Source organism: Affinundibacterium baiyunense (assembly GCF_018139645.1).
In the GTDB taxonomy this organism is placed as follows: Bacteria; Pseudomonadota; Gammaproteobacteria; order Burkholderiales; family Burkholderiaceae_D; genus Undibacterium; species Undibacterium baiyunense.
The window spans coordinates 1-115,343 of sequence record NZ_JAGSPM010000008.1; the positions used below are offsets into that span (position 1 = coordinate 1).

The 115,343-nt window shown below is 45.6% G+C and carries 100 protein-coding genes, 1 tRNA gene, 3 pseudogenes and 1 riboswitch (1 of these 105 running past the window's edge); of the genes and pseudogenes, 70 read left to right on the forward strand and 34 right to left on the reverse strand.

Annotation, left to right across the window (positions count from 1 at the left end; genetic code table 11):
- The 17 genes from KDM92_RS13215 to KDM92_RS13295 form a co-directional block, all read left to right on the forward strand.
- Positions 1–124: EF-Tu C-terminal domain-related protein (locus tag KDM92_RS13215; protein ID WP_456243385.1), on the forward strand; the 124-nt coding region annotated here is incomplete at its 5' end.
- Positions 125–194: 70 nt separating this feature from the next.
- Positions 195–270, forward strand: a tRNA-Trp gene (locus KDM92_RS13220).
- 36 nt (positions 271–306) lie between these two features.
- Positions 307–687 carry a preprotein translocase subunit SecE gene (gene secE, locus KDM92_RS13225; protein ID WP_189347194.1) on the forward strand — a complete coding sequence of 127 codons (381 nt, stop codon included), beginning with the start codon at positions 307–309 and terminating at the stop codon, positions 685–687.
- Complete coding sequence (gene nusG, locus KDM92_RS13230) at positions 687–1,292, forward strand: transcription termination/antitermination protein NusG (RefSeq protein ID WP_212684945.1); 606 nt, start codon at positions 687–689, stop codon at positions 1,290–1,292. Before secE ends, nusG begins: the two co-directional genes overlap by 1 nt.
- 124 nt (positions 1,293–1,416) lie before the next feature.
- Entirely contained in the window at positions 1,417–1,848 is a 432-nt protein-coding gene (gene rplK / locus KDM92_RS13235; protein ID WP_186891709.1) for a 50S ribosomal protein L11, read from the forward strand.
- Entirely contained in the window at positions 1,848–2,543 is a 696-nt protein-coding gene (gene rplA / locus KDM92_RS13240; protein ID WP_212684946.1) for a 50S ribosomal protein L1, read from the forward strand. The genes rplK and rplA overlap by 1 nt, the downstream gene beginning before the upstream one ends.
- A 306-nt stretch (positions 2,544–2,849) precedes the next feature.
- A complete protein-coding gene (rplJ, locus tag KDM92_RS13245) occupies positions 2,850–3,347 on the forward strand; it encodes a 50S ribosomal protein L10 (protein ID WP_189347197.1) in 498 nt (165 codons plus the stop codon).
- 73 nt (positions 3,348–3,420) lie between these two features.
- The gene (rplL, locus tag KDM92_RS13250) at positions 3,421–3,795 is read left to right on the forward strand and encodes a 50S ribosomal protein L7/L12 (RefSeq protein ID WP_189347198.1); all 375 of its coding nucleotides are present in this window, start codon (positions 3,421–3,423) and stop codon (positions 3,793–3,795) included.
- Between the two features lie 267 nt (positions 3,796–4,062).
- Positions 4,063–8,169 carry a DNA-directed RNA polymerase subunit beta gene (rpoB, locus tag KDM92_RS13255; protein WP_212684947.1) on the forward strand — a complete coding sequence of 1,369 codons (4,107 nt, stop codon included), beginning with the start codon at positions 4,063–4,065 and terminating at the stop codon, positions 8,167–8,169.
- A 254-nt stretch (positions 8,170–8,423) separates the two neighbouring features.
- Entirely contained in the window at positions 8,424–12,656 is a 4,233-nt protein-coding gene (gene rpoC, locus KDM92_RS13260) for a DNA-directed RNA polymerase subunit beta' (protein WP_189347200.1), read from the forward strand.
- Between the two features lie 122 nt (positions 12,657–12,778).
- Positions 12,779–13,585, forward strand: coding sequence for a biotin--[acetyl-CoA-carboxylase] ligase (locus KDM92_RS13265; protein WP_329603159.1), 807 nt, complete (start codon positions 12,779–12,781; stop codon positions 13,583–13,585).
- A 60-nt stretch (positions 13,586–13,645) separates the two neighbouring features.
- Positions 13,646–14,443 carry a type III pantothenate kinase gene (locus tag KDM92_RS13270; protein WP_212684948.1) on the forward strand — a complete coding sequence of 266 codons (798 nt, stop codon included), beginning with the start codon at positions 13,646–13,648 and terminating at the stop codon, positions 14,441–14,443.
- Positions 14,444–14,476: 33 nt separating this feature from the next.
- Complete coding sequence (locus KDM92_RS13275; RefSeq protein WP_212684949.1) at positions 14,477–15,148, forward strand: SPOR domain-containing protein; 672 nt, start codon at positions 14,477–14,479, stop codon at positions 15,146–15,148.
- 51 nt (positions 15,149–15,199) lie between these two features.
- Positions 15,200–16,012 (forward strand): N-formylglutamate deformylase, encoded by an 813-nt coding sequence (gene hutG, locus KDM92_RS13280; protein WP_438947469.1) that lies wholly within the window; start codon positions 15,200–15,202, stop codon positions 16,010–16,012.
- 4 nt (positions 16,013–16,016) lie between these two features.
- Positions 16,017–17,381: a formimidoylglutamate deiminase gene (locus KDM92_RS13285; protein ID WP_212684951.1), complete on the forward strand. Its 1,365-nt coding sequence runs from the start codon at positions 16,017–16,019 to the stop codon at positions 17,379–17,381.
- Between the two features lie 171 nt (positions 17,382–17,552).
- A complete protein-coding gene (locus KDM92_RS13290; RefSeq protein ID WP_230408350.1) occupies positions 17,553–19,391 on the forward strand; it encodes a DUF885 domain-containing protein in 1,839 nt (612 codons plus the stop codon).
- Between the two features lie 256 nt (positions 19,392–19,647).
- Entirely contained in the window at positions 19,648–19,923 is a 276-nt protein-coding gene (locus KDM92_RS13295) for a hypothetical protein (protein ID WP_189347208.1), read from the forward strand.
- Here the strand turns inward: KDM92_RS13295 and KDM92_RS13300 are convergent, their stop codons facing one another.
- Positions 19,924–20,568, reverse strand: coding sequence for a YcbK family protein (locus KDM92_RS13300; protein WP_212684952.1), 645 nt, complete (start codon positions 20,566–20,568; stop codon positions 19,924–19,926). It lies immediately after the preceding gene.
- A gap of 186 nt (positions 20,569–20,754) precedes the next feature.
- On the opposite strand from KDM92_RS13300, the gene KDM92_RS13305 reads away from it, so the two are divergent.
- Positions 20,755–21,507: a phytanoyl-CoA dioxygenase family protein gene (locus KDM92_RS13305; protein ID WP_230408351.1), complete on the forward strand. Its 753-nt coding sequence runs from the start codon at positions 20,755–20,757 to the stop codon at positions 21,505–21,507.
- 133 nt (positions 21,508–21,640) lie between these two features.
- On the opposite strand, the gene KDM92_RS13310 is transcribed toward KDM92_RS13305, so the two are convergent.
- The 3 genes from KDM92_RS13310 to KDM92_RS13320 form a co-directional block, all read right to left on the reverse strand.
- Positions 21,641–22,447 carry a MipA/OmpV family protein gene (locus tag KDM92_RS13310; protein ID WP_212684954.1) on the reverse strand — a complete coding sequence of 269 codons (807 nt, stop codon included), beginning with the start codon at positions 22,445–22,447 and terminating at the stop codon, positions 21,641–21,643.
- Between the two features lie 357 nt (positions 22,448–22,804).
- Positions 22,805–23,122, reverse strand: a complete 318-nt coding sequence (locus tag KDM92_RS13315) for a hypothetical protein (protein WP_212684955.1) — start codon at positions 23,120–23,122, stop codon at positions 22,805–22,807.
- Position 23,123: 1 nt separating this feature from the next.
- Positions 23,124–23,459 carry a RebB family R body protein gene (locus KDM92_RS13320; protein WP_212684956.1) on the reverse strand — a complete coding sequence of 112 codons (336 nt, stop codon included), beginning with the start codon at positions 23,457–23,459 and terminating at the stop codon, positions 23,124–23,126.
- A gap of 239 nt (positions 23,460–23,698) precedes the next feature.
- On the opposite strand from KDM92_RS13320, the gene KDM92_RS13325 reads away from it, so the two are divergent.
- Entirely contained in the window at positions 23,699–24,229 is a 531-nt protein-coding gene (locus KDM92_RS13325; RefSeq protein ID WP_212684957.1) for a hypothetical protein, read from the forward strand.
- A 188-nt stretch (positions 24,230–24,417) separates the two neighbouring features.
- Here KDM92_RS13325 and lysA read toward each other — a convergent pair whose 3' ends face one another.
- Complete coding sequence (gene lysA / locus KDM92_RS13330) at positions 24,418–25,674, reverse strand: diaminopimelate decarboxylase (RefSeq protein ID WP_212684958.1); 1,257 nt, start codon at positions 25,672–25,674, stop codon at positions 24,418–24,420.
- Positions 25,675–25,803: 129 nt separating this feature from the next.
- Here lysA and KDM92_RS13335 point away from each other — a divergent pair, with 129 nt between their 5' ends.
- The 10 genes from KDM92_RS13335 (at position 25,804) to pssA (ending at position 37,194) form a co-directional block, all read left to right on the forward strand.
- On the forward strand, positions 25,804–26,253 hold the full coding sequence (locus KDM92_RS13335; protein ID WP_212684959.1) for an Lrp/AsnC family transcriptional regulator: 450 nt from the start codon (positions 25,804–25,806) through the stop codon (positions 26,251–26,253).
- 258 nt (positions 26,254–26,511) lie between these two features.
- Positions 26,512–27,780 (forward strand): efflux RND transporter periplasmic adaptor subunit, encoded by a 1,269-nt coding sequence (locus KDM92_RS13340; protein WP_212684960.1) that lies wholly within the window; start codon positions 26,512–26,514, stop codon positions 27,778–27,780.
- 88 nt (positions 27,781–27,868) lie between these two features.
- The gene (locus KDM92_RS13345) at positions 27,869–28,597 is read left to right on the forward strand and encodes an ABC transporter ATP-binding protein (protein WP_189347228.1); all 729 of its coding nucleotides are present in this window, start codon (positions 27,869–27,871) and stop codon (positions 28,595–28,597) included.
- Between the two features lie 15 nt (positions 28,598–28,612).
- Positions 28,613–29,926: an ABC transporter permease gene (locus KDM92_RS13350; protein WP_212684961.1), complete on the forward strand. Its 1,314-nt coding sequence runs from the start codon at positions 28,613–28,615 to the stop codon at positions 29,924–29,926.
- 17 nt (positions 29,927–29,943) lie between these two features.
- On the forward strand, positions 29,944–31,191 hold the full coding sequence (locus KDM92_RS13355) for an ABC transporter permease (RefSeq protein WP_212684962.1): 1,248 nt from the start codon (positions 29,944–29,946) through the stop codon (positions 31,189–31,191).
- Between the two features lie 200 nt (positions 31,192–31,391).
- Positions 31,392–32,729, forward strand: a complete 1,338-nt coding sequence (locus KDM92_RS13360) for a sigma-54-dependent transcriptional regulator (protein ID WP_212684963.1) — start codon at positions 31,392–31,394, stop codon at positions 32,727–32,729.
- A 138-nt stretch (positions 32,730–32,867) separates the two neighbouring features.
- Positions 32,868–34,277, forward strand: a complete 1,410-nt coding sequence (locus KDM92_RS13365) for a sensor histidine kinase (protein ID WP_212684964.1) — start codon at positions 32,868–32,870, stop codon at positions 34,275–34,277.
- Between the two features lie 163 nt (positions 34,278–34,440).
- The gene (locus KDM92_RS13370; RefSeq protein ID WP_212684965.1) at positions 34,441–34,992 is read left to right on the forward strand and encodes a cob(I)yrinic acid a,c-diamide adenosyltransferase; all 552 of its coding nucleotides are present in this window, start codon (positions 34,441–34,443) and stop codon (positions 34,990–34,992) included.
- A 76-nt stretch (positions 34,993–35,068) separates the two neighbouring features.
- A complete protein-coding gene (locus KDM92_RS13375) occupies positions 35,069–35,647 on the forward strand; it encodes a DUF5946 family protein (protein ID WP_212684966.1) in 579 nt (192 codons plus the stop codon).
- A gap of 185 nt (positions 35,648–35,832) precedes the next feature.
- The gene (gene pssA, locus KDM92_RS13380; protein ID WP_212684967.1) at positions 35,833–37,194 is read left to right on the forward strand and encodes a CDP-diacylglycerol--serine O-phosphatidyltransferase; all 1,362 of its coding nucleotides are present in this window, start codon (positions 35,833–35,835) and stop codon (positions 37,192–37,194) included.
- Positions 37,195–37,323: 129 nt separating this feature from the next.
- On the opposite strand, the gene KDM92_RS13385 is transcribed toward pssA, so the two are convergent.
- The gene (locus KDM92_RS13385) at positions 37,324–38,226 is read right to left on the reverse strand and encodes a dienelactone hydrolase family protein (RefSeq protein ID WP_212684968.1); all 903 of its coding nucleotides are present in this window, start codon (positions 38,224–38,226) and stop codon (positions 37,324–37,326) included.
- Positions 38,227–38,621: 395 nt separating this feature from the next.
- Between KDM92_RS13385 and KDM92_RS13390 the strand changes: the two genes are divergently transcribed.
- On the forward strand, positions 38,622–39,008 hold the full coding sequence (locus KDM92_RS13390; protein ID WP_212684969.1) for a VOC family protein: 387 nt from the start codon (positions 38,622–38,624) through the stop codon (positions 39,006–39,008).
- Positions 39,009–39,142: 134 nt separating this feature from the next.
- Here the strand turns inward: KDM92_RS13390 and KDM92_RS13395 are convergent, their stop codons facing one another.
- Complete coding sequence (locus KDM92_RS13395) at positions 39,143–41,053, reverse strand: phytase (RefSeq protein WP_230408352.1); 1,911 nt, start codon at positions 41,051–41,053, stop codon at positions 39,143–39,145.
- A gap of 83 nt (positions 41,054–41,136) precedes the next feature.
- Positions 41,137–43,722 carry a TonB-dependent receptor gene (locus tag KDM92_RS13400; RefSeq protein WP_212684970.1) on the reverse strand — a complete coding sequence of 862 codons (2,586 nt, stop codon included), beginning with the start codon at positions 43,720–43,722 and terminating at the stop codon, positions 41,137–41,139.
- A gap of 455 nt (positions 43,723–44,177) precedes the next feature.
- Between KDM92_RS13400 and KDM92_RS13405 the strand changes: the two genes are divergently transcribed.
- The 8 genes and pseudogenes from KDM92_RS13405 to KDM92_RS13440 all read left to right on the forward strand — a co-directional run.
- Positions 44,178–45,101, forward strand: a complete 924-nt coding sequence (locus KDM92_RS13405) for a GGDEF domain-containing protein (RefSeq protein ID WP_212684971.1) — start codon at positions 44,178–44,180, stop codon at positions 45,099–45,101.
- Positions 45,102–45,146: 45 nt separating this feature from the next.
- Positions 45,147–46,136, forward strand: a complete 990-nt coding sequence (locus KDM92_RS13410) for an AraC family transcriptional regulator (RefSeq protein ID WP_230408353.1) — start codon at positions 45,147–45,149, stop codon at positions 46,134–46,136.
- A gap of 117 nt (positions 46,137–46,253) precedes the next feature.
- Positions 46,254–47,269 (forward strand): annotated as a pseudogene (locus KDM92_RS13415) (sulfate ABC transporter substrate-binding protein).
- Positions 47,270–47,683: 414 nt separating this feature from the next.
- Positions 47,684–48,553, forward strand: a complete 870-nt coding sequence (locus tag KDM92_RS13420) for an EAL domain-containing protein (RefSeq protein WP_212684973.1) — start codon at positions 47,684–47,686, stop codon at positions 48,551–48,553.
- A 140-nt stretch (positions 48,554–48,693) separates the two neighbouring features.
- Complete coding sequence (gene cysT, locus KDM92_RS13425; protein ID WP_212684974.1) at positions 48,694–49,548, forward strand: sulfate ABC transporter permease subunit CysT; 855 nt, start codon at positions 48,694–48,696, stop codon at positions 49,546–49,548.
- On the forward strand, positions 49,548–50,447 hold the full coding sequence (gene cysW, locus KDM92_RS13430; RefSeq protein WP_212684975.1) for a sulfate ABC transporter permease subunit CysW: 900 nt from the start codon (positions 49,548–49,550) through the stop codon (positions 50,445–50,447). Before cysT ends, cysW begins: the two co-directional genes overlap by 1 nt.
- Before the next feature lie 234 nt (positions 50,448–50,681).
- A pseudogene (locus KDM92_RS13435) lies at positions 50,682–51,080 on the forward strand (sulfate/molybdate ABC transporter ATP-binding protein); the annotation flags it as partial.
- Positions 51,079–51,363: pseudogene (locus KDM92_RS13440) on the forward strand (transcriptional regulator); the annotation flags it as partial. The pseudogenes KDM92_RS13435 and KDM92_RS13440, both read left to right, overlap by 2 nt.
- A 126-nt stretch (positions 51,364–51,489) precedes the next feature.
- On the opposite strand, the gene dxs reads toward KDM92_RS13440, so the two are convergent.
- The 3 genes from dxs to KDM92_RS13455 are packed head-to-tail and all read right to left on the reverse strand — an operon-like array spanning position 51,490 to position 54,496.
- On the reverse strand, positions 51,490–53,328 hold the full coding sequence (gene dxs, locus KDM92_RS13445; protein WP_212684976.1) for a 1-deoxy-D-xylulose-5-phosphate synthase: 1,839 nt from the start codon (positions 53,326–53,328) through the stop codon (positions 51,490–51,492).
- A 2-nt stretch (positions 53,329–53,330) separates the two neighbouring features.
- The gene (locus tag KDM92_RS13450; protein ID WP_212684977.1) at positions 53,331–54,218 is read right to left on the reverse strand and encodes a polyprenyl synthetase family protein; all 888 of its coding nucleotides are present in this window, start codon (positions 54,216–54,218) and stop codon (positions 53,331–53,333) included.
- On the reverse strand, positions 54,215–54,496 hold the full coding sequence (locus KDM92_RS13455) for an exodeoxyribonuclease VII small subunit (RefSeq protein ID WP_189347258.1): 282 nt from the start codon (positions 54,494–54,496) through the stop codon (positions 54,215–54,217). Before KDM92_RS13455 ends, KDM92_RS13450 begins: the two co-directional genes overlap by 4 nt.
- Positions 54,497–54,923: 427 nt before the next feature.
- On the opposite strand from KDM92_RS13455, the gene KDM92_RS13460 reads away from it, so the two are divergent.
- From KDM92_RS13460 to KDM92_RS13485, 6 genes are all read left to right on the forward strand, one after another.
- Entirely contained in the window at positions 54,924–57,353 is a 2,430-nt protein-coding gene (locus KDM92_RS13460) for a DUF1631 family protein (protein ID WP_212684978.1), read from the forward strand.
- A gap of 637 nt (positions 57,354–57,990) precedes the next feature.
- A complete protein-coding gene (locus KDM92_RS13465) occupies positions 57,991–59,277 on the forward strand; it encodes a Glu/Leu/Phe/Val family dehydrogenase (protein ID WP_212684979.1) in 1,287 nt (428 codons plus the stop codon).
- 336 nt (positions 59,278–59,613) lie between these two features.
- Entirely contained in the window at positions 59,614–60,492 is an 879-nt protein-coding gene (locus KDM92_RS13470) for an amino acid ABC transporter substrate-binding protein (protein ID WP_212684980.1), read from the forward strand.
- Between the two features lie 96 nt (positions 60,493–60,588).
- Positions 60,589–61,419, forward strand: coding sequence for a hypothetical protein (locus tag KDM92_RS13475; RefSeq protein ID WP_212684981.1), 831 nt, complete (start codon positions 60,589–60,591; stop codon positions 61,417–61,419).
- A 163-nt stretch (positions 61,420–61,582) separates the two neighbouring features.
- Complete coding sequence (gene pyrC / locus KDM92_RS13480) at positions 61,583–62,632, forward strand: dihydroorotase (RefSeq protein ID WP_212684982.1); 1,050 nt, start codon at positions 61,583–61,585, stop codon at positions 62,630–62,632.
- 6 nt (positions 62,633–62,638) lie between these two features.
- Positions 62,639–63,445, forward strand: a complete 807-nt coding sequence (locus tag KDM92_RS13485; RefSeq protein ID WP_212684983.1) for a DUF3025 domain-containing protein — start codon at positions 62,639–62,641, stop codon at positions 63,443–63,445.
- A 201-nt stretch (positions 63,446–63,646) separates the two neighbouring features.
- Here the strand turns inward: KDM92_RS13485 and KDM92_RS13490 are convergent, their stop codons facing one another.
- From KDM92_RS13490 to KDM92_RS13510, 5 genes are all read right to left on the reverse strand, one after another.
- Entirely contained in the window at positions 63,647–63,892 is a 246-nt protein-coding gene (locus KDM92_RS13490) for a YdcH family protein (RefSeq protein WP_212684984.1), read from the reverse strand.
- 82 nt (positions 63,893–63,974) lie between these two features.
- Positions 63,975–64,853 carry a MurR/RpiR family transcriptional regulator gene (locus KDM92_RS13495; RefSeq protein ID WP_212684985.1) on the reverse strand — a complete coding sequence of 293 codons (879 nt, stop codon included), beginning with the start codon at positions 64,851–64,853 and terminating at the stop codon, positions 63,975–63,977.
- Positions 64,854–65,489: 636 nt separating this feature from the next.
- The gene (locus KDM92_RS13500) at positions 65,490–65,942 is read right to left on the reverse strand and encodes a DUF2147 domain-containing protein (protein WP_212684986.1); all 453 of its coding nucleotides are present in this window, start codon (positions 65,940–65,942) and stop codon (positions 65,490–65,492) included.
- A gap of 429 nt (positions 65,943–66,371) precedes the next feature.
- The gene (locus tag KDM92_RS13505) at positions 66,372–67,373 is read right to left on the reverse strand and encodes an SRPBCC family protein (RefSeq protein ID WP_212684987.1); all 1,002 of its coding nucleotides are present in this window, start codon (positions 67,371–67,373) and stop codon (positions 66,372–66,374) included.
- A complete protein-coding gene (locus KDM92_RS13510; RefSeq protein WP_212684988.1) occupies positions 67,321–67,716 on the reverse strand; it encodes an ArsR/SmtB family transcription factor in 396 nt (131 codons plus the stop codon). Before KDM92_RS13510 ends, KDM92_RS13505 begins: the two co-directional genes overlap by 53 nt.
- A 219-nt stretch (positions 67,717–67,935) precedes the next feature.
- Here KDM92_RS13510 and KDM92_RS13515 point away from each other — a divergent pair, with 219 nt between their 5' ends.
- Both KDM92_RS13515 and KDM92_RS13520 read left to right on the forward strand, forming a co-directional pair.
- Entirely contained in the window at positions 67,936–68,403 is a 468-nt protein-coding gene (locus KDM92_RS13515; RefSeq protein ID WP_212684989.1) for a VOC family protein, read from the forward strand.
- Positions 68,404–68,813: 410 nt separating this feature from the next.
- Complete coding sequence (locus tag KDM92_RS13520) at positions 68,814–69,893, forward strand: potassium channel family protein (protein ID WP_212684990.1); 1,080 nt, start codon at positions 68,814–68,816, stop codon at positions 69,891–69,893.
- A 222-nt stretch (positions 69,894–70,115) separates the two neighbouring features.
- Here the strand turns inward: KDM92_RS13520 and KDM92_RS13525 are convergent, their stop codons facing one another.
- Positions 70,116–70,652, reverse strand: a complete 537-nt coding sequence (locus KDM92_RS13525) for a DUF2058 domain-containing protein (protein ID WP_212684991.1) — start codon at positions 70,650–70,652, stop codon at positions 70,116–70,118.
- Positions 70,653–70,916: 264 nt separating this feature from the next.
- Here KDM92_RS13525 and KDM92_RS13530 point away from each other — a divergent pair, with 264 nt between their 5' ends.
- The 4 genes from KDM92_RS13530 to KDM92_RS13545 all read left to right on the forward strand — a co-directional run bounded on the left by KDM92_RS13530 (position 70,917) and on the right by KDM92_RS13545 (position 73,061).
- A complete protein-coding gene (locus KDM92_RS13530; RefSeq protein ID WP_329603160.1) occupies positions 70,917–71,162 on the forward strand; it encodes a type II toxin-antitoxin system Phd/YefM family antitoxin in 246 nt (81 codons plus the stop codon).
- The gene (locus KDM92_RS13535; RefSeq protein WP_212684992.1) at positions 71,162–71,539 is read left to right on the forward strand and encodes a type II toxin-antitoxin system VapC family toxin; all 378 of its coding nucleotides are present in this window, start codon (positions 71,162–71,164) and stop codon (positions 71,537–71,539) included. The genes KDM92_RS13530 and KDM92_RS13535 overlap by 1 nt, the downstream gene beginning before the upstream one ends.
- Positions 71,540–71,666: 127 nt before the next feature.
- Positions 71,667–72,539 (forward strand): restriction endonuclease, encoded by an 873-nt coding sequence (locus tag KDM92_RS13540; protein WP_212684993.1) that lies wholly within the window; start codon positions 71,667–71,669, stop codon positions 72,537–72,539.
- Positions 72,540–72,689: 150 nt separating this feature from the next.
- Positions 72,690–73,061 (forward strand): hypothetical protein, encoded by a 372-nt coding sequence (locus tag KDM92_RS13545; RefSeq protein WP_212684994.1) that lies wholly within the window; start codon positions 72,690–72,692, stop codon positions 73,059–73,061.
- A 116-nt stretch (positions 73,062–73,177) separates the two neighbouring features.
- On the opposite strand, the gene KDM92_RS13550 is transcribed toward KDM92_RS13545, so the two are convergent.
- A complete protein-coding gene (locus tag KDM92_RS13550) occupies positions 73,178–75,997 on the reverse strand; it encodes a valine--tRNA ligase (protein ID WP_212684995.1) in 2,820 nt (939 codons plus the stop codon).
- A 635-nt stretch (positions 75,998–76,632) separates the two neighbouring features.
- On the opposite strand from KDM92_RS13550, the gene KDM92_RS13555 reads away from it, so the two are divergent.
- The 10 genes from KDM92_RS13555 (at position 76,633) to KDM92_RS13600 (ending at position 88,391) form a co-directional block, all read left to right on the forward strand.
- Positions 76,633–78,786 carry a tetratricopeptide repeat-containing diguanylate cyclase gene (locus KDM92_RS13555; protein WP_212684996.1) on the forward strand — a complete coding sequence of 718 codons (2,154 nt, stop codon included), beginning with the start codon at positions 76,633–76,635 and terminating at the stop codon, positions 78,784–78,786.
- A 68-nt stretch (positions 78,787–78,854) separates the two neighbouring features.
- Positions 78,855–78,956: riboswitch (TPP riboswitch) on the forward strand.
- A gap of 83 nt (positions 78,957–79,039) precedes the next feature.
- Positions 79,040–80,953 (forward strand): phosphomethylpyrimidine synthase ThiC, encoded by a 1,914-nt coding sequence (gene thiC / locus KDM92_RS13560; protein WP_212684997.1) that lies wholly within the window; start codon positions 79,040–79,042, stop codon positions 80,951–80,953.
- 20 nt (positions 80,954–80,973) lie between these two features.
- Positions 80,974–81,174, forward strand: a complete 201-nt coding sequence (gene thiS, locus KDM92_RS13565) for a sulfur carrier protein ThiS (RefSeq protein ID WP_212684998.1) — start codon at positions 80,974–80,976, stop codon at positions 81,172–81,174.
- Positions 81,175–81,476: 302 nt separating this feature from the next.
- Positions 81,477–82,271: a thiazole synthase gene (locus tag KDM92_RS13570; protein ID WP_212684999.1), complete on the forward strand. Its 795-nt coding sequence runs from the start codon at positions 81,477–81,479 to the stop codon at positions 82,269–82,271.
- Between the two features lie 70 nt (positions 82,272–82,341).
- Positions 82,342–83,211, forward strand: a complete 870-nt coding sequence (thiD, locus tag KDM92_RS13575; RefSeq protein WP_212685000.1) for a bifunctional hydroxymethylpyrimidine kinase/phosphomethylpyrimidine kinase — start codon at positions 82,342–82,344, stop codon at positions 83,209–83,211.
- Between the two features lie 3 nt (positions 83,212–83,214).
- Positions 83,215–83,865: a thiamine phosphate synthase gene (gene thiE, locus KDM92_RS13580; protein ID WP_212685001.1), complete on the forward strand. Its 651-nt coding sequence runs from the start codon at positions 83,215–83,217 to the stop codon at positions 83,863–83,865.
- 231 nt (positions 83,866–84,096) lie between these two features.
- Positions 84,097–84,972 carry a response regulator gene (locus KDM92_RS13585; protein ID WP_212685002.1) on the forward strand — a complete coding sequence of 292 codons (876 nt, stop codon included), beginning with the start codon at positions 84,097–84,099 and terminating at the stop codon, positions 84,970–84,972.
- Positions 84,973–85,353: 381 nt separating this feature from the next.
- Entirely contained in the window at positions 85,354–86,469 is a 1,116-nt protein-coding gene (locus KDM92_RS13590; protein WP_212685003.1) for an aromatic ring-hydroxylating oxygenase subunit alpha, read from the forward strand.
- 92 nt (positions 86,470–86,561) lie between these two features.
- A complete protein-coding gene (locus tag KDM92_RS13595) occupies positions 86,562–87,506 on the forward strand; it encodes a DMT family transporter (RefSeq protein WP_212685004.1) in 945 nt (314 codons plus the stop codon).
- A gap of 9 nt (positions 87,507–87,515) precedes the next feature.
- Positions 87,516–88,391: a sulfurtransferase gene (locus tag KDM92_RS13600; RefSeq protein WP_212685005.1), complete on the forward strand. Its 876-nt coding sequence runs from the start codon at positions 87,516–87,518 to the stop codon at positions 88,389–88,391.
- A 4-nt stretch (positions 88,392–88,395) separates the two neighbouring features.
- On the opposite strand, the gene KDM92_RS13605 is transcribed toward KDM92_RS13600, so the two are convergent.
- A complete protein-coding gene (locus KDM92_RS13605) occupies positions 88,396–89,124 on the reverse strand; it encodes a ZIP family metal transporter (RefSeq protein WP_329603161.1) in 729 nt (242 codons plus the stop codon).
- 156 nt (positions 89,125–89,280) lie between these two features.
- Complete coding sequence (locus tag KDM92_RS13610; RefSeq protein WP_212685006.1) at positions 89,281–89,754, reverse strand: DUF4124 domain-containing protein; 474 nt, start codon at positions 89,752–89,754, stop codon at positions 89,281–89,283.
- Between the two features lie 211 nt (positions 89,755–89,965).
- On the opposite strand from KDM92_RS13610, the gene KDM92_RS13615 reads away from it, so the two are divergent.
- Positions 89,966–90,472, forward strand: a complete 507-nt coding sequence (locus KDM92_RS13615; protein ID WP_212685007.1) for a hypothetical protein — start codon at positions 89,966–89,968, stop codon at positions 90,470–90,472.
- Positions 90,473–90,561: 89 nt separating this feature from the next.
- Here the strand turns inward: KDM92_RS13615 and KDM92_RS13620 are convergent, their stop codons facing one another.
- Genes KDM92_RS13620 through KDM92_RS13630 form a run of 3 tightly spaced genes read right to left on the reverse strand, consistent with a single transcriptional unit; the run spans position 90,562 to position 93,278 of the window.
- Complete coding sequence (locus tag KDM92_RS13620; RefSeq protein ID WP_212685008.1) at positions 90,562–91,044, reverse strand: glutathione peroxidase; 483 nt, start codon at positions 91,042–91,044, stop codon at positions 90,562–90,564.
- Positions 91,041–92,177, reverse strand: coding sequence for a PilT/PilU family type 4a pilus ATPase (locus tag KDM92_RS13625; protein ID WP_189347316.1), 1,137 nt, complete (start codon positions 92,175–92,177; stop codon positions 91,041–91,043). The genes KDM92_RS13620 and KDM92_RS13625 overlap by 4 nt, the downstream gene beginning before the upstream one ends.
- Positions 92,178–92,234: 57 nt before the next feature.
- The gene (locus KDM92_RS13630; protein ID WP_189347318.1) at positions 92,235–93,278 is read right to left on the reverse strand and encodes a type IV pilus twitching motility protein PilT; all 1,044 of its coding nucleotides are present in this window, start codon (positions 93,276–93,278) and stop codon (positions 92,235–92,237) included.
- Between the two features lie 155 nt (positions 93,279–93,433).
- Between KDM92_RS13630 and KDM92_RS13635 the strand changes: the two genes are divergently transcribed.
- The 3 genes from KDM92_RS13635 to KDM92_RS13645 all read left to right on the forward strand — a co-directional run bounded on the left by KDM92_RS13635 (position 93,434) and on the right by KDM92_RS13645 (position 95,900).
- On the forward strand, positions 93,434–94,150 hold the full coding sequence (locus tag KDM92_RS13635; RefSeq protein WP_212685009.1) for a YggS family pyridoxal phosphate-dependent enzyme: 717 nt from the start codon (positions 93,434–93,436) through the stop codon (positions 94,148–94,150).
- Entirely contained in the window at positions 94,140–94,973 is an 834-nt protein-coding gene (gene proC / locus KDM92_RS13640) for a pyrroline-5-carboxylate reductase (protein ID WP_212685010.1), read from the forward strand. The genes KDM92_RS13635 and proC overlap by 11 nt, the downstream gene beginning before the upstream one ends.
- A gap of 75 nt (positions 94,974–95,048) precedes the next feature.
- Positions 95,049–95,900 carry a PA4780 family RIO1-like protein kinase gene (locus tag KDM92_RS13645; protein ID WP_212685011.1) on the forward strand — a complete coding sequence of 284 codons (852 nt, stop codon included), beginning with the start codon at positions 95,049–95,051 and terminating at the stop codon, positions 95,898–95,900.
- A gap of 78 nt (positions 95,901–95,978) precedes the next feature.
- Here KDM92_RS13645 and KDM92_RS13650 read toward each other — a convergent pair whose 3' ends face one another.
- The 7 genes from KDM92_RS13650 to KDM92_RS13680 form a co-directional block, all read right to left on the reverse strand.
- A complete protein-coding gene (locus tag KDM92_RS13650) occupies positions 95,979–96,401 on the reverse strand; it encodes a YqjK family protein (protein WP_212685012.1) in 423 nt (140 codons plus the stop codon).
- A 1-nt stretch (position 96,402) separates the two neighbouring features.
- The gene (locus KDM92_RS13655) at positions 96,403–96,849 is read right to left on the reverse strand and encodes a phage holin family protein (protein WP_212685013.1); all 447 of its coding nucleotides are present in this window, start codon (positions 96,847–96,849) and stop codon (positions 96,403–96,405) included.
- A gap of 5 nt (positions 96,850–96,854) precedes the next feature.
- Complete coding sequence (locus KDM92_RS13660; protein WP_212685014.1) at positions 96,855–97,166, reverse strand: ElaB/YgaM/YqjD family protein; 312 nt, start codon at positions 97,164–97,166, stop codon at positions 96,855–96,857.
- A gap of 153 nt (positions 97,167–97,319) precedes the next feature.
- Positions 97,320–98,183, reverse strand: coding sequence for a 4-hydroxybenzoate octaprenyltransferase (gene ubiA / locus KDM92_RS13665; protein WP_212685015.1), 864 nt, complete (start codon positions 98,181–98,183; stop codon positions 97,320–97,322).
- A 171-nt stretch (positions 98,184–98,354) separates the two neighbouring features.
- Positions 98,355–99,299, reverse strand: coding sequence for a hydrogen peroxide-inducible genes activator (locus KDM92_RS13670; RefSeq protein WP_212685016.1), 945 nt, complete (start codon positions 99,297–99,299; stop codon positions 98,355–98,357).
- A 205-nt stretch (positions 99,300–99,504) separates the two neighbouring features.
- The gene (locus KDM92_RS13675) at positions 99,505–100,263 is read right to left on the reverse strand and encodes a LytR/AlgR family response regulator transcription factor (RefSeq protein WP_212685017.1); all 759 of its coding nucleotides are present in this window, start codon (positions 100,261–100,263) and stop codon (positions 99,505–99,507) included.
- Positions 100,264–100,352: 89 nt separating this feature from the next.
- Positions 100,353–101,693: a sensor histidine kinase gene (locus KDM92_RS13680; protein WP_212685018.1), complete on the reverse strand. Its 1,341-nt coding sequence runs from the start codon at positions 101,691–101,693 to the stop codon at positions 100,353–100,355.
- A 362-nt stretch (positions 101,694–102,055) separates the two neighbouring features.
- Here KDM92_RS13680 and KDM92_RS13685 point away from each other — a divergent pair, with 362 nt between their 5' ends.
- Together KDM92_RS13685 and KDM92_RS13690 are read left to right on the forward strand one after the other, a co-directional pair.
- Positions 102,056–102,949, forward strand: coding sequence for an ABC transporter ATP-binding protein (locus KDM92_RS13685; RefSeq protein ID WP_212685019.1), 894 nt, complete (start codon positions 102,056–102,058; stop codon positions 102,947–102,949).
- Positions 102,950–102,959: 10 nt separating this feature from the next.
- On the forward strand, positions 102,960–106,550 hold the full coding sequence (locus KDM92_RS13690) for an ABC transporter permease/M1 family aminopeptidase (RefSeq protein WP_212685020.1): 3,591 nt from the start codon (positions 102,960–102,962) through the stop codon (positions 106,548–106,550).
- A gap of 73 nt (positions 106,551–106,623) precedes the next feature.
- Here the strand turns inward: KDM92_RS13690 and KDM92_RS13695 are convergent, their stop codons facing one another.
- Together KDM92_RS13695 and KDM92_RS13700 are read right to left on the reverse strand one after the other, a co-directional pair.
- Positions 106,624–107,115 carry a GNAT family N-acetyltransferase gene (locus KDM92_RS13695; RefSeq protein ID WP_212685021.1) on the reverse strand — a complete coding sequence of 164 codons (492 nt, stop codon included), beginning with the start codon at positions 107,113–107,115 and terminating at the stop codon, positions 106,624–106,626.
- Between the two features lie 107 nt (positions 107,116–107,222).
- Entirely contained in the window at positions 107,223–107,735 is a 513-nt protein-coding gene (locus tag KDM92_RS13700) for a peptidylprolyl isomerase (RefSeq protein ID WP_212685022.1), read from the reverse strand.
- Positions 107,736–108,247: 512 nt separating this feature from the next.
- Between KDM92_RS13700 and KDM92_RS13705 the strand changes: the two genes are divergently transcribed.
- The 3 genes from KDM92_RS13705 (at position 108,248) to KDM92_RS13715 (ending at position 113,515) form a co-directional block, all read left to right on the forward strand.
- Positions 108,248–109,600, forward strand: coding sequence for a DUF3422 family protein (locus tag KDM92_RS13705; protein ID WP_212685023.1), 1,353 nt, complete (start codon positions 108,248–108,250; stop codon positions 109,598–109,600).
- A 188-nt stretch (positions 109,601–109,788) separates the two neighbouring features.
- Positions 109,789–110,724: a histone deacetylase family protein gene (locus KDM92_RS13710; RefSeq protein ID WP_212685024.1), complete on the forward strand. Its 936-nt coding sequence runs from the start codon at positions 109,789–109,791 to the stop codon at positions 110,722–110,724.
- A gap of 115 nt (positions 110,725–110,839) precedes the next feature.
- A complete protein-coding gene (locus tag KDM92_RS13715) occupies positions 110,840–113,515 on the forward strand; it encodes a bifunctional acetate--CoA ligase family protein/GNAT family N-acetyltransferase (RefSeq protein ID WP_212685025.1) in 2,676 nt (891 codons plus the stop codon).
- A gap of 12 nt (positions 113,516–113,527) precedes the next feature.
- Here KDM92_RS13715 and KDM92_RS13720 read toward each other — a convergent pair whose 3' ends face one another.
- Positions 113,528–114,298, reverse strand: coding sequence for a helix-turn-helix domain-containing protein (locus tag KDM92_RS13720; protein ID WP_189347351.1), 771 nt, complete (start codon positions 114,296–114,298; stop codon positions 113,528–113,530).
- Between the two features lie 235 nt (positions 114,299–114,533).
- Here KDM92_RS13720 and msrA point away from each other — a divergent pair, with 235 nt between their 5' ends.
- Positions 114,534–115,064, forward strand: coding sequence for a peptide-methionine (S)-S-oxide reductase MsrA (msrA, locus tag KDM92_RS13725; protein ID WP_212685026.1), 531 nt, complete (start codon positions 114,534–114,536; stop codon positions 115,062–115,064).
- Between the two features lie 111 nt (positions 115,065–115,175).
- On the opposite strand, the gene pdxH is transcribed toward msrA, so the two are convergent.
- On the reverse strand, positions 115,176–115,343 hold the end of the coding sequence (gene pdxH / locus KDM92_RS13730) for a pyridoxamine 5'-phosphate oxidase (RefSeq protein WP_189347355.1). The gene runs 468 nt beyond the window's last position; 168 of the gene's 636 nt are visible here — the last part of the coding sequence; its start codon lies off the right edge, out of view; its stop codon occupies positions 115,176–115,178.

The window sequence follows — 115,343 nt, forward strand, 5'->3', positions numbered from 1 at the left end:
TGATAACGTATCTATCACTGTTAAGTTGATCAACCCGATCGCGATGGAAGAAGGCTTGCGCTTCGCTATCCGTGAAGGTGGTCGTACTGTTGGTGCTGGTGTTGTTGCTAAAATCATCGAGTAATATCGCAGTTCTCAAGTAAAAATGGCGATCCGAATGGATCGCTGTTTTTGCTTACCAAGTTCTTAGTTGTAGGGGTGTAGCTCAATTGGCAGAGCGACGGTCTCCAAAACCGTAGGCTGGGGGTTCGATTCCCTCCGCCCCTGCCACCATCAAGGCCAAAAGGCATCGAAAGCAAATTAAGCATGTCTAACCAAACCGTTCAAACTGTAAGTACATCTAGTGATAAGTACAAAATCGTTTTGGCGATTATTGCTGCGATCGCTGGTGTGGTCGCATTTTATGTTCTTGCGGGTCAGCCGAAATATGTTCGTCTAGGTGCCTTATTTGGTGGTATCGCATTGGCTGTTGTTTTGGTATTTATTTCTGAAACAGGTCGTGAATTGGTGTCCTTTGCGAAGGAGTCAATTCGTGAGGCGAAGAAAGTGGTTTGGCCTACTCGAAAAGAAGCAGGGCAAATGACAGCAGTAGTGTTTGGGTTTGTTTTAATTATGGCGATATTCCTGTTTACTACTGATAAAGTTCTTGAATATTTGATTATGAATGTAATTCTTGGGCTTAAATAATGAGCGAACAAACCTCAGAAAAAAATGTGGAGAATACACCAGAGCTGGACTCTGGTGTTTCTGTCCCTAAAAGCGCAAAAAAATGGTATGCGGTTCACGCCTATTCCGGTATGGAAAAGAGTGTTCAACGTGCATTGATAGAGCGCATTGAGCGCGCTGAAATGCAAGATATGTTTGGACAGATTTTAGTTCCAACCGAAGAAGTTATTGAAGTAAAGAATGGTAAGAAAAGTGTTACTGAGCGTCGTTTGTTTCCAAGCTATGTTTTTGTAGAAATGGAAATGACAGATGATACTTGGCACTTGGTTAAGAATACTAGTAAGGTAACTGGATTTATCGGCGGTAAATCGAATAAGCCCGCTCCTATTCCACGTCACGAAATCGAAAAAGTTCTGCAGCAAGTTCAAGATGGTGTTGAAAAGCCAAGGCCAAAAGTGCTGTATGAGGTTGGTGAAGTTGTTCGAATCAAAGAAGGTCCATTTACTGATTTCAACGGCAATGTTGAAGAAGTTAATTACGGTAAATCGAAAGTGCGCGTTAATGTAACAATTTTTGGTCGCGCAACACCAGTTGACTTGGAATTTGCCCAGGTTGAGAAAGTTTAAGTAGTTCGATGTTGTAAGCGGGGCTAGCGCCGTGTAGAAATACAAAGCTAGTGAAAAAGCGAGGAGCCTGTTGCTCGGTTATCTGAACAAAAGGCGCTACCACTCAATCATAGAAGGAGCCATCATGGCAAAGAAAATTATTGGTTTTATCAAGCTGCAAGTGCCAGCTGGTAAAGCAAATCCATCCCCACCAATCGGTCCAGCATTGGGTCAACGTGGTTTGAATATCATGGAATTCTGCAAAGCGTTTAACGCGCAGACTCAAGGTATGGAACCAGGTATGCCAATTCCAGTTGTGATCACCGCATTTGCTGATAAGTCTTTCACATTCGTGATGAAGACGCCGCCAGCAACATACATGATCAAAAAAGCAGCTGGTATTACTAAAGGTTCTGCTAAACCACATACAGACAAGGTTGGCAAAATCACTCGTGCACAAGCCGAAGAAATCGCAACAGTTAAGCAAAAAGATTTGACTGCAGCTGATATGGAAGCAGCCGTGCGTACAATCGCAGGTTCCGCTCGTTCCATGGGCATCACGGTGGAGGGTCTGTAATGGCTAAGTTATCTAAAAGAGCAAAATTGCTGAAAACAAAAGTAGATCGTTTGAAAGTGTATCCATTTGATAACGCTATTGCGTTGATCAAAGAATGCGCAACTGCAAAATTCAACGAATCTATCGACGTTTCCGTTCAACTCGGTGTTGATCCTAAGAAATCTGACCAAGTTGTTCGTGGCGCGGTTGTATTGCCAGCTGGTACAGGTAAAACAGTTCGCGTAGCGGTATTCGCACAAGGCGCAAAAGCTGAAGAAGCGAAAGCAGCTGGTGCAGATATCGTTGGTATGGAAGATTTGGCAGAGCGCGTTAAAGCTGGCGATATGCCATTTGACGTTGTGATTGCTTCTCCAGACACAATGCGTATCGTTGGTACTTTGGGTCAAGTTTTGGGTCCACGCGGTTTGATGCCGAATCCAAAAGTTGGCACAGTAACGCCTGACGTTGCTACAGCGGTTAAAAATGCTAAAGCTGGTCAAGTTCAATACCGTACAGACAAAGCAGGTATTATCCATACAACAATTGGTCGTAAATCTTTCGCTGATGGCGATTTGAAAGCGAACTTGTTGGCTTTGATCGACGCTTTGAATAAAGCTAAGCCAGCGACAAGTAAAGGTGTTTATCTGCGTAAAGTTTCTATCTCATCCACGATGGGTGCAGGTGTGCGCGTAGATCACGTGAATTTGTCTGCGTAATAAATAGTAAAAATTAAGTCCACTCATCATTGGTGAGTGGCGCATCTTTGGGCTGTTTGTGATTAATTGCTTTGGTAATAAAGCAAACAGAGTGTCAAAGACCGTTGGGCTTTTTAAATATGTTTAAAAAGTTAATTGTTGAGAAGCGATTCTCGATGCCCAGCGCAGATGGTGTACCCGAACAAGTTTTGTAGTGACCACTGCTAACCCAGTGAAGCTCCTAACTTCGGACGCCGTGTTCGAAACGATATGAGGGAAATGCATCATTGTGGTGTATCGACTGAATATCATTAATGGAGGTTGACCGTGAGTCTCAATCTGAATGACAAAAAGGCTGTCGTCGCTGAAGTCTCTGCAAAAGTAGCAACTGCGCAGACTATCGTCGTAGCTGAATACCGTGGCATCCAGGTCGGTCATTTGACGCAATTGCGTGCACAAGCACGTGCTCAAGGCGTATACATGCGCGTGTTGAAAAACACACTCGCACGTCGCGCTGTAGAGGGTACTGCGTTTGCAAGCCTGGCTAACGAAATGACAGGTCCGTTGATCTATGCGATCTCGGATGATGCTGTTGCTGCTGCTAAAGTCGTTAATGACTTCGCAAAAGGCAATGACAAGTTAGTCGTTAAAGCTGGTAACTATGCTGGTAAGTCTTTGGACAAAGCTGGTGTTGTTGCGTTGGCAAGCATCCCAAGCCGCGAAGTACTGTTGGCACAATTGTTAGGCATGATGCAGGCACCTGTATCCGGCTTCGCACGTGGCCTCGCAGCTTTGGCAGCGAAAAAAGAAGCAGAAGCTGCTTAATCGCTTATTAGTGAACAGCTGACGTTTCCGTCAAATACTGAATCGATGTTTTTTAAAAAATTAGGAGTTTCAAATGGCAATTAGTAAAGAAGATATCTTGGAAGCCGTAGGCGCGATGTCCGTAATGGACTTGAACGACTTGGTTAAAGCTTTCGAAGAAAAATTCGGCGTTTCTGCAGCTGCAATGGCGGTTGCTGGTCCAGCAGCTGGCGGCGGTGCTGCAGCAGCTGAAGAGCAAACAGAATTCACAGTAGTTCTGGCTGAAGCTGGAGCAAACAAAGTTAGCGTTATTAAAGCAGTTCGCGAAATCACAGGTTTGGGCTTGAAAGAAGCTAAAGATCTCGTTGATGGCGCACCAAAAGCAGTTAAAGAAGGCGTTTCAAAAGCTGACGCTGAAGCTGCTAAGAAGAAATTGGAAGAAGCTGGCGCGAAAGTTGACGTTAAGTAATTCCGTGTTATACTGGCGGACTTTCGAGTTTGCCTAAGTCAAAGTAAGGAATCTTCTTGCAAGAGAAGGTTCCTCTTTGGCTTCTCTGTCGTTCTCGCGGCAGAATTGTTGGTTCATTGTAGTTTGTTGAAATTTCCTAAGCCGAATCTCTTAAGGTGAGGGCTGAGACTTGAGGTTTCTTGATGGTTTTTCTTGTCGTGTCATTTAACTGGAAAAAAGTTTTGAAATCTGAATTCTCCATCCTTCCTTGCCACTCACGGAGTGTCCATGCACTACTCATTTACTGAGAAGAAGCGCATTCGTAAATCATTTGCGAAACGCGCTAACGTCCACAACGTTCCGTTCCTGCTGGCGACCCAGCTCGAGTCATATTTGGGCTTTTTGCAAGCCGACAAAGCACCGTCTGCGCGCAAAAATGAGGGCTTGCAGTCAGCCTTCACGTCCATTTTCCCGATCGTGTCGCACAATGGGTTCGCTCGTTTAGAATTTCTATCCTACGTTTTAGGCGATCCAGCCTTTGACGTCAAGGAATGTCAATTGCGCGGTTTGACATTTGCATCTCCTTTGCGTGCAAAAGTGCGGTTGGTGATTCTCGATAAAGAATCTCCAACCAAGCCTGTCGTTAAAGAAATGAAAGAACAAGAAGTGTATATGGGTGAATTGCCACTCATGACGACCACTGGTTCTTTCGTGATCAACGGTACTGAGCGTGTTATCGTTTCTCAGTTGCACCGTTCGCCTGGTGTGTTCTTCGAACACGATCGCGGCAAGACACATTCATCTGGTAAGTTGTTGTTCTCGGCTCGTATCATTCCTTACCGTGGTTCATGGTTGGATTTTGAATTCGATCCAAAAGACATTCTGTTCTTCCGTATTGACCGTCGTCGTAAGATGCCAGTCACGATCTTGTTGCGTGCGATCGGCATGACCAACGAACAGATCTTGGCGAACTTCTTTGTATTCGATAACTTCTCATTGCATAGCGATGGCGCAGAAATGGAATTCGTTTCTGAACGTCTGCGCGGTGAAGTTGCACGCTTCGATATCTCCGATAAGTCTGGTAAGTTGATCGTCGCTAAAGACAAGCGTATCAATTCCAAGCATGTGCGTGAAATTGAATCTGCTGGCATCAAGATGATTTCTGTGCCTGAAGACTATTTGCTCGGTCGCGTATTGGCGAAAAATATCGTTGATGCGGATACTGGCGAAGTCGTTGCGAATGCAAATGATGAGTTGACAGAAGAATTGTTGGCGAAATTGCGTGATGCAAAAGTCACTGATATTCAAACTTTGTACACCAATGATCTCGATCAAGGTGCATACATCTCTCAAACTTTGCGTGCAGATGATACCGCTGACCAAATGGCAGCGCGTGTTGCGATCTACCGCATGATGCGTCCTGGTGAACCGCCAACAGAAGATTCTGTTGAGGCATTGTTTAACGGTTTGTTCTACAACGAAGATCGTTACGATTTGTCCGCAGTAGGTCGTATGAAATTCAATCGCCGTATTGGTCGCGATGAATTGACTGGTGCGATGACTTTGTCTGATGACGATATTTTGTCCGTAATTAAGATCTTGGTTGAGTTGCGCAATGGTCGCGGCGAAGTCGATGATATCGATCACTTGGGTAATCGTCGTGTACGTTGTGTTGGTGAATTGGCTGAGAACCAATTCCGTGCCGGTTTGGTACGTGTTGAACGTGCTGTCAAAGAACGCTTGGGTCAAGCCGAAGCAGACAACTTGATGCCGCACGATTTGATCAACTCTAAGCCTATCTCTGCAGCAATCCGCGAGTTCTTCGGTTCTTCACAATTGTCTCAGTTTATGGATCAAACTAACCCATTGTCAGAGATCACGCATAAGCGTCGAATTTCCGCATTGGGACCTGGTGGTTTGACACGTGAACGTGCTGGCTTTGAAGTACGTGACGTTCATCCAACTCACTACGGTCGTGTATGTCCGATTGAAACACCAGAGGGTCCAAACATTGGTTTGATTAACTCTTTGGCTTTGTATGCGCGTTTGAACGAATATGGTTTCTTGGAAACACCATACCGCAAAGTTATCGACGGCAAGATCACGAATCAGATCGATTACTTGTCCGCAATTGAAGAAGGTCGTTACATCATCGCTCAGGCGAATGCAACGATTGATGCGAATGGTAGTTTGTGCGACGAATTGGTTTCATCTCGTCAAGCTGGCGAAACAATTTTGGTTTCACCAGAGCGCGTTCAATACATGGACGTTGCTACCGGTCAGGTGGTTTCTGTTGCAGCATCCCTGATTCCATTCTTGGAACACGATGATGCGAACCGTGCGTTGATGGGTGCCAACATGCAACGTCAAGCAGTTCCTTGCTTGCGTCCAGAAAAGGCATTCGTCGGTACAGGTATCGAACGCACGGTAGCTGTCGACTCCGGTACCACAGTACAAGCATTGCGCGGTGGTAAAGTTGATTATATCGATGCAGGCCGTATCGTTATTCGTGTGAATGACGCGGAAGCGCAAGCGGGCGAAGTCGGTGTTGATATCTACAACTTGATTAAGTACACACGTTCTAACCAAAACACGAACATCAACCAACGTCCTATCGTCAAAGTTGGCGATATCGTAGCGAAGGGTGACGTGTTGGCTGACGGTGCATCAACAGATCTGGGAGAATTGGCGCTCGGTCAAAACATGTTGATCGCGTTTATGCCATGGAACGGCTATAACTTCGAAGATTCGATTTTGATCTCTGAAAAAGTGGTTGCGGATGACCGCTACACTTCCATTCATATCGAAGAATTATCTGCTGTAGCGCGTGATACGAAGTTGGGTGCAGAAGAAATCACGCGTGATATCTCTAACCTTGCTGAAAACCAATTAGCACGTCTGGATGAATCCGGTATCGTCTACATCGGTGCTGAAGTGACTGCAGGCGATACGCTGGTCGGTAAAGTAACGCCAAAAGGTGAAACGCAACTGACACCAGAAGAAAAACTCTTGCGTGCGATTTTCGGTGAAAAAGCTTCCGACGTTAAAGATACATCCCTGCGCGTGCCTTCAGGCATGGTTGGTACGGTTATCGACGTTCAAGTGTTCACACGTGAAGGTATCCAACGCGACAAGCGTGCGCAACAAATTATCGATGATGAATTGAAGCGCTATCGCCTCGATTTGAACGATCAGTTGCGTATTGTGGAAGGCGATGCCTTCGAACGTTTGCAACGTATGTTGGTTGGTAAAGTCGCCAACGGTGGTCCAAATAAATTGGCTAAAGGCGCGACGATTACTAAGGAATACTTAGCAGAAGTTGATAAGTACCATTGGTTCGATATTCGCCCAGCAGATGAAGACGCAGCACGTGCAATCGAAGCGATCAAAGATTCTATCGCTGAAAAACGTCACCAATTCGATTTAGCGTTTGAAGAAAAGCGTACGAAATTGACGCAAGGCGATGAGTTGCCACCAGGCGTACAAAAAATGGTTAAGGTTTACTTAGCCGTTAAACGTCGTTTGCAACCAGGTGACAAGATGGCGGGTCGTCACGGTAACAAGGGTGTGGTTTCACGCATTGTTCCGGTTGAAGATATGCCATACATGGCCGATGGTACACCAGCGGATATCGTGTTGAACCCATTGGGTGTTCCATCACGTATGAACGTGGGGCAGGTTTTGGAAGTTCACTTAGGTTGGGCAGCTAAAGGTCTTGGCTTGCGTATCGGCGAAATGTTGAACGCCAAAGCGAAAGTAGAAGAATTACGTGGTTTCTTGAAACAAATCTATAACGAATCTGGTAAGTCTGAAGATATCGATGGTTTGTCTGATGATGAAATCATGGAATTGACGTCTAACCTGAAAAAAGGTGTGCCGTTCGCAACCCCAGTGTTTGACGGTGCGCATGAGTCTGAAATTCGTCGCATGTTGGATTTGGCTTACCCAGATCCAATCGCGAAACAATTAGGTATGACGCCATCGAAGAATCAAGTGACTTTGTATGACGGTCGCACTGGTGAAGCGTTTGAACGTAATGTGACCGTTGGTTACATGCACGTCTTAAAATTGCATCACTTGGTTGATGACAAGATGCATGCACGTTCGACTGGTCCGTACTCTCTCGTGACACAACAACCATTGGGCGGTAAAGCACAATTCGGTGGTCAGCGTTTCGGTGAGATGGAGGTGTGGGCACTTGAAGCGTACGGTGCGTCTTATGTCTTGCAAGAGATGTTGACTGTGAAGTCCGATGACGTGAATGGTCGTACGAAAGTGTACGAAAATCTCGTTAAAGGTGATCACGTGATCGACGCTGGTATGCCAGAGTCCTTCAACGTTCTTGTTAAAGAGATTCGTTCTTTAGGTATCGATATCGATCTAGAGCGTAGTTGATTGGCACTTGATCTGTCTTTAATCAGATTTTAATTAGTAAATTGGTAGTAAACCTTCGCCCGAATTCATTTCGGGCGTTGGTCATTCAGATGGACTAACATTTTTTGTGTTTTTTGTTCCCGGTATTTTGCGGAACTTGGATCGACCAAGATGTCGAACAGGCTCTCCCGCTAATGCGAACAGGGTTAAACTTAAAGCAGATCAAATGCGTTCCATAAGCACAAGCGATTCAACACTTCACTGGAGTGCAATACATGAAAGCCCTGCTCGATCTATTCAAGCAAGTTCAGCCCAATGAACAATTCGACGCGATCAAAATTGGTCTCGCGTCTCCAGAAAAAATCCGTTCATGGTCCTATGGCGAAGTTAAAAAGCCAGAAACAATCAACTACCGTACGTTCAAGCCAGAGCGTGACGGTTTGTTCTGCGCGAAGATTTTTGGCCCAATTAAAGATTACGAATGCTTGTGCGGTAAATACAAGCGTTTGAAGCATCGCGGTGTGATCTGCGAAAAGTGCGGCGTTGAAGTGACTTTGGCGAAAGTGCGTCGTGAGCGCATGGGCCATATCGAGTTGGCTTCTCCAACAGCACATATCTGGTTCTTGAAATCCTTGCCTTCCCGTTTGGGTATGGTACTCGACATGACTTTGCGCGATATCGAACGCGTATTATATTTTGAAGCATACGTTGTGACTGATCCCGGCATGACTCCGCTGAAAAAATGCCAAATCATGTCTGAAGATGATTACGCAGCAAAATACGAAGAATATGGTGACGAGTTCACCGCATTCATGGGGGCAGAAGGTATCCGTGAATTGTTGCGCTCTATCGATATCGATCGTGATGCGGAAACTTTGCGTACAGAACTCAAAGAATCTAAATCTGAAGCGAAGATCAAGAAATATTCTAAGCGTTTGAAAGTATTGGAAGCCTTCCAACGTTCTGGTATCAAACCAGACTGGATGATCATGGAAGTGTTGCCAGTGTTGCCTCCAGAATTGCGTCCATTGGTACCATTGGATGGTGGTCGTTTTGCGACTTCCGATTTGAACGATTTGTATCGTCGCGTCATTAACCGTAATAACCGTTTGAAGCGCTTGATGGAATTGCGCGCTCCGGAAATCATTACGCGCAATGAAAAGCGTATGTTGCAAGAAGCGGTTGACTCCTTGTTAGACAATGGTCGTCGCGGTAAAGCAATGACTGGTGCAAACAAACGTCCTTTGAAATCTTTGGCAGAAATGATCAAAGGTAAGGGTGGTCGTTTCCGTCAAAACTTGTTGGGTAAACGCGTCGACTACTCTGGTCGTTCCGTTATCGTGGTTGGTCCACAACTGAAATTGCATCAATGCGGTTTGCCGAAGTTGATGGCCTTGGAATTGTTCAAACCATTCATTTTCAATAAATTGGAATTGATGGGCTTGGCAACAACGATCAAAGCAGCGAAGAAACTCGTTGAAATTCAAGAACCAGTCGTTTGGGATATCTTGGAAGAAGTGATCCGCGAACATCCTATCATGTTGAACCGTGCGCCTACTTTGCACCGTTTAGGTATTCAAGCGTTTGAACCAGTTTTGATTGAAGGTAAAGCGATCCAATTGCATCCACTCGTCTGCGCGGCATTCAATGCTGACTTCGACGGTGACCAAATGGCGGTTCACGTTCCTTTGTCTATCGAAGCGCAAATGGAAGCACGCACATTGATGCTCGCTTCTAACAATATTTTGTTCCCATCTAACGGTGAACCTTCTATTGTTCCTTCACAAGATATCGTTTTGGGTCTCTACTATGCAACGCGCGAAGCCATTAATGGTAAAGGCGAGGGCATGATGTTCCCAGACGTTTCTGAAGCAATTCGCGCTTGGGATAACAAAGAAGTGGAATTGGCCACACGTATCACAGTACGTATTACTGAATATCCAAAAGACAAAGCAACTGGTGAATTCGTTAAAACAGTTAAACGTTACGAAACCACGGTTGGTCGTGCGATCTTGTCTGAAATCTTGCCAAAAGGCTTGCCATTCTCAGTCTTGAATCGTCCTTTGAAGAAAAAAGAAATTTCTAAATTGATCGATACTTCCTTCCGTAAGTGCGGCTTGCGTGCGACGGTGGTATTTGCTGATCAATTGATGCAGTCTGGTTTCCGTTTGGCGACTCGTGCTGGTATTTCTATCTGTATCGACGATATGTTGGTACCGCCACAAAAAGTGACTTTGTTGGCGGCTGCTGAGCATGAAGTGAAACAAATCGAACAGCAATATGCATCCGGTTTGGTCACTGCAGGCGAACGTTACAATAAAGTGGTCGACATCTGGGGTAAAACAGGTGACGAAGTCGGCAAGGCGATGATGGAACAGCTCAAAGTTGAACCAGTAACACGTCGTGACGGCACACAAGGTACGCAAGAATCCTTCAACGCGATTTACATGATGGCTGACTCCGGTGCGCGTGGTTCTGCAGCACAGATTCGTCAGTTGGCAGGTATGCGTGGTCTGATGGCAAAACCAGACGGTTCCATTATTGAAACGCCGATTACGGCGAACTTCCGAGAAGGTTTGAACGTTCTCCAGTACTTTATTTCTACGCACGGTGCACGTAAAGGTTTGGCGGATACGGCGTTGAAGACAGCGAACTCTGGTTACTTGACACGTCGTTTGGTTGACGTTACGCAAGACTTGGTGGTCATCGAAGACGATTGCGGCACATCCAACGGTTCTTCAATGAAGGCGATCGTTGAGGGTGGTGAAGTGAACGTACCTTTGCGCGATTTGATCTTGGGTCGTGTTGCTGCGAACGATATCGTCAATCCAGAAACGCAAGAGACACTATACGCTGCTGGCACATTGCTTGACGAATTCATGGTTGAGGAAATCGAAGCCTTGGGCATCGACGAAGTGAAAGTACGTACACCATTGACATGTGACACACGCTACGGCTTGTGCGCAATGTGCTACGGTCGTGATTTGGGTCGTGGTAACTTGGTTAATGCGGGTGAATCTGTCGGTGTTATCGCTGCGCAGTCCATCGGTGAACCAGGTACACAGTTGACGATGCGTACCTTCCACATTGGTGGTGCGGCTTCTCGTGCAGCGATCGCTTCTTCTGTTGAAGCAAAATCCAACGGTACGATTCGTTTCACAGCGACGATGCGTTACGTGACGAACGGCAAAGGCGATCAAATCGTGATTTCCCGTTCTGGCGAAGTCTTGATCACGGATGATCATGGTCGTGAACGTGAACGTCATAAAGTACCTTACGGTGCAACCTTGATCGTAAAAGACGGCATGACGATCAAAGCCGGTACAGATTTGGCGACATGGGATCCATTGACACGTCCGATCATTACTGAATACACCGGTCAAGTGAAGTTTGAAAACGTCGAGGAAGGCGTTACTGTTGCTAAACAGGTTGATGATGTGACTGGTTTGTCCACATTGGTTGTTATCGATGCGAAACGTCGTGGTTCTGCGGGTGGTAAGAGCTTACGTCCACAAGTTAAATTGTTGAACGAAGCTGGTGAAGAAGTGAAAATTTCTGGCACTGAACACGCGGTAACGATTGGTTTCCAAGTTGGTGCTTTGATTACAGTGAAAGACGGTCAACAAGTTCACGTTGGTGAAGTATTGGCGCGTATCCCAACTGAATCACAAAAAACCCGTGATATTACCGGTGGTCTCCCACGTGTTGCTGAGTTGTTCGAAGCTCGTTCACCAAAAGACGCTGGTATGTTGGCAGAAGTGACTGGTACGGTTGCGTTTGGTAAAGAAACCAAAGGTAAGCAACGTCTGGAAATCACCGACATGGATGGTCAGAAACACGAGTTCTTGATCACCAAAGATAAACAAGTTTTGGTGCATGACGGTCAAGTTGTGAACAAAGGTGAGATGATTGTTGACGGCCCAGCTGATCCACAAGACATCTTGCGCTTGTTGGGTATCGAAGCGTTGGCACGATACATCGTTGACGAAGTGCAAGACGTTTATCGCTTACAAGGCGTTAAGATCAATGACAAGCACATTGAAGTAATCGTGCGTCAAATGTTGCGTCGTGTTGTGGTCGTGAATCCAGGTGATACTAACTACATCGTTGGTGAACAAGTTGAACGTTCAGATTTGTTGGGCGAAAACGATCGCGTAACAGCGGCGAATGGTATTCCAGCAACTTATGAAAATATCTTGTTGGGTATTACAAAAGCTTCCTTGTCGACAGATTCTTTCATCTCTGCCGCTTCCTTCCAAGAGACCACACGTGTTCTCACCGAAGCAGCGATCATGGGCAAGAAAGATACACTGCGCGGCTTGAAAGAGAACGTCATTGTTGGTCGTTTGATTCCAGCTGGTACAGGTCTCGCATACCACCGCGCTCGCAAGATGAAAGAATCTTGGGAAGCCGATGAACGTGCAGCCTTGTTAGCCGCTGAAAAAGAAATCTTTACTCCAGCTGCCGCTGAAGTAGTGGCAAGTGATGTAAATAACGACGAAGCTTAATGTAAATTTTGTGAGTCTGATTTAAGAAGACGGCACCGTAGAGTTTCTGCGGTGCCGTTTTTGTTTATCGACTTTTTGTTTGTCGAAGCTCATAGCAGATTTTGTTGAATAGGAAATGAAAAGTGTCAGTGCCTAAGCGTTTAGAATCCAATTTGATCGAGCAAGCTCTATATGAGTTAAATCGCGCAAGCGATTTTCCGCAGATATCGATCGAGGTTGTTGAGGAAACTGGCTCAACCAACGCAGATTTGATGCAGAGAGTAAAGAGCTTGCTTACGCCAACTTTGCTGGTGGCGAGGCATCAAACCGCAGGGCGAGGTCGAGCAGGACGCACATGGCTATCGACACCGGATGGGGTGTTAACTTTTTCACTTGCTTGGGAATTTCCTGCAGGTGCGCAATCAATGATGGGATTGCCCTTGGCAGTAGGGGTTGCGATTGCCGAGCGGTTACTACAGCTTGGTGTCCCTGTGCAGTTAAAGTGGCCCAATGACATTTTGCGAAATGGGAAAAAATTGGCAGGTATTTTGGTCGAATCTCAAGCAGGTCAGACGCAAAGTAGTTGGGCGGTGATTGGGATCGGACTTAATTTATCGGTACCAGCCGAATTGGAACGCGAAATCGGCCAGGAAGTGGCGGACGCTGCATGGTTGGCGCAAATGGATAGAAATCAATTGCTCGCGCAACTGCTGCAAGCATTACAAGTAGCTTTAACTGAATTCTCTTTGCAAGGATTTAGCGCCTTTGTAGAGCGATGGAATCGTCTGCACGCGCATACGCAACAAACGGTGGTGATTATGGAGCAGGGTGAAGTGCTGCATCAAGGCATAGCACTTGGTGTTGATGCTCTCGGTTGTTTGTTGTTGCAGACAGAGCAAGGTGAGCAAAGGATACATTCTGGTGATGTCTCTTTGCGACCTTTGCCGTAAAATGATTCATTTGCAAAATATCGCTGTGATGTAAATTCTAAAATGATAGATAAACCTCCCATGCTATTACTCATTGATGCCGGTAACACGCGCGTGAAGTGGGCATGTATCGCGCAAGATTTTGGTCAAGATGGATTACATTTTCCGCCAGCATGGGAAGCGACAGGCTCGGTTTCGCATCAGGGTTTTGAACAGTTCAGTCAAGCGATTGCACAATTTTCTATTGTTAGTTGTTTGATCTCAAATGTGGCGGGCGAGAGCTTGCAATCTGAGATCGAGCAACGCTTGCAAGTTTTGTTTCCGAGTTTGCCAATTCGACGTTTCCGCTCTCAAGCAATATGCGCAGGAGTACGCAATCATTATCTTGAACCGACTAAGTTAGGTTCAGATCGATTCGCATCAATGATCGCCGCACATACGCAATTTTGCGGTCAAGATTTGATCGTGGCAACGTGCGGTACTGCCACTACGATCGATGCGATCACCGCTAGTGGTGATTTTTTAGGTGGCATGATTTTGCCGGGCTTGCAGTTAATGGCTAGTTCGCTCGCTAAAAATACTGCGCAATTACCACAAATCGCCCAGCACACGGATATGCCAAGCTTATTTGCGACCCAAACCGATCAGGCGATCGCAAGTGGTTGTGTGCATGCGCAAATTGGTGCGATTTTATCTGCGGTAGCACGCTTCACTGAACAGTATCAACGTCAACCACAATTGTTGATTTCAGGTGGCGCTGCGCCTTACCTTCTTCCGCAATTGCGCCATGTGAAGAATTTACACTGGCAGCACGTAGAAAATCTAGTACTGACTGGTTTATGGATTGCCAGCCAAGCTGAGACAACCATTCATTCCTGATCCTCCCGATATTCCTGATAGAGACTTTCGATTATGTTGCGATTTTTTTTCTGGGCACTATTAATCATTAACGCAATTTTGCTATCGTTCAATTTTGGCTTGTTCGATAGTATGTTTGAAAATACACGCGAGCCTTTGCGAATGAAGGCAGAGAAGAATCCTGACAAAATCAAATTATTAAACGCGAATGAAGCACAGGATTTGATTGATGCGCAAACCAAGAAAGCGGAACCAATTTTAGCTTGCCTTGAAGTCTCTGGATTTACTGCTGCAGAGGGTAAAAGTTTTGATGAGAAATTGAAACCCTTAGCTTTGGCTGAGCGTTTAACCCGCACCGAGTTGGCTGAGGTTGCTACAAACATGGTGTACTTGCCTTCCTTGGGCAGTAAAGACGCAGCAGAAAAAAAAGCAGCACAACTTCGTAAGCTCGGTGTGACCGAATTCTATATCGTGCAGGATCAGACTCCTTTGCGTTGGGGCATTTCACTTGGTGTGTTTAAAACACCTGAAGCGGCAAAAACACATCTGGCAAATCTGGCAAAAAAAGGTTTGAAAGAAGCCAAACTAGCACCACGTAGCGTCAGCGCAGCGAAGATCAATTATCGTCTCGAAAATCTGAACGAAGAAGAGAAGCAAGCCATCATTCAGATTAAATCTGCGTTTCCACAAATTCAAAGTCAAGCATGCAAAAGCAGTAGTGAGTAGTCTGAATCTGTATTTTGCCTCGTTTTCACTGTTAACTTATTCTTCAAGATCATGATGTCCGCCGCATTTCATTTCAAACAGGGAACGGTTCCATTATTGGTTTCTATGCCGCACGTCGGCACCGAGATTCCAGAATCTGTATTAGCCCAACTTCATCCAATCGCGCAACAGAAGACCGATACCGATTGGCATTTACCCTTGCTGTACAACATGCTCGATGAACTTGGCGCATCGACTATTCAGGCCAAGTATTCACGTTATGTGATTGATTTAAACCGCCCCTCGGATGATATGAATCTGTATCCGGGACAAGATACGACGGGTCTTTGTCCGGTTGATACTTTCGCTAAAGAGCCGTTATACCGCAATGGTGTCGGCCCCGATGCGGCAGAGGTGCAAGAGCGTATTCAACGATATTGGCAGCCGTATCACCATCAATTGCAAACCGAACTCGCGCGTTTGCGTGAATTGCATGGCGCTGTGATTTTATGGGATGCACATTCTATTGCCTCTCAAGTGCCGAGATTTTTTGCAGGGAAATTACCTGATTTAAATTTTGGTACGGCCGATCAAAAATCATGTGATATCGGCTTGCAGCAAGCCTTGGCGGACTTGATGCAGCAAACAGTTACTCCGTATTCGTATGTATTTAATGGACGTTTTAAAGGTGGTCATATAACGCGCCATTACGGACAACCTGAGCAAGGTATTCATGCGGTGCAATTGGAGATGAGTCAATGCTTGTACATGAATGAGACGATGCCATACGAATATCGTGCTGATTTGGCACAGCAAGTTCAGCCTTTGCTCAGAAAATTATTAGCAGCTTGCCTGACGTGGGCACAGCGGACGACAGGACGGTAAGATCATGGTACAAACTTTATTTGCCAAGCAGGCTTTGTTGCCGTCCGGTTGGACCAGTGATGTACGTTTGCATTGGAACGACGATGGTAATTTATCGCAGATTGAAACTGCAGTAACAGCAGATCCGTACGAGCGCCAGTGTGGCTATGTTTCGCCTGGTATGACGAATCTTCATTCGCACGCGTTTCAAAGAGCGATGGCAGGAATGACGGAAGTGGCTGGTGAAGGACCCGATAGTTTTTGGACTTGGCGTGATCTCATGTATCGCTACGCGCTAGCGATCTCGCCAGAGCAAATGCAGGCGATCGCTGCGCAGTTATATTCAGAATGTTTACGTCATGGATATACCTCGGTGTGCGAGTTCCATTACGTGCATCGCGCACCTAATGGCGAGTTTTATAGCGATATCGCAGAGACTGCGCGTCAAGTAATTGCAGGTGCGCAGCAAACTGGTATAGGCATTACGATGCTGCCTGTTCTATACAGTTATGCCGATTTCAAGCAACTCCCTTTGCGCGAAGATCAACGACGTTTCAATACCAATGTCGAGCAAATTTTGCGCATCATCGAATCGCTAGAAAATCAGCGCAATGCGCAAACTGAGGTTGGCGTTGCACCACATTCTTTGCGTGCCGCCAGTACGGATCAAATTCGCGACGTCGTGGCGGGCTTGGCTGTAGATCGGCCGATTCATATTCATATCGCTGAGCAGATGCGCGAAGTCAATGCCTGCTTAGCCGCGACCGGTAAGCGCCCCGTGGAATTATTGTTTGATACGCAAACCGTTGATGCGCGCTGGTGTTTAGTGCATGCCACGCATTTGAATGCACATGAGGTAGCGAACATGGCTGCCAGTCAATCTGTTGCTGGTATTTGTACTTCAACTGAGGGGAATTTAGGCGATGGATTTTTTGAATTGCCAGACTACATTGCAGCGCAAGGACGTTTTGGTATTGGTACAGACAGTCACGCGTCGCAAAGCGTGGTCGAAGAAATTCGTTGGCTTGAGTATGGCCAACGATTGAAAATGCAAGGACGTAATATCGCAAGCGTTAAAGGTCAAAGACGCGTTGCTGATTTTTTGTGGCAGCAATGTTTGCTTGGTGGTGCGCAAGCTTCTGGGCGTGCAGTAGGTGCGCTAGAAGTGGGTAAACGTGCTGACATGATTATTTTTGATGATCAACATCCGAATTTGCAATGTAGTTCGGTGGACGATGTTTTGAGTAGCGTCGTATTTACGGGCAATGACAATTTGATTCGCGACGTTTTTGTTGGAGGACAATGCGTAGTAGAAAATGGCAAGCATCGAAATCAAGCCGAAATCAACGCAAACTACATCGCCTGCATGAAACAATTGCGACAGCTATAAAAAGATGTTTGGTCCGAAGTGACCTAAAAATGAAATGGAGACATAGTGAAAACGCTTACCTCAACACTAGCAATAGTGGACGCAACTAAGAACGTAAATAAGAACGCAAATAACAATCCAACTAAGAACGTAAATAAGAACGCAAATAACAATCCAACTAAGAATGTAGCAATGCAGTTTATAACTAAACTTGGCATGGCTTTGCTTAGTGCTGGTTTAATTAGCACACCAGTATTTGCAGGAACGATGTCAGAAGGCTCGCTTGTTACTGCGCCAGTGAGTGTGCCTTCTAATGCTTTGAGTAGCGCCACTTCGACCTCCTTAGAGGCGCGTTTGCGCCAGTTAGATAGCTTGCTGGAAGAGCAATGGGAGTATGGTTTAAGAACCAATCCTGAATATGCTTCGATGTTGGGCGATAAGCGTTTTAATGATCAATTGCGTGACTTCTCACAGGCTGCGATTGACGCGAATCTGAAAAAGAGTCGAGAATTTTTACGTCGCTTTCAAGCGATCGACGCTACAGGATTCGATGTTCAGCAAAAGTTAAATAAAGATCTCATGGTGCGTCAATTGCAAGAAGAGTTAGCAGCTGCACGTTTTACACCTTGGCAGATGCCAGTATTGCAGAATTCTGGTTTGCATTTAGATACGCCTGAGCTAGTGTCGATGTTGAGTTTTGCTAGCGTTAAAGATTATGAGGACTACATCGCACGCTTAAATAAGCTGCCAACATTGTTTGAACAAACGATTTTGCAAATGCGTAAAGGCGTAAAAAATAAACTAATGCCGCCACAATTTTTGTTGCCCAAGATCGCGCGTCAGTGTGAGGATATTGTGGCAATGAGTATGGAGACATCACCGTTCGCAAAACCGATCATGCAGTTTCCTGCAACATTTTCTGATGCGGACAAGCAAAGACTTAAAGCGGAAGTGTTAGCAGCAATCCAAAATAAGCTGATTCCTGCGTATAAAAACTTTGCTGACTTTGTGCGTAGCGACTATGCGCCGCATGGACGTCAGCATGTTGGTTTGTGGTCTTTGCCGAATGGTGCGGCGCGTTATCAATTGCAAGTGAAGACGCAAACCACGACGAATAAAACACCTGAGCAAATTCATCAAATTGGTTTGCGTGAAGTTGCTCGTATCGAAGCAGAGATGTTAGCCGTCGCCAAGAAATTAGGATTTGCCGATTTAAAAACCTTCAATGCTGCGATGGAAAAAAATCCTGACTTGCATCCAAAGTCACGTCAGGAAATTCTTGATCTGTACGGCAAATATACCGATCAAATGTATGCAAAAATTCCTGAGCTATTTGGTCGTTTACCAAAAGCCAAGGTCAAGATCATGGCGGTAGAAGAGTTCCGCGAGAAGGAAGCGGCTGGTGCTTCGTATAACCCCGGCGCTGCAGATGGTTCGCGTCCTGGGCATGTCATGGTTAACACCGGTGATTTTGCCAATCGCATGACTTTGTCGATTGAGACCACCGCATTGCATGAAGGTGTGCCTGGACATCATATGCAAATCGCCATCGCACAAGAGCTAGAAGGTCTGCCAGCTTATCGGCAACAAGGCGGCAATAATGCCTATGTTGAAGGTTGGGCTTTGTATTCTGAACGACTTGGACGTGAGCTGGGATTCTTTCAAGATCCGTATAGTTTCTATGGTCATTTGCAAGATGAGATGTTGCGGGCGATTCGTTTAGTGGTCGATACCGGCTTACATTATAAAAAATGGGATAGACAACAGGTAGTCGACTTTTTCCGCAATCATTCGGGTATTGAAGAGGTTGAAATTCAGAGTGAAACAGATCGTTATATCGCTTGGCCTGGTCAGGCTTTGGGTTATAAGATAGGCCAATTAAAAATCCTAGAATTGCGCGATTATGCGAGTAAGACCCTAGGCAGCAAGTTCAGCTTAAAAGAATTTCATGACGAAATTTTGGGTGCTGGTGCTTTACCTTTAGATGTGCTTGAGGCGAGGATTAAAGCTTGGGTTGCAAAAAAATCTTGATAGCCTGATTAGTTGTGATTGCTAGTGATTAGTTGTGATCCGTTGTGAAGAGGAATGATGAAGACTGATCACGAGATGAAGTTAATTGAATTGCATTTCTGTAGTACTAGAAGTGAATAAAATTCGCAGAACGGACGATGAAATTTGTGGTTTTATCGTCCGTTTTTGTTTTTTCTAGGGGAAATAAATTTCTCAATGATGAACGCGCGAGTAGAATCAAACGCCAGTAGTCCTTTTTGCATAACAAGGAGGCGGTATGAGTGGATTTGCAATGCCAGTGTATATGTTGGAATTTACGCCCAAGACCATCGCCTCATTGCTATCGCAGGCAGCGATCGAAGGAACCGTGGTTAATCTCGATGTTTATGCGAGAAACGATCTGGCAATCAAACTCGAAGCTAGCGGCCAGCGGTTGAAAGCCACTCCAGAGTTATTTCGAATTACCACTGTGCGTGATGGTGTGACTAATGAACACGACTGGAACTTCACGATATTGCGTGAGTCTGCAGATCGCAGCCGTAAGAAAAAATAGCTATCCCTTCCAGCTTCTTTGTAATCCAGTATCTGTGTGTATCCAACCACCGCGGCTGCTAGCACGGAAATAAAATCCTACGCCGCCTTGCTTAAAGCTTTGAATGAGCTCGCCCAAGACTTCTTCATGCAGATCACCGATGCGAATATCGGCAGCCCGGCCTTCTAGATGCAAAGATTTTCTTGCTGCAGGAATTCCATCTTCACGCAATCTTTGATTTGACTCCGGAGTTCGATAAGCCGACAACACTTCTAAAGGCTTCGTCATCCCGAAACGCGCGATGAAAGCTTGAGTTGCCCATAAAGTTTCTAATAGTTTGGGATCAATACGCGCAGTTTTCTTGCCATGCACATCGCGCAAAATATGACAGAACTGTTCATAAGCTGAATCGATTACTTCACCATCTTTCCAATATAACAGCTTCAGTCGTTCGCCACTCGCCGGACGAATTAAATCTAAAGTCCGCGGCTTGAGCCAAAATTCAAGGTCGAGTACTTGCGCATCAAATAAATCAGGAGGCGGTGTTAGTTTGCTGGTTTTGTTATCAGCATCTTGTGCTTGGCTGAGCAAAGGTCGGCTACCGATCACAAGTCCAGTAGCGGTTAGCAACAAGGATTTTTTTAAGAACTGGCGACGATTTTGCATGGTGATGGCATCAAAAAATTCAGATGAGAAATTCTAACGGCTTAAGAAGGTTTTGCGTACTTTATAGTTTCATTTCTTTTTACTATTTGTCCCGGTAGATGCAAGGTGGTATTGGCTAGTTACCCTATAATGCATGTTTTGCTGTGCCATCTGCTTTATTTGCTCCTCTATATTTTTGATTGCATTATGTTGACCTCCCATCAAATTGACCAATTTCAGCAACAAGGATTTTTGGTTTTACCGGCCTTCACTTCGTCTGAGTATTGTCAGCAAGTGTTGGACTTTGCGCAGCAACAATTGGATGTGGTTGCATTACCGATTGAGTACGAGGCAGATACTCGTTATCCAGGAGCGCCATTATCACGCGATGCGGAAGGCGGTCAGACAGCAAGACGCTTACTGCAAGCCTATGCACGTTCTACATTGCTGGCGGATTGGGCTACGCAAGCGAATTTGGCGCAAGTATTGACCCAACTGTTAGGCAGTGGCGTCAAAATGTCGCAAGTTCATCACAACTGCATTATGACTAAGCAAGCACGATTTTCTAGTTTGACTGGATGGCATCGTGACAGTCGTTATTGGCATTTTCAAAAACCAGAATTGATCAGTGCTTGGCTGGCATTGCGTGACGAGAAAATTGAGAACGGCTGCTTACTTGTGTTGCCAGGTTCGCACCGTTGGCAAATTGAGCCAGCACAGTTAGATAGCGCGCAATTTCTACGTGCTGATGTGACGGCAAATCAAGCCTTATTGAAACAAGCTATCAGCGTGCCTTTGCAGCAAGGCGATGTCTTACTTTTTTCGAGTAACTTGTTTCATGCGGCCGGTTGTAATCAAACCAGTCAAACCAAATTCTCGATGGTGTTCACTTATCGTGCACAGGATAATTTACCGATACCGAATTCGCGTTCAGCGAGTTTGCCCGAAATCGCCTTGTAAAAGAATGGGGTACTGTACTTAGAAAACAAGGACAGTACCCTCACCAACTACACCGTCCAAACTATTCACGCTTCATATGCATCTCAAGCAAAGAAGCGATAAAAAATCAGCTAGAGCGGAATTAGTCACCGCGTTAAAAGTGATAGCTGACTGCACCAACGATACTTGACGTGCGGGTTTTCTCACTTAGTGGACTAGCCTTTGCGTCTCCTGCGAGACGGTCACTAGTGACGATGAGACTGAGTGAAGTTCGTTGATCGACCATATAAGATACGAATGCAGAGACATAAGTGTTACGTAGTCCCGCTTTTGGCGTATAGATTTTGTGTGAGGAGCGCGCCGCTTGCGCTGAGTTGATACCGAAAAAAGATTGCATGTAATTGTCGTTGGCATAGCTAGCACCGAGGCTGGCACCAGCCCTGAGGTTTTGGTTCCAAGACTCATTAAAACCTGCGCTTAAATCGAATAACAGTCCCTTCCTATCATTGCCTGCGCCGTAGCGTACTGAGCTGCCGAAGAAAGTATTGGTACTTGAATTGAAGGTGAAAAAAGCACCAACTTCTGGTCTTGCATCAATGTCCCCTAAGCCGCGTAAAAGCTTGGCACGCTTTTCTTTACGCCCGATATCTCCAGTTACACGCACACCGTAGTTGAATTGCGGATCAGCAGAAAAATTATAGCCAAGCCCATTGGAGCCGCCTGCAAACCAACCATTGCTCCATTGGTAGTCAACCACAGGCACAATCAGTTTGCGATTTTTCGCGGAGCCTTGATATTCGGGAGTAGAAATCCCAGCAACGCCAAGCATGCCACCACTTTGTCCTGGCGCTGCCGCATTGAGTTGAACAGTATTAAACATTTGCGCCGATGCTTGAGCGCATACAAGGCTGACAGCAAAGCCTGCTGCACTGAGAAGAATTCTTGGAGCTAGATATCGCATGTATTTTCCTGATTTGAGTAAGTGATTCAATTTGGCCAGTTTTACGCCCACTGACCTCATATGGTTAGTTAGGCATAGAACAGGTGGAGTGGATTGTAAAAAACACTTGTGCAAATCGCATTGGCAAAGAGACGAAGCTAACTATTTTTGTCGTCAATTGCTGGAAAAATGACGTGAGTGAGTTTATTGAGAATGATGATACTGATTCAATTGGCCAGCAATTTAAGAACAGCTTGTTCGAATCAAAAGTCGGAGAAGCTGTTCAGATCTCGGCAAAAAAAATGCGCCAACAAGGCGCATTTTCTTAGGTGAAGCAAGTGATAGATGATCGAGCTTTCGGTACCAAATTGCCACTAGTTAAAGCTTCTTGAACTCGGTCAAAATCTCGACACAGGCTTTTCCACTTTTGACTACATATTCTTGATCAAAAGTGATGCTTTGCTGAATTGCTGTGAGTAAGGCTTGACCATGTTGGTCGCCATCAGCAATTTTTTGCATCGCCAAACACAGCGCCGAGGTGTACACCATGTAATTGTTGCGCTGTAAGTTCGCTGCATCGATCAGTATCAGGTTGACGGTGTTTAAGGCTGCAAGATAAGCCATCGATTCGGTTGGCAGCGCTTGCTTGTCTGTGGCGCCCGCTCCCTCTGAGGTCATCGCATTTGGCGAACTCATCTCAACTCCCTGATTTCGCTTTTAGCTGTGCCAATTCAGCAGCAAGAGCGTTGATTTTTGCTTGCATTTCATCTTGCAGGTTCGCACCACTTGGCTCTGAGCTTCCCGTGCCGCCTTTATTGGTTTCAAACAGTTTTGTGATGCCTAAAGTTGTCGCCGCTTGATAGGTCACATTTGCTTGTTGTTGAGCATAGACAGCATTGGCGGCTGCCATCGCCACCGAGTTACCGATGGTTTGATAAAGACTTCCCATTGCCATCGCTGGAGCCTCTGCCAAAACTTTGACATTTGTTTGTGTTACAGCATCAGTGATTTGAGAATTAACGGTATCGCCCATAAGAATTTCCTTTCTTTAGTTGAAATGATCTCTTTACTTTGTACTGCGCATTGATTGTAGTAATGATTATGTGTAAATGCACGAAATAAATACAAAATAAAAATATTGGTGATTTTCCATTGCAAGAAAATGGAACAAGTGGCGTGTTTGGTCGAATATGAGTGAGTGATAGCTTAATTTGTTTGTTTGAAGATTATGTACAATGATGCTACTTTTGCTTATTTGAAATGAAAGCTAACATGATGACATTCGAAATCGCTCCGGTTGGCCTAAGCGCTTATTTCGTTTTAGCGGGAATTGTGCTGTTTGCCGCTTGTGCTCCTTTGTTTTGGTTAAATAAGGATGGAATCGCGGTATCAATGCAGAAGTCACTGATCGCTTTGGTGATAACTGCGCCGATTATTCTCGGAATCGCCTATACGATGCATGACAACGCTTTCGACTTACAGGGTAAGAATGTCTTGGTGCGCGCTGATTATTTTTATCGTTATGAGCGTAGTCTTGATGAACTCGATTTGAGTCGTGCACAGATCGGCAGCTATCAATCGATTCCAGCAGCACAATTACATCTGCGTCGCAATGGTCTTGGTTTGCCGGGTATGCAAGCGGGACATTTTTCAACGCAAGATGGAAAAGCGATCTTTGCTGCTATGACGGATCAAACACAAGTGCTGTATTTGCCAGCAAAATCAGGCGCATCATTGCTGGTGAGTGTGCAGAATCCAAGTGCGGTATTGGATGCATTGAAGCGTGCGCAATCGGAGGTTTAGTTAAAGCGCATGTTTTCGTTGCGAGCTTGTCGACCTAATCTCGCCAACTAAATATCAGCGTTGGTGTCAGGAATAAATGACTATATAAATTCCTGACCAGCTTTGAAGTAAAAACAGAAACAGCACCAGATGAGTCGCATGCTACCGTTGATAACAATGCGCTCATCCTCATGCTGAGATTTCTATGCTCATTTCACTTCTAAATCGACTTCCAAGTTGATCAATTCTTGTATTGTTTGTCGACGACGAATTAAATGCAGTTGGTCTGCATCAACCAGCACTTCAGGAATCAAAGGGCGCGAATTGTAGTTGGATGACATGCTAGCGCCATAAGCTCCAGCATCATGGAAGACAATCAGATCACCCACTTCACAAGTAGGTAAATCTTGATGTGTAACGACACCGCCTTCTTCTTGCGTAAACACATCGCCCGATTCACATAAAGGACCCGCGACCACGCTTGGACGTAAGGGGCCAGAACGTAAATTACCGTCAGCCGTGTGTGCGCTGATGCGATGATAACTGCCGTACATCGATGGACGTACCAAGTCATTGAATCCCGCATCGACGAAGATGAAATAATTCTCGCCCACTTGTTTTTGTGCGCGCAGCTCAGAAATTAAAATGCCTGATTGCGCGACTAAAAATCGACCGGGTTCAATTTCCATACTAATTTTGTGTCCCAGATGGGCTTCGATCTGTTGACGTGCTGTGTTCCAGATTTCAAAGTAGTGTGCGGTATCGACTTCTGGTTCATCGGCTTGGTAGGGAATCGATAAACCACCACCAATCGAAATCGCTTGCAGATCGAGTGGACAAGCCTTGACTTGATGAATCATCGCATCACAAACGCTTTGTAGGTGATCGTAATCGACACCCGAACCAATATGCATGTGCAGACCAACTAATTGCAAACCATATTGTTGGATGAGGGCATAGGCTTGCGGCAGTTCTTCATGCCAGATGCCATGTTTACTCTGCTCGCCACCGGTGTTGGTCTTGCGGCTGTGGCCATGTCCAAATCCAGGATTAATACGTATCCAAACTGGGTGACCTGGTTTCGCTTGCCCGAGTTGTTCTAGCATTTGTGGTGAGCCGCAATTGACTGGAATATTCAATTCGATCACACGCTCGAGTGCTTGGCGATCGAGTAAATCGGCGGTGAATACGATAGGGGCGTGCGCCTGATTGGCGGCAGGATCAAAGCCCGCCACCAGCGCACGTTCCACTTCACCTAGAGAGACCGAGTCAACAAGCACACCTTGCTCACGCATTAGTCGCAGAATATGAATATTGCTGCATGATTTCTGCGCAAATCGGATCACATCGAACTGGCGTAGCTGCGCTATCTGCGCACGTATCGTCGCGGCATCGTATGCCCAGCACGGGGTTTGGTAGTCTTGTGCAATTTGTTGAATTTGTTGGGCGGTGATTGCATTGGCCATGGCAATAATCCTGAATTTTTACATTTGAGAAGCAGTACTTTAGCGCGTACAATGGAGAAACGACATGGGGACTCAATGGGGAAAAGCCGTTTTCACCATGAAATCAACAGAAATTATTGGGTTTGGCTTATGAATCAAAAAATTGATCAATTTGATAAAAAAATCCTGCAACTTTTGCAAGAAGATGCACGTATGTCGCATGCCGAAATTGGGCGGAAAGTCCACTTGAGCCAACCTGCTGTTTCTGAACGTATCAAACGTTTAGAGAGCAATCGGGTGATTCGTGGCTATCGCGCTGAAATAAATCCGAAAGCTTTGGGATATGACATCACCGCCATGATACGCGTCTCAACACAGCAAGGACGCCCTTACGCCGACTACGTTGCAAATTGCCCTGAGATTATCGATTGCTATACCGTTACCGGTGAAGATGGCGCGGTGATGCGCGTGTTGGCGACTGACGTCGATCACTTGCAGCGCATTATCAATGAGTTGAATGCCTTTGGCTCGACTTCAACAGCGATCGTCTTGACGACGCATGTGTCGGGTAAATCGATTGCGGTGCCAAATGTCGATTAAGTTCGAATCTATCGTCGGTACTCATCGCATGCTTCAAGCGTTTTGCAACGCCCTCTATCAACAAATTTATCTAAACGTATTTGAAACGCACTTGTCCGCTGCTGTCCATAAATGAAAGTTTGGACAAGAACGGACACAGTTCAATCAAACTTACTCTGAAACAAAGTCTATATAAATCAAGCGTTTATGCGTAAAAATCTGTGTGGCACGCTTCCTGCTAAAGAGTTAAACATTTGATTAACTCCCGGCAGGAACCACATGATTCGAGATACCTCAGGTCAAGACGCAATACTTGCAGCACCTCCAGTTTGGCGTCGAAAAAAGATTTGGCTACTTGGCTTATTCATAGTCAGCTTTTTGATCATCGGCTTCGCGCTTTTGCGTGCCTATGGTAATAGCTCAAAGTCGATTAACAGCGCCCGTATCAAAGTCGCGCAAGTTACACGCGGTACTTTGGTGCGCGATGTTGCTGTCAATGGCCGCATGGTCGCAGCGATCAGTCCAACTTTATATTCCACAGCCTCAAGCACCGTCACCTTAAAAGTGAAAGCAGGTGACATGGTGAAAAAAGGCGACATCGTCGCCGAACTAGAGTCGCCTGATTTGACCAGCTTACTCAAGCGTGAGCAAGCAATTTACGATCAACTTGAGGCTGAAGTTGCACGCCAAAAAATTCTCGCCCGCAAACAAAAATTGATTGCCCGTCGTGATGCCGATCAAGCCGAGATCGAACGGATCACTGCCGCGCGTACTTATGAACGCTTTGAAAAAGCAGGTCCATCCGGCGTGATTTCTAAGATTGATTATATGCGTGCACAAGACGCCTTAAAGACTGCGGAAATTCGCGCCAAACATGCTGAGGCCGCAACCCAGTTAGAGAACGAAGATGTTGATTTGAATCTCAAAACGAGGATGGCGCAATTGGAGCAACAACGCCTATTACGCGATGACGCCAAGCGCAAAGTTGAAGAATTGAGATTGAAAGCACCGGTGGACGGCATGGTTGGTACCTTATCAGTTGCTAACCGCAGTGTGGTCGCGGCGAATACTGCGCTGATGACCTTGGTCGATTTGTCGCAACTCGAAGTGGAATTGGAAATTCCTGAGACTTATGTCGCTGACTTGGGACTCGGAATGACAGCAGAGATCACCATCAATGGCGTGACGGCAAAAGGAAAATTATCTGCCTTGTCGCCTGAAGTAGTGAAGAACCAAGTGTTGGCGCGAGTACGTTTTGACGGTACCCAACCATCGGGTTTGCGTCAAAGCCAAAGGGTATCTGCACGTTTGCTGATCGAAGAGAAACCAAATGTCTTAATGCTGGCACGTGGTCCATTTGTCGAGAGTGAAGGCGGTCGTTTTGTCTACGTAGTTGAAAACAATGTCGCCTATCGTCGCCCATTCAAACTAGGAGCAACCAGTATCTCAGCAGTTGAAATAATGGATGGATTAAAACTCGGAGACAAGGTGGTTGTTGCTGGTACCGATCAGTTTGAGAACGCAGAAAAAATCTCGCTTAATAATTAGTTGAAACCAAATTCAAAAACAAAGAATCGCAGCAAAGAATTAAATTAAATAATCGAAGTTAAGAACGAATTTAAAAAAGGAAAATGCCATGTTGCACATGAAAAATCTGAGCAAAGTTTATCGCACTCATATGATAGAAACCCATGCCTTACGTGGCTTTGAGATTCACGTCAAGCAAGGCGAATTTGTGACGGTGACTGGGCCTTCGGGATCGGGTAAAACTACCTTCTTAAATATCGCAGGCTTACTAGAGAATTTTACGGGCGGCGAATATTTGTTAGACGGCGTTAATGTCACTGGCATGGATGACAATGCGCGTACCCGCTTGCGTAATGAGAAATTAGGCTTCATTTTCCAAGGCTTTAATTTGATTCCCGATTTAAATTTGTTTGATAACGTCGATGTCCCATTGCGGTATCGCGGTTTGCCAGCAAAAGAGCGTAAAGAACGGATCGAAGATGCTTTAGCACAAGTTGGCTTGGCTTCACGTATGAAACATTATCCTGCCGAGTTATCAGGTGGACAGCAACAGCGTGTCGCGATTGCGCGCGCCTTGGCGGGTTCGCCACGCTTATTACTTGCCGATGAACCGACCGGTAATCTCGATACCCAAATGGCGCGTAGTGTGATGGAACTATTAGAAGAAATTAATGCGCGTGGCACCACGATTTTGATGGTCACGCATGATCCAGAATTAGCACTGCGTTCACAACGTAATGTACATATTATCGATGGACAAGTGTCCGATCTGGTGCGCAAAACACCTAGCCTCGTGGTCGAACATGACAATGTTAAGACCAATTTGCATATCGCATAAAAGGGCAGAGCTATTATGTTGACTTACTATTTTTTTCTCGGTTTGCGTAGTTTGAAACGCAATCCTGCACTGACTGCTTTAATGGTGTTGACGCTCGCAATTGGTGTTGCTGCAAGTGTTTCAACACTCACTATTTTGCATGTGATGTCGGGTGATCCGATTCCACAAAAGAGTGATCGGCTATTTACTGCGATTCTCGATCCGGGCCCAAAGGAAGGTTACACACCAGGTGATGAACCAAATGACCATCAATTTACCTATAAAGACATAAGTAATCTTCTCGAAAGTAAGCAGGGTGTTCGTCGTGCTGCGATGTACGGAATTGAGGCAACGGCAGAGCCAGCGCGTAAAGATCTAGGTGCTATCTCGATGGAAGGCTTAGCGGTAACCGCAGATACATTTGCCATGTTTGAGATTCCTTTTGTTGCAGGACAGGGATGGCAAGCTTCTGAAGATAAAAGTTCTGCTGATGTGGTAGTCCTGAGTAAGAAAATGGCAGAGAAATTTTTTGGCAATTCGAATCCTGTTGGGCAAAAACTTCGTCTGTTGAAAGGTGATTTTACGGTGATAGGGGTTAGCGATGATTGGGCACCCAAGCCAAAATTTTATATATTTAATGGACGTGAAGCTGCGTTTGTAGAAGAGCCTGATTTCATGCTGCCTTTGAGTAACGCGATTCGTCGTGAAACTGCACACTCCGGTAGTATGGGGTGTACTGGCAGGCAAGATCCGGGTTGGGAAGGAAGATTAAATTCTGAATGTACTTGGTTCCATTTTTGGTTTGAACTGAAATCCTCCAGTCAACGCGCTGAATTACAGAACTATTTGGACAGTTACGCAGCGGAGCAGTTCAAGTTAGGGCGCTTCCAACGTCAGGCGAAAAATCGCCTGTTTAACGTACGTGAATTCTTGGTTGAAATGCAGGTGATAGGAGATGATAGTCGCTTGTCGGCCTGGTTGGCATTTGGTTTTCTATTGCTTTGTTTGGTTAATACTGTTGGTTTATTGTTGGCGAAGTTTTCAGTGCGTGCTTCAGAGGTCGGTGTCAGACGCGCATTGGGAGCCTCACGCAAGGAGATATTTACGCAGTTTTTGATTGAGACCGCAGTGGTCGGTTTGGTGGGCGCATTGTTAGGTGTGTTACTTGCAGCAGGAGCTTTGCAACTGATTGCTATGCAATCGAAGGCTTTGGCTGTAGTCGCACACATGGATTGGGCGATGTTAGGTCTGACTTTCTTCATGTCGGTCAGTGCAGCGATAATCGCTGGCTTGTTGCCCACTTGGCGTGCTTGTCAGGTGACACCAGCTATCCAACTTAAATCGCAATAAAAACGAGAGCAATAATCATGAAAACAATTTTTTCTCTACGTCCGATCTTCTCCGCGCTAATGCGCAATAAATTGGGACCTGTGTTAGTCGCGTTACAGGTGGCGTTAAGTCTAGCGATACTTGTGAATGCGATTTACATCGTAAATCTACGGCTTGAAGTTGCAGCGCGTCCCAGCGGCATAGCAGACGAGCAGGAAGTATTTCGCGTGAATATCAGAAATCAGATCTTAGGTGGACATGAAGATCAGGTCGCGCTTCAAAAGCGTGAAGCAGAAACAATACGTGCGGTGCCAGGTGTGGTTTCAGTTGCTCGTGTCAACTCTATTCCTGTTTCACGTTCGGGAAGCAATACGTCATTGGCAGTTGATCGAAAACAAGATGTTCCTACGGCAGTAACAGGGATGTTTGTGTCCCCCGACTCTTTAGTAAAAGCTTGGAAATTACGTTTAATCGAAGGGCAGGATTTTCAGGGGTCGGATTTTGGCGAAATCAACCCTAACGTGAGTCGTGACTTTGTGAAAAAAGTAATCGTCAGTAAAGCCTTGGCGCAAAAACTATTTCCAGGGCAGTCACGTTTTGTAGGAAGGGAGTTTTTCTTTGGTACTGGCAGCAATGCCAATGCAGTAACAATTATTGGTGTAGTTGAAACCCTGCAAACTTCTGGGGCACAAGCAACACAAAATGGTGAGTTTGCCACACTTCTCCCAGCCCGAATCACTGGTCAGATTTGGGATGGCTACTCAGTGCGCGCGGAATCGGGACAGCGTGATCGTGTGATGAAAGAGGTCGAAGAAGCCTTGCGTAAAGCTTCGGCGACTCCGGTTTATGTGAAAGCGTCGAGTATGGAAAAATTTCGCGATGATCGTTATCGTAGTGAAAAAGGTTTGGCGTGGATGTTGCTCGCAGTAAGCTCGTTATTGGTAGTGGTGACTGCCAGCGGCATCGTCGGTATGAGCACCTTATGGGTAGCACAGCGTCGCAAACAGATCGGTATTCGTCGGGCACTAGGTGCGCGTCGTATCGATATACTGACTTATTTTATCGCAGAAAATTGGTTGATTACGACGGGCGGTATTGTGTTTGGTATTGCGTTAGCAATTGGCTTGAATCAGGTATTGGTGGGACAATTCGAATTGCCGAAACTACCGGTATCTTACCTGGTTCTGTCACCGCTAGTATTTTGGATATTGGGTGTAATTGCAGTGTACGCACCTGCTTGGCGAGCCGCAAGTATTTCGCCAGCGACAGCGACTCGTGGGGTATAGTGTTTAATTTAATTTGATGATGCAAAACCCTATATTTCGAATTGATATTGTTGAACTCGTAGGGCGGATGAGACCCGCGTCGATCAAGTACATGGTTGCTTATCACCGCAGATTTCAACCGCTTTACATATTGGATATTTAACTTAAAAGTGCATAAGTGAAATGAACAGCTTTTTTAATCCTCTTTTGATGTGAATCTCATGCCCACCGTTTTGATTATCGACGACAACCCTAGTATCGCTATTGCCTTGGATGTTTTACTGTCTTTGCACGATATTCAAAGCATACAAGTGCAATCGCCAGAACAGGGCCTCGCTGTGTTGCAAAAGCATGCGGTTGATTTGGTGATTCAGGATATGAATTTTACGCAGGACACTACGTCGGGCGAAGAGGGTATTACTTTGTTTAAACAAATTCGTGCCGCACATCCTGATTTGCCAGTCATACTGTTAACTGCATGGACTCATTTAGATGCTGCGGTTGATCTGATTAAGGCGGGCGCAGCGGACTATTTGGCGAAGCCTTGGAGTGATCAAAAGTTGATCGCCACCGTGAAAAACTTGATTGAGCTTGGGCAAAGTAATCGTAGTTTGCAAAATAAAATACAGAAAGAGCGTAAGCATAAACGTGAATTAGAAACGCAGTATGATCTACGTGATTATGTTTGGGCTGATGCTGCGACAGAGAGTGTGTTACGCATCGCTTGCCAAGTGGCGAAATCCGATGTGTCGGTATTGATCACCGGACCCAATGGTGCGGGTAAAGAGCGTATCGCTGAAATTATCCAAGCAAATTCAAAAGTAAAAGATGGCCCCTTTGTTGTCTTGAATTGTGGTGCGATCCCTTCCGAACTGATTGAGGCGGAATTATTCGGTGCGGAAGCAGGGGCTTATACCGGGGCTAGTAAAGCGCGTGAGGGAAAGTTCGAAGCTGCTGATGGCGGCACTTTATTTCTTGATGAAATTGGTAATTTGCCGCTTGCCGGTCAGGTTAAGTTATTGCGTGTGTTAGAGACAGGGCGTTTTGAACGCTTGGGTTCTAATCGAGAACGACAAGTCAAAGTACGCGTATTGAGTGCGACCAATGCGGATTTGTCAGCGATGATACGTGGCGGACAATTTCGCGAAGACTTGTTTTATCGTCTAAACGTCATTCAGCTAAATTTGCCAGCTTTGGCGGATCGCCCAGACGATATTTTGCCAATTGCAAATCAGTTTCTTGAAGCGGGAAAGACTTTGAGTGCCGCTGCACAGTCGAGTTTGCTTGCGCATCCGTGGCCAGGTAATGTACGAGAGTTAAAAAACGTGATGCAAAGAGCGTGTCTGTTAGCGAGTGGTGACGAAATACAGGTACAGGATTTAGGTCTGCCTGCGGCAAATTTTGTGTCACCCGCAAACGATGTGGAACCAGATCGCGAAGCGATAGAAGCAGCTCTGAGTAAAGCAAAAGGTGTAGTGGCACAAGCTGCCGCTGAGTTAGGCTTAAGTCGGCAAGCGCTTTATCGTCGTATGGAACGATTGCAGATTTCTCGCCCCTGATTCCTTGCCGCTAATACTTCTGATTTGTTAGCGCTCAGTATTTCGCTGAAGAATATGTTCATTCTGTAAGCGCGGCTGTTTAGTTGAGTAATTGCAGATGACAGCGCATAATTTGCTTTCTTTTTTTGCCCTCATCAAATGAATTTACCGCCATTCAATAAAACGGTTACGCAAACCAAACCGGCGCCAACCAGCCTTGTGCGTGGCTGGCGCTTTTCTTTGGCCGCACGTTTATCGGTCTTAGTGATTGCGATTGGTGTTGCTAGCACAGGTTTGGTGCTGGGCTTGATCACGATGTTTCCAAACGATATTAGCTTAGTCGTTGGGATTTGTTTGTTGCTACTGATCCCGGTGTCGATAAGCCTGGTACGAGCGCAATTGCGTCCTATGTTAGCTCTATTTCGTGCAATGAGTGGCACCGTGATTAGCTATCAAGATCGTGATTTTTCTTTTGGTCTACATTGGCAGCGGAATGACGAATTAGCTGATTTGGTTGATGCACATAATGAACTTGGCAGCGTGCTGCGTGAGCAACGATTGGATTTGGTGCAGCGAGAATTATTATTAGACAGCATGTTGCAAAATACGCCGGTTGCGATGGTTTTGTTGGGGCAACGAGGACATATCGTTTTCGGAAATATTACGGCGCGACAATTGCTCAATCAAGGCAAGAAATTAGAAGGCAATAGTCTAGAAACGATACTACAACAAGTATCGCCATCCTTGCGTGAGGCGATGGCACAGGGCGGTGATGGATTATTTACGGTCAGCGCGCAGACCGATGCACAAGGCGCGGCCTTGCGTACGGACGCCGAAGAAGATGAAATTTATCATCTATCACGACGTCATTTTATTTTGAACGGCATTGAGCACGAGTTACTTTTAATCCGTCACCTAACTGTGGAGTTGCGTCGGCAAGAAGTGCAAACTTGGAAGAAAGTGATTCGTGTCATCAGCCACGAGTTAAATAACTCTTTAGCGCCGGTGGCATCACTTGCTAATTCCGCGGGGGCTTTGATTGAGCGTGGTCAATATGAACGTTTGCCGCAGATCATGAAGACGATAGAAGAACGCGCCCAACACTTGGAGAATTTTATCCATGGTTATGCACGATTCGCTAAATTGCCAACGCCACGATTAGAAAGTACGTATTGGCCTGAGTTTATACAGCGTTTGCAATCGCAACTGCCGTTTCGGGTGGTCGGTGAGCTACCGCAGATCATTGCGCATTTTGATCACGCGCAGCTTGAACAAGCCCTGCTGAATTTGTTAAAGAATGCGATCGAATCAGGATCGCCTGCTGATGGCGTGACGCTAGAAATTAAGAGCATCGTTGACGGTGTCCGTATCGAAGTTGGTGATCGAGGTGTAGGGATGAGCGATACGGTGATGTCAAATGCCTTAGTGCCTTTTTATTCGACCAAACGTAACGGCACTGGTTTGGGACTCGCGCTAGCCAGAGAAATCATCGAAGCGCATGGCGGGCGCATTAGTCTGAATAATCGTGAAGGCGGCGGTTTGGCGGTTAGTCTGATTTTGCCGCATTGAACACATTTAACGCGCTTGGAACTGAAAGCTTGAGTCCGGTGCGCCAAGCTAATGAATCTACAAATCTACTGCTCAAAATACCCCGAAGCGAATAAGGGGCATGCACGCGCAATTAGAAAATTCGCGTATCCTTGCAGTTTCTTTGATCTCTTGAATAAAAATTATGGGAAACAGACTTTCAAAAATCGCGACACGAACTGGTGATGCGGGTACAACTGGTTTAGGTGACGGCAGCCGTATTGATAAGGATGCATTGCGTGTACATGCGATGGGCGATGTGGATGAATTAAATTCTCACATTGGCGCTCTGATTTGTGAAGACATTCCAGAGACGATGAAGCAAGAATTGTTTTCGATTCAACATGATCTGTTTGATATGGGTGGCGAGCTGTGTATTCCTGGCTACACCATGATTACTGAGACTCAGGTGTTGCGCTTGGATTCCTTGCTTGCTAAATACAATGCTGATTTGCCACCACTAAAGGATTTTATTTTGCCAGGTGGTTCGCGCGCAGCTTCGATGGCGCATGTTTGCCGTACCGTTTGTCGCCGCGCAGAACGTGCGATTGTCAGTGTTGGCAAAGCTGAGCAGATCAATGAAGCACCGCGTCAATATATGAACCGTTTATCGGATTTGTTGTTTGTCCTATCACGCGTGTTAAATCGCTATGCTGGCGGCAGCGATATCTTGTGGGAAAAAGAGCGTCAACGCTAGTTTAATTTTGCTGCCTGTTTTATGATGACCATGTAATTCTGATGCACATCGTAGTAATGCTAAGTGGAGGTCAATCATGCCAAAATGGTTAGAGCAGGCAGCTAAAAATGACTTAGAGATCTTGGAAGATGGTCAGTGCCAATTATGTGGCTCGGACACTTTGCACGGCATTACCGAATGTGTTGCTACCGCCGGAAAAATCACGCACAAGATTAGCCAAGAAAAAGGCATACAACACATGACGATTTTTTTGTGTGTTGATGCGCACGCCTTGCAACACACCTTAATCCACGGTCGTTGGAATAATCACTTTCACCTTACTCGCTTGCATCTGATACTACGTCATCAAGTTCAATGGACTTATGATTTGACCACAGTATTAAATGAAGTCTTAGACGCGTATAAATTGAAGCACGCTGACGAACGCATTGTCGATCCCGACCAAGCACATCGTTCGACAATCACCGTGATTGATGTTGACGCTAGTCATGATGAAGATGAATATGTGCGTTTAGTATGGCAGTGGGCTGAGCAAGTTTATACTTCTTTTGCTGATAGCCATCCAATCGCTCAAAGTCTGGCTGAATTGTTTTTGCAGAAATGTGAAGCGATAAGTAAGGACAGTCAACAAACTGCGGATGAAGAAAGTGAATAAAGTGCGCACAAAGATGATGCGGCGTTCTTTGTCGATTTTATCGTGCTTATCTATCAGGTGTCGCTTATCGAACTAGCGAGTTAGTAACGAGTTAATCCCGTTGAATCGTCGTTCCTGTTTGGATTTGTCGCCGCCTCAAATTCTTAATTTAATTCTCATCCTCATTCTCTTAAGTATTGGTATTCATGCGTTTTTTTAAACCACGTAGTTCCTTTCTTGATCTGCCTGCGGTGAATTTAACTGCGCAGGCGATTCAAATTCTTCATACAGCAGCCGAATTCAAATCTTGTTTGCTACAGCAGATTGCCGAAGCAAAGTCGCATATTTATTTATGCAGTCTGTATTTGCAACATGATGAGGCAGGGCAGCAAATTATCGATGCCTTATATGCTGCTAAACAAGCCAATCCCGCATTGGAGATTGTGGTGTTTGTTGATTGGCATCGTGCACAGCGCGGTTTAATTGGCGAGCAAAAAATCCCGGGAAAAGTTGCTGGTAATGCCGCTTGGTATCAAGCGCAAAGCGCATTGCATGATGCAGCTATTCCGATTTTTGGCGTGCCGATTCAAACCCGTGAGTTGTTTGGTGTATTGCACTTGAAAGGTTACGTCATTGACGATTGCGTGATCTATAGCGGCGCCAGTATCAATAATGTGTATTTGCAGCAGTTTGATAAATATCGGCATGATCGCTATTGGGTGATTCAACAAGCTAGCCTTGCACAAAGTATGCTGGCGTGGATGCGTCGATATTTTCTAGAGACTGGTGCGGTACGTCGTTTAGATCAAGCGAGCTTGCCTGCAACACGTGAGATCGGTTCTGAGATTAGACAATTGCGTGAGCAATTGAAATCGGCAGTTTATGAATTGCCGAGTAAGCTTACAGTCGGTACAGCACAACAACTCACGGTAACTAACTTAGTTGGGCTTGGTAAGAACAATTTTCTGAATCGTCAGATTTGTAATTTACTGGCGGCAGCAAAATCAGAGATTTGTATATGTACTCCCTACTTTAACTTCCCAATCGCTATCACGCGCGAGGTCAATCGTGCGCTTAAACGTGGTGTTAAAGTGCGCATTATTGTTGGTGATAAAACAGCCAGTGATTTCTATATCCCGCCTGAGCAAGCATATAAGGCGATTGGCTGTCTGCCGTATTTGTATGAAATGAATTTGCGTCGATTCGCAAAAAAGCATCAAGCGGATGTAGATGCAAATCGCTTGCAGATACTGTTGTGGAAAGACGGTGAAAATACCTATCACCTAAAAGGCTTATGGATTGATGCGCTATACACTTTGGTGACCGGGAATAATCTCAATCCTCGCGCGTTCCGATTAGATTTGGAAAATGCATTGTTGTTTACCGATCCGCAAGCAGAACTACTGCCACAACGCGAAGCGGAAATAACAAGCATCATGCGACATACGAGTCCGGTACAACATTATCGTGACTTAGAGAAGTTGGCTGATTATCCACCGAAAGTTCGTCAACTATTAGCACGGCTAAGTCGAGTGCGTTTAGATCGATTGGCTTACCGCGTTTTATAGCAGTAAGGGCTTATGAGGTGAATGTTCACAATGGAAGCGGTCTTCATTGCGATGACTTCACTGCGGCTGTAGGGCTAACTATGCGCTACAGCCGAGTTTGCTACACTATTCAATAAACCGAGTTTAGCATTAATTGCGTAAAGTGCGATTGAATAATTCTAAGGTTCTCGACCACGCCAAGCTTGCGGCTGCTTGATCGTAGCGCGGTGTCGTGTCGTTGTTAAAACCATGTTCTACACCTTCATAGACAAAGCCTTGGTACTTGATGCCAGCCGCTTTCAAGGCTTCTTCATGTTTAGGCCAGCCCGCTACCAAACGCGTGTCTTTGCTAGCGTGATGAACCAAGATCTCGGCTTTGATATTTGGTACGGCTTCTAAAGCAGGCGCCCCGCCATAGAAGGGAACCGCCGCCGCCAGTTCAGGAATCTTAGTCGCTAGAAAGTTGGCGATCGCACCACCATAACAAAAACCAACGACACCTACCTTACCATTGCCACCTGCAATGGTTTTTAAGATGCCAGTAGCAGTGATGAAGTCTTCTCGCGTTTTTGCTTGATCGAGTTTCGGGAATAATTCGCGTGCTTTATCTTCGCTACCTGGATAGCCACCGAGCGGGAACAGGGCATCGGGTGCAAAAGCGATAAAATTTTCTAAGGCGAGACGACGTGCGACATCTTCGATATGCGGGTTCAAACCGCGATTTTCATGTACCACCAACACCGTTGGTAAAGGACCTTTCGCATTTGCAGGTTTGACTAAATAGCCACGCAAGGTACCGTAACCGTTCGGTGATGGATATTCAACATAGGTCGCAACCAAACGTGCATCATCGGGACTAATTTGCTGCGCCATTGCGAAGTTAGGGCTTAATGCAAGCAACAATCCTTCGGCTGTCATCGCGCCCGCTGCATACTTACCAGCGGAACTTAAAAAGCCGCGACGACTAATTCCACCATGCACGTATTGATCAAATAGTTTTAAAACTTCTGGGTGAAAATCTTTGGCACTTTGTTGTGGAAATTTTTGTGACATTCTTACTCTCCTAGCCGTTGTTGGGAATTGTTCGGATTGTACGCATGAGTTGTTGAAAGCGATGATTTGCTCACGCACATTACGATACACATAAACGAAAAACTTTGCATGGAAGCGCTTCGTCAATGCATTGGAGCGATTTCTGAGTAAAAGCACGCAATCGGTTTGCCATGGGGGCCTGGAATCTTGACTGTCGTCTTTTAGTGACTAATTGGTACACCACCTGATCGACTCTTTACTTGCCTTTGCATCGTTTCTTGTGGCACATTTGCTTTGTAATTTTTCTTGTTTTAGATGTATGGTTTTTAGGCATTGCTGATGTCCTCGTTAGACCCTGATGATTCCTCCGCTGTTCCTTAGCCGCATTCACTGTCAAATAGAATAGGAGCTTTACCATGAAAAATAACCCAGTCGGTTGGTTCGAGATTTATGTTCAGGACATGCCACGTGCAAAACGCTTTTATGAAGCGGTGTTTCAAACGGAATTGACACTTCTTCCTAATCCTGATCCCGAGGGCTTTTCAGAGATGGAAATGTTGACATTTCCGATGTCGATGGAAGATTACGGCGCATCTGGTGCTTTGGTGAAAATGCCTGATTGCCCATCAGGAGGGAGCACCTTAGTCTATTTTTCGTGCGATGATTGCGCAGTCGAAGCCGAGCGCGCCGCCCAAAATGGAGGGGCGATTTTTAAAGGCAAGATGGCGATCGGTGAGCATGGGTTTATTGCTATGGTGGTGGATACCGAAGGCAATATGATAGGTCTGCATTCTATGCAATGAGGTCGCGAAGCTAAGCGCCTCGTTCGACTGTTTAGCTGATTCGCATGCTGTCTAGCATCGCTAGGTTTGCCAGGTCACGACAGAGATTTTTTGCCCCCGAACTTGAGCGGGGGCAAAATATAGTGAAAGACAAATTAGTCGACAAGTTTAAGTGCCAAGGCAATTTGCTGCCAGTCTATGTATTTGAAGTTTTGCGCTCCATCTGGCAGGTGCTTATGACCATCTTGTACGATCATAATGCCCTTGTTGTATCCCGCACCGAAGCTGGCTGAACTGACTTCCAGCCCATCCGTCTCGGAACTGCCATCGATGCCTTTTGCAAGGTTGAAGCCGATACGAAATTTACCTCGATAAGAAAATGGTGCTTGTGCGTCATAGATCACATAACTATTATCACCTTGGCTGGATACGACAAGATAAGTCTCTTGCTTACCGTGATACAGAGCCAGTCCTTCGACATCAGCATGCAAATGTTGTCCGACTTTGGCAATGAGTTTAAACGCGCTAGCTTGTGCCGCGTCGGCATTGGTCAACCATACACCACGTTTTTCTTCACCGATAAACAGACGCGCAGTTTTGTCGTCCACAACGCAACCTTCGGGTTGTGTTGCAAGCTTCAATTGACGTAGTTGCGTGCCTTGATATTTACCGTTCTTTCTCTCGATGCGCCAGTGTTGGACTACGCCGTCTTTATCATTCACAAAGGCTTCGAGACCACCACGACTAGGTTGATATAAACAAGTGCCATAAATATCCTTCAACCCCGTCGCAATGCGACTAGCTTCTCGCAATGTGCCATTGCCATCGATGTCAAAAAGAACCAAGCTGTAGTCGTCGCGTTGGGTGGCGATGGCGATATCACTGACACCATCTTGCCAATGGATTTGCTGGCGCACATCGACGTTGTTCAGGCGACCGACTTCCAATAGTTGGGTTTGCTTGCCCTGCATATCGTAGACCAGTAATCCTTGCTTTTTATTCGTGCCAAGAATTCGGCTTAGTTGGCTATCTGTTGGATGACTCCAGATTGCCGGATCATCGGCTGCGTCGCCGAGTCGACTCATTTCTTCGGTTTGTACTTGTGGAATCAACACAGGAATCGACTCTTGCGGAGTGTCTTTTTTGCGCGGCAGGCTAGCTACCTGCATCCAAGCATTTTTGCTGTCATCGCGTAGGTAGAAGTTTGTTTTGCTGTCTGTATCCAAGGTGCGCAAAGAGCCTGTTTGTTGCGGCCAAGCTGCATTTGTTTTCTTAGAAAATTGCTTTGTAATTTTCCAATCTTGTTTTGTAGCTGTAGACAAGAAAATGTTCTTTCCAGCTTCATCCAAGACGGCGACTCCACCTGAAAAGGCATGCATCGCATGTGCCCCTTGCTGCAATCGACCAAAAGGCTGGCGCAATTGTACTGCTTGGCGTGCGGCACTGCTCTCGGATTGTGCGGAGTAAGCCCAGACACCAAAATCTTCTTCGTTGACATATAAAGTCTCGGTTTTGTCGTCGACCTCACAGGATTTGGCATTTGCTGGTAGTGCTAGATTACGTACTAAACGCGGCTGATTTCCTTCTAGCACCCACTGCTGTGCATGACCACTTTTTGCGATCAAGAATAAATGCATGAGTTGTTGTTGATCGCGAAACAAGCAGCTGGCATCGAGCGCAGTCGTGGCAGGGGGCAGCTTTGCATGCAATTGGAATTGACCTTCCTGAATGCGAATCGGCAAGGCATTTTGTGTATTGCTATCGATCAGAACGGCAAATGTAGAATCTGTATTTTCACGTACGTCAAACTGTTTGGCGCGCACTTTCATGGTAGTGCGTTCGACACCGGTTGGAGATACTAAGCGTAAGGCTTTCTTGTCTAGGATTAACCAATCACCGTTGCTGAGTGGCCGAAAATCGACAGCGGATTTAACAAATTCTGGTAGCTGTTTTGGCTGTGGGGCTGCGCCTGCACTTGCGTTACTGCTAGCTAGAGCTAGTCCAAGCAAGACACTGGCTTGCGCAGCCCGCAGCCATTGTGTTTGAAGAATATTTAAGTTTTGCATAGATGTACGGTGTTCGAAAAATAGGTTAATGGCCTATCCCCAAAAAATTTGAGAATAGGCTGTTTCTCACTTGCGATTGCAGTTTAAAAATTGATTTTTAAACTTGCCTTGTAAGTGCGTCCATACTGTTCATATTGTGCATTCAAAGCTTTCGTTCCCAAGTACACATAGTAGATTTCATTGTTCAAATTGTTCGCTTCAAATACGAGTTGATAGCGACGATTGATTTGGTAAGACAAGGAAAAATCGAGTTGCTTTTGTGTGTCAACCATACGATCTTGATCGGCTGCCAAGATGTCTGATCCTACTTCCAATAGGTACGGTGATTTATAGTTGAGCGCCAAGCGTGTGCTGATCGCGCCATCTTCGTAACCCAACATCAGATTGCCAACGCGGTCCGATTGGCCTGGTAATTGTATGCTGCGGGTTTTATAGCTATTGCTGGCTTTGTCGAAACGGCCAATGCTGGCGTCAGACTTACTCAAGCTCAGGTTAGCAGAGAAAATCAAATGATTGAACGGTGCCGGTAACATGCGTAAAGATTGGCTATAGCCGAGTTCCAAGCCATGTACTTTGGCTTTGTCACCGTTGGTATAACTAATCGCCGTGGTGTAGCCCGTCCACGGTGCCGTGCCCGCCAGATTGGTGGTGTAAGTGAAGTTCTTGATATCTTTATGGAACAGATACGCCGATACACTGCCATCGTCTTGCAAGCGACGTTCGATGCCAAAGTCGAGGTTGCTTGCTTTCATAGCATTGAGCAGAGGATTGCCAATTTGTGCTTCGGTACTACTGATTAAATTAACGCCTGGTGCCAATTGGCTAAAATTGGCACGAACCACGGCATTTGTCCACGCAGCACGCAAGCTGGTTTTAGCATCGACATCGTAGCGCCCTTGCAGCGTTGGTAACCAATTGTTGTAGGAGCGCGAACTTTGATTTTGCGTGACGACACCAGCGACAATCTTATTCCCCGAAGCATCGAATTGTGTGCGTTCTAATCGTGTTCCGACCAACAAGCTAAAGTTCTCAGAATGAAAACCGTTTTGAATATAGGCTGCATCGATGTTTTCATCCATAGAAAAATCATTGATCGCCGATTCTACAGTCGAACGGGCGGCGGCGCGATTCGCACCCGCGACGCGAGCACGTAATGCCACAGGATCTAATCCTAAACCGATACGTCCGAGTGGGTAAGCTAATTCTTTTCCAACAAAAGACGACATCGAAGTTGCACCTGCACCCCAGTAATTCGCTGCGCTTGCACTACTACTGTAGGCAAATTGCTCCGTATCATTTTTCTTATTGCGCTGACTAGTTTTGAGTCCGAATTTCAATTTCGCATCCCAATCTCCAAGATCGAAAGTTTTGCCGAGATCAACTCGTGCATGATGTTCTTTGTCATCAGAAAAACGCGTTTGAAAAGTCAGTGCATTCAAAGCGAATTTGCTAGGGTCGTATGCGCTGGTAGGTGTATTGAGTTTAGGTAAATTCGTTTGTGTAAAGCTGATGTCATTGAAATTGGATGTGCCGCGGAAGCGTGCATCGTTGAGCGCATCTGGCGTGTCATCAGAAGCGGTGCTTTGCGCAATATTCGCTTCAAGTTTCCAACCTTGTATGCGTTGTTCAGTGCCCAATAAGAATGATGTGATTTCTTGTGTGTATTTGCGTTGACGCAGACGACGTTCTAATCGCGCGGTGGCAGGCACACCTTCCGTTAAAGCGCCACCGCTGATATTGCTCACGGTCAGGCGATCACGTATTTCGTCGTCACTAAATTTGCTAATAAAACTGCGCATAAAATAGCTGCTCTCAGTATTTGGTCGCCAATCTAAATTGAGTGCAAATGCTCGACGTTCACGCACTGGCAAATAGTCACGCAATTCGAGACCAGACAAACGACCATTGCTCCATGCGCCGCCAGTCTCCAAATTGTCGGAGCCGAATTCGCGCTTCTCCATGCTCAAACCAGCGGCAATGCCGAACTTGCCATCGAGCAGACGATCAGCAAATAAGAGCCCGACGGTGGGACTAGTTTTTTTGATGTTTTCGTCATAGCTGACACCCGCATTCAATGACATCACTCGCTGTGGTAAGTCGAAGCCGGTGAGTGCTTTCACTTCTACGGTCGCTCCCAGCGAATTGCCATCCATATCTGGGCGCAAAGTTTTGATCACTTCTAAAGTACGGATGATGCCTGAAGGCAGCACGTCGAGCGCAACCGCGCGGCGGCTCGCTTCTGGTGAGGGCACCAGCGCACCATTGATTGTGATGGCATTCAGATCAGGTCCTAAGCCACGTACGGTGATGTAGCGTCCTTCGCCTTGATCGCGTTGCACTGAGACGCCTGGTAAACGCGCTAATGCTTCTGCTGCATTCTTGTCTGGTAGTGCACCGATGTCATCGCTGCTAATGACGCTGACGATGTTGTCGGCTTTTTCTTGTATCTCTAAAGCTTTACGCATACTGGCACGTTGACCAGTGATGGTCACACTTTGCGGTTCGAGGGCAATACTGCCACCCATAGTCGTTTGTGTCTGTGCTTGCGCTTGCATCATGCATAAGACGCCAAAGGTGATGGCGCTGAGCTTGCATAAATTAGCTGTGTTAGAAGTGGCCTTCACCTTATGAAGTTGCGTGTTGCGAGCTTGGTGCGTTGTGTGTGTCATGATGTATCGGGCTGGGTTGACGATGGAAAAGCCCGCAGTCTAGAAGTCAAATATGTCAGTCGCGTTACAGAGATTTTTTGTTGCTATCAGAGCGGCTCGTTTTGCCATCTTTATTGAGCAATTGATGCAGATGATGAGCTTAAATGACCGCACGGCACGATACATGTGCATCTTGCACATTGCACGCGAACTCACTTTTCTAGGGATTAAGCGGTTCTACTAGACACGGCATCCCCTTACCTCATTATCTATCTGGCGATTGAAAACAATCCGTGTAATTCCAGCGGTGCACACACGATTCTTAATTTTCTGTGAGCTGTTTGCACCTGTGTTGTTTTTCATGCTGCGCATTTCCAGTTTTTGGGAAATAGCGGTACTTGTCATTTTCTTGTCATGTAAGCCGTATAGTCTCGCGCGCACCGTCCAGTCTGGATCTATTAATAGCGCGAGCCATCATGCTTTCACTTCATAAAACACCACTTTCAATTTTTGCGTTTGCTCTCTTACTTAGCTTGGCTGCGTTTAGCACGATCGGCCTAGCAAAGCCATTTGAGTCAATTCAATGGCTGGATGTGATTGCCGAGGGTGGAACGGCGGTGATGGCAGGTTTGTGGTTAGTGATGACGCTTAGCAGCAGACCGCGTGGCAAAGTCACATATCTGCTCGCAGCTGGTATGGGCTTGATCATGCTTGGTGCGTGGGTTGATTGTATGGATGAGTTTTATCGCGTCGGCAAAGAACAATTGTGGGATCATTGGCTAGAAGCCGGATTTACTTTGGGTGGTATGTTGGTCTTAACGGCTGGTTTGTACTTTTGGCGTCATGAACAGTTTTCGCTCAATCAGCATTTGAAAAAGCGCGAACGCTTGTTTCGTGATCATTTGGCTTTTGATCGTGTGACACAATTAGTCGATGCGACTTATCTTCGTCGCTTAATTACGATGGAGCAGGGACGCCATTCTGATGTCTCGAATTGTGTTGCGCTGTTGGATATCAATTCCTTCCATCTCCTAAATCGTGATTGCGGCGTAGAAGAGGGCGACCGGGCATTGCAAGCAGTGGCGCATATGTTGTTACTGAATTTGTCGAATCAAGATGTGCTATGTCGCTATGCGGGCGATCGATTTGCTATTTATATGCCATCTACCACGCTAGATTTTGCACAGAAAAAGGTCAATCATTTATGTGCGATGGTAGCGCAGATGCACTTTTACACGCAGACCCGTCAAGTGCCAATCACTTTGCGTGCTGTTTGTAGTGAGGCGGTCGTGCAACTTGACGATTTGTTAGTGCGACTTGATCCGCTCGATTCGCTCGCACAGCACAGCGAAGAAACAGAAGCGCTTGCAGGTATGCCGCGAACAGCGGTGTTTAGCTGAAACGCCCCTTATCTGATGGCTTATTTTTCTAGTAGTGATCCCTGTTTGTTAGCCCAGCATCATGCCATGCTGGCGTGGCAGAGTGCTCAGCGTTTAGAAGTGGACTTAGTCGGAGCGCGCAAGGCATGTAAGCTAGATGGGGAAGACTTCACATGGCCAGAGCGCAAAATCAGTCCCGAGCAATATTTAAAGTTGCTGCAGTATCTAGCTCGGCAGTCGCATAGCAAAGACACGAGTTTTATACTCGGCCAACACATGCTGCCGGGTCATTATGGGAGTGCCAGTCAAGCGCTGCTATATGCGCAGACTCTACGTCAGGCTTTGCGAATTCTGGTGCAGTTTCGAACTAGCTTGTGCCCGCTTTTGACGCCGCGATTGAAAGAAGAAAATGGGCAAGTGATCTTGTACTGGATGGATCATTGGGGCGCACCAGAGATGCTGCCTTTTTTGGTAGAAATGCATATGACTGCCGTAACTGCAATGTGCCGCTGGCTCAGTGAACAACGCCTGCCTTGGCGTTATTGTTTTAATCGCAGCCGCGCCCAACACATAGAACAACATCAAGTCCATCTAGGTCGCGATTTACGTTTCAATTGTTATCTTGATGCGATGATGATTCCTGCTGAATATTTGGATGTGCCGTGGCCACGAGCAAATGCTGTCAGCGCCGATGTCGCGATTAAGCAAGCGACTACCGCAGCATTAAATCAGCCACCAGCGCAAAGCATCATTCCGCAATTGTATGACTACCTAGCCCTCAATCTACGCTGCGCGCCGAGCTTAGAAAAAGCGGCGCAACATTTTGACTGTAGCATCGCCACCTTCAAACGGCACCTTGCCAGACACGGTACTCACTTTCAAGCAGAGCTAGATCAGGTTCGCACGCACATGGCGCTCTACCTTTTCCATTTTCAAGAAATGGATAACGAAGGGGTCGCTGCCTATCTTGGGTTTCACGATGCGACGAATTTCCGCCGCTCGTTCAAGCGCTGGACTGGGCAGACTCCTAGTTTGTTGCGTTTGGCTTTGGAGTAATCTTTAGACTTTCACTTACGATCAAAAAACACATAAGCAAACTTGAAATCATTCGTTCTCAACACGCATTTGAATCTTTAATCTCCATATATCGATTAATTCAATTTCTGTATGGGGATGACGAAGATGAAATTTTTTAAATTACTTGTCTGTGTTTCTGCATTGAGCGCATTAGCCGCGGCTCCAATTGCCTACGCTGCTGACCTTACGTTACTCAATGTCTCTTACGGCCCAACTCGCGAGTTATACCAAGACGTGAACGCCGGATTTGCGAAGTATTGGCAAAGCAAAACGGGCGATGAACTCACGATTAAGCAATCGCACGGTGGTTCGGGTAAGCAGGCACGTGCTGTGATTGATGGCTTGGATGCTGATGTGTTGACTTTGGCCTTGGCCTATGACATTGATGCCGTTGCCGAAAAAGGTTTGGTGGATAAAGCGTGGCAGAAGCGACTTGCGCACAATGCCTCGCCTTATACCTCGACGATCGTTTTTTTGGTGCGCAAAGGAAATCCAAAAGCAATTAAAGATTGGAATGATTTGGTCAAACCTGGGGTGGCAGTCATCACGCCGAATCCGAAAACGTCTGGCGGCGCACGCTGGAATTATTTGGCCGCATGGGGCTATGCTTTAAAAAAAAAGCAGGCAGCAATGTAACGGCCAAAGATTTTGTGCAAAAGCTCTACAAAAATGTGCCAGTGTTGGATTCTGGCGCACGCGGTTCTACCGTAACGTTTTCTGAGCGCGGCATTGGCGATGTATTGATCACTTGGGAAAACGAAGCCTATCTCGCATTGAAAGAATTTGGCGCCGATAAGTTGCAGATCGTCACGCCGAGTTTAAGTATTTTGGCCGAGCCACCGGTAACGGTAGTTGATAAAACCGTAGATAAACGCGGAACTAGAAAAGTGGCGGAAGCGTATCTGAATTATCTCTACACAGACGAAGCGCAAGATTTGATCGGCAAACATTTTTATCGTCCAACTTCTGAACGCGCAGCGAAGAAGTACGCAGGACAATTTGCGAAAGTGAATTTATTCAAGATTGATCAAGTATTTGGTGGTTGGAGTAAAGCGCAAAAAGAACATTTTTCTGATGGAGGTGTATTCGATCAAATTTATCAAGCAAAGTAAGGGTAGTGGTTTGATTCAACTGCCAGCGACTAATAATCGTCTAGCGCATCGATGTGTCGTTGCGGAAGTTGCTGATCATGTTTTTCTTCATTGTGATCCCCAAGTCATGGTGATACGGAATCGGCAATCAGATGCTTATTGAACGTAGTTGAAATGTTTTAGTCTCCATCAAAACTCTCCCCCCTCGGTTTTGATGACACAACTAAGTTAGTCTGATCTTGGTGTTGCGCGACATAGCGATATTTTCTGGAGATGTTTTCTCTTGCGAATGTTTGTATGTCGCGCTTTTTTTGTTTTTTATGCGGACGAAATGCCGATAGACACAAGTCATCTAAGCAAGTGCAAATTACTTCGTTGGTTTTTCTTAAGGCCTGTTTTAAGCTGGTTCGATACGATTATTGGAAAGGAATAAGAATGGCATATGCGGGCTTGAGTCATTATTTAAATAGTTTAGCAACACAAAGTGCTAGTCAATTATTTCCAAGAAAAGATGGCCGTATTTCGGCACGGTTTTTTAATGCACGTTTAAGCAGTGTATTTCAGCCTATACGGTCTGGCGAAGATTTAGGTTTGCTTGCCTACGAGGCCTTTGTCCGTACCTTTTCGGTCAATGATCAAGGGCTCAGTATCTGGAAATTATTAGAGCATGCGAGTTCCGATGATGAGTCAGTCGAGTTAGATCGTTTGTGTCGCTTACTGCATGCCATTAACTTTTTCCGTCAGGCGACTGCCGACAATTTGGAATTATATTTGAGTGTACATAATCGCCTATTAACGGCGGTTGCTGGTAATCATGGTGCTGCCTTTCAGCGCGTACTCGCCAAGTTAGATATCCCACAGCAAAGAATTGTTTTGCAATTGCCAGCGATTGTTCCTAGTCAACGTTGGGCGATTACCCATGTTGCTGATAATTATCGTCGCAACGGATTCCGACTCGCACTTCATGCACAAAATATCGAGCAAGCTTTTGACTTACTCGAACGGGTACAGCCGGATGTATTGAAGCTCACTTTTGAACAAAGTTTGGCGGATGAGAATGCTTGGCTGTTTGAAGATTTACTCAGACAAGCGGCGCGACAATCTTGTTTAATTATTTTGCGTAAAGTCGATCAATTGACCGCGTTTGAGAAGTTGCGCGAATTTGCCGATTATCGACTCGCTTTTGCAATGCAAGGTAACGCGATTGATATTGCGCGTTCTCATCTGATCAATCCTGAGGGAGCGCCATCCCAGCGACGTCAACAAACGGTCTCGAATACATCGCCTCGGCAAGCTTGTTGTTGAGCGATAAGGTCCTTGAGCCTTAGACATTAAGTCAGCTTATGCAGAAATCGACTATAGAAATATGAAAAAAATCGTTTTCCATATAACTTGATCATGCAATCATTTGTCATCTAAAGCTTATCCAGTAATAAAGGCTGTGCATGACATTTCTATCAAACAAGCGGGCAAAGTCGCGACGGGTGATTCCCGGTTTTCATTTATCGCTAGGATTTACCTTGTTTTATCTGGGCCTGATCGTCCTTATTCCTTTGTCTGCGGTCTTCATTAAAACCTTTAGCATGACTTGGGATGCGTTTTGGCAAACGGTCACTTCCGAGCGCGTGCTGGCTTCGTATCGCTTGACCTTTGGTGCATCCTTGCTCGCGGCCTTTATTAATGTGATTTTTGGCGGCATTTTGGCGTGGGTGCTGGTGCGCTATCAATTCCCGGGAAAGCGTTTGATCGACGCTTTCGTGGACTTACCTTTTGCGTTGCCAACTGCGATTGCTGGCATCACTTTAGCGACCCTGTATGCACCGAATGGATGGCTAGGAAAGTTGTTAGCACCGTTTGATGTCAAAGTCGCTTATACCCCTTTGGGCGTCTTGATTGCATTGATTTTTATTGGCTTGCCTTTTGTAGTGCGTACGGTGCAACCGGTGTTAGAAGAAGCTGAAAAAGAATTAGAAGAGGCCGCAATTAGTTTGGGCGCTAGCCATTGGCAAACATTTGTGCGCGTGATTTTCCCCACGATTTTGCCAGCAGTGTTAACCGGTTTCGCTTTGGCGTTTGCGCGTGCTACGGGTGAATACGGCTCAGTGATTTTCATCGCGGGCAATATGCCGATGATTTCTGAAATCACACCACTGTTTATGATCACTAAACTTGAACAATACGACTATGCAGGTGCAACCGCGATTGCGGTGGTGATGTTGATTATTTCCTTCATTTTGTTATTGGCGATTAACGCGCTGCAAGCATGGACGCGGCGTCGTCAAACAGCGGGGAGAGCGTAATGACTTCACAAACATTGACTGCGCACATATTGACTGCGAAACGCGCGGAACCTCCATTGCAGTTGCAAGCGACAGTAGAACCGTTTTGGGTAAGAGCTTTACTGATAGCACTCGGATTGGCCTTTGTTGCCTTGTTTTTGTTCATTCCTCTGGTGGCAGTGTTCACCGAAGCTTTGCGTAAAGGCTGGGATGTTTATCTAGCGTCTATCCAAGAACCAGACGCAGTGTCCGCGATTAAATTAACCTTAATTGCTGCGGCCATTGCGGTTCCTTTGAACTTGGTTTTCGGTGTGTCTGCCGCATGGGCGATTGCCAAGTTTGAATTCCGTGGCAAGAATGTTTTGTTGACCTTAATCGATTTACCGTTTTCTGTTTCACCCGTGATTTCGGGCTTGATTTATGTCTTATTGTTTGGCGCGCAAGGTTGGTTTGGCGAGTGGCTGCGTGAACACGATATCAAAATTTTGTTTGCGGTGCCGGGCATTGTGTTGGCGACGATTTTTGTGACTTTTCCTTTTGTCGCGCGTGAATTGATTCCTTTGATGCAGGCACAAGGTAGCGAGGAAGAAGAGGCTGCCTTGGTATTAGGTGCATCGGGTTGGAAGACTTTTTGGCATGTGACTTTGCCGAATATTAAATGGGGTTTGTTGTATGGCGTGATTCTGTGTAATGCGCGTGCGATGGGGGAGTTTGGCGCGGTATCGGTGGTATCTGGTCACATCCGCGGCGAGACCAATACTTTGCCTTTGCAAGTGGAGATTTTGTATAACGAATATAACTTTGTTGCGGCATTTGCGGTGGCTTCATTGTTGACCTTGTTAGCACTAGTGACATTGGCCTTGAAGACGATTGTGGAATGGAAGACGGACGAATCGCGTCAGCGTATTCCGCAGGAGTAGACCAAAATATCTATCTCAGGAACGCAGGTGCAAAGCTCCCTCTCCCGCAAGCGGGAGAGGGTTGGGGTGCGGGTGGTTCAGATAAGCGAAATCTTTGTTGAAAATCCTTGGCTAACTTGAGTATTGGCAAATGAATCATGAATAGTCTTACTCAACGCCCCTCATCCCCAACCCTTCTCCCGCTTGCGGGAGAAGGGAGTACGAACCTAAATATTTGAAAGATCGGAAATAAACATGAGCATCGCTGTTAATCAATTGCAAAAACGCTTCGGCAATTTTACTGCCTTAGATAATGTGTCTTTGGATTTTCCGAATGGCGAATTAACGGCATTGTTAGGACCATCGGGCTGTGGCAAGACGACCTTGTTGCGGATTATTGCTGGCTTGGAATATGCTGATAGCGGTCAGGTTTTGCTGGATGGCGAGGATGCTTCGAATCAGCATGTGCGTGAACGTCAGGTTGGCTTTGTATTCCAGCACTATGCTCTGTTTAAACACATGACGATTTTTGAAAATATTGCGTTTTGCTTGCGTGTAAAACCGCGCCACCTGCGTCCATCTGAAACGCAAATCAAAGAGAAAGTCACCAAATTATTAGAGCTGGTTCAACTTGATTGGCTGGCTGATCGTTATCGTATTAACTGCGATGGATTCTGACGTGATTCAACAATACGTCGCACTTGGATTAGGTGTGGGTTTGGTCGCGTCGATGGCGATTGAATCTGGGGCCGATAATCAACGTGCCCAAGGTCTGCGAACAATATCGGCATCGCATCTATTCCAATCGAATGTCACACGCTTGGCGGTACGACGTGGAGCTTATCTGCGTGCCTACACTTACGATTTCATTCAAAAATTTGCGCCGAGTTTAAGTCGAGAAGATATTCGTGCTGCTTTAGTCGAACAAGATGTGTAGAGCAAGATGTATAGAGCAATAAAAAATAGCAGCATAAAAATCATTGCATAAAAAAACCGCGCTCTTTTCTTAAGATGCGCGGTTTTTTTTGTGATGAATCGGATTATTAATGCGTCAATTAAAGCATTAAAAGAAACGATGGCGAATCGACGCTTCTATGCCTTCAGCGTTCAATCCGCATTGTGCTAACAGCAGCGCAGGGTCACCATGATCGACAAATTTATCTGGCAAACCTAAGATCAACATGGGTTTTACTATCCCTGCTTGTGCTAAAGCTTCTGCCACTGCCGAACCAGCGCCGCCCATCGTGCAGCCTTCTTCGACGGTGACAATAGCGTCATGGCTGGCCGCCATTTCTTTGATCATCTCCGTATCAATCGGCTTGATAAAACGCATATTGACCAAGCTTGCATCGAGTGCTTCCGCAGCGAGTAAAGACGGATGCACCATAGAACCAAAAGCGAGAATCGCAACTTTATTGCCTTGACGTTTCAATTCAGCTTTGCCGATTGGTAGCGAACTCAATTCTTTGTCGATAGCAGCACCAATACCCGCACCGCGTGGGTAGCGGATTGCCGCTGGGCCCGGATAGTGATAACCGGTCGTCAGCATTTGTCGACATTCATTCTCGTCACTTGCCGCCATCACCACCATATTCGGAATGCAGCGCAAGTAGGCGAGATCATAATTGCCTGCATGGGTCGCACCATCGGCACCGACTAGACCAGCGCGATCTAGGGCAAAGGTCACATCCAAATTTTGTAAAGCGACATCATGAATCAATTGATCATAAGCGCGTTGTAAGAAGGTCGAATAAATCGCCACCACAGGTTTTAAGCCTTCGGTCGCTAAGCCACCAGCAAAGGTGACGGAATGCTGTTCTGCAATACCAACGTCGTAATAACGTTGTGGGAAGCGTTGTTCAAATTCCACCATGCCTGAGCCTTCGCGCATCGCGGGAGTGATGCCGATCAATTTGTCATCGGTCGCTGCCATATCGCATAACCAATCACCGAAAACTTGTGTATAGGTTTTCTTGGCAGGTGCCGTAGCAGGTTTGATTCCTTCTGCTGGATTAAATTTACCTGGCCCGTGATACAAAATTGGATCGGCTTCCGCCAGTTTATAGCCTTGACCTTTTTTAGTGACCACGTGCAAAAATTGTGGACCTTTGAGGTTTTTAATATTTTGCAAAGTTGGAATTAAGGATTCCAAATCATGTCCATCAATCGGGCCAATATAGTTAAAGCCAAATTCTTCAAACATCGTTGCGGGGACGATCATGCCTTTGGCATGTTCTTCAAAACGGCGTGCTAGTTCCAACATCGGCGGCGGTAAGACCGACTTACCAACATTGCGCGCGGCGGCATAAAATTTACCAGACATCAAGCGTGCCAGATAACGATTTAACGCGCCAACAGGTGGTGAAATCGACATGTCGTTATCGTTCAATACGACCAGCATATTGATATCGTCGTACACGCCCGCATTATTCAATGCTTCGAATGCCATACCGGCTGTCATTGAGCCATCTCCAATAATCGCCACCGCATGACGCGATTCATTTTTGGTGCGTGCTGCCAAGGCCATACCAAGCGCTGCAGAAATCGAGGTGGAAGAATGCGCAGTACCAAAGGTATCGTATTCACTTTCGATCCGACGCGGAAAACCTGAGATACCATCAAGCTGACGCAGACTATGCATCTGATCACGACGCCCGGTCAGAATTTTGTGCGGATAGGTTTGATGACCGACGTCCCATACCAAGCGATCTTCGGGAGTATTAAATACGTAGTGTAAAGCGATCGTCAGTTCCACTGTGCCGAGATTAGACGATAAATGTCCACCGGTTTTTGACACAGAATCAATCACGTATTGGCGCAATTCATCTGCCAATGAAGTTAATTGATTGCGGTTAAGCTGGCGTAAATCTGCTGGCGAATTAATCGTATGAAGTAGGGACATTATTATGCTTTCCGCTGAACGATGAGATCTGCTAAATCATGCAGATATTGGGCGGACTCTCCGAAAATTGATAAGGCATGATGGGCATCGCTGCATAGCTTTTGCGCCAATTGGCGCGACGCTTCTAAACCTAATAAAGATACATAAGTAGGCTTATTATCGGCAGCGTCTTTGCCCGCTGTTTTACCTAAGGTTGCAGAATCGGCAGTCGCATCCAAGACATCATCAACCACTTGAAATGCTAAGCCTATCGCACGCGCATAGTCATCTAGCGCGCTTGTTTCTGCTTCGCTTAAATGTTTGCCGCTCATTGCACCCAATAAAACCGATGCGCGTAGTAATGCACCCGTTTTGAGTCTGTGCATTTGTTCTAACTCGGTGATATTGAGGGCGATTCCAACACTGTCTAAGTCAATCGCTTGACCGCCGCACATACCTAATGAACCTGAAGCGTGTGCTAATAATTGCAACATTGGCAGTTTGCGATCCGCTTCTGCTTGGGCTTCACTCAATACTAAAAACGCTTGGGCTTGCAAGGCATCGCCAACCAATAATGCCGTTGCTTCATCATATTTCTTATGAACGGTTGGTTTGCCACGACGAAGTGCATCATCATCCATGCAAGGCATGTCATCATGTACTAGTGAGTAAGCATGAATCATTTCGACGGCACAGGCAGCACGAGATAAGAGCTCATTTGGCGCTGAAAATAAATTACCCGCAGCGAAGACTAATAGAGGACGTACGCGTTTACCACCGTCGAGCACTGCATAAGCCATCGCTTCATGCAGCTTTTGTGGCAGTTGTGTAGGCGCTGGTAAGTATTGCGTAAGTGCGATTTCAACTGCGGCTTGGGTGGAGGTCATCCAAGTTTGGAATGGTCCGCTCATGCAATGCTCTCTTGATTATTTTGATTGTTGGCATTCGTGTCGCCAGTGTCAGTGCTAAACGGCTTGAGCATGCCAGCATCAAGAATTTTCACTTGTTGTTCTACTTTTTCTAATTGTGAGGCACAGTATTTAATTAATTCAGAACCGCGTTGGTATGCCGTTACAGAAGCTTCTAATGGTAGTTGGCCAGTCTCCATTTGCGACACCAATTCACTAAGCTCAGCCATCGCACTTTCGAACGATGCAGGTGTGACATTTGTTGGTAATTTCTTTGACATAGAATAGTTTGCAAGGTAGATTGCAGGAGTGGCAAGCACGAGAAGGCTGGCGTTCCTCGAAAACCTCGTATTTTAGAGCAAAGGGAGTTTAAGTGTGGAGATATCCAAGCTTATCAGAAGCTTAATTCTTGATTTACTTTAGTAGTGCTTGTTCTAATTGAATTTATTTTGAATCAAGAATTTCATGCATAACCATAAAATAAAAACAATAAAATCAAAGAAAAACTGATCTAACATAAAAAAATGCTTAAAAAATGAGCGGAATTGCGTTTCGAACATTTCCATGTGGAAATTAATTGAATATAGTCCTTCAAATGATGCGACTAATTTACATATTGTTTCTGAAGCTGACGTTCAGTTGTTGATTTTGTGGTCATGCTGTTTTTAGTGAAGTAGCTTTTAAGGTGTGTGTTGTAAAAAAACTTTTATGTCGATGAATCCGGTACATCAAAAGCAGGCAGATAAAAGTCCTCATGCGGTAGCGCCAATTCCTTTAGAAAAATTGGACACCTGGCAGGCTTTGCTGCAGCACGCCTATCAATTAATCACGCCACAGATCGATGCTTTTTCTGCGCGCTTATCACATGCCTTGTTTGTGAAATCAGAAGAGTCGAGTGATGCCAAAGAAGCCAATTTGTATTTTCATGGCGCGCAACTATTAAAAAATAGCACCTACACCTACTATTATTTGTGCTCGGGTGCGATCGAGAAAATTTTAAAGAACGAAGTTGCTGCTTTACGAAGCAATGATAAGAAAAAGCCAGTCACTATTTCTGATGAAGGAATGACGTTGGTTTCTTATGAGGAGATGGATTTAAAGCTGAGCATCAGCCGCGCCAGCCGTTCACTCGAATTGACCCATGCAGAAAGTTTGGCTGCATTAAATATGCGCCTTGCGAGTTTATTAGGTTTAGAGACCTTGAACTTGAGCCAGAATCCATTCCGACCTGAAGTGTTTTTACAGGCCTTAAATACGGCGTGGTGCGAATTTAATCCAGAAAAAGCAGCGCATGATTTTGCATTGCCTTTATTAAGCGATCTGATTTTTGATTTGACGCCGCTGTATCACGGTTTGAATGAATTATTGGTCGTGCGTGGGGTGCTGCCAGATCTGCAAGAAACTTATCGTTTAAAGCGCAAACAGGCGAGCGCCGAAGCTGCCAGATTAGGCGAAGCGGTTAAGAACGAAGTTACAAAGAAATTAGAGCAGTATTTTTCAGCTCAGTCAGGAATGCCGCCTGGCGCTGAAGCGCAAGTGCCACAACAGCAAGGCATGTCGACAGGCGCAGGTGCTGTTCCTTACAATATTGGTGCCGCCAGCTTTCAACCAGCTAATTCCGAGTTGTTTCAGTATCTTGCAGGCGTACAAAAAAATATGGCGATTCACCAGCTTGTATCTGGTGCGCAGCAAGCCGTGCGTTTGTCCCATCTGCGACAAGAAATGCCAGCGATGTTTCATAGCGGTGTTGAAAAACATACCTTTGACTTGATGTCGCATGTGTTTGATGGTGTCTTAAGCAATCAAGAAATCGCCGATCCGATTAAAGACTTAATTAGTGCATTGCAAGTGCCAGTGCTCAAAGCCGCGTTGATCGATAAAGATTTCTTTTTTCAAGACTCTCATCCTGCGCGCCGCTTAATTGATTTACTTTCTAAGTATAGCTCTGCGCTTGATCCAGCGAAAGGACAAGCTGATCCTCTATTTCAGGAAATGCAGCGCAATGTAGCGCGGGTGCAAAATGAGTTTGATCAACAGCTCAGTTTGTTCGACGAGGTTGTCACTGATCTTGAATCTTTCATTCAGAAAGAAGAAGCCGCCACCATCGAAGCTTTGCAAGCGCCAATTAATCGAGCATTGCAAAGAGAGAAGTTTGTTCAAGCTAGTATCTCTGCGAACAACGATGTCTCGATGCGCATTGGGACTGGTGAGGTGATGGCGTTTGTCGAAACTTTCTTAGAGAATCGATGGAAAAAAGTTCTGACCTTGGCGTATAGCGTGCAAGATCAAAAACCGCATGCAGTCGAAGATGCCATCAAAACGATGGATGATTTGATTTGGAGTATCAAGCCGAAATTCACTTTGGCGCAACGCCAAGACATGATTAATCGTTTGCCGGGAATTTTGGCGCGACTAAATAAATGGCTGAGTCTGATCAAGTGGGAAGATGCAGATCGCGTTCAATTTTTTGCTGACTTAGCCGAATGTCACGCTTCAATCGTTAGAGCGCCACTTGAGTTGTCGCCAGAGCGACAAATGGAAATCGCTGTTGAGGCAGCCAAGATTGCCACTGAGCGTCGTCTAGAACAAAGAGCAAAGGCAGAAGCAGAAGCGAAAGCCAAGGCCGCAGCAGAAGAGGCAGAGAAAGCCCGACTTGTTGCCCTTGCGATGGAAAAAGCCAAGGCCGACGCGAAACTCGCTGCTGAAGAAAAAGCCAAACAGCTTGCAGCAGAAGCTCAGGCCGCTGATGCGCAAGCGCAACCAGTTGATTTTTATCTGCCCGAACTCAATGACGTCATCATTCGCGAGGAAGATTTAGTCGCCAAGGTAGAACAAGCAATTGAAGATGCGGTAGCAACCGTCGCCAATTTAGAGCGCGGCGTTTGGGTGCAATTCCGCATGCTAGATGACAGCCTACAAAAAGTTCGACTCGCTTGGGTTAGCCCTATGCGCAGTCTGTTTATTTTTACATCTAGTCAAAAAGAGAAATCATTCTCTGTGGCGATTAATGAATTAGAGAAAAATTTCCGTGAAGGGCGCGCTAAAGTGGTCTCAGTGGATCACGTAGTCGATCAAGCATTGTTGAGTGCGTTGAACAAAACAACTTCTCAAGCTGCTCATGAGCAGGTGAGTGCCTAAGTCAAATAGGACACTTGTGCGCAACTGAGTAGCGTTGAAAAGTTTGTTTTCTCTTTGATTCGTTAAATTACCAAGAATCGAAATCACTTAGTTATAGAATTACCGCGTCATATTCTGGCAATAAAAAAGATCGCTTGCTGTGTAAGCGATCTTTTTTATTTGAGTGATCTTTTTTATTGTCTGGCTCTCCAAAACATCGTTGAACAAAAATTGATCTGCATTGGATTTTCCTGAAGTTCTTCACACACTACATTGCCAAGCTTCTCGATGTATTTGTAGTAGCAGCTTAGTTTTTTTACGCCCATTCCCTCCATCCGAAAATATTCGTAAAACCTATTTCTGTAGCTTTCTGTTTTTATCTCGCAGCTATTCATGCTCGATCATTGCGCTATTTTTCTAAGAATTAGCTTGTCGTTGGTTGGTAATTTAAGTTGCAATCGTTTTGATGGAAAATGTCTAAAAGCATAACTATGCGTATCACGCATAGATAAATGCAAACAAAGCATTGGAGACGGGTAAGTGTCTTGCCTTAAGATGCGCTGCCTTTGATCGGCTTGGTTTGTGTAAGCGAACACCATTCGGTCAAAACAATTATTCATTCTTTCAAGATCTAATCTACTGAAAAGCGAGACTTACCATGTCTAGTAATCACCAAATCCCGTCCTACCTTACCCCACACGCGACGGGTCCATGGAATGTGTATCTGGAACAAATTGATCGTGTTACTCCTTACCTCGGCAGTTTGTCGCGTTGGGTCGAAACATTGAAACGTCCTAAGCGTATTTTGGTGGTTGACGTACCTATCGAACGTGATGACGGCACGATTGCGCACTTCGAAGGTTATCGTGTACAACACAATACTTCTCGCGGCCCGGGTAAAGGTGGCGTGCGTTTTCACCAAGATGTGACTTTGTCAGAAGTGATGGCTTTGTCTGCTTGGATGACAATTAAGAACTCAGCAGTCAACGTTCCTTACGGTGGTGCAAAAGGCGGTATCCGTGTTGATCCAAAAACTTTGTCACGCGGTGAATTGATGCGTATGACGCGTCGTTATACATCTGAGATCGGTATCATCATTGGCCCAGATAAAGATATTCCAGCACCAGACGTCAACACCAACGAACAAACGATGGCATGGATGATGGATACTTACTCCATGAACGAAGGCCGTACTGCGACTGGTGTAGTGACTGGTAAACCAATTTCTTTAGGTGGTAGTTTGGGCCGTCGCGAAGCGACAGGTCGAGGTGTGTTCGTGGTTGGTTGCGAAGCTGCTGCGAAAAAAGGCGTGACGATTGCTGGTGCAAAAATTGCGGTGCAAGGTTTCGGTAACGTCGGTGGTATCGCAGCACGTTTGTTCGCAGAAGCAGGTTCAAAGGTCGTTGCGGTTCAAGATCATGGCGGTACGATTTTCCACTCAAATGGTTTGGATGTGCCGAAGTTACTCGATCACGTTGCCGCGAACGGCAGTGTGGCTGGCTTCCCAGGTGCCGAGGCTGTTTTGCCAAACGAAGAATTTTGGAAAGTGCAATGCGATATCTTGATTCCAGCCGCTTTGGAACAACAAATCACAGAAGCAAATGCGAACCATATTACCGCTAAGATTATTCTCGAAGGCGCGAATGGTCCAACCACGCCAGAAGCGGACGACATCTTGCGTGATCGTGGTGTTTTAGTAGTACCTGACGTTATTGCGAATGCTGGCGGTGTAACCGTTTCTTACTTCGAATGGGTACAAGATTTCTCTAGCTATTTCTGGACTGAAGACGAAATCAACAATCGCTTAACCCGCATCATGAAAGAAGCGTTCCACTCTGTGTGGCATGTAACGGAAGATAAGAACGTTTCCTTACGTACTGCTGCGTTTATTATTGCTTGTACTCGCGTGTTGCAAGCGCGTGAAGTGCGTGGCTTGTACCCATAATTTTCTAAATAGAAAAGCCCCTCGCCCGCAAGCGGGAGAGGGGTTGGGGTGAGGGCGTTTGAAGTAGGTTGGAGATCGATATACAGTCGAAGTGCAGAGTAATTTTCAGTTGAAATAAACTCATATGCAGAGTACCGAACCACCCTCATCCCCGGCCCTTCTCCCGCTTGCGGGAGAAGGGAGACAAGTCTGAAACCTTTGATTTATAGGGCGGACGAAATCCGCGCCGCCAGACCACTTAACGTCGACGCTGTCCAAGTTTCCCCTGAGGCGTCACGAAAAAATTCTGCAAAGTGTAAAATACCACGGCAAATATTTCCGCCTAAAAGGAAGACCGTGTTTAAGTGTTTATGCATTAGCTTCACTCTGCTGTTCGCTACACAAGTTCATGCCGCCGATACTTTGGCGCGTATCAAAGAACGTAAAACTATCGTCATCGCGCATCGCGAAGCGAGTATTCCTATCTCTTATTTATCCGAAGACAGCAAGCCCATAGGCTATGCGATGGATATCTGCAGCAAAGTAGCCGAGCGCATTAAACGTGACTTGAAAATGCCGCAATTAGCGATCAGCTATTTACTCGTGAATCCATCAAATCGTCTATCTGCAATACAAGAAGGACGTGCTGATTTTGAATGTGGTACAACGGCAAATACGGCTGAACGCCGCAAGCAAGTGGCGTTTTCGATTCCCTACTTTTTTTCAGCAACACGTCTACTGACGCCCGCCAATTCGCCTATCAAAAATTGGACAGACTTAGCACAGAAGCGTGTGGTCGTGGTGCGCGGTAGTCTTGCATCGAGTTTATTGCGCCAGCAACCACAATTAAAATTAAGCGAGTTAACAATCATTGAAGCCAGCACTTCGCGCGCTGCATTTGAAATGTTGCAAGAAGCACAGGCTGATGCAATGGTCAGCGAAGAAGTCGTGTTAGCCGGATTGCGCGCCAGCGCAGAGGATGTCTCGCAGTGGAAAATTCTTGGCAATAGTATTGGCATCGAAGCGCAGACCATTATGTTAGCCAAAGACGATCCCGCCTTAAAAGCATTGATCGATAAAGAAATCGCCAGAATGATCAATGAAGGCGAACTTAGCAAACTGTATGAAAAATGGTTTATGCAAGCCTTGCCAACGACAGGAATAAACTACGCTCTACCGATGAGTTTTCTATTAAGAGATAGTCTGCGCTTTCCGTCGGATAAGGTGCTGAATTAAAATAGGCGAAATTGCCTAGTTTCAAGAGTTCATATTTCCAATTTGCGCCTACTGTAATGATGATCGAATTAAAATCAAGAATGAAGGAAGCTGTCTGTGAAAAAAACTTTTTCAGTTAAGTTGGTTTTTCTTTGCTTGGTTTTCGTTGGATTTTTATATGCATTATTTTTTTATAGCGTTCACCAACTTCAAAAATCTGGTAACGAAAGGGTTATTGCGAAACAAAGTGATATTTCCATCGCTAAATTACTGAGAAATCTTCCGTTTTCTAGTTTTCTAGTAAACGAATCTGAATTGGATTTAGTATTGGCTTATCACACCCTTCATCAAGACGTTTCTGACTATAAGAGCTTGATGTCGAACGGTACAGAAGCCCTGCAGATGTATCGTGAGGTTGAGGAGCGCAGACAAGAAAATAATTTAAAGTATGCGAATTACGCCTTGTTGGAAATTTGTAATACCTTGTTTCGAATGCCCTGGAATGATCAATTGAAAGAACTTGCTCAAGCCTATGCCACAAAATTGAATGCTAGTTTATTGGAGCACACAATCAATCCTGATGATCAAGCTTCTGCGCACGAAAACTTGGCTATTTTCTTTTTTCGAATGAACTCGCCGGATCAAGCGAAACTCCATGCTTCAATCGCTGATTCTATCGATGAAAAACAATTCGAGCCAGCAATTGCGAATGGTTTTAATTTCTTACGCTCTATTAGGACGGCATTGGCACGATGCATTGCTGGTAAAAGCGCGGATATTGAGTTGAGTACAAAACAGAATACAGAGAACTCCCTTGCACTGACGACGGATTTTTTTCGCAATCAGCATTATCACTTTTGGGACGTGGCATTGCTTCAAACTGCGATGTTTTCATCAAAAGAAAATTCTTGCAAGAGCGTGATCGAAAATTACCAATACCTACTTTAGACAAGGTTAGCTGCTAGTTATATTTTTTTAATGCAAGAAAGGTTTTAAATAACTATTGATTTTTTTAATTGTTATTTATGGTGCGCCTAAACAGAAGTCCAATGGTATTTGGTAAGACGGTAAAATAAGGTTTTTTAATATAACGACTTCACATATAGCGCTTATGAACGACAGTAAACTTTCTGAACTCACCATCACCCGCCCAGACGACTGGCACCTACATTTACGTGACGGAGATGCATTAAAAACCGTCTTGCCACATACCGCAGCGCAATTTGCTCGTGCAATTGTGATGCCAAACTTGAAGCCGCCAGTCACCACCACCGAGTTAGCTGCTGCTTACCGTCAGCGTATTTTGGCAGTTTTGCCGGAAGGAATGTCGTTTACGCCTTTGATGACTTTGTATTTGACCGATAACACGCCACCAGATGAAATTCGCCGTGCCAAAGATAGCGGATTTGTCCATGCCGTCAAACTCTATCCAGCCGGTGCAACGACCAATTCAGATGCGGGTGTGACCGATTTGCGTAAGTGCTATAAAACTTTAGAAGTCATGCAAGAAGTTGGCATGCCGTTCTTGGTGCACGGCGAAGTCACTAGCCCAGAGATTGATTTGTTTGATCGTGAGGCTGTGTTTATTGATACCGTGATGAAGCCTTTGCGTGCCGATATGCCAGAGCTTAAAGTGGTGTTTGAACACATCACCACCAGCGACGCTGCCGCCTATGTTGCGGAGGCCAGCGGTCCAATCGCAGCGACGATTACTGCCCATCATTTGCTGTATAACCGCAATGAGATTTTCAAAGGCGGTATTCGCCCGCACTACTACTGCTTGCCAGTGTTAAAGCGCGAAACCCATCGTCAAGCCTTGGTCAAAGCGGCGACCTCCGGTAATCCTCGTTTCTTCCTTGGTACGGATTCGGCACCGCATGCAAAAGGTGTGAAAGAGCACGCGTGTGGTTGTGCTGGTTGTTATACCGCATTGCATGCGATGGAGTTGTATGCGCAAGCCTTTGATCAAGTCGGGGCTTTGGATAAATTGGAAGGCTTTGCGAGTTTCTTTGGCCCTGACTTCTACCAGTTACCACGTAACGCTGGCAGCCTCACATTAAAGCGCGAAAGCTGGATGCTACCAAATGAATTGAGTTATCTCGACGGTAGCTTAGTGCCATTAAATGGTGGCGAGACTATCAACTGGAAAGTCTCTGCGTAATTGTCGATGACAAAGTTTTACTCCGTCATTGATTGGTCACGACCTTGGTTAGCCTCGATTCTTCCTGCAGCAGAAACTATTTTGGCGCAGGAAGATTGGCGCGTCGCTTTAAATCAAGCAGCGCGGGCGGCGGGTTTAATCAATCATCGTGATCTGCCTTTGCAGTTTATTCCACAAGAAGAATTGCCAGAAGGTGTTGCCTACGAAAGTCACATCAGTGCGGCGGGTAAAGTGCCGACGCGAGAAAACTTGCATGATTTTTTTAATGCATTGGTGTGGCTAAGCTTCCCCCGTATTAAACGTCAACTCAATGCACTACAAGCTGCGCAAATTGAGACGCTGGGCATTGGCAAATCACGCGGTCCAGCGCGTGATGCGGCAACGATTTTTGATGAAAATGCAGCACTCTTGGTGCTAGAGAATTCTGAGCGCGGACATCGACTGTTAAGTTGTTTGCGTGAACATCAATGGCGACAGGCATTTATCGAACATCGCGATGATTTTGTTAGCGTGGCGCAAGTCTGGAGTTTTGGACATGCCTTGATGGAGAAGTTAGTGCAGCCCTACAAAGGCATTACAGCGCATGCATGGGTGGTTTGGGTAGATCCTGATTTCTTCGCACAAAGCTACGCGCAACAAGCTCGGCAACTGGATGCACAGGTGAGTGAGCAATTGCAGTCATATGCCTTGACGACAGCCGATTACGCTCCTTTGCCAGTGCTAGGCGTGCCCGATTGGTGGGCTGGGCAAGATGAGGTTTTCTACGCGGATGAAAAAGTGTTTCGCGCTAAGCGTGTGCAGGCATCCAGTTAATAGCTTCGTCCAAAGTAGTCTTACGAATTGTTTTAGCAAAGCAAAAAAAAGCGAACCGGAGATTTACTCCAAGTTCGCTTTAAACTTGCCTTACTAAAACTAAAACTAAAACTAAAACTCAATAAATCAATGCATCAAATACATTCAGCGTAGAGCTTGCACACTAACTGTATGCAAGCTGGAATGGCCGTATTTTATAAATTAAGCAGGATGCGCTTGCAACAATTGGAATAACTGATCTTTCAGTTGAATGCGTACTTTTTTCAATGTTTCTAAAGCCGCATCGCCTAAGTGATCGACACCATTTTCTGCGCGATTGATCGCCTTGTCGGTATCTGTGTATTCGTCAAACAGCTTTGCAAAATGTGCATTGGCTAATTTGAGTGTATGAATCGTGTCCTTGAATTCTGGAAATTCGAGTGCCAATGGATGATGTTCAACTTGCATGGGAAACGCTCCTTTAATAAGTAACTACCAAGTGATGATAGAGCGAATCCCAAAACAAGAACTGATGTAGATCAAGTCCAACCTATTTTTTGCCGTGGTGCAACCAAGGTAGCATCAATTCGGTAGTTTCTGCGGCGATATCAACCGGTGATTCTGACTGATGCGCCACCGCGGCACAGATTGCTTCGATCAGACAAAGCACGATGCCTTCGGAATTAAACTGTGGTTTGGTTGGCGTGTACAAGGTCAAATCAGAAATGTTTGCGATTGGGGATCCAGGCCGATCAGTGAGCGCCAGAATGGGCACGCCACGTCGCTTCGCTTGACCAGCTAGTGTGACCACATCGCTCGAATAACGCGGAAACGAAATCGCAATCACCAAGTCACGTTCGGTAAATTTATACAGTGCACGAGCAACTTGTGCTGGCCCGCCTGTGCCAATATTGGCTTGCACATTATTGCAATAGTTTGTCAGCGCATGACACATGATGCCCCCCAAATAGGCACTCGCTCCGTAGCCAACGATGTAGATATTTTCTGCATCTAAAATCATCTTAACCGCGCGATCATATAAATCAGGGCGATATTCTCTGCGGGTTGCTTCCAAATTGCTGATGTCATCAGATAAGGATCGGTTAATTACTTCAGTGCTGCTAGACGCGATACTGATTTCCGAACGCAAGCCTTCGATCGGCGCCAACATGGTCTCAAATCCGGAGACCAGTTCAGCACGAAATTGTGGATAGCCATCAAATCCCAATGCGCGGGCAAAGCGATTAGCGGTTGCGTTAGAAATGCCTACCGCATCGGCCAGTTCATCAATCGACATCGTGGCAGCTCTAAATGAGTTTGCAACGACATAGTCGGCGGTGATTTTGTGTGATTTGGATAAAGAACTATAGATTTGACCTATACGTTCATTGATTGACCCCCCCTGGGTCTTGCTCTTTTTTGGGCTCATTATCGTTTTCTTGGTATTGCTTATTTTTACCAGTCTGATGCAAGCTAGCTGGCCCCCTATTTTTTTTAGTTCTGTGATTTTTACAAAATAGACTTCGAGATGTTGTAACTCCTCTAGTCCTGACACTGAGCTGCTCAGCCAGCATCGTTTTGTAAAAAGATAATTATTATCTATTTGACTATTTCAACTTTGGAAAATACCACAGGTCGCTGGTGCTATCAATCACCGAGCTAGGGTCTTACACTAACTTCGTTTAACTTTCTTAATCTGCGTCGAAATTTCTGAGTGCTTGCAGCTTTTTAGATATATTGAAGTGGGATTGGGCTGATATTAAACTTGCAGCAGGGGTAAGCTTGCTTCGCTAAAACAAATTTAGCCCGTTGAATTTTTTTTGGGGGAGTGTCGTGGTTGGGTAGGGGGAACACATAAGACGAGACCTATGTAATTGAACTTCATTACAGCGATCTCTAAATTAGCGCGAGAAGCAGGGCGTACACAAAACAAACGCAATTCTTGTGGTATTCGTGGTTGCAAACAAATTGCACTGGTTAATCGCTTAAGCAGTGCAATTGTTTTGAAGCTGGGGATTCAAGGTCGATCGTCATGTGTGTGTTCGCGCTGACAATCCAATCAATATCACTCTTCGCGTACCCAGGTTTGGGTACGACCAAACATCGGCATACCGATATAGCCACGAACTTCCAATTTTTTGTTGCTGTCGATGAGTTTTAATTTGCTGCTGTATAGCTTGCCATTGGCTGGGTCCAAAATTTTGCCTCCACCAAATTCATCACCATCTTTTTTAATATTAAACAGTATGGTTAAACCGATTAAAGGTTGGTCTTTATTGCTGCCTTCGCATTTGTCACACTTTGGATTTGGATCTTGATCGGCTTCGCGGAATAGTTTTTCGATTTTTCCTTGGAACTCACCGCCAGACTCACTAATGCGCACTAGCGATTTGACTTTGCCAGTTTTGTCATCGATGGTTTTCCATAAGCCGGCTGGGGAATTTTGGGCTATTGCAAATTGTGCTGCAAGCAAACTCAGTATGGCGATACTTGATTTGATCAAGCCAGATTGTTTCATGTTGTCTCCGATTTTTATAAAGTGGGAAAAAACTGCTCTTGGATTGTACGTGCAGTTTTTGTGACAGTGCGTGAATTTACTAGAGTGAGAACTTTAAAAGACCTAATTACAACAAGTAGGAGCTGTAAGTTCTTTATCGATGCATGCTTTTGATATGTATCTTGAAGCTGGTGTGAAGGTGAATTCGCCCGAACTGAGGAGTATCAGACGAGTACAAAATTATTTGGAAATCAGGATAACCCGCCCTCTGCTGCAAGCGGGAGAGGGCTGGGGTTAGGGTATTCAAAAAAGTAAATCGCCTGTTTGCTGCGCTAATCACTAGACCTAGAAGCTTTGCGTGATTAGTGTCACGCAATACATACCTGAGTTATCGCACTTGAACCATCGGACTCTTTAGAAATCATTCGAAGCCGCTGCTAATAGTTTTGCTTATTGTGTTTCAAGTTGCGCATTCAATTGCATTTCCAATTTATCAAACGAACCAGTCCAACCCATCGTCATACCACCACGTTCTTTCATAAATGCTTGCAATTCTTCCGCTGTCACTGCACCGTAGGGTTCCCAGGTCACGGTTACACGCGTTTGATTTGCGGCTTCTTCGGTGAATTCGACCGTGCTTAACATTGTCTCTGGCCATGTGGGTGCCATAGGGTGACGAGAGATATTTTCATCTGCATCGCAAAACTGCTGGGTGTAAACCAAACGATTTGGTTTATTCATTTCCAAGTAGGTAGCGCGTCCATACATCGTGACATTATTTTCCTGAGATCCATTCGTCATTTTGTAAAACGAACTAGCACCGACACGAATATCAGCGCGTATAAACGACATCGTAAATCCAGTAGGAGGAAGCCATTGTGCGAAGTGCTCTGGCTGGGTCCACATCTGATACATCAATTCAACTGGTGCGGCAAAGCTGCGATTGATGATGAAGCGTTCTTTGTGCTCGATCTGCTCTGCCAGATATTCGGCAAAACGATCCCACGTTGCCTCGCCACCAGCTTGCTTGATAAATTGACGTGTTTGAATCGCAGCTTCGGCACTGGCTAATGCCATCGTCATTTCCATCTGCGTTTTTTTACCAATGGTGGTGAATAATACCGTCACACGAAACAGTGGTGGGCTAATCTCGGTCGCGCCGTGGTCATAGACGAGCTTTTTATGCTTTTCAATTTCGTGATAAGTCGCGATGTTGGGATAATCGGTACCGTCCGGGCCATGCATGGTGTAACGCCAAGTGCCGCCCACGCGCAAATCTTTGCTATGCGTAGTCAAACTAAATCCACGTGGTCCCCACCACTGCGCCGCTTGCGCAGGATCAACCCATGCGTCCCATACCATCTCTACCGGTGCGTCATAGACACGCACGAGATAAATCTCATTTGCTTTTGGCTGCGTTAGCTGTGTTGGTGGCTTTGGATTTGCGGACATTTTTTTTACCTTTCTTTTCAGCGGTGACGGTTTGTAGATAGAGATCAAGGCGATCAAAACTTTGTTCCCAAAAAATACGATATTGCTCTACCCAATCTGCTGCCACTTTTAAGGCTTCGCCATTGAGTTTGCAAGGCCGACTCTGCGCCTCGCGTGTTTTAGTAATTAGCCCAGCGTTCTCTAACACTTTTAAGTGCTTGGTAACGGCTGGCAAACTCATCTCATTCAAAAATGGTTGAGCTAATTCCGACACTGTCGCATCACCGCGAGAAAGCTGCGCCAAGATTGCGCGTCGCGTTGGGTCTGCTAGAGCAGAAAAAGTCTGGCTAAGTAGATCTGTCATAATGAACTGATTGGTTAATTAACCGAATGGTTTAATAATAGTAAAGCTTAAAGCGAGCGTCAAGTAGTATTTTCGTAGAGTTAAAGCTAGCGGTATTAAGTTAATCTGATGTGTTTAATTTCTCGCGACTATCCTTTATGATCGTTCTTAAGTTTTCTGTGCGCGAAATAAACGTAGTGCATATCCATGTTAATCGTCTGAACTGTTGAGGAGTAGACCATGAGTAATTCAATTCGCACCTGTCTGTGGTTTCGCGATGGACGCGGCCAGGAAGCAGCTCAGTATTATTGTTCGCTACTTCCGAATAGCAAAGTGGAGAGTAGCTATCTTGGAGATAATGGATTCGGCGAATTTGCCGTAATCGATTTCACACTCGGCGGTGTACCCTACCAAATTTTGGATGCCGGACCCATGTTCACCTTGAGCGAGGCAGTATCGATTGCTGTCGCGACAGAAGATCAAGCCGAAACAGATCGACTCTGGGCCGCCTTCACCTGTAACGGTGGTACTGAAACCGCCTGCGGCTGGCTGAAAGATCGCTATGGTGTATCGTGGCAAATCTATCCTAAACGTCTGCTTGAACTAACCATGCACGCAGATAAAGCAATTTCAAGCAAAGCGATGGCGGCGATGATGAAGCAAAAGAAAATTGATATTGCGGAGATTGAGGCAGCGGTAGTTGCTTAGTTTTAGCATTAATTTCAATTTGGTTTTCAACTTAATTCCAATTTAAATTTATGCAGATTTTTGTCTAAATAGTGTGGGGAAACGCAGTCGGGCCAACTAGACTTTGATGATTGAAATGTAAATCGCAGTGACTTCCCTTCACTACCTAACTTTGTAGATGAGGCGGTCGATGAGGCGTAGATTTTGTTCAGCGATAGCGGCCATTCGTCGCAACGCCTCCTTTAACTGGTGTAAGCGAGCACATTTTTACATCGTCCATAATTTGTTCAATATTGATCCAAATCAAACTGGGGCCAAACTACGGCATTTGCTTCCCAAAAAGCGACAAATTGTGTTTGTCTGCATAAATGTCAATGGCGCAAAATTGCGGAAGGCTACAATCTTGTCTGGCAAAACAAACGGTCCTATCAATGCAAATCCCTGAAGAAAGCAATTCGGCATCAATGCCGCATCATCAGTCAGTGGCAGAGAGTGATAATGCCCAGCTCATGCGCATACTCGCACGTATTGGATGGGCGACACTGATTCTTTTGACCTTGATTTTGTTTGGCACGATAGGTTTCTATCTCTTTAGTGACCGAAGTAGTTGGGAGAACGCAATCTATATGACTTTGATCACGATCTCGACTGTAGGCTATGGTGAGGGAGTGCCGCTCACTTCGTTTGGTGCCAAAGTGTTTGCGGGGTTAATGAGTATTTCTGGCTTGGGCGTGCTGACATTTTTATTTACTAGCTTGACTGTATTTTTTCTTGAAAAAGATTTGGATTATTCTCTGCGGAGAAGGCGAATGGAAAAACGTATTAGAAAATTGCGGCAACATTTTATTGTTTGCGGCTTTGGGCGAGTCGGACGTAATGTGGCACATGAGTTGCAAAAGACCGGACGCCAGTTTGTGGCAATTGACCCTGAGCAAAATAACTTCGACGAATATCTAGATAAATTTCCTGACCTGCTGTATCTGGCTGGCGATGCTTCTGACGACGATCTTCTTATCGACGCAGACATTGTCGATGCACGCGGTTTGTTTGCCGTCACGGGTGATGATTCACGCAATCTGATGATCATCATTACTGCCAAGCAGTTAAATCCAAGATTACGTATCGTGGCGCGCGCGCATGAATTGCGTAACGTAGAAAAAATGCGTAAGGCTGGTGCCGATGAAGTGATTAGCCCAGACTTCACTGGTGGAATGCGCATGGCGTCGGCAATGGTTCGACCACATGTGGTCAGTTTTTTAGATGAGATGTTGAAGTCTGAGAAAAATCTGCGGGTTGAAGAAGTCGTGACACCATCAGATTTTCCTGCCACTGCGATGGGCAAACTACGGCTACGTAGCCCAGACTATATTTTGATCGCAGTGCGTGCTAGGAACGACTGGACCTTTAATCCCGATGATCAATATCTACTGCGCGCAGGTGACGTCATTGTAGCGATGACCAGCGCAGAAGGACGCGCTGAGATTGAACGGCATTTATTGGATATGATTTAAGTAGGCCAACAACTTGATCGTGAGTGCCAGAAAAATGTAGGGCGGGTGCAACCCGCGCGCTTCAAAAGTCGATCAACTAAAGGCAACATTGAGGCGACGCGGGTTGCACCCGCCTTTCAAAAATTCGTGAAGTAAATTCGAAGCAACTGAGCAGTAGCACGAACACTTCATCAGTTTCAGTCACATCCGCGCTAGGATTTTGCTACACCAAGTTTCTGCGATCTACCAAGTAAAATCATCTGGAATCTTGTAGTCAGCATACGGATCATCGGCATCAAGCTCATCCGATGTTTTCTTGACGCGTATCACCAAAGATTCGTCGCGCTCAGCGATTTTGTCAGCGACAACGCGTGGCACTAATTCTACTTTTCCATCGATACACACAATCACGAGTCGTCCTGCGGTCAGATGCCCTTGCACTTCAGCCGATACATAGATTTTGTCGATCTTATTGCCATGTGTGTAGTAATAAGTGATGTCGCCATTACCTTTGCTTTGGCGATTGGCTTGCACCATCTGCACAATCTGCGCAAACACCGCTTTTTGCGCCGCAGCCGCATCGCGTTGTGCATTCAATTCACGCGCACGTTCAGCATTTTTGCGCTGTACTTCCAGCGCAGCCAAACGCGCTTCATCGACGCTCTCGGTGCCAGTGCGACGCTCGACTTTCTTTTGTTTAGTTTTGTCTTGGTGCAGCTTCTTGGCCTTGTTCTTATCGATGAGTCCTACTTTTAAAAATTGATCTTGCAATGAGGCCATAATAGATTTCCGTGAAATGTGTACTAGCGATCTTAGGCAAGATTGCCGATCGGCTAAAGGGCGCTAGGATAGCAAAGTTTTTGGTTCTATAGCGTTTCGCGAGGGTGGGGGCAATCGATAACAATCGTGTGCTTATCTAGGCTTAATTTGAATTTTGAGATTGTGGGTGATAGGCACGTGATGAGGGCTTGTTCGAATTTACATATGTTTTACTTGCTTAAATAATTTGCATGGACTAACATGGACTAATACTGAAATTTTAAGATGAAATCCATGCAAGTCATTAACATTCACGATGCAAAAACACAGTTTTCAAAGTTGGTCGAAGCGGCTTCTCAAGGTGACGAAATTGTGATAGCGCGCGCTGGGAAACCTACTGCGAGGTTGGTTCCAATTTCCACTCAAAAACTAGTTCGTCGGCCCGGTGCACTGAAGGACAAATTGCAAATTGCGGATGACTTCGACGCACCCCTGCCAAATGAAATTCAATCGGCATTTGAGGGCGATTAATGAAGTTACTCATCGATACCCGTGTTTATCTTTGGTGGTTACAAGACAGCCCCAAACTTACCGAAAAAGCACGTCAACAAATTCAAGATGCGACCGAGGTTTACGTCAGTAGCGCGAGTATTTGGGAAGCCACGATCAAGATGTCGATTGGTAAGCTCAGTGTGGACATCGATCAGCTCGTGGCAGAAATCAGCAAGAGTGGTTTTCAAGAATTACTCATCACAGCAGCCCACGCTGCCACGGTCGCGCGCCTGCCGGATATACACAAGGATCCCTTTGATCGTATTTTGATCGCACAGGCGATGAGTGAACCACTTCGATTTTTGACCGCGGATGCAATCTTGAGTGGGTATTCTGAATTGGTGGAAATTGTTTAGTGTGAAAGGTTGGTGCAATTAGCGCGGTGTAATCGCGCTTACGGGCTACAATATCAAAGCTACAACGTACGACCTGCATCTTTTAACTGAGATTGAAATGGGTCGTTCGGACTCATAAGGGAAAACAATGGATCTTCCAAAATTCAATGACACTTTTTTGCCAATTCTCGATATTCTCGATGACGGGCAAATAATTACAGGTAGAAAACTTATTGAACTTGTAGAGCAAAAATATTATTCGGAATTACCTGCTGAGTTATTGAACCAAACTACGAAGAGCGGTGAGCGCTTAATCGAGAATCGAATCGCTTGGGGAAAATCTTATTTGAAAAAGGGTGGAATGGTTCATTACCCTGAACGAGGGCATGTTCAGATTACTGAAAAGGGGAAGTCCGCCAATAGAGAATCCATTACCTTGGAGAAGATGAATGCCGATGCGATCGACTTCTATAGGCCAGAAAATTCTCAGATCGAGAAACCTGTTTCAACCTTAAGCCCTCAAGATCTAATCGATACTGGAATTGAGCAGATTGAGCGAAACGTCAAGAACGAGCTTCTTGAAAAACTCAAAAAATACGATCCGTATGCTTTCGAAAAAGTTGTTCTGATTCTGCTTAATAAAATGGGCTATGGTGAATATGTTGAAACGTCAAAGTCTCGTGATGGTGGAATTGATGGTGTAATGAATGAAGATAAGCTAGGGCTAGAAAAAATCTATATTCAAGCAAAACGTTTTACGGAAAACAAAGTCCAAGAAACCGACATTAGAAACTTCATTGGCGCGATGAGCGGTGATACGACTAAGGGAATTTTCGTGACAACGACGGACTTCGCTGAAAGCGCCAAGAAAAAGGCAAAAGAAGCTCACCATAAGATCATTCTTATTGATGGTGTTCGACTAGTCGACTTGATGTACAAATACGGGGTTGGTGTTCAAACGAAAAATTCATATGAAGTTAAGGCCGTTGACACGGACTTCTTTGAGGCAGAAGACGTGTAGCATAGAGAGCTCAATCGCGCAGGGCGGGTGCAATCTGCGGGATAAATTGCTTGGACAACGATACATAGTGGCTAGGTGGTGCGAGGTTTACTCGCCCTTCATGGCTAATATGGTACTTTTTTTAAGTTTACAATATAGAAGTAGATAGATATGCGCAAAGAAGCTATGGTTCTTGGACTTAGTTCCCTCAATATATTAGCCTTTTGCGTGGTTGGCGTGCCATCGTGGTGGATTTGGCTTTCCAAATTCAGCGGCAGTCCTCACCGAGATCCAGAAACAGCAGTATTTATTGTTCTGCATCTGCCACTACTCTTCTATCTCTTGCGGAAAAATAGGTTTCAGGCTGCATTTTGGAATATTGCATGTGCACCAATTGTTTCAGTGTTTAATTTTCTTCTTTGTTTAGTGGTGACACTATTTGTCAGAGAGTCCTCAATCGCAGTTGTGATAGTGGCCTTAATTTGGTTATTTCCGTTTGTACATATTACCTTTATCGATGAGAAAAATGTGAACCTTAGCTAAGGGCGGGCGCGGTTATTTTGTTCATCCTTACATATTTCCTCCCCCAGGGATGCAAAAAGCGCCTCGAATGTGATCACATCGAAGCGCTTTTGCATTTACAACTCAATCAAAACTAATCACCCCAACTTAGCAAACTGCTCCTTCATCTTACTCAAAGTGGCAGAGAAGCCCGCGACGCGTTCTTTCTCTTGCTCGACCACAGCAGCCGGCGCACGTGCCACAAAACTTTCGTTGCTGAGTTTAGCTTGCGCTTTGTTGATTTCGGCTTCGAGTTTTGCCATCTCTTTCGACAGGCGTTCGCGTTCTGCGGCGACGTCGATTTCTACTTTTAACATCAGCTTGGTTTCGCCAACGATGGAAACCGGTGCTGGTGAATCGGGCAGGGTGTCGATGATCTGCACTTCAGACAATTTCGCTAAGGCCGCCATGTATGGCGCATAGCTTTCCATGCGTGCTTTGTCCGCAGCGTTGGCTGGTTGCAGCAGCAATGGTACGCGCACTGCTGGTGATAATTGCATTTCACCGCGCAAGTTACGGCAAGCATCAGTCGCGGCTTTGAGGCCTGTCATCCAACTTTCGGCGGCTTCGTCGATGGCTTCTGCATTTACCAATGGGTAGGCTTGCATCATGATGGAATCGCCTTCGGCTTTCAGCGTTTTGCCTGCTAATGGCGCGACTGTTTGCCACAAGGCTTCGGTCACGAATGGGATCACTGGGTGCGCCATGCGCAAAGTCACTTCCAATACGCGCAACAATGTGCGACGTGTTGCGCGTTGCTGTGCTTCTGTGCCTTGTTGTACTTGCACTTTGGCGACTTCCAAATACCAATCGCAGTATTCGTCCCATACAAACTTGTAGATGCTGGAAGCGATATTGTCGAAGCGGTAGTCTGCAAAACCTTTTTCCAATTCTGCTTCAGTGCGTTGCAGTGTGGAGATGATCCATTTATCGGCTTGTGAGTAATCGAGATCATTGTCACTCGCTGTGCCGGTGAAGCCGCAATCTTTGCCTTCGGTATTCATCAAGACGAAGCGTGTTGCGTTCCACAATTTATTGCAGAAATTACGATAGCCTTCGCAACGGCCTAAGTCGAAGTTGATGTTGCGGCCTAAGGATGCATAGCTCGCCATCGTGAAGCGTAATGCGTCTGTGCCGTAAGCTGGAATGCCGTCGGCGAATTCTTTGCGCGTGGCTTTGTCGATGCTGGCTGCTTGTTTTGGGTTCATCAAACCGACAGTACGTTTGGCTGCCAAATCGTCGACGCTGATGCCGTCGATGAGATCAATAGGATCGAGCGTATTGCCCTTAGACTTGGACATTTTTTGGCCGCTGGAATCACGTACCAAACCATGCACGTAGACGGTGTGGAACGGCACCTTGCCCGTGAAGTGCGCCGTCATCATGACCATGCGCGCCACCCAGAAGAAGATGATGTCGAAGCCAGTAACCAAAACAGAAGATGGCAAGAATAGTTTGCTATCGACGGTCAATTCTGGCCAACCCATGGTCGAGAATGGGACGAGTGCAGAAGAGAACCAGGTATCGAGTACGTCGTTATCGCGGTTCAATGCGCCCGTGTAACCAGCAGCTGCGGCTTTTTCTTTGGCTTCGGCTTCATTGCGTGCCACGAAGACTTCGCCGTTTTCGCCATACCATGCTGGGATTTGATGGCCCCACCACAATTGGCGCGAGATACACCAGTCTTGAATATTGTTGAGCCATTGGTTGTACGTGGTGTTCCAGTTTTCTGGGACGAATTTCACTTCACCATTCGCGACTTTTTCGAGTGCGACTTCAGCAATCGATTTGCCTGGGAAGTGTGTACCCTCTGGTGCAGGTTTGCTCATCGCCATGAACCATTGGTCCGTCAACATCGGTTCGATCACGACGTTCGTACGGTCACCACGTGGCACCATCAGTTTGTGCGGTTTGACGGATTCGAGTAAGCCTTGGGCGTCGAGATCTGCCACCATTTGCTTACGTGCGACGAAGCGGTCCATACCTTGGTAAGCGGCTGGGCCGTTTTCATTGATCTTGGCATCTAAAGTTAAGATGCTGATCAAAGCTAAGTTATGGCGTTGACCTACTGCGTAATCGTTGAAGTCATGGGCTGGAGTGATCTTGACACAGCCAGTACCGAATTCTTTATCGACATAGCTATCGGCGATGACTGGGATCTCGCGATCAGTCAAAGGCAATTTCAACATCTTGCCAACGAAAGCGGTGTAGCGCTCGTCAGTTGGATCAACTGCGACGGCAACGTCACCGAGCAAAGTTTCTGGACGTGTAGTCGCTACAGTTAAATGACCGCTGCCATCGGCGAATGGATAACGGATGTGCCACATCGAGCCATCTTCTTCTTCCGACACCACTTCTAAATCGGAGACGGCGGTACCCAATACTGGGTCCCAGTTCACCAAACGCTTGCCGCGATAAATCAAACCTTGTTCGACTAAGCGTACGAACACTTCGGTCACGACTTTGGAACGTTCTGCATCCATCGTAAAGTATTCACGATTCCAATCAGCAGAAGCACCCATGCGGCGCATTTGGCCGGTGATTGTGGAGCCGGATTTTTCTTTCCACTCCCAGACTTTTTCTAAGAACTTTTCACGGCCCAAATCATGGCGCGAAATTTTTTGTGCATCGAGTTGGCGTTCCACCACGATTTGTGTCGCGATACCGGCGTGATCGGTGCCTGGCACCCATGCCGTGTTGTGGCCGCGCATACGGTAGTAGCGAGTTAATCCATCCATAATCGTTTGGTTGAACGCATGGCCCATGTGCAAAGTGCCTGTGACGTTTGGCGGTGGTAGTTGAATGCTAAATGAAGGTTTGGATTCATCCGTCGTCGCGGTGAAGTATCCGCGTTTTTCCCACTCGGTGCGCCAGAAGGATTCAATGTTGGCTGGCTCAAAAGATTTGGCTAATTCCATGATGTATATGCAAACTCTCAGTTAGTGCGAACCTCAATTGCGGTTAAGACCTTGGGGTTCGGATATTTGATTGGCGAAACCCTTGATTATAAACCTAGATTTCTAAGTTGCTTACGATGTTAGGGACGAAGTTTTGATTGGTATTTATGTATAACCATTAATTTTCTTTATCTTCCTCATTGATTAGAAATGGTTTAAATCATTTTGTGTGGCTTAGACGTGTATTAATTTGTATTGGCGCGCGAGGGCGAAGAGCAAGAAAATAAATTGATGCTAGTTTTTAGTATGAGGAGTAGATGATTGAGAAGGATTGGGAGAAATACTTGGGTTGGAACATGCTAGCCAAATGACATTAAATTTATTTTTAGTAAATTTCCAGCCAAGCTAGGTGTATCAAACAGCGCGATTCACGACATAATTTATTCAGTAGCTTGTTAAATAATGAAAAATCGTGCAAACCTACTAAAACTGTGGCTTATAAGAGAGTCTGGCAAAAAAAAGCATAGATGCTTTTAGGAAAGTGCTAGCATTAGCACATCTAAAAATTTATAAAAACAAACAGCTAAACTGCTCTTATCTTTTTGATCAAAACATCGCTTTTGGGATCAAAGCTAAGGGAAAAAGGTAATAAGCCCATGAGACACTTTTTCCATAAATCCGCGTTCAATGGTATTCGAAAGTTACGTGTTTTTCATGGTGTAAAACATTATCTTTTGTGGCAAATTTCGGTGCTGGTTCTGTTGATGTGTATCGCTTTTCCAGGAAAAGCCGATGACAAAGCCATCATGCAAGAGCTGGATACGATTCAAACTTTATCTGACCGCAATAATGAAGAAGGCTTGCGTCAACTTCTAGAATTTAAAAAAAATCTGCCTGCAGACACTTCACCGGCAGTGCGCCTCGAAATTTTATCGGTGCTGAGTAGTTTGTACTTTGACGCTGGAAATACCAAGCTGGGTAGACAAACACTCACTGAGTTAGAAAACTTAGCAAAGCAAGTACAACTCAAGGACGCATTATTGACTTTAGAGATTTACGACGCCTATAACATCTTCGAAAAGTCGGGGTTTGCAACTGCCGTCGCGCATCTAGAAAAGATGGCTGACAAAGTTGCGAATAGCAACAACACCAATGCGCAATTCCGCTATCGCGCAACACTTGCTGCTTTTTATAGTAGTAATTTCCGTTTCGATCAGGCGCTCAAGCAGTACCTCGATATGCTGAAATTGAGTGATCAGCTACCGCGCCGCCAAATGCAAGCAAAGATGGCGACTTGGGGTTTGATTTCTGGTTTGTATTTGCAAATGAAAGATCCAGAAAAGGCGCTCACGGCGACCACCGAAGCGTTAGCGGTCTCATCATCAAGTATTGCGCCTAAAGCTTTTGTGGAGATCTCGATTTCGCGCGGTGTTGCGCTAAGTAGTTTGAAGCGCAATGACGAAGCCTTAAAAGAGTATGAAAGCGCGTTGAAGGTTGCCAAGGAAGAAAAGTTGCCTTACATGGTCGCGCTTGCCTTGTTTAATATCGCTGATCAGTATTTGATTAAGAAGGATTACAAACGTGCTGAAGCCTATGCGCGCGAGGCGATGGCAAAATCTGAAGCGATGGAAGATAGCTGGGGTGTTGCTGGCGCAAAGGTGAATTTGGGTCTAGCACTGGGTTATCAAGGTAAAGTAAAGCAGGGTGGAGATTTAGTAAAAGAAAGTATCGCCCACTTTGATAAGAATCATGCGAAGTCAGATGTAGAGACTATCATTGGCGAACTTTCACACATGTATGAAGCAGCTGGTTGGTATAAAGAGGCTCTAGAACAAGTGCGTCAGCAGCAAAAATTAAGTGATGAGATTTTTCAATCTGATCGTGCGAAAGCGGTAGCTGCCTTACAAGAAGAGTTTGATAGCGAACAAAGAAAGCGCCAGATAGAAATTCTGGCGAAAGATAATGCACTCAAAGATGCCGATATTAAGAATCACCGCTTAAAGCAAATGGTTGCTCTCCTTGCGTCTTTGGTGGGTATTTTTGGTGGCTGTTTTATCTACATGCTGTATCGTCGCAGCAAGAAGCTCAATGCGCAATTGCAGGAAGTGAATACGCAGTTAGAGTTCCATGCAGTGCGTGATGCGCTCACTGGTTTACACAATCGTCGTTCATTCATTAATTTGATGGTTAATCGCACAGGTCGCGTTGAGAATGAACGTCGCGAGGGTGCCTATCGCAATCCTGATTGTATGGTGCTGATGGATATCGATCACTTTAAAAATATCAACGACACTTGGGGTCATGCGATTGGCGACGTTGTGTTGAAAGAAGTCGCGACACGTTTGAAGAATGTGGTGCGTGATGAAGATATGGTGATGCGTTGGGGGGGAGAAGAGTTCTTAATTTATTCGCCTAAATCTAATCCTGAACAAATCACTAGCTTGGTCGAACGTGTGCTAAAAACGATTGGTGACAAGCCGTTCACTCATGGTGCGGTAACGATACCGGTGACGGTGACAGCAGGATTTATTTCGGTGCCATTCTCAGATGTACCAGAAGAATTTTGCGATTGGGAACGTGCCCTGCAAATTGCTGATATGGCTTTGTACCTAGGAAAAACACATGGACGAAATCGTGCGTATGGATTGGCAAGATTATTGGTGCCGCATGAAGATGCTCTACCGACCTTAACCCATGATTTGGCTGCAGCAATTAGAGACAATATGGTGGAGATTATCGAAGTCATTGGGCCACCGCAAGATTTGGCACCGATCACAGTGAGCGGATATCACGCTGCTAATCACGCCTAAGGAAGTGCTTGTGAAATAGTTTCAATCGCAGATATAATGCACCGGCAATAAAAATATTGCTAATGATTTTTAAACGCTAGGGGTCCTGACGAGTTTGTATTTGTCGGGTGAGAAATACCCTTGAACCTGATCTGGATAATGCCAGCGAAGGGAAGCAGCCAAAGCCGTGATGCCACCCAAATTGAGGTGTGCCATCGTCTAATTTGGAAACTCCTTTGCTGGCTCCGCGCCATCAATAAAGCAAAGGAGCCAAATGAACGCTAACCCACAATTCTTGTCCGCCACCGCCAAGGTTGACGAAGCCGCTATTCAAGCTTTACCGAATTCCCGCAAAATCTACGTGACAGGTAGTCGTCCTGATATCCGCGTTCCTATGCGTGAGATTTTACAAGCGGATACGCCAGCAATGTTTGGGGCTGAAAAAAATCCACCGATTTATGTCTACGATACATCAGGCCCGTACACCGATCCTGATGTGAAAATCGATATTCGTTCTGGTTTGGCTTCCGTGCGCGGCGCGTGGATAGCTGAACGCAATGACACAGAAGAATTAACTGGCCCAAGTTCTGCATACGGCATAGAACGTTTGCATGATCCTAAGTTGCATGAATTGCGTTTTAACCTGCAACGCAAACCACGTCGTGCGATAGCAAGTAAAAACGTCACACAAATGCATTACGCGCGACAAGGTATCGTTACACCAGAGATGGAGTTTGTCGCGATACGCGAAAATATGCGCCGTCAAGAGTATCTGGAGAATCTGAAAAATTCTGGTCCTATGGGGGAAAAGCTGGCAGCGATGATGGGACGTCAGCATCCAGGTCAATCATTTGGCGCAGCGATTCCAGCGCAAATTACCCCTGAATTTGTACGTGACGAAATCGCGCGTGGTCGTGCAATTATCCCTGCGAACATTAACCATCCCGAAGTCGAACCGATGATTATTGGGCGCAATTTTCTCGTCAAAATCAATGCGAACATCGGCAACTCTGCCGTGACTTCTTCCATCGGTGAAGAAGTCGAAAAAATGACGTGGGCGATCCGTTGGGGTGGCGACAATGTCATGGATCTCTCAACCGGCAAACACATACACGAAACACGTGAATGGATTATTCGCAATTCACCGGTGCCGATTGGTACCGTACCTATCTATCAGGCATTGGAAAAGGTGAATGGTAAAGCCGAAGACTTAACTTGGGAAATTTTCCGCGACACTTTGATCGAACAAGCCGAGCAGGGCGTTGATTATTTTACGATACACGCGGGTGTGCGTTTGCAGTACGTTCCACTGACCGCAAAACGTATGACAGGCATCGTCTCGCGTGGTGGCTCGATTATGGCGAAGTGGTGCCTCGCTCACCATAAAGAGAGTTTCTTGTATGAGCATTTCGAAGAGATTTGCGAGATCATGAAAGCTTATGATGTGTCATTCTCATTAGGTGATGGCTTGCGCCCAGGTTCGATTTACGACGCGAATGATGAAGCTCAACTCGGCGAATTAAAAACGCTAGGCGAACTCACACAAATCGCATGGAAGCACGACGTGCAAGTGATGATAGAAGGTCCAGGTCATGTGCCTATGCATTTGATCAAAGAAAATATGGATCTGCAATTAGATCAATGTCATGAAGCGCCGTTCTATACCTTGGGACCACTGACCACAGATATCGCGCCTGGTTACGATCACATCACTTCTGGCATCGGTGCCGCGCAAATCGGCTGGTACGGTACCGCAATGCTTTGCTATGTCACGCCGAAAGAACATCTGGGTTTGCCGAATAAAGTCGATGTGAAAGACGGCATCATTACTTACAAAATTGCCGCCCATGCCGCTGATTTGGCGAAGGGACATCCGGGCGCACAAATTCGCGATAACGCTTTGTCGAAAGCACGTTTTGAATTCCGTTGGGAAGATCAATTTAATCTCGGTCTAGACCCTGATAAAGCACGCGAATTTCATGATGAAACTTTGCCTAAAGATTCCGCCAAAGTCGCGCACTTTTGCTCTATGTGTGGCCCACACTTCTGCTCGATGAAGATAACGCAAGAAGTGCGTGACTACGCCGTGACGCAAGGTATCAGCGAAATAGAAGCGCTTAAAAAAGGTATGGAAGTCAAAGCGATTGAGTTCGTCAAATCTGGCGCTGAAATTTATAAGAAATCTTAGGTGCAACAATGGAAATTGCAATGGAAATTCAGCTTAATGGCGAGCCACGTGTTTTGCATTCAGAAACGGATTTGCACAGCTTGATTAATGAACTGCAATTGGGTAATCAAGCAATTGCTGTTGCGGTTAATCGGCAAGTTATAGGTCGTGCGCTGTGGCAGCAGCATATCTTGCAAACAGGTGATCAGGTAGATGTGGTACGGGCGATTGGTGGCGGGTAAGTTGAGAGGTTCGATAAATTCAATTGTGGGGTGCTTTGCGTTGTTGCAAATGCTCGCAATACCGACGTATTGCTGTGCTTTGCGCCTAGCACATCATCCCCAAAATAGAATTTCTCGTACCTTCCAAATGCCAACAGAATTCTTTAAGTGAGCATTGTCCTTCTAATAGTGATCATGACGCTTTGCGTTTTGGGAATAATTCGGTGAGTGCAGAATTTTGTTATAGGGAATTATTGACATATTGAATTGAGGAAGATGGATTTCACGCAAATCAAAGTAGAAAAAACAAATCGGGACAAAATATGACAACAGAAACAAAATCAAACACGCTAACCATAGCAGGCAAAAGCTACAGCTCACGCCTCTTAGTCGGTAGCGGCAAATATAAAGACTTAGAGCAAACCAAACTCGCCACCGAAGCTAGCGGTGCGGAGATCATCACAGTGGCGATTCGCCGTGTGAACATCGGTCAAGATCCAAATGCGCCGAGTTTGCTCGATGTGGTACCTATGTCGAAGTACACCATTCTGCCAAACACAGCAGGATGCTATAACGCGAAAGACGCGATTTATACTTTGCAGCTTGGTCGCGAATTATTGGGTGGACACAAGTTGTGTAAGCTCGAAGTGTTGGGCGACGAAAAAACCTTATTCCCGAATATGCCAGAAACATTAGAAGCGGCCAAAGTGTTGGTGAAAGATGGCTTTGATGTGATGGTGTATTGCAGTGATGATCCTATCCAAGCGCGTATGTTGGAAGATATTGGCTGTGTCGCCGTGATGCCACTCGCTTCCTTGATCGGTTCTGGTATGGGTATCTTGAATCCTTGGAATTTGTCTTTGATCATTGAGCAAGCTCAGGTTCCTATCATTGTTGATGCCGGTGTTGGTACTGCCTCTGATGCAGCAATTGCGATGGAACTTGGTTGCGATGGTGTGTTGATGAATACCGCAATTGCTGGAGCACGTGATCCCATTCGTATGGCACGTGCGATGGGCTTAGCGGTAGAAGCTGGACGTGAGGCTTACTTAGCTGGGCGAATTGCGCGTAAGTTTGCGGCATCGCCATCGTCACCGATGGCTGGGCGTGTGGTTTGATTATCCGATTTAATTTTACTTATGCATGTTTGGTGCCGAAGGTAATCATACTTAGATGGAAAGAGGCTCGATGACAGCGGTACGACGATTGGATCAGCGTCCATCTGTGTTGGTATTTGCAGGGCATGACCCCAGCGGAGGTGCGGGAATTCAGGCCGATATTGAAGCGATTTCCGCACAGGGGGCGCATGCCTTAACGATTATTACTGCGCTTACTGTGCAGGACAATAATCGGGTAAGTGCCGTGTATCCTGTAGATGCAAAGATTTTACGCGCACAGTTTGCGCAATTGCTCGCGCATATTCCAATTGCCGCCGTAAAAATTGGTATCGTTGGATCGCAAGAAAATGCAAATGCGATTGCGCAATGTGTTGAGACTTTGCAAGAATTCCAAGCGCTTATTCCTGTGGTTGTTGATCCTGTGCTGGGTAGCGGTGGTGGTCATGCGTTGGTAGTTGATGATGCGGTGGTGGCGGTGCAAGCGGTATTGAGACGCGCAACCTTAATTACACCGAATTTGCCTGAGTTAAGACGTTTAGTTTCTGCAGAGAGAACAGATGAATTAAAGGCGATTGGTTTGTGCACAGAATTTAATTGCGATGTGCTACTCAAGGGTGGGCATGCGCAAGGTGACGACGTTGTAAATAGTTGGTATCAGCATGCTCAACTAATACAATCGCCGCTGCAGAATCAACATCCGCATCCACATCAGCATCCACAGTATTTTCATGCACGATCTTGGCGTTGGCCTCGATTGGAAGGCGAGTTCCATGGAACTGGTTGTACTTTGGCAGCGTCGATTGCTGCTCAACTGGCTTTAGGGAAAACACTGGAGGAAAGTTTGAGTGCAGCACAGGCCTATGTACAAAGAAGTTTGCAGCAGGCATATTCCATCGCGGCTGGACAAGCGATTCCGGCTAGAGTTTTGCAAAAAGGATAGAGAATGAATGTAAGGAGAGATTTTCACCCAGATCAACAACCACTGCGGCGAGGTTTATATTTGGTAACGCCAAATTGGGACGATACCGATCGATTGTTGGCAGTAACCGAGCGTGCATTGGCGGCAGGGGTAAGCTTGCTGCAATACCGACATAAAACGGCCAGTGTTGAATTGCGCTATGCGCAGGCTAGTGCATTGCAAAGTTTGTGCAGACAGTATGCAGTTCCATTTATTGTGAATGACTTTGTGCATCTAAGTCAGCAATTAGATGCCGACGGTGTGCATGTTGGTGGAAATGATGTGTCAGTAGCGCAGGCGCGTGCCATATTGGGGCCAGATAAAATCGTTGGTGCTTCTTGTTATGGTGATCTTGGTGCCGCACATTTATCGCAATTGCAGGGTGCGAGTTATGTGGCTTTTGGTGGTTTTTATCCGTCTGCGGTAAAGCAATATCCTGTCACCACTTGCCCTAGTATCGTGCAATCTGCGCGAGCGCAATTGACTTTGCCGCATGTTGTGATTGGTGGCATGACGGTTGAGTTAGCACGGCCTTTGATTAAGCGAGGCGCGCATATGGTGGCAGCGATAAGCAGTGTGTATTTGGCAGAACAACCAGATCAAGTCGTACGTGATTTTGTTGCCCTGTTTCAATAAAATTTTTCTGTGAATTTTGGGTTTGTTTTTTTGATGAAGTTCGGAGTTGTGTAAATTTTTCAAATTTTCTCAAATCGCGGTGAATTCAATAATTCCGGTGAAAAATCCCACAGATTTTTGTTCGATTTTCTACCTTCTGTCGGGAACCTTTACTGCGCACCCCACTTCTCGTTGTATGCTTATCGTATGAGCGGACCACTGAAAATTAAAAAAGTATAAGCAGGTTAAGCAATGAATCAATCTACATCGATGGCGACTGCATCACCGACTAGTCGCCGATTTGTTTTGGAAATGCGTGGATTTACTAATGCTGAAAAAAGCATGTTGACATCCACTTTCCGTCTTACCAGCCGTCGTGAGATGTCTTATGTCGAGGCCAGTGAGGGCGATGGTCGTGCTGATATTTATTTGATCAACGCAGATAATCCTGAGGCATTAGCCGATTTAGCGCGTCGCGATATTGGCGTGCCAAATGCTCATTCGCCAGCGGTGGTAATTGGCAGAACGCCAGTCGAGACACCTTGGCCATTTGTGAGTAAGCCTATCCATTGGATGCGCTTGTTTGAGAATCTTGATCAAGAGATGCAAAGAGCATTGCAACAGCGTAGTGCACGCGTTGTTGCTAATGAGCATTGGGATGGCGCGACATTACGACGTTCAAGCGATCAAAAAACACCTGTGGCTGCCGTCGTGGTGGAGGCGCCAGCACGCGAAACAGTGCTGGTTGTTGACGATAGTGCGACGGTGCGGGCATTTATGCGCATCAAGTTGTCACCGTTTCAATTTGATGTCGATTTTGCAGAAACAGGCGAACAAGCGGTAGAGAAGGCCGCTGCAAAGGCCGACATCAAGCCGTACAACTGTATATTTCTCGATATTATGATGCCAGGGATTGATGGCTATGAAGTATGCAAACGTATAAAAGCCAATGCGAAGACAAAATCCTCTGCAGTCGTGATGCTAACCAGTAAATCTTCAATCATTGATAAATTGCGTGCCAATTGGTCTGGCTGCGATGCCTTTCTTAGTAAGCCCGTGGCGGAAGATGATTTGCTAGCAACGATTGCCAAATTTTTACCGAGTGCGCGCGATTCGGTTAAAGATTAATGCCGTTTCAGCTCAGATGAATTATTTGTGATGCGTTTATTGAGTACGACGCTGATGCTCGTGTAGTTGAACTGGCAGATGCCACTCCTGATAAAGGCCTTTTTTCTTTTTATTTAGGTGTTGTCTACCTACTAAGCTTCTAACTTTCCGCACTAGTGTGTGCTAAAGTTAGCTAACTGACTATTCTCAAGCAAAACAAGACCTTAGCAAGGGTTTCGGGTATAATCTCGCGTTCTGTCCAAAATTTCCTCATCAAGTGCTTTTTATTAGGCACTTGATGTTCCTTGTTTGAATTTTTGACGTTGATAAAAATCACGCAAAAATAGGTTTTTGTGGATTCTTTCTCTCTTAGGTTGGTGCAAATTAATTTGGGGGGTGGGGATGTCCGATCTGGCTTCTTTGTCTACATTAGCGCGTTCTGACGCGCAACTTCCGGTGCATGTGTATTTTGATCAAGGCTTATTAGAGCGCGAGATCAAACAATTATTTCAATCTGGCCCACGTTACGTTGGTCATGAATTGATGGTTCCCAATGTCGGTGATTATGCGACCCTCGCTTCAGAGAATGAGGGGCGTATGCTGGTGCGCGGCAAAGACGGTATTGAATTACTGTCGAATGTTTGCCGTCATCGTCAAGCTTTAATGTTTGGCGGTCCAGGCACGACAGGACGAGGCAATACGAATCACATCGTTTGTCCTTTGCATCGTTGGACTTACGATCTCAAAGGTGAGCTGATTGGTGCGCCGCATTTCAAAGATACACCTTGTCTGAATCTTTCTCGTACGCCTTTGCAAAGTTGGAATGGTTTGCTGTTCGAACAAAATGGCTACAACGTGATGGAAAAGATGGCGCAATTGTCGGTCACTAAGGATTTAGATTTCACTGATTACATGCTAGATCATGTCGAAGTGCATGAATGTGATTACAACTGGAAAACTTTTATTGAAGTTTATCTCGAGGATTATCACGTTGAACCCTTCCATCCGGGATTGGGTAGTTTTGTCACTTGTGATGATTTGAAATGGGAGTTTGGTGAAGATTACAGTGTGCAAACCGTCGGCGTACATAAAGGCTTATTAAAATCTGGTTCGCCAAAATACCAAGCTTGGCAAGAGCAAGTTTTAAAATTCCGTCGTGGCGAACCTCCAAAATACGGCGCGATTTGGCTGACTTTGTATCCGAATATTATGGTCGAATGGTATCCCCATGTTTTGGTGGTATCAACGCTATGGCCGACCGCGACAGGTAAAACCAAGAACGTAGTTGAGTTTTATTATCCTGAAGAAATCGTCTTATTCGAGCGTGAATTCATCGAGGCAGAACGTGCCGCGTATATGGAAACCTGTATCGAAGACGATGAAATCGGCATGCGCATGGATGCTGGACGCAAGATTTTGCTCGATCGTGGACAAAATGAAGTCGGTCCATATCAATCACCGATGGAAGATGGTATGCAGCATTTCCATGAATGGTATCGAAGTAAGATGCAGTTCTAAATGTAGATAGATTATGGGGAAGCAATGCTTCCCCATAGTTTTTTTGTCTCCAGTTTAATAAAACGAATAGTCAATTCAGTTAAAGAGGATGTATGCAAGCACTGTGGATGTTGGTCGCGACCTTTTTGTTTTCATTGATGGGTGTCTGCGTCAAACTGGCCTCTGAAACCTACAACACAGCAGAGATCGTCACCTATCGCGGTGCAATTGGTGTGATTGGAATCTATTTGATCATGCGCTGGCAAAATGGAACCCTGCGTAGCTCGATGATTCAAGGCCATGTTTGGCGCGGCATTTTTGGTGTTACTTCACTTTGGTTGTGGTTTTATTCAATTTCTAAGCTGCCATTATCCTTATCCGTCACGCTCAGTTATATGTCGTCGATTTGGGTTGCTGTGATTTTGTTTGCGACTTCATGGTGGAAAAATCGTGGCAAAGATGTGGTGCATTTGCCTCCTCAATTAGTTTGGTCGATTTTGTTAGGTTTTGTTGGCGTTGTGATGTTGCTGCGCCCGACAATACGTGCAGATCAATTATTCGATAGTTTGATCGCCCTTTGTTCGGGCTTTATCGCTGCACTCGCTTATATTCAAGTCCGACAAATGGGTGTTGCGGGCGAGCCTGAATACCGCGTGGTTTTTTATTTTTCATTGGTTTGTACCGCGATGGGTCTGCTCGGGCAATTCTGGCACTTCAATACTTTTACAGAATCGCAATTAGCTGCTCATGTGAATCATCATTTGTTCGAGCCAAAAGGCATTGCATTGTTGCTTGGTGTAGGGATATTCGCGATGGTCGCGCAATTAGCGATGACCCGTTCATATCGACTTGGCAATCCTTTGGTTGCCGCAAATCTGCAATATGTGGGTATCGTCTTCACAAGTGCCTTAGACGTAATGATTTGGAACTTGAATTTGAGTTGGATCAGTTGGTTAGGAATTGCAGTAATTTTAGCAAGCGGTATGATAGCGTCTTCATTTAATAGTGGTGCTAGTGCAAAGACTGAAGCGCCTGATGCTACCAACAAAACTACCTAAGGACAATCTATGTTGACGACTTTAATTAGTGCCGAACAACTTGCCGCGCAATTACGTAATGAAGTAAGTCAAAAGAATCTAGTAATTGTCGATTGCCGCCATGATTTGATGGATGCACAAGCGGGTAAAAATGCTTACGATGCAGGCCATATTCCGCGTGCTATTTTTGCCAATCTGGATACGGATTTGTCCGGTAGTAAATATGATGCAGATGGTGTATTTGCTGGCCGCCATCCTTTGCCTAAAGTTGATGACCTACTACAAACATTGCGCCATTTTGGTATCAATAACGATACCCAAGTGGTCGCTTATGACGCGCATGGTGGCATGTTCGCTGCACGCCTCTGGTGGTTGCTACGTTCGATTGGTCATGCATCGGTTGCGGTTTTGGATGGCGGTATCGGTGCATGGACTGCTAATGGCAATCCGCTGCAAACCGAGGCGGCACAAAATTCCGTAGGGAATATTGCATTGCGACCTACATTAACCAAGCAAGTGAATGTACACGATGTTTTGAATAATCTATCGGCGAGTTCCGAACTACAACATCAAGTGATTGATGCTCGTGCAGCAGATCGCTTTCGTGGAGAAAACGAAACTATCGACCCAGTTGGCGGACATATTCCAGGTGCGAAGAATCGCTTCTTTAAGGATAATTTACAGGCAGATGGTCGATTTAAATCAGCCCAGCAATTGCGTCAAGAATGGTTGGACTTGATCACTGAGCCGAGCAAATCAATTATGCAATGTGGTTCCGGCGTGACTGCTTGCCATAATCTACTGGCGCTGGAAGTTGCAGGATTGTCTGGTGCGGCTTTGTATCCGGGCTCTTGGAGTGAGTGGTGCGCTGATGCAAAACGTCCGGTTGCAAGCGGATCGCAATAAACTATTAATGCAGATGCTGGGTCATTAATAGAACCAGCGCTACACCAGCGGTGACTAAGATAATTTGCGGTATGGTTTCTTTTAAACTTGCACGGCGCTGCATCTGCGGCATTAAGTCACTTACCGCGATGTAAATGAATCCTGATGACGCTAGCACCAACACATAAGGAATCAGTGAATTGGCTTGATCAAGTGTGTAATAGCCAATCACACCACCCAGTACCGACATCAGGCTGCAAATAAGATTGTAAAAATAAGCGCGGGCACGACTAAATCCGGCATTAAGTAAAACGATAAAATCGCCGACTTCTTGCGGGATCTCATGCGCAATAATCGCCAATGCCGTCACAATTCCCAAGCTAGGGTCAGCTAGAAATGCAGCGGCGATTAAAATCCCATCGGTGAAATTATGCAAGCCGTCGCCAATCAAAATCATCCAACCTGATTTGCCAGCCTCATGCGCATCATGTCCATGTTCGTGATGATGTCCATCGCCTTCGTGGTGATGGGAGTGTCGTAACACTGCAAATTTTTCTAACAAGAAAAACGCCAGTAAGCCACCTAATAAGCAAGCAAATAACGAGCGTGGATCGGTTCCCGCTTCGAAGGCGCGTGGCAGAGCGTGCAGGAAAGACGTTGACAGCATTATCCCTACCGACAAGCTGACCATACGCTCGACTAACTTGGAAAGTAGCGTGAACGAGAAAATGGCAGCAAAGCTGATACTCAACACGCCAGCAATCGTGGTCGTGAAAATAATGGAAGTCAGGGTGGAATGAATTTTGAGCCTCGGTGCGGAATGGGGTGCAACTATGTTGCAATTAGACCACAAATTGAAGAATTCTGCAATTCGTTTGCCGCAGGACGATCTGGTAAATCGTCCTGGTTGTTAGTTGTCGCGACAAGATTTTAATTTTTGATTAATTTTCTTAATTTCTTCTTGACGCTTTTCATCTTCCATAAAAATCGGTTCGCCTTGTGCATTTTCTCGGACGATAATCGGTAGTCCGTTCTCCAACGTGATTAGACGCTTCTTATCTTGATAGCATTTCTCATCATCGGCGCGTCGCTTATCGCGCTCGCGCGCTTCTTGTTCTTCTTTTTGTTTTTGTCGCTCTTTAAATTCAATTTCTTTGGCCCACAAACTCTGTGTCGGTTTTTTCGTGCTTGGTTGAGCGCCTAAGCCATTTGCCACTGGAGTGATCTCAACTTCTTTTACCAGCGTGCTGCCAGCAGGGCAGCGACTCGCCATAATTTTGCGACCTTGTGCATCTTTGCACTCATAAATTTGCGCTTGCGCACTTGGTGCTAGTCCACATAATCCAATAATTATTAAGAAATCTTTTCTGAAGTGAAATGACATAAGGTATTCTCTCGTCGAATGGAATGACAATTTTATGTGCGTCAAATGTGAATGGATTCTTGCCGGTATTGACCAATCGTCACAGTCAGCAATGTGTTCATGGATATAAACCAAACAGGAATAATATGTCGAGACACGTCCACGCACTACTATATTGTAATTTTTGTTGATTGTAGAAAGTATTTAACATCGAGTGAATTGGGGAAAGTGAATGATGAATGACGGTGAGAAATACCAGCAAGTCATGTGCGATTTTATTGAAAGTTTGGGTATCGCGATTATCCCCAAGCGATTGGATCACCCGACTTTTCTCCCTGGTCTAGATTTAGGCCCGAATTGTATTTATCTTGATGCAGAGAAAATGCAGTATCCCGGTGATTTATTACATGAGGCCGGACATCTAGCCGTGACTACTGCTGCGCAACGTGCGGCAGTGGGTAGCGATGCGCTCGAATTACCTTGGCCAACCGATGGTGAAGAAATTGCTGCAGTGCTGTGGTCGTATGCCGCAGCCGTGCATTTAGGCGTACCACTAGAAGTGGTATTTCATGATAGTGGTTATAAAAACGATTCGGCGTGGTTGATCGACAACTTCAGTCGCGGGCAATACATTGGATTACCGCTGCTGCAATGGATGGGTTTATGTTTCGATGAGCAGCAAGCTGCTATGCACAAGACTCGTGCTTTTCCTACTATGCAAAAATGGTTGCGAGATTAAAAGTTGATGGCGATTATGTCGTCATGGAATACAAAGTAGGGCTAGTAAAAATAAGCTTTCGTTTTTTTACTAGCCATTGATTTGTTCGTCTATTCTACCAGTAACTGCAGAATGTCTTCGCGAATTTCGGCTGGCGTAGTTTGTGGTGCGTAGCGCTTAAATACACTGCCATCCTTGCGTAGCAAAAATTTGGTGAAATTCCACTTGATCATTTCTGTGCCTAAAACGCCGGGTGCGTGGCTTTTCAGATATTGAAACAGCGGATGCGCGGTTTCCCCATTGACATCGACTTTCTCAAACATCGGAAAGCTGACGCCATAATTGCGTTCACAGAATTGACTAATTTGCGTTGCATCCCCTGGCTCTTGTTGACCAAATTGATTGCAAGGGAAACCTAAAACGACGAAACCTTGGGGTGCAAATTCTTGATACAGCGTTTCTAAGCCTTGATATTGTGGCGTGTAACCGCAATTGCTTGCGGTATTGACGATCAAAGCGACTTTGCCAGCGTATTCGCTGAGGTCGACGTGAACGCCATTGAGTCGCTTGGCATCAAATGCTAGCGCGCTCATACAATGCCTAAATGCTGTGTGCCTGCGGACAAATCGCGATTACTTGCATCTTTGCCGCGTAGCTTAATTGCCAAACGAAGTTCGTTGACAGAATCAGCATTGCGCAAAGCATCTTCGTAGGTAATTAAGTCAGCTTCATGTAAATCAAATAGCGATTTATCGAAAGTAATCATGCCCAACTCTTCTGATTTCTTCATGATTTCTTTGATTTCGTGAACATCGCCTTTGAAAATTAAATCAGAAATCAAAGGCGAATTCAGCATGATCTCAATCGCTGCAATACGTCCCTTGCGTCCTCGTAAGGGAACCAAGCGCTGAGAAATCACAGCTTTCAAGTTCAAGGACAAATCCATCAACAATTGCGCGCGACGCTCTTCTGGGAAAAAGTTAATCATACGATCAAGCGCTTGGTTGGCACTGTTGGCGTGTAGTGTCGCCAAACATAAGTGGCCGGTCTCGGCAAATGCAATCGCCAAATCCATGGTTTCGCGTGAACGAATCTCACCAATTTGAATCACATCGGGCGCTTGACGCAGCGTATTTTTCAGCGCCACTTCCCAGTCATCGGTGTCGATTCCAACTTCACGTTGCGTAATAATGCAATTGCCATGTGGATGGACATATTCAATTGGATCTTCAATCGTGATGATGTGGCCGTAGCTATTCGCATTTCTATGTCCAACCATCGCCGCTAATGTAGTGGATTTACCTGAGCCTGTCGCACCAACCATAATCACCAGACCACGTTTGGTCATCGCGATTTCTTTTAATTGATTGGGCAGTCCTAATTCTTCAAAAGTAGGAATGGCAGAAGTAATCGTCCGCAACACCATACCAACGCGCCCTTGTTGCAAGAAGGCAGAGACACGGAAGCGACCAAGTCCAGGTGGATTGATCGCAAAGTTACACTCTTTGGTCGATTCAAATTCTGAAGCCTGTCTATCGTTCATAATCGCGCGCGCTAAATCAACCGTATGCGCGGTCGTCAACACTTGATTTGAGACCGGTGTTACTTTGCCGTCGATCTTAAACGCAGGTGGAAAATCGGCGGTGATAAAAAGATCTGAACCATTTTTGCTCAACATCAGTTTGAGCAAATCATTCATAAACTTGGTGGCCTGATCGCGTTCCATGAAACTTCCTTCTACTAAATTTTATGAGTTCTCAACAAGTGGTGGGCAATTCGCAGATTAGCCTGGGAAGTTATCTGGGATCTTCGCAGCGGCTCTCGCGGTAGCCGCTGAAATCACGTTGCGGCGTAGAAGATCCGATAAATTCTGATCTAAAGTCTGCATACCGACGTTGCTACCGGTTTGAATTGCCGAGTACATTTGTGCGACTTTCGCTTCGCGAATCAAGTTACGAATCGCTGGAGTACCCACCATAATTTCATGTGCGGCAACACGACCAGAACCATCCTTCGTTTTTAATAAAGTTTGGGAGATAACCGCTTGCAAGGATTCGGACAACATGGAGCGAACCATTTCTTTTTCTTCGGCAGGGAAGACGTCGATAATACGGTCGATTGTTTTTGCTGCTGAAGATGTATGTAAAGTACCGAACACTAAGTGACCCGTTTCTGCTGCGGTCAGAGCCAACCGTATGGTTTCTAAGTCACGCAACTCACCCACCAAGATCACGTCAGGATCTTCACGCAGTGCGGAACGTAAAGCGTTTGAGAATGAATGGGTGTGCGGGCCGACTTCACGTTGATTGATTAAGCATTTTTTCGAGTCGTGGACAAATTCAATCGGATCTTCCACGGTCAGGATGTGGCCATATTCACTTTCGTTGACATGATTCACCATGCCTGCCAGTGTGGTTGATTTACCAGAACCAGTTGGTCCCGTCACCAACACCAAACCACGTGCTTTCAATGCAAATTCGGCAAAGCATTTTGGCGCATTGAGTTGTTCTAGTGTCAGAATCTTGGATGGAATCGTACGCATAACCGCCGCTGCACCGCGTTCTTGATTAAATGCATTGACACGGAATCGGGCGAGGCCAGGAATCGCAAACGAAAAGTCGCATTCGAGGTTTTCTTCAAAGTGCTTACGCTGACCGTCATTCATGATGTCATAAATAAGCGCGTGTACATCTTTGTGTTCTAGTGGTGGTAAATTGATGCGTCGTACGTCACCGTGTACGCGGATCATAGGTGGCAAACCAGAAGACAAGTGTAGATCGGATGCGTTATTCTTAACCGAGAATGCGAGAAGTTCTGAGATATCCATTTATAATCCGATACGAAATAATTGAAGTGGGTTGATCATGCTGAGTGAAATTGTCGAAATCGCTGCGCGACTTATGCAATTTTATGCAATTCACTTACCTGAGTGACTCATTTGATTTTAGTCTGATTGTTTAATGCAGTGCTACGTCCTTGATTATGTCCTTAATCTCCCAAAACTTGCAAGTCGTGCATGAGGCAATTGCACTAAGTGCGGCGCGCTATGGCAGGAATCCAACTGAAATTGCTTTATTAGCAGTATCTAAAACCTTTGGCGCAGAGCATGTTGTGCAAGCATGGCAAGCTGGTCAGCGCATGTTTGGTGAAAATTATGTGCAAGAAGGCGTTGATAAAATTGCTGAAGTTCGCCGCTTGTTAGCCGACGATTGTGCCGCAGATCAGTTGGTTTGGCATTTTATTGGCCCGATACAAAGTAATAAAACACGCCCGATCGCGGAGAATTTTTCTTGGGTACATTCGATTGATCGCGAAAAAATTGCGACGCGTTTATCAGAACAACGTCCGGCCAGTCTTGGCAAACTACAAGTTTGTTTGCAGGTTAATATTAGTGGCGAAGCTAGTAAGAGTGGCGTTAGCCCGGATCAATTATTAGCATTGGCAAAGCATGTTGTGCAATTGCCTAACTTAAACATGCGCGGGCTAATGTGTGTGCCGGAGGCGAACGAGGATGAAGCAGCTCAGCGCCAAGCGTTTCGTTCTCTAGCCGATCTGCGACAACAATTACAAACCCAAGGGATTATGCTGGATACATTATCGATGGGCATGAGTGCGGATATGCAAGCAGCGATTGCGGAAGGCAGTACGATGGTAAGAATTGGTAGTGCTATTTTTGGAAAGAGAAATTATGCAGTCTAATTTGCGTATCGCTTTTATCGGTGGCGGTAACATGGCAGGTGCTTTAATCAGTAGTTTAGTGAATAAGCTGGCCGCACCAACACAAATCCATGTGATCGATTTAAATCCTGATAGTTTACAGAATCTAGTTACCCGATATGGTGTCAGTACCAGTCTTGGCACCGAGCAAGCGGATTCAAATTTGCGTAGCGCAGATTTGATCGTGCTTGCGGTGAAACCTCAGCAATTGCATACAGTTGCAGCAAGTTTGTCACCGTATATCCAATCACAAATCGTGCTCTCGGTAGCCGCAGGAATACGAGCGGCGGATTTATCACGTTGGTTAGGTGGCTACCAAAAGATCGTGCGCGCCATGCCGAATACGCCAGCAATGATAGGCTTGGGGATGAGTGGCTTGTATGCAATGGATGCAGTGAGCATGGCTGAGCGTAATGTGGCACAAAATATTATGCAAGCTGTTGGTGACACTTTATGGGTTGAGCAAGAAACGATGATCGATGCCGTGACCGCAGTTTCTGGTAGTGGTCCGGCTTATGTTTTTTATTTTATGGAGGCGATGCAAGAAGCGGCGCAGCAGTTAGGTTTTGATGCAGCACAGGCACGTCAATTAGCATTAGCGACTTTTCAAGGCGCGGCGCAGTTGGCACAGCAATCCGATGAATCAGTAAGCATCTTGCGTGAACGGGTGACTTCTAAAGGCGGTACAACTTATGCTGCTTTATGTAGTATGGATGCGAGCGCAGTGAAGCCAGCAATACATCAAGCAGTGATGGCGGCGGCGCAACGTGGCAAGGAATTGGGAGATGAATTTGGACAAAATTAATTGTTCGCCTAAACTGTTGGTGCAAAGGCTTCTTCAAAGTGTTCATCAAAGCATTGAGAAAAATATTGATTGCTCATGAAAACGCCAAAGCGCCTACAAGCTCTCGTCGATGAAGGCATGATGGATGAAGTGTTGAGTCAATTAATGAGTGGCAAAGAAGCGACGGTGTATGTCGTGCGTTGTGGCGATCAAATACGTTGCGCGAAAATGTATAAAGAAGCTGGTCAACGCAGCTTCAAGCAAGCCGCAGCATATCAAGAAGGGCGCACCGTAAAAAATAGTCGGCAGGCGCGCGCAATGCAAAAAGGTTCGAAGTATGGCCGCAAGATGCAAGAAGAAGTTTGGCAAAATGCTGAAGTCGATGCGCTTTACAAATTAGCGGATGCCGGTGTGCGAGTTCCCAAACCGCATATTTGTTTTGAAGGCGTGCTGCTGATGGATTTAGTCAGCACCGAGGATGGTCAAGTCGCACCACGTTTGAACGACGTTAATCTGAGTCATGCGCAAGCCTTGGTTTATCACGAAGAGTTGATTCAACAAGTGGTGTTGATGTTATGTGCTGGGATTGTCCATGGTGACTTGTCTGAATTTAATATTCTGTTGAACGAACAAGGTCCTGTGATTATCGATTTGCCACAAGCGGTGAATGCCGCTGGCAATATGGGCGCGGCTGCGATGTTGTACCGCGATGTTGATAATCTAAAAAATTACTTCAGTCAGTTCGCACCAGAACTCGCACTGACTCAATATGGCAAAGAGATTTGGCAGCTATATGTAGCAGGCTTATTGCGACCAGATACCGTGTTGACGGGTATAGTTGCGGAAGCTAAGCGCCCGGTTGATGTGCATGCGGTAATCGAAGAAATCGAACTCGCTCGTCTAGAAGCGGAAGCTGAACTGCAAAGACGTTTGATACAAACGAACTAAATAGTGAACTCAAAAGCAAACTGAAAAACAAACTCAAAAGCGAATTCAAAAGCGCAGGACTATTTGAATTGAAGTAGTTTATTGCGATGATGATTGGCTTGTATTGAGGTTTTTGGTATCGGAGCTATTTGTACGGGACGCTGCACTACGTGCGCGCCAACTGCGAATCAAAGGCAATAAGACTGGTGCTAATGTTTGCCACCAGCGCCAAGAGGATAAACCTGTTTTCAATAAAAAGAACGCGCGCTTTGGTTTGACGATGGTGATTCCAGCGGCGAATATGGCGAGTAAGATGGGTGACGCGCGCAATGCTTTCGCGGTGCGTAGTCCAATTTCAATATAGCGTAAATGATCTTGAATTTGCGCGCCATGCCACCGTAATTCCAATCTTTGTAATCGACATTGTGCGAGCAAGATTTGTTTGCGTGCCTGTAACAATTGCGCGCGGTTGTGCTTGATTGATTTGGTCGACATATTCGAAGATGGCGTGATTGTCGACATGCTAGAAGCCTTCATTGTCGGCATCACTGTCACGATTGCCACGATTTTTAGGTGCCGACGAATCGCTACTATCGTCAGGAGTTTTGCTTTGTTGACGTAATACAGCGATATCGTTTTGTAACTCGCCCAAACTAGCAGCCAGCAAGCGCGGTTTATTTTTGATTGCAGTTTTCAGATAAAAGAAGATACCAACACTGGCAAGTGCAAAAATTGTGATTAAGGCACTTAAGGCGAGTTCTCGATGATTATCCCAAAAAATAATTAAGATCAGCAATATCAGTAGCAGTACCGTGACGATGCCACAAAAGAGGCCGACTAAAGAGAGAATGAAATAATTGGCATAGCGCCCGAACTCTTCTTCGATTTCTAATGAAGCGAGTTCAAGACGCGTATGCAAGCTTTCGATCAGGCTCGCACCAAAGCGTGCAATTGAATCGGTGAGCGCCATTCGATTTACTTACTTCTGGCGATGAGCAAACCAATCAGCAATCCAACGCCTGCCGCAATACCGGCGGTTTTCCATGGATTGTCATGAACATAATCATCTGCCGCATGCGCCGCATCTTTGGTTTTCTTGACGACCACATCTTCGATACGGTCAATTTCTTTGCGTGCGTTTTTCAAACTGCTTTGTAACTTATCTTTTGCATTTTGAAATCCATCACCCGCTTGCTGCTCGGAGTTTTTAATTAATTCCTCTGCGTCTTTCAAGATTTGTGTCAATTCACGCATTAGATCGGCTTTGTGTTGATCAACAGAATTCATGGCATTTCCTTGTAAGATGAGTTATTACAACCGCATATGACCTAAGCTAAGTCTAGGTCGAAACTGGTACTTTGCTTTGCGTTAGCGCAAACTCCGCAATGAATGATTAAGGTTTTTGCATTGTAGAACGGAATATTGGAAAGTGTTGTTTTATTAAATTAGATAATCCAAACAGACCCCAGCAAATAAAGCTGCGCCTAGCCAGTTATTATGACGAAATGCCGCGAAGCACGATGCTCGCTCGCGTGATTTGATTAAGCTGTAGTGGTAAATCGCAATCAGCGCTGCAACCACGACACCCGCCATAAATGGCCAGCCTAGCTGCCATTGCCAGCCGCACCAAGTGACGATCGCTAATGCGAAAAAATAGCACAGCATAATGGCAGTAACATCCCATTTGCCAAAAGTAATCGCAGAAGTTTTAATGCCGATCTTTAAATCATCATCTCTATCCACCATCGCATATTCAGTATCGTAAGCGATAGCCCAAAACACATTCGCCAGCAGTAGCCACCATGCTTGCACCGGAACCGCATCGTTCACTGCGGCAAATGCCATTGGAATACCAAAACCAAAAGCAATGCCTAAGTAGGCTTGTGGGATTGCAAAAAAACGTTTGAAATATGGGTAGGAAGCCGCTACCAATAAGGCGATTACCGATAATTGTTTGGTGAGTGTATTGAGCGGCAGAATCAATAAGAAAGAGATCAATGCCAGTACCCCGGCTACCATCAATGCTTCCCATGATTTGATTTTGCCGCTGGTTAAAGGACGCTCTGCGGTTCGTTTCACAAATTTATCAAAATCACGGTCAGCATAATCATTGATAGCGCAGCCAGCCGAGCGCATTGAGGCGGTGCCAACACAAAAAATAAGTAAGTGTTGCCATGATGGTTGACCATTCGAGGCAATCCATAGCGCGATTAAGGTTGGCCACAGCAATAGCAAAATACCGATAGGCTTGTCCAAGCGAATCAATTTGAAATAGAGTGATAATCGAACGAGCAGCGGATTCATGGAGAATGGATGAGCGTGTTGAAACGCTGGCATTATAAAGTGAATCAAGGTGAAGTGAATCTGATCGGGCGCGAATATGCTAATTCAATCAGTGGACGATTGCATCGCTAGCGGGATTGGTAAAGTCAATCCGCACGAGCAAGCATGTTTTAAATGTGGAAAGTGCGTGAATTATTGTGCGGTCGCTGCTTCGTCTAACATCGTAACGCCAGGTAATTCGCAATTCAACACAGCTTGTCGGATCGCATCAATCGCGGCATGACGAGTAAAGCTTTTGCGCCACGCAATCACAACACGTCGGTCTGGCGCGCGGTTACTAAATGGCACGTAGCGTAGCATGCTGTCAGTAGCATGCAGATCGGGGACGGAAGCCATCGGTAATACGGTGATACCTATACCTGAAGCGACCATATGTCGTATCGTTTCTAATGAAGAACCTTCAAACGTGCGTGCGATGCCATCACTCGCGGTCGAAAAGCGCGCCATTTCTGGGCAAACTTCTAACACTTGATCACGGAAGCAGTGACCACTACCCAATAGCAACATAGTCTCCGTTTTCAATTCTTCGGCAGAAACCGAACTGCGGTTCGCCCAAGGATGGTCTTTTGGCATGGCAACCACAAAAGGCTCATCATATAAAGCTTGCACCATTAAACCTTGGTCCGGCAATGGTAATGCCATGATGGCAGCATCCAATTCACCTTGGCGTAATAATTCAATCAGTTTGACGGTAAAGTTTTCTTGCAAAATCAGAGGCATTTGCGGCACTTTATCGATCATGGTTTTTACTAAACCTGGCAATAAGTAAGGGCCGATGGTGTAAATGATGCCAAGACGGAAAGGTCCATTCAAAGGATCCTTGTTTTGTTTTGCAATTTCTTTAATGACGGCTGTTTGTTCGAGTACACGTTCTGCTTGTGCCACGATTTGTGCACCTAATGGTGTTGTCGATACTTCTGTTCCACCACGCTCGAAAATCGTCACGCCCAATTCGTCTTCAAGTTTCTTGATCGCCACCGACAATGTTGGCTGCGCGACAAAACAAGCCTCTGCCGCATGTCCAAAATGCTTCTGGCGGGCTACTGCAACGATGTATTTTAATTCCGTGAGCGTCATAACTTGAGTGTGGCACAGACTGCGGCTTTAGTCTGTAGGTACTTTTGCATTTTTTGAGAAAAAATAATAATCCTTGCCAGCTTTCTTATTTCCATCAATGATTATCGTGACTTGCTACCTACAAGCCAACTAACTTGCTGTATTAATCAAGAAAAATGAGCAGGCGAGTTTGCTAGTATTTTACATGAGAGAACGGAATATGACTTTACATGCCCTTAAAGCGCCAAGCATAGGTTTGACTCACACGTAGTTGTTCGCGATGATTTTTTAATTCGACAAAAATATTCCCCATTTCGTCACGACGGGCGCGTGCAATCGCGCGTGGATTAACCATGATGCTACGGTGGATTTGCCAAAATTGATCAGGTGATAAGCCTTTTTGCAATTCTTTGATTGAGGTACGAATATGGCCTTCATCATCCGCACTAACGACGCGGGTGTAGCGCAGATCCGATTCAAAGAACAAGATATCTTCAATCGAAAATAACTTGATGGTGCTGCCGGAATTGGCGCTGATCCAACGTATTTTTTCAGCTTCTTGTGGTTCACGCAGACGCTGATCTAATGCCGCCATCACTTGAATTAAATCTTGTGGTGTCGTGCCAGCACTCAACTGCTCTTTGATGCGCGAGATCGTATGTTGTAGTCGCTCTTCGGTAATTGGTTTGAGTAGATAATCAATCGCGCCCAATTTGAAAGCTTCAATCGCGTGATTGTCAAAAGCAGTAGTAAATACCACGCGACATTTGCCATCGCTCGCGCGGGCGACATCCATTCCGCTCAATTCCGGCATGCGGATATCTAAGAACGCGATATTCGGTTGAAATTTAGTGATCGCATCGAGCGCATCACCACCATCCTCGCACGTGGCAAGGATCTCCAATTCTGGCCAAATCAGTTGCAACATACGCTGCAGATCTGAGCGCTGTAAATCTTCATCATCGGCAATAATTGCGGTTGGCATGCTTATTCCTCTAGTGTGACTTTAGTGGATTTTTAAAATTCTTTGGACTTGCTTCGAGCTTCGTATGAAGCTTATTTAGTTCGCATCATTTAGGCCAAATCATTTAGCTCTGATGTTTGCTCATCGTAGCGACTGAGTGGTAATCGAATACGAGCTGCGATTCCGCCTTCTTCACGCATACTTAGTTCTAGGCTGGCATCGCCTGCGTATAAGTATTTTAAACGTTCGCGAATATTATTTAATCCTATTCCAGAGCCCGACACGCTGTGACCAAAACCAACTCCGTTATCTTCTACACTTAGGCATAGTTGTTCGTGTTCGACGCTATCGCTGTTTGGCACATGCGTTGTGATTTTGCTGGCTTTTACGCTGATGTGTACCGCTCCTTTTTTGGGCTCGATACCATGTTTTACGGCGTTTTCTACTAGGCTGATCAGCATTAAAGGAGGAACCGCACAGTTTAATAATTCTGGTGGACATTCCACACTAAAACTAAGGCGCGGAATCCGTGTGTGAATAACGCCGAGATAGGCTTTGACCGAATTAAACTGGTTCTCTACCGTGGTTGCCATTAAATTGCCATCATTACGCATCTGCGGAATCGTCGAACGTAAGTAATCAACCAAATGATCAATGATGACTACGCCACGTGCAGGATCACTCAGCATTGCCGCGCGCACGCCCGATAGAGTATTAAATAAAAAATGCGGTTCGACTTGACTAGCGAGAACCGATAAACGCATTTGTGCTTGATTGCGTTCATTCTTGTATTGATCTAGCTTTTCTTGGACGCTGGCATTTTCTAATTCTTGCCTTTGCTTAAGGTAGGCACGAAAATCCAACGCGCCACCCCACCAACCAAGTAGAAAAATCCAAAGAATATAGTTGGCAATATTGATCTTGTGCTCTTCTTCATCGGTGATGACTAAGCCTACGCGAACCTCATTGCTTTGATTTAGTTGATTAATTTTTTCTTTGGTTTCAGCGCTAGTTTTTTTGATGTTTTTGTCGATAAAGTTGTCGGAAGATTTGATTATGACGAACGATAAGGCAATGCCTAGTAGTAATGCTCCGGCAATACCGAGCATTTCACTTTTCTTTTGCCACTGCCTTTTCTTCACTTGTGTAGCTAACCAACGACCCGCTAATAAATTTAATGCGACACCAAAAAACAGCACCACAAACATGGTGTAAGGCTTGATGACGTTCTGTGGACTTGAATTGTCGTTGGCGATGACTATTGAGATAGTCAGAAAGATCAGCGCTAATACCCCCAACGGCGCAGTAAAACTGAGCGCTCGATAGCGGAACCAAGTTTGACTGAAAACTGGGTAATACTGTGCTTTTACCGACCAGCTGCCAAGCTTATCGATGAGTTTTCCTGGTAGTGGCTGATCTGGTGTAATAGAGTGTTTTTCTAGATTCGACATAAGAGTAAGCAGCGTATTTTTCTGCGCCTTGCGAAGTAGTTGGCTAGTTTGCAGTATTCCAAATTTTTGTTTGATGCGAAATGTTTGCGATAGATCTGATAAAACAAGGCATCAGTTTACTGTTTCTCGTCATGAGTGGGGTGAATCACTTGATGTGCAATTTCGTTCATGACCAAATTAGGGCTTTGGTGACACGAAATCATGGCTTGATCACATTCGAACTGATCTATTCTATTGTCATGTATATTCTGCGAGGTCGATATTTGTCGAATAGTTTGTAGCAGTCTTTATCGAATTGTCTGCACTAGATTCCTGATACTTAGTGCCCTCTATTTAGCGTCTTATCTCTAGGAGCGTAATCCATGCTGTCTATCAAAAATTTAAATAAAACCTACGCCAATGGCGTGCATGCAACCAACAATGTCAATCTAGAAATTCCTAACGGCTTGTTTGGCTTACTTGGGCCGAATGGCGCAGGTAAGTCGTCCTTAATGCGTACCATTGCGACTTTGCAAGAGCCTGATAGTGGCACGATTCATTTCAATGGTTTGGATGTATTGCAGAACAAAGAAGAACTACGCCGCCAACTTGGATACTTACCGCAAGACTTTGGGGTTTATCCAAAAGTCTCAGCAGAAGATTTGCTCAACCACTTTGCAGTCTTAAAAGGTATCACCAATAAAGCAGATCGTAAGCAATCGGTAGAAGGCTTATTGCGTCAAACCAACTTATGGGAGGCGCGTAAGCGTGCTTTGGGAACATATTCAGGTGGGATGCGTCAGCGTTTCGGTATCGCACAAGCGCTATTGGGTTCGCCGAAGTTGGTGATTGTAGATGAACCAACAGCCGGTCTCGATCCCGATGAACGTAATCGATTTTTGAATTTACTAGCTGAAATTGGCGAGCAGGTCGTGGTGATTTTATCGACCCATATCGTCGAAGATGTGACCGACCTGTGTCCGCGTATGGCAATGATCGCTAAAGGCCAAGTACTCGTTCAAGGTGAGCCGCAAGCGGCTATCGACATGCTGCAGAACAAAGTCTGGCGTTGCAGCGTTAGCAAAGAGGCTTTGCCAAACTATCAAGAAAAATTTACTGTACTTACCACCCGTTTAGTCGCTGGCAAGCCACAAATTAATGTGTACTCAGAAACCCAACCAGATGATGGTTTCCGTTTAGTTGAAGCGAATTTGGAAGACGTGTATTTCCTGCAGCTTCGCAAGTCGCAAAATAGCGCTGCCGCGCTGACTGTATAAGGAGCGCGCTATGTGGTTAGAATTTTTTAAATTTGATTTGCGTTTTCAACTCAGGCAACCATTGCTGTGGGTGATTGCATTGATTTTTGGCGCACTTGCTTTTGGAGCTGCTAGTAGTGATGCGATTACGGTCGGTGGAGCAGTGGGTAATGTAAATCGTAATGCGCCAACCGTGATTGCACAGTTTCTTGGTGTATTTAGTGTGTTGTCGATGTTCGTTGTGACGATCTTTATCGCTGGTGCTGTATTGCGTGACGCCGAGATTGGTATCTCCGATATGCTATTCGCGACGCCTATGCGCAAACATGACTATTTGATCGGGCGTTTTTTAGCTGGTTTGGTCGCTTGTTTATTGATTTTTCTGTTTGTTGTTTTGGGATTATTGGTTGGACCTTACATGCCTTGGGTGGATGTCGCACGCGTTGGTGGATTTTCAGTGCAGCCATTTATATGGGGATTACTGATCTTTGTAGTCCCTAATCTTTTATTTATCGGTGCTTTATTGATGCTGTTGGCAGCGACTACGCGTTCGATGATGATGGTCTATGTTGGTGTGATCGGCTTCTTTGTATTGTGGGTGGTTGCTGGCTCTTTTACCCGCGACATCAACAACGAGTGGATTCCTGTCTTGCTTGATCCATTCGGCCTTCGTGCCTTTGGTCGCATGACACGTTATTTTTCTACTGCCGAGTCCAACACGATTCTGCCCACATTGAATGGTTATTTGATGGTCAATCGCCTGTTATGGTCAATCATTGGTTTCGGCTTGCTTGCAATGACTTTAGTTTTATTTAAACCGCAGCGTGCCGGCACCGGACGTCGTTGGTTTGGCAAAGTAAAAACTGCGAAGCCGAATCAGGTGATCGCACAGCAACTGGTGAAAGTGAATTTGCCGAAAGCAACGCAACACAAAGGTAGCGTGACTGCTTGGACACAATTTTGGGCGATTTTACGGTTTGACATGAAAGCTGTCTTTAAGAGTGTGCCATTCCTGGTGATGCTGTTATTTGGATTGGTGAATTTTTTCGGTAGCGCAAGTCAATCTAACGTGATGTTCGGTACCACCGTTTATCCAGTGACAACGAATATGTTGAACATCATGGCTGGCAGCTTTAATTTTATGCTGATCATCATCGTTACTTTTTATGCTGGTGAGCTGATCTTTAGAGAGCGTCAAGTCAAGATTGCCGATGTCGTTGATGCGATGCCTGTGCCAAATTGGGTGCCTATGTTGGCCAAGGCTACGGCTTTAAGTGCGGTGATTTTAAGTTTTTTGAGCGCGGGCGCATTGGCTGGTATGTTGATGCAAGTGATTAAAGGTGGTGCACCGATCGAACTCGTGTTGTATGTGAAAGGCGTTTTAATTGGTGCGAGTGGCTTTATTTTGCTGGGCTTGTTGGCGTTGGCATTACAGGTGCTAACCAACAATAAGTTTATCGGCTATTTAGTCATGATACTGGTGTTGATTTCTCAAATTGTGTTTGGCTCTTTAGATCTAGATCACAATTTATATAATTTTGCTGGCGCCTCCGCGACACCTTATTCTGATATGAATGGTTATGGTCATTTCCTTACAGGATGGTCTTGGTTCACTCTGTATTGGAGTTTGTTCACGCTGGCTTTGCTGATCGTTGCACAAGCGTTTTGGGTGCGTGGTTTATCACAGGAGTGGCGGATTCGAGTGCGCTTGGCAATCGCGAAACTCAATAGTAAAGCCGGTTTGGCGTTGGCGATGAGTTTAGCCGCGTTCGCCATCACTGGCGGCTGGATTTTCTATAACACCAATGTGCTAAATCAGTACCAAACAAAGTCTGCAGCTTTGGATGAAAACGCAGAGTACGAGAAAAAGTACAAACAATACAAAGGCTTCCCGCATCCCAAATTAACTGATGTGAAAGCCAATGTGGATATTTATCCTGAGCAGCGCAAGCTTGTTATTAATGGGCATTATGTCTTACAGAATAAATCTAGCTTGCCGCAAGATACTTTGCATATTCAGTTGAATACACGCGTTAAAACTGTTTGGAAAAATTTACCCGAGCATCAACTTGTTTTGGATGATAAAAAATTAGGATTCAGTATCATTAAACTCAAACAAGCGCTGGCTGCTGGTGATCGTTTAGCTTTGGATTTTGTCATCACTGTTGAGAATCCTGGCTTTACGAATAGCGGTGCTGCCAATACCGTCAATTTAAACGGGACTTTCTTCAATAATCGTGAATTCTTTCCACAATTTGGTTACGCATCTGACATAGAAATGCGTGACCGCAATGAACGAAGAAAACGCGGCTTAGGCGAACCAGAACGCATGCCGAAGTTAGAAGATGAATCAGCGCGCGCTTATCACGCACTGGGTAGCGAGGCAGATTGGATTAATTTCGAAACCGTCATTTCCACGTCTTCCGATCAAATTGCAATGGCGCCAGGGTATCTGCAAAAAACTTGGGAAGATCAAGGTCGTCGTTACTTCCAATATAAAATGGATAGACCGATGATGCCATTTTTTGCCTTTTTATCTGCACGATGGGAAGTCAAAAAAGGTGATTGGAAAGGGATGCCAATTGAAATTTATTACGACAAAAAGCATGCCTACAATGTGGATCGTATGATTGAAAGTACGAAGAAATCGTTGGATTATTTCACGGCTAATTTCACTCCTTTTCAACATCAACAAGTACGTATTTTGGAATTTCCACGTTACGCAAGTTTTGCGCAATCCTTTGCCAATACTATTCCCTATTCAGAAGCAATTGGCTTTATCGCCGATTTGCGCGATAAGGATGATATTGATTATGTGTTTTACGTGACGGCACATGAAATGGCGCATCAATGGTGGGGACATCAGGTGATAGGCGCGAACATGCAAGGCTCGACGGTCTTGATGGAATCACTGTCACAATACTTTGCGCTAATGGTAATGGAAAAAGAATACGGGCGCGACAAAATGCGTCGTTTCTTGAAGTATGAACTGGACAATTATTTGCGTGGACGTGGTGGTGAATTGATTGAAGAACAGCCGCTGGCAAGGGTTGAGAATCAGCAGTACATTCATTACAACAAAGGTAGTTTGATTTTCTACCGTTTGCGTGATGAGATCGGTGAAGAAGCATTGAATCGTGCCTTGAAACGCTTTTTACAAGATAAAGCTTATCAACAAGCACCCTATACCACGACCAAGGAGCTATTGGCCTATATCCGCGAAGAAGCGCCACAAGATAAGCACGCTTTGATCACCGATATGTTCGAAAAAATTGTGTTTTACGATAATCGTGTGACCGAGGCGAAAGCGGTCAAGCGTGCTGATGGTCAATGGGATGTAACGATGAAATTACATCTGGCAAAAATCGAGGTCGATGGCAAAGGTAAAGAAACAGCTCGTGCTTATGACGAAGCGGTTGAGATCGCGATATTCTCTCGAGCTGCTGGCGCGAAAGAAAAAGATGAAAAAGTTCTCTTTATCGAAAAACGTGTCGTACCAGCCAATGCGTCCAATTTGACGATCACCGTGAGGGATAAACCGTTTGAAGTCGGCGTTGATCCGTATAACAAACTGATCGACAGAGTGTCTAAAGACAATCGCAAGGAAGTCAGTTTTGAGTGATAAGTAAAGCTAAAAACTAAGCTAAAAATAAGCCGCTAATTGATGTTGATTAGCGGCTTTTCTTATTCAACTTTTACTCAGCTAAGCTTTTATACATTACTAGCGCATCGACATAACCACGCTGTGGGTGCAAAAATGCGCGGGGTAGGCGGCCGACAATTGCAAAGCCTAGTTTTGTCCAGAGATCTACTGCCACCTGATTGCTAGCGATAACAAAATTAAATTGCATCGCCAGATAACCTAGCTGTCGTGCGATTTCTTGTGAATGTTCACACATGCGTTTTGCCAAGCCGCGCCCACGCGCTTTTGGGCTCACCATGTAGCCACAATTGCAGACATGTTGGCCGCCGCCAGTTTGATTGGTCTTGATGTAGTAAGTCGCTAGAATTTCGCCATCTTCTTCCGCGACAAAGGTGAGTCTTGGCGCCTGCATCCACAATTGATAAGCTTGTTGCTGATCGGTATCTGGTGGATAAGTATAGGTGTCGCCAGCAGCGACGATACTGTGGAAAATCGGCCAGATTTGTCCAAAGTCAGCATCCGTGGCAAGGCGTATTTGAAGCATAGCGTAGAGGCGTGATTGTGCGTGCTGTGTTACTTAAAATCAGTGTGCGCAAGTATCGAAGCGCACACTGAAATTTTGTTTAAATTTGTCGCTTAATGAAGAAAAGCTTAAGCGCGTGAATCTAAAACCTCATTCCATTTTGCGACTAATTCAGCTTGTTGTTCTAGCAAAGCAGAAGCATCACCTTCGATCGTCAATTTTTCGATGACGTCACCACGTACGATACTGTTAACCACTTTTTGATCTTCTGCGCTGACGACTACACCAAACACGGTGTGCTTGCCGTTCAAATGTGGTGTTGGGCCATGGGTGATGAAGAATTGGCTACCATTGGTGCCAGGGCCAGCATTCGCCATTGACAAAATACCTGCTTTGTCATGACGTAATTCGCTGCTGCATTCATCTTTAAAACGATAGCCAGGGCCACCCATGCCTGTACCATCAGGGCATCCGCCTTGAATCATAAAGTCGTTGATCACACGGTGAAAATTCAAACCGTCGTAATAGCCACGTTGTGCCAGATTGACGAAGCTAGCGCAAGTGATCGGTGTCTGATCTGCAAACAGATTTAAATTGATGGTGCCTTTGCTAGTTTGCATGATGGCTTTGAGTTGCGTCATAGTGTCCTCTTGTCAGTAAAATTAAATAAGCATTTGCTTGGATGGATGAAGCTTGAGCATCATTTTCAAGCAGACAGGGCAGTATTTTACCAGTACATACAAGGTAATTTCTGCCAGCTGTATGGAGATTGGAGTTTTGCTAATGCGCATCAATAGCAATACTTATTCATTTTTTACATAGCATTTCATCTTGGTCAGTCTGCATACCAGTTTGCAGCTTCTTTGTTACAATCAAATTTGCATCAGATTTGCGGATAGTATTTTGATACGGTGCAGTGTCGCAAATCTCCGGCTAACCAAGCCAAATCGGTGATTCAAGGATCTCACAAAGACAGCTTAGCTGATTGTTTCGCTCAAGCAGATTCCCGCGCAGGTATATGCACCAATCTACTTGCTTCATTTTAAGAATTACCTCCTTAGTTCGACGAATTTGCATTCATTGGCGTAATTCCTAAATCGGTTCTTAAATGTGGTTTTGAAAATCTTTTTTACTTCTTTTGGCGAAGTTAGCTATGCACTCATTTGAATTGAATCACCATGCGCGAATTTCTTTGGCCGCAGAAATTCACTCGCGTCCTTTTCTACAATTAACTGCGCCAGAATTATTGACGCATTTGGCAGTTTATCCCGACCCACAAGTACAGCAAGAATTATCACCGCAAGCGCTACAGCATAATTTGCTGGCCGCCTTGTGCGCACATTTTGGCGTGAGTCCACCTACGCCAGAATCAAAATACTTTTACGTCGATTTTGGTCCTTGTCGTTTGAAATGGGAATGCCATACCGAATTTGCGACCTATACCTTTGCGCAGTATGCAGATCCTGATTTGAGTTTGGAGCAAGCCTTTGCGCAAATGCCGATCGCGCGGATTCCTGCAGCATGGTTGCATCGTTTACAAGGCAAATTGTTGGTTGCGGCACATTTAGTGTTGGATAATCGATCTCAAGCAGCGAGTGAGTTTGCGCATGAGATTCAGCACTTGTTTAAAGGTCATGCCTTAGCGGGTAGCAGGGTCATGCAAGGTGGTGAGTTTTGGTCCGATTTTGTGGTGCATGCTGATGGTTTTAGTCGTTTTGTGATTCGTGATGTCGATATGCGTGCGCAGCAAGCGGGACGATTAGCGCAACGCATATTTGAAATCGAAACTTACCGCATGATGGCATTGCTGGGTTTGCCAATTGCCCAAGCGACGACACCACAGCTCAATGCAATTGAGAGTGAGTTGGTTGATTTGGCGACAGCCATGGTGGCATCGGATGACGCCTTAAACGAACGTCATTTGGATCGCGATACCGACGCTGAACGCTTGTTGTTAGAAAAAATCACGCATTTAGCTGCCCGCATAGAAAAATTATCGCTAGAAAATAATTATCGGTTTTCCGCCTCAAAAGCTTATTTTGGTTTGGTGCATGCGCGCATAGAAGAATTACGCGAGCAACGCGTAGAAGGGCTACCCATGGTGGCGGAGTTTATGGATAGACGCTTAACGCCCGCCATGAACACCTGCGATGCGGTCGCTAATCGGCAAGAAGCTTTAGCCAGGCGCATTGCTAACTCAAATGATTTATTACGTACCCGTGTCGGCATCGTGCAAGAAATGCAAAATAGAAAAATTTTGCAATCTTTGAATGCCCGCGCAGCTCAGCAATTGCATTTGCAACAAGCAGTTGAAGGCTTATCGGTCGCCGCGATTTCTTACTATGTGATTGGCTTGTTTGCGTATGTCGCCAAGGCGGCAAAAGAGTTTACTTGGATTGCGCATACCGAAACGGCAGTAGGTGTCGCTGTACCATTGGTCATCGCCAGTGTGTGGATGGGATTACGCCATATGCATCGACGTTTGCGAGCGCATGAAAAAGATTGATTGGCAAAGGAATAGCTAGTCGCTGCGGGATTTATGGCATATTCCTTCAATAGCACAGAGTATTTACAACACCGACTGATGCTTAGGCTTTGACGCAACGCAAACCTTGCTAGCGATGGCTTTACTGTGGATAAGCAACGGTCTAGAATCAATCGAACTATTCTCTTATTTTGAACAGGAGCGACCACTTGTTAGCCGCCTATATCACGCATACAGATTGTCAAAAACATGAGATGGGTAGCCATCACCCTGAATGCCCAGAACGATTAGGCGCAGTCAATGATCAGCTCTTAATAAAGGGTTTGTTGGACTATATGGAGCAGCTTGATGCGCCGCTAGCCACACAAGAACAGTTAGCCAAAGCGCACAGTTCAGGTTATCTACAGGAGTTTGCCGAGATCGCGCAACAAGTGCCAGAAAATACGCACGTACAAATCGATCCTGATACCAGTATTAATGAGTTTTCTTATCAAGCTGCATTACGTGCTGCTGGCGCGGCAGTATTAGCGTCGAATTTAGTCGCTTCTGGTCAAGCACCCGTTGCCTTTTGCAATATTCGTCCACCGGGTCATCATGCGGAACGCAGCAATGCTGGGGGATTCTGTTTTTTTAATAATGTCGCAGTCGGTATTCGGCATGCTTTGTCTCACCACGGTATTGATCGAATCGCACTGATTGATTTTGACGTCCATCACGGTAATGGTAGTGAAGATATTTTATTTGATGATCCGCGTGTGTTGATGTGTTCGATCTTCGAGAAAAACCTCTATCCATTTTGTGGCGACGTACCAATGGGATCGAATATGATCAACGTTGGTTTGCCGACCCGTTCTGGTGGTGAAGCATTTCGTCAGGCAGTCAATGAAGTTTGGATTCCCGCTTTAGAGCAATTTCAGCCTGAAATGATTTTTATATCGGCAGGATTTGACGGGCATCGCGAAGACGATATGGGTAATTTAGCGCTGGTTGAAGCAGATTATGAGTGGGTCACTAAACAAATCGTACAGATTGCGCAAAGTTACTCACACGGTCGCATCGTTTCGTGTTTGGAAGGTGGCTATGATTTATCTTCGCTTGGACGTAGTGCCGCAGCACATGTACGCGTTTTGATTGGCGCAGATTAATACTGTGACCGACTTATCGGATTCTGCGCTAAGGCGTCATGCAAAGACTTGTAGTGAATGTCTCCGATGATAGATTGAAATTGAACCCAATGAATTTTCTAAGATTGAGAATGCGATGAATAAGCACTATCTGACTTCTTTGTTTTCACCACGCTCCGTGGTGGTGTTTGCTGGTGATTTAAATGCGCCAGAATTGCAGACTCCGGTGACACGGGTGTTCTTGCAACATTTGGACAAAGAATTTCAAGGCTCGGTCACCTACCTAGATAGTCGTGTCAAAGGAACGCTAGGCGATTTGGCTAGTTCGCGAGCGGATCTCGCTATTCTTGCACTTCCCAATAATGAGTTGGCATCGGCTTTAGAAGTGGTTGGCAGAATTCAGTGTCGTGCTGCTTTGATTCTGTCGATCGGTGTGGACGCGGTACAGGCAAAAAACTTACATAAAATCGCGAAGCAACACGGTATTTCTTTGTTGGGACCAAACAGTTTGGGATTCCAACGACCAAAAGCACGACTAAATGCCAGTGCGCTCGGCAAATTAGCGCAACCTGGATCGCTGGCTGTGGTATCGCAATCTGGCGCACTGACTAGCTCTATCTTGGATTGGGCGGGTAAGAATGGTGTTGGTTTTTCTGCGGTGGTGTCGTTGGGTGTGAATACGGCGGTTGACTTGGCGCAGGTCTTAGACTTTTTAGCCGATGACGCAGCGACGCAGACCATCGTGGTCTACATCGAAGGCATAAAGAACGCGCGACGTTTTATGAGCTCATTGCGTGCCGCAGCCAATTCTAAACCTGTGATTGTTTTAAAGTCTGGACGCAAACCAGATGGCTCAAAAGCTGCCTTGACGCACTCCGGCAATATCGTCGGTAGCGATGCAATTTTTGACGCGGCGCTGCAACGAGCAGGTGCGGTGCGTGTGCATTCTATGGTGCAGTTATTCGCTGCCGCCAAATGTTTATCAGCACGTTATTTGCCAGTTGGTCGACGCTTGGCAATTATTTCGAATGGCGGTGGGCCTGCTGTGTTGGCGGCGGATTTTGTCAACGAAGTTAGTTTAGAAATGGCGAAATTGCCGCCAGATGTGGTGAAAGATTTAACCAAAAAAATCTCACCCTTCGCTGCATTGGATGAGTTGATTGATTTGTCCCAAGACGCCAATGCAGAACATTATCGCGCGGCAGTAACTGCTTGCGCGCACTGTAACGATGTCGATGGCATCTTGGTGATCTTGTCACCGATTGCAGGTGTCGATACGGGCGCAATCGCCCAAGTTCTCGCTGATTTGCAAGCAACCGTCGGCAAGCCTCTCATCAGTTGTTGGATGGGCGATGAGAAAGTGACTGCCGCACGTACGATTTTATTTAAGGCGGGGATTCCTAGTTTTAGAACGCCAGAAGCAGCGGTTGATGCATTTAATCATGTTTCCTTATTTCATCGTAATCAGCAATTATTACGTCAAGTACCGCCGCCACTCTCACAGTTAGCCAAGCCAGATTTAGAAGGTGCACGTATCTTGATCGAAAGTGTCTTGGCCGAGCGTCGAAAGGTCTTGACCGAAATGGAATCGAAAGCCTTGTTATCGGCTTTTCATATTCCTGTTACCAAAACCATGCTAGCGCGTAGTTCAACCGAGGCAATGCTAGTTGCAAATCAATTGGGTTATCCGGTTGCTTTGAAAATTGATTCTGCCGATATTTCGCATAAATCGGATGTGCAAGGCGTCTTGCTGAATGTCGGCAACGCCACTGGCGTCCGTGATGGTTGGCAAGATATGTTGCATCGCGTTGGACAGATACGTCCTGATGCAAAAATTAATGGTGTGACAGTACAAAACATGTCGGGCAAGCCAGAGGGGCGCGAACTATTTATTGGTGTCTCAACGGATGAATTATTTGGTCCCGTGATTTCATTTGGCGCTGGTGGCGTCATGATTGAATTGATTGCTGATCGTGCAATCGAACTGCCACCACTGAATCAATTCTTAGCGCATCGCCTAATTGATCGAGTTCGATGCGCTGAGATGTTGGCGAATTGGCGCGGTATGCCTGCCGTGAATCGTGAAGCGCTAGAACAGATTTTGCTACGCGTGTCTGAAATGGTGTGCGCTTTGCCGCAATTACGCGAAATGGATATTAATCCTTTGATCGTTGATCAGCATGGTGCATTGGCAGTTGATGCGAGGATTGTGGTCGATCATTCACCAGCCGAACCGGGGAACTACGAACATCTCGCAATCTCGCCTTATCCTTCCGATAAAGAGACAGAATGGCCGTTGCGCGACGGTCGTATGTATGTCGTGCGCCCCTTGCATCCACATGACGCCGAGATGTTGCAAGACTTGGTACGTCGTTTGTCGCCAGAGAGTCGTTATTTCCGCTTTGTCTCGTCCATGCGAGAACTATCTGATCGTATGTTAGCCAAGTTCACCTTGATTGATTACGATAGAGAAATGGCCTTAGTGGCGATTTATAACGAGCGCCAACCACAGGCTGACGGCAGTTTTATTGAAGTCGAACGTATTATCGGGGTGTCGCGCTATGTCACGAATCCAGATAAAAGTACTTGTGAGTTTTCTTTATTGATCGCAGATGATTTCGCCGGACAAGGTTTGGGAACGCGTTTGATGCAATCGATTATCGAGGTCGCTCGCAGCCGCGGTTTGGCTTACATCGAAGGTTTAGTGTTATCGAATAATACGAACATGCTTAAGTTAATGCGCAGCTTGGAGTTCGATGTAAAGTCATATCCTGAAGATCCTGATTTCCGTCTTTGCGTGAAAGCCTTGTAGCGAAAGACGGATTTATTTTTTGTTTTTCTGCGCGTAGTAATTCGCGATATATTCAGGCCGTATCATGCTTTGGAAATAATTCGGAATCCACGGGCGCGCAGAGAGCATAAAACTCATTCTGTGTTTTTCTTCAAACGGTAAATTGGCATCCAAGTGATGTTGGTCCGAAATATCGCGCGCCAGTTGCCGCATGCGCGTGAGTAACATCGCGCTTGATTGTTTCGATAACATGACTGTGATGAACTGCATCATGTCGTGCTTACCATCAAAACTAGCATCGAGATAATCTGCAAACGATTCTCGACGATGGAATTTTTGAATCGGACCATTGGGTATCCAGCGGAAAATCCGTGACAACAAAAGTTTGATCCTATTATTCGGCATCAATTCAATGATACCTAGGTGATCTAGACGTACTAAATAGGCGATCACTTCGGTTTCGCTCATCGCATAAATATCGACAATCTGTTGTAGCGTCAAATAATTCATAGCCGATACGGCGACGATGAATTTCTTCGGATCGCTGATTAATTCTTCTTCTTGCTCGTAGCTGAGTTCATCAATCAGCGATTCTTCATAACTGCGCGAGGTCAATTCATGCAAGCTGATTTGCGCCGCATCCAATATTTGGTCGAGACGATGCAAGCTCAGATTCTTGGACGCAAACATACGCTTAACGCTGGATTCCGACACACCGATTTTTTGTGCCAAATCAAAATAAGTAATACGACGCGATTTGAGTTCACGTTTAAGAACATCAATTAAGGTAGAGGCTTTTGTCATAACTTTAATTTGTGGCTGTAAAAGTATCGAAAAATGATACAGCAAGCTACGATTTATGCAACTTTTGGATTAACAGTTGTCGAATTTCGCTACTCACCTTGATAATGCGTGGCGTTTTTTCTTAGTAGATTGTGTGGTTAAGTTGACGATAGTTGGGCGCTCTACCAAGTAAATATGCAATAAAAATCAAAATAAAACGAACGACAAGAATCAATCAAACGCGAGGATGACAAGCATGGCTTTAGAAACGGTAACTTTAGGCGGTGGTCGTTTTTGGGATTTGGAAGCGGTATTTCAACAATTACGCGGTGTTAAAACCGTGCAGTGTGGTTATGCTGGCGGCCATCTAGCGTTTCCCAGTTATGAAGCAGTTTGTAGTGGTGATACCGGTCATGCGGAGGTCGTTCGGGTGCAGTTTGATAACGACGTGCTCGCATTTGAGGAAGTGCTCGAAGTATTTTTTAAAGTTCATGATGCGTACACACCAGCTAATGTTGGTGGACAAATTGCCTCTCCATTACGTTCAGTGATTTATGTACATTCATCGCAGCAAAGAACAAGTGCGCGTGAGTTCGTAAGGCAAATTGGGCGGATGGTAAATGCCAAACTGATGACAGAGATTGCACCTTGTCCTGAGTTTTATCCCGCAGAATTAGAACATCAAAATTTTTATCGGAATCATAAAGAAGACACATATTGCGTCGAATTTATTTTGCCGAAAATTATGCGTTCGCGTGAGATCTTTAAGAAGAAGTTAGCAGCGTGATGGCGTGCTTTTGGAATTTTGTGAAGCGTTGCTTAGAGCGAGCTTAGGGACAACTTAAACACAACTAAAAACAAAGGCTAGGATGCATTGACGAATCCTAGCCTTTTTGTTTTAAGGTTGCAGGCGACTGATACTCCAAGTGTCGTCAGCTTGGCGAGTATAGGCAATTCTGTCGTGTAAGCGTGAACTACGACCTTGCCAGAATTCGATAAAGTCAGGAACGAGGCGATAGCCACCCCAATGCTCAGGACGTGGTGGATGGTCACCATATTTGGCAAC

Coding starts and splice junctions, on each gene's coding strand:
- KDM92_RS13660 (WP_212685014.1), bottom strand. CDS start 97,166: ATGAATTCTGTTGATCAACACAAAGCCGATCTAATGCGTGAATTGACA.
- pssA (WP_212684967.1), top strand. CDS start 35,833: ATGCGTTTTTTTAAACCACGTAGTTCCTTTCTTGATCTGCCTGCGGTG.
- KDM92_RS13375 (WP_212684966.1), top strand. CDS start 35,069: ATGCCAAAATGGTTAGAGCAGGCAGCTAAAAATGACTTAGAGATCTTG.
- thiE (WP_212685001.1), top strand. CDS start 83,215: ATGAATGTAAGGAGAGATTTTCACCCAGATCAACAACCACTGCGGCGA.
- KDM92_RS13370 (WP_212684965.1), top strand. CDS start 34,441: ATGGGAAACAGACTTTCAAAAATCGCGACACGAACTGGTGATGCGGGT.
- ubiA (WP_212685015.1), bottom strand. CDS start 98,183: ATGAATCCGCTGCTCGTTCGATTATCACTCTATTTCAAATTGATTCGC.
- KDM92_RS13490 (WP_212684984.1), bottom strand. CDS start 63,892: ATGCAAGTTGAACATCATCCATTGGCACTCGAATTTCCAGAATTCAAG.
- KDM92_RS13310 (WP_212684954.1), bottom strand. CDS start 22,447: ATGCGATATCTAGCTCCAAGAATTCTTCTCAGTGCAGCAGGCTTTGCT.
- rplA (WP_212684946.1), top strand. CDS start 1,848: ATGGCTAAGTTATCTAAAAGAGCAAAATTGCTGAAAACAAAAGTAGAT.
- KDM92_RS13690 (WP_212685020.1), top strand. CDS start 102,960: ATGTGGTTAGAATTTTTTAAATTTGATTTGCGTTTTCAACTCAGGCAA.
- KDM92_RS13515 (WP_212684989.1), top strand. CDS start 67,936: ATGAGTAATTCAATTCGCACCTGTCTGTGGTTTCGCGATGGACGCGGC.
- KDM92_RS13590 (WP_212685003.1), top strand. CDS start 85,354: ATGTCCGATCTGGCTTCTTTGTCTACATTAGCGCGTTCTGACGCGCAA.
- KDM92_RS13610 (WP_212685006.1), bottom strand. CDS start 89,754: ATGTCATTTCACTTCAGAAAAGATTTCTTAATAATTATTGGATTATGT.
- KDM92_RS13290 (WP_230408350.1), top strand. CDS start 17,553: ATGCAGTTTATAACTAAACTTGGCATGGCTTTGCTTAGTGCTGGTTTA.
- KDM92_RS13450 (WP_212684977.1), bottom strand. CDS start 54,218: ATGAGCGGACCATTCCAAACTTGGATGACCTCCACCCAAGCCGCAGTT.
- thiC (WP_212684997.1), top strand. CDS start 79,040: ATGAACGCTAACCCACAATTCTTGTCCGCCACCGCCAAGGTTGACGAA.
- KDM92_RS13485 (WP_212684983.1), top strand. CDS start 62,639: ATGACAAAGTTTTACTCCGTCATTGATTGGTCACGACCTTGGTTAGCC.
- KDM92_RS13555 (WP_212684996.1), top strand. CDS start 76,633: ATGAGACACTTTTTCCATAAATCCGCGTTCAATGGTATTCGAAAGTTA.
- rplL (WP_189347198.1), top strand. CDS start 3,421: ATGGCAATTAGTAAAGAAGATATCTTGGAAGCCGTAGGCGCGATGTCC.
- KDM92_RS13650 (WP_212685012.1), bottom strand. CDS start 96,401: ATGTCGACAATCACGCCATCTTCGAATATGTCGACCAAATCAATCAAG.
- KDM92_RS13355 (WP_212684962.1), top strand. CDS start 29,944: ATGAAAACAATTTTTTCTCTACGTCCGATCTTCTCCGCGCTAATGCGC.
- KDM92_RS13530 (WP_329603160.1), top strand. CDS start 70,917: ATGAAATCCATGCAAGTCATTAACATTCACGATGCAAAAACACAGTTT.
- KDM92_RS13680 (WP_212685018.1), bottom strand. CDS start 101,693: ATGTCGAATCTAGAAAAACACTCTATTACACCAGATCAGCCACTACCA.
- secE (WP_189347194.1), top strand. CDS start 307: ATGTCTAACCAAACCGTTCAAACTGTAAGTACATCTAGTGATAAGTAC.
- KDM92_RS13615 (WP_212685007.1), top strand. CDS start 89,966: ATGATGAATGACGGTGAGAAATACCAGCAAGTCATGTGCGATTTTATT.
- KDM92_RS13525 (WP_212684991.1), bottom strand. CDS start 70,652: ATGGCCTCATTGCAAGATCAATTTTTAAAAGTAGGACTCATCGATAAG.
- KDM92_RS13405 (WP_212684971.1), top strand. CDS start 44,178: ATGCTTTCACTTCATAAAACACCACTTTCAATTTTTGCGTTTGCTCTC.
- KDM92_RS13675 (WP_212685017.1), bottom strand. CDS start 100,263: ATGCCAACCGCAATTATTGCCGATGATGAAGATTTACAGCGCTCAGAT.
- cysW (WP_212684975.1), top strand. CDS start 49,548: ATGACTTCACAAACATTGACTGCGCACATATTGACTGCGAAACGCGCG.
- KDM92_RS13320 (WP_212684956.1), bottom strand. CDS start 23,459: ATGGGCGATACCGTTAATTCTCAAATCACTGATGCTGTAACACAAACA.
- KDM92_RS13385 (WP_212684968.1), bottom strand. CDS start 38,226: ATGTCACAAAAATTTCCACAACAAAGTGCCAAAGATTTTCACCCAGAA.
- KDM92_RS13600 (WP_212685005.1), top strand. CDS start 87,516: ATGTTGACGACTTTAATTAGTGCCGAACAACTTGCCGCGCAATTACGT.
- KDM92_RS13325 (WP_212684957.1), top strand. CDS start 23,699: ATGATGACATTCGAAATCGCTCCGGTTGGCCTAAGCGCTTATTTCGTT.
- KDM92_RS13460 (WP_212684978.1), top strand. CDS start 54,924: ATGTCGATGAATCCGGTACATCAAAAGCAGGCAGATAAAAGTCCTCAT.
- KDM92_RS13545 (WP_212684994.1), top strand. CDS start 72,690: ATGCGCAAAGAAGCTATGGTTCTTGGACTTAGTTCCCTCAATATATTA.
- KDM92_RS13360 (WP_212684963.1), top strand. CDS start 31,392: ATGCCCACCGTTTTGATTATCGACGACAACCCTAGTATCGCTATTGCC.
- KDM92_RS13275 (WP_212684949.1), top strand. CDS start 14,477: ATGTTGCGATTTTTTTTCTGGGCACTATTAATCATTAACGCAATTTTG.
- rplK (WP_186891709.1), top strand. CDS start 1,417: ATGGCAAAGAAAATTATTGGTTTTATCAAGCTGCAAGTGCCAGCTGGT.
- KDM92_RS13510 (WP_212684988.1), bottom strand. CDS start 67,716: ATGACAGATCTACTTAGCCAGACTTTTTCTGCTCTAGCAGACCCAACG.
- cysT (WP_212684974.1), top strand. CDS start 48,694: ATGACATTTCTATCAAACAAGCGGGCAAAGTCGCGACGGGTGATTCCC.
- rpoC (WP_189347200.1), top strand. CDS start 8,424: ATGAAAGCCCTGCTCGATCTATTCAAGCAAGTTCAGCCCAATGAACAA.
- KDM92_RS13570 (WP_212684999.1), top strand. CDS start 81,477: ATGACAACAGAAACAAAATCAAACACGCTAACCATAGCAGGCAAAAGC.
- KDM92_RS13295 (WP_189347208.1), top strand. CDS start 19,648: ATGAGTGGATTTGCAATGCCAGTGTATATGTTGGAATTTACGCCCAAG.
- KDM92_RS13345 (WP_189347228.1), top strand. CDS start 27,869: ATGTTGCACATGAAAAATCTGAGCAAAGTTTATCGCACTCATATGATA.
- nusG (WP_212684945.1), top strand. CDS start 687: ATGAGCGAACAAACCTCAGAAAAAAATGTGGAGAATACACCAGAGCTG.
- hutG (WP_438947469.1), top strand. CDS start 15,200: ATGATGTCCGCCGCATTTCATTTCAAACAGGGAACGGTTCCATTATTG.
- KDM92_RS13520 (WP_212684990.1), top strand. CDS start 68,814: ATGCAAATCCCTGAAGAAAGCAATTCGGCATCAATGCCGCATCATCAG.
- msrA (WP_212685026.1), top strand. CDS start 114,534: ATGGCTTTAGAAACGGTAACTTTAGGCGGTGGTCGTTTTTGGGATTTG.
- KDM92_RS13585 (WP_212685002.1), top strand. CDS start 84,097: ATGAATCAATCTACATCGATGGCGACTGCATCACCGACTAGTCGCCGA.
- thiD (WP_212685000.1), top strand. CDS start 82,342: ATGACAGCGGTACGACGATTGGATCAGCGTCCATCTGTGTTGGTATTT.
- KDM92_RS13670 (WP_212685016.1), bottom strand. CDS start 99,299: ATGACGCTCACGGAATTAAAATACATCGTTGCAGTAGCCCGCCAGAAG.
- dxs (WP_212684976.1), bottom strand. CDS start 53,328: ATGTCCCTACTTCATACGATTAATTCGCCAGCAGATTTACGCCAGCTT.
- KDM92_RS13420 (WP_212684973.1), top strand. CDS start 47,684: ATGGCATATGCGGGCTTGAGTCATTATTTAAATAGTTTAGCAACACAA.
- pyrC (WP_212684982.1), top strand. CDS start 61,583: ATGAACGACAGTAAACTTTCTGAACTCACCATCACCCGCCCAGACGAC.
- KDM92_RS13720 (WP_189347351.1), bottom strand. CDS start 114,298: ATGACAAAAGCCTCTACCTTAATTGATGTTCTTAAACGTGAACTCAAA.
- KDM92_RS13390 (WP_212684969.1), top strand. CDS start 38,622: ATGAAAAATAACCCAGTCGGTTGGTTCGAGATTTATGTTCAGGACATG.
- KDM92_RS13340 (WP_212684960.1), top strand. CDS start 26,512: ATGATTCGAGATACCTCAGGTCAAGACGCAATACTTGCAGCACCTCCA.
- KDM92_RS13715 (WP_212685025.1), top strand. CDS start 110,840: ATGAATAAGCACTATCTGACTTCTTTGTTTTCACCACGCTCCGTGGTG.
- KDM92_RS13465 (WP_212684979.1), top strand. CDS start 57,991: ATGTCTAGTAATCACCAAATCCCGTCCTACCTTACCCCACACGCGACG.
- KDM92_RS13500 (WP_212684986.1), bottom strand. CDS start 65,942: ATGAAACAATCTGGCTTGATCAAATCAAGTATCGCCATACTGAGTTTG.
- KDM92_RS13540 (WP_212684993.1), top strand. CDS start 71,667: ATGGATCTTCCAAAATTCAATGACACTTTTTTGCCAATTCTCGATATT.
- KDM92_RS13535 (WP_212684992.1), top strand. CDS start 71,162: ATGAAGTTACTCATCGATACCCGTGTTTATCTTTGGTGGTTACAAGAC.
- thiS (WP_212684998.1), top strand. CDS start 80,974: ATGGAAATTCAGCTTAATGGCGAGCCACGTGTTTTGCATTCAGAAACG.
- KDM92_RS13350 (WP_212684961.1), top strand. CDS start 28,613: ATGTTGACTTACTATTTTTTTCTCGGTTTGCGTAGTTTGAAACGCAAT.
- KDM92_RS13315 (WP_212684955.1), bottom strand. CDS start 23,122: ATGAGTTCGCCAAATGCGATGACCTCAGAGGGAGCGGGCGCCACAGAC.
- KDM92_RS13705 (WP_212685023.1), top strand. CDS start 108,248: ATGCACTCATTTGAATTGAATCACCATGCGCGAATTTCTTTGGCCGCA.
- KDM92_RS13505 (WP_212684987.1), bottom strand. CDS start 67,373: ATGTCCGCAAATCCAAAGCCACCAACACAGCTAACGCAGCCAAAAGCA.
- KDM92_RS13595 (WP_212685004.1), top strand. CDS start 86,562: ATGCAAGCACTGTGGATGTTGGTCGCGACCTTTTTGTTTTCATTGATG.
- KDM92_RS13630 (WP_189347318.1), bottom strand. CDS start 93,278: ATGGATATCTCAGAACTTCTCGCATTCTCGGTTAAGAATAACGCATCC.
- KDM92_RS13395 (WP_230408352.1), bottom strand. CDS start 41,053: ATGCAAAACTTAAATATTCTTCAAACACAATGGCTGCGGGCTGCGCAA.
- KDM92_RS13300 (WP_212684952.1), bottom strand. CDS start 20,568: ATGCAAAATCGTCGCCAGTTCTTAAAAAAATCCTTGTTGCTAACCGCT.
- lysA (WP_212684958.1), bottom strand. CDS start 25,674: ATGGCCAATGCAATCACCGCCCAACAAATTCAACAAATTGCACAAGAC.
- rpoB (WP_212684947.1), top strand. CDS start 4,063: ATGCACTACTCATTTACTGAGAAGAAGCGCATTCGTAAATCATTTGCG.
- KDM92_RS13305 (WP_230408351.1), top strand. CDS start 20,755: ATGTTGACCTCCCATCAAATTGACCAATTTCAGCAACAAGGATTTTTG.
- KDM92_RS13550 (WP_212684995.1), bottom strand. CDS start 75,997: ATGGAATTAGCCAAATCTTTTGAGCCAGCCAACATTGAATCCTTCTGG.
- KDM92_RS13400 (WP_212684970.1), bottom strand. CDS start 43,722: ATGACACACACAACGCACCAAGCTCGCAACACGCAACTTCATAAGGTG.
- KDM92_RS13270 (WP_212684948.1), top strand. CDS start 13,646: ATGCTATTACTCATTGATGCCGGTAACACGCGCGTGAAGTGGGCATGT.
- KDM92_RS13700 (WP_212685022.1), bottom strand. CDS start 107,735: ATGACGCAACTCAAAGCCATCATGCAAACTAGCAAAGGCACCATCAAT.
- KDM92_RS13645 (WP_212685011.1), top strand. CDS start 95,049: ATGAAAACGCCAAAGCGCCTACAAGCTCTCGTCGATGAAGGCATGATG.
- KDM92_RS13495 (WP_212684985.1), bottom strand. CDS start 64,853: ATGAGCCCAAAAAAGAGCAAGACCCAGGGGGGGTCAATCAATGAACGT.
- KDM92_RS13285 (WP_212684951.1), top strand. CDS start 16,017: ATGGTACAAACTTTATTTGCCAAGCAGGCTTTGTTGCCGTCCGGTTGG.
- KDM92_RS13335 (WP_212684959.1), top strand. CDS start 25,804: ATGAATCAAAAAATTGATCAATTTGATAAAAAAATCCTGCAACTTTTG.
- KDM92_RS13455 (WP_189347258.1), bottom strand. CDS start 54,496: ATGTCAAAGAAATTACCAACAAATGTCACACCTGCATCGTTCGAAAGT.
- KDM92_RS13620 (WP_212685008.1), bottom strand. CDS start 91,044: ATGAGCGCGCTAGCATTTGATGCCAAGCGACTCAATGGCGTTCACGTC.
- KDM92_RS13695 (WP_212685021.1), bottom strand. CDS start 107,115: ATGCTTCAAATACGCCTTGCCACGGATGCTGACTTTGGACAAATCTGG.
- proC (WP_212685010.1), top strand. CDS start 94,140: ATGCAGTCTAATTTGCGTATCGCTTTTATCGGTGGCGGTAACATGGCA.
- KDM92_RS13625 (WP_189347316.1), bottom strand. CDS start 92,177: ATGGAACGCGATCAGGCCACCAAGTTTATGAATGATTTGCTCAAACTG.
- KDM92_RS13685 (WP_212685019.1), top strand. CDS start 102,056: ATGCTGTCTATCAAAAATTTAAATAAAACCTACGCCAATGGCGTGCAT.
- KDM92_RS13365 (WP_212684964.1), top strand. CDS start 32,868: ATGAATTTACCGCCATTCAATAAAACGGTTACGCAAACCAAACCGGCG.
- KDM92_RS13655 (WP_212685013.1), bottom strand. CDS start 96,849: ATGGCGCTCACCGATTCAATTGCACGCTTTGGTGCGAGCCTGATCGAA.
- KDM92_RS13635 (WP_212685009.1), top strand. CDS start 93,434: ATGTCCTTAATCTCCCAAAACTTGCAAGTCGTGCATGAGGCAATTGCA.